Here is an 81,131-nt window from a genome sequence, read left to right on the forward strand (position 1 = left end):
CCCGAACCACTCACCACCACACCAGCAACAACCAAAGCCGAGACCGTTATCGGAGCAGATACACGCATTCGGCCACACCCAATCCTCGACGTCGTGGGAGCGGCCGTCCGGGACATCCCCTGCCCAGGCCGCTCTGGACAACGTTGTCCAGGTTACCCACCAGTCAGGTCCTTATTCGGTATTTCCGGTTGATCACTGGTTACGGACGGTGAAACCGATGCCGGAGCGGGCTTTCGGCCGAAGCTTTTCTTGCGGCCGCCCTTTCCGGCGCTGTCCGTCCGGCTCTCCGGATCGGGGGATTCCGCGGACTCCATGCGGTCCAGAATTTCTTTCAGCTCTTCCAATTCCCGGCGCAGGTAATCGCGCGTGGCCACTTCGCCGACCGCGATGCGCAGCGATGCGAGTTCCCGGGCCAGGAACTCGGTGTCCGCCTTGGTCTGAGCGGCCCGCGCCCGGTCCTCCTCCAGGGCGACCCGGTCCCGGTTGTCCTGCCTGTTCTGCGCCAACAGGATCAGCGGCGCCGCGTAGGCGGCCTGCGTGGAGAACGCCAGGTTCAGCAGGATGAACGGGTACGGGTCCCAGCGCAGCGCGACCACGAAGATGTTCACCAGGATCCAGACCACCACCACGATCGTCTGGACCGCTAAATACCGACCGGTCCCCAGGAATCGCGCCACCCGCTCGCTGCTGCGGGCCAAAGCCTCGGCGTCCCACTCCAATCGGAACCGGCTTTCCACTGGCGTCTCCAGCCGTTGGCGGGCCCTGCTGTGACCGAGCCGCACGCCCGGGTCGTTCTCGCTCACGGTGTGTCCTTTCGGGCGTCCGCGGGGTCGTGCGGGCTCACGCTCCGCCCCGTTCGTCGGTCTCTTCCTGGTCGCGCCAGTCCTCGGGCAGCAGGTGGTCGAGGACGTCGTCGACGCTGACCGCGCCGAGCAGGTGGTTCTCCTCGTCCACCACCGGTCCGCAGACCAGGTTGTAGGTCGCGAAGTACCGGGTCACCGCGGCCAGGGGCAGTTCGGGGCGCAGCGTCGACAGATCGGTGTCGAGGATCCCGCCCACCAGGTGGGCGGGTGGTTCGCGCAGCAACTGCTGGATGTGCACCGAACCGAGGTAGCGGCCGGTCGGCGTAGCGGTGGGCGGACGGACCACGAACACCATGGAGGCCAGCGCGGGAGTGAGGTCCGGGTTGCGCACCCGCGCCAGAGCTTCGGCCACCGTCGTGGACGGGGTGAGAATGACCGGCTTGGGCGTCATCAGGCCGCCCGCGCTGTAAGGGGAGTGCTCGAGCAGCCTGCGCACCGGTTCGGACTCCTGCGGGTCCATCAAGGCGAGCAGCGATTCGGCCTCGCCCTCGGGCAGTTCGCCCAGCAGGTCGGCGGCGTCGTCGGGGTCCATCGCCTCCAGCACGTCGGCGGCCCGGCGCACCTCCAGGTGGCTGAGCAGCTCGACCTGCTCGTCGTCGGGCAGTTCCTGCACCACGTCGGCCAGACGTTCGTCGTCCAGCGCGACGGCCACCTCGATCCGCCGTTTCTCCGGGAGCTCGCGCAGTTGCTGAGCCACGTCGGCCGCGCGCATGCCCTCGAACCGTTCGAGCAGTTGCGTCACGTCCTGTCCCGGCCTGCCGATCTCGTGGGGCGTCAGGCCGGACACCCTGGTCCAGTCCACCACGTGCACCGTGCGCCTGCGGCCCAGCCTGCGGTGACCGCGCACGGCCACCCTGCTGACCTGCCAGTCCCTGGAACGGGCCTGTTCGATGCCGAGATCGGCCACGTGGACGTCCACGCCGGCCAGGTCGGGCAGGTCCGGGTCGTCGACCCGCACCACCGAGTCGACGATCTGCGCCAACGCGAGCATCTCGCCCGGCCGCTGGGTGAAACGGCGCAGGCTGACCGTTCCGGTGTTCAGTGTGACCACGCCGGGCTCGATCGCGGTGATCCGCAGGATCGGCACGAAAATGCGCCGCCGGGTGGGCAGTTCGACGACCAGGCCGTGCACGCGGGGCTGCTGGCGGTCGGACCGGACGGCCACGACGACGTCACGAATCCGGCCGATAGACTCCCCGTCCGGTCCCAGTACCGCCAAACCGGCCAGCCTGGCGACGTACACCCTGGTAGCTGCCATGCTGCCAAGGCTAGATGTTCGCGGGCGGGTGTTCGCATCCCGCCACGATCGACGGGAGTGATCATGAAGCCACGCCGTTCGGTGCTCGCGTGCCCGGGCAGCAACCCGAAGATGATCGAGAAGGCCAAGACCTTGCCCGTCGACGAGGTGTTCCTCGATCTGGAGGACGCGGTCGCGCCGGTCGCGAAGGCCGAGGCGCGGGCGAACATCGTCGCGGCGCTGAACGACTCCGGGTGGGGAACGCAACTCCGGGTGGTCCGGGTGAATGACTGGACCACCGAATGGACCTACGCCGACGTCATTTCCGTGGTCGAGGGCGCGGGCGCGCGGCTGGACGCGATCCTGCTGCCCAAGGTGACCGACGCGGGCCAGGTGCGCGCGCTGGACCTGCTGCTGACCCAGCTGGAGAAGACCTGCGGCCTGGACGTCGGACGGATCGGCCTCGAGCCGCAGATCGAGAACGCCGTGGGACTGCGCAACATCGACGCGATCGCCACCGCGAGTCCCCGGGTGCAGACCCTGGTCTTCGGCCCGGCGGACTTCATGGCCAGCATCAACATGCGCACGCTGGTGGTCGGCGAACAGCCGGAGGGCTACGACACCGGCGACGCCTACCACCACATCCTGATGACCATCCTGCTCGCCGCCCGCGCCCACGGCCTCCAGGCGATCGACGGCCCGTACCTGCAGATCCGGGATGTGGATGGCTTCCGCCGAGCCGCCGCGCGCACGGCCGCGCTCGGGTTCGACGGCAAGTGGGTGCTGCACCCCGGTCAGATCGAGGCGGCCAACGAGATCTTCAGCCCGCGGCAATCGGACTACGACCGCGCCGAGGAGATCCTGGACGCCTATGCCTTCCACACCTCGGCGGCGGGCGGCGCCCGCGGCGCGGTGATGCTCGGCGACGAGATGATCGACGAGGCCAGCGCCAAGATGGCCCAGGTGATCGCGGAAAAGGGCCGCGCCGCCGGAATGACGCGCACCACGCGTTTCACACCACCGCGGGATGCGTCGGAATAGCAGAATGGAACTATGACGAATCCCTTGGGGAACTCGAGCCGTGCGCGGCAGGCCCTCCCGACGCCTCCGTCGGGCTGGCCGGTCGGCTCCTACCCGACCTACGCCGAGGCGCAGAAGGCGGTCGACTATCTGGCCGACAACCAGTTCCCGGTGCAGGATGTGACCATCGTCGGTGTCGACTTGATGCAGGTCGAGCGGGTTCTCTACCGGCTGACCTGGGGCAAGGTGATCGGCGGCGGCGTGGTGTCGGGCGCCTGGCTCGGCCTGTTCCTCGGTCTGCTGCTGAGCCTGTTCACCACCAGCGGCGCGCTGGGCCCGCTGATCGTCGGCTTGGTCGGCGGCATCATCTTCGGCCTGATCTCGACCTCGATCCCGTACGCGGCGACCAGGGGGCAGCGCGACTTCGCGTCCACCATGCAATTGGTGGCGGGCCGCTACGACGTGCTGTGCGATCCGAAGTCGGCCGAGCAGGCACGGGACATGCTCGCGCGGCTGGCGATCTGACGCATGGAAGTGCTGGAGACGGTCCGCACCGAGGTGCTGGGCCATTTCGGCGTGGACGCCGCGAACGTCGACGCCGCGTCGGTCACTTTTCTGGGCTTGGAGCCGATCGAGATCCTGCGCATCGTCGAGGACGATCTGGTGCACTACGTGACGTTGGGCGGCAGCAGGCATCCCATGGGCGATCCGACCGCCGTGCACGCCGACCCGGTGCGCGGCCCGCGCGCGGAACTCGTGCTGACGTTGCGGTCCGGTGTGGGCGCCAGCTCGGGCCTGGCCAAGTCGCTCGGCGTGCTCGCCGCGGCGCCGGTCGTGGAAGGTGTTGTGCTGCAAGCGGACGCGCTGCTGGATCTGGGTGAACCGATGTGGCGCGACGCGCCGTTCACCGCGGTTCTGCTCGGTGACAGCGACATTCCCGCGGTGCCGCTGCCGGACCCGGCCGAGCCGGTGCGGTACTTCGCGGTGACGCCGGTGACCGCGACGGAGGCGGCATGGGTCCGGGTGCGGGGCGCGCAGGCGTTGCGGGAGGCCTGGCAGGAGGCGGGCATCGATGTGCGCGACCCGAGGCGCGGCGCCGCCAGCTTGTGATGCCTCGCCCGGCTACAGCCACTTGTTGCGGCGGAAGGTGAAGAACAAGCCGGTGCAGATGGCGAGGATGAGCACCCACACCATCGGATAGCCCCAGACCTGGTGCAGTTCGGGCATGTGGTCGAAGTTCATCCCGTAGATGCCCGCGATCATCGTCGGCACGGCCGCGATCGCCACCCAGGCCGATATCTTGCGCATGTCCGTGTTCTGTTGCACGCCGATCCGGGCGAGCGCGGCGCTGATCAGCGCGCTGAGCGCCTCGTCGAAGTCGTTGATCCGCTCGGCCACGGCGGCGTGATGCTCGGCGACATCGCGCAGATAGCGCCGGACCTCCTTCGGCACCGGCAGATCCGGCTTGCGACTGAGCTGTTCCAGCGGCGCGGCCAGCGGATTCACCGCGCGCCGCAGCTCGACCACCTCGCGCTTGAGCTGGTAGATGGATTCCACCGTGACCTTGCTGCGCGGGGTGAAGATCTCCTCTTCCATCTCGTCGATGTCGTTCTCGACCGACTGGGCCACTTCGATGTAGGAGTCCACGATCCGGTCGGCGATCGCGTGCAGCACCGCGCCCGGTCCGAGGGCCAGCTGTTCGGAGTCCTCCTCCAGCGCCTTACGTACCTCGGCCAGGCCGGAATGCTCACCGTGGCGGACGGCGACCACGAAGTCGGGCCCGGTGAACACGACGATCTCGCCGGTCTCCACGATCTCGCTGACGCTGTTCATCTCGTGTGGCACATAGCTGACCGTGCGCAACACCAACAGCAGCGAATCGTCGTAGCGCTCCAGCTTCGGCCGCTGGTGCCGCTGCAGGGCATCTTCCGTCGCCAACTGGTGCAGCCGGAACGTCTCGGCGATGTCGGCCATCTGCGTCTCGTCGGGATCGTGCAGGCCCACCCAGACGAATCCGTTCGGCTGCTCGCGGGCCCGCGCGAGTGCGGCCTTGTGGGTGAACCGCCCGGGCAGACGCTTGCCGTCCACGTACACGGCGCAGTCGACGATCGCCTGCGCCGTCGGAACCGGGATGAACCGCTGCTCGGACTGCGACGGCGTCCGGCCGGATCCACGAAGCGAGGAAAGCGGAGAAAAGGACGGCACGCTGACGATGCTACGTCGCCGCAGGCCGGCGGAACGTCGCCTGCGCGTGCGGAGGGACGGCGCAGCACTGTAAGACTTGAAGGCGTGCGCATCGACCTGCATACCCATTCGACCGCGTCCGACGGCACCGATACTCCGGCGGAACTCGTACGGAACGCGGCCGCCGCGGGCCTGGACGTCGTCGCGATCACCGATCACGACACCACGGCCGGATGGGCGGAAGCGGCCGACGCGCTGCCGAAGGGGCTGACGCTGGTCCGCGGCATGGAGATGTCCTGCGTCGGCCTGGGGGAGGATGGCTGGCCGGTGCCCGTACATTTGCTGGCCTACCTGTTCGACCCGACCCATCGCGGCTTCGCCGAGGAACGCGAGCGGCTGCGCGCCGAACGGGTGGAACGGCTGCGCGCCATGGCCGAGCGGATGGCGGCCGACGGACTGCCGATCGATCCTGACGCCGTGCTGGCCTCGGCGGGGGCGTCGGCCGGGCGCCCGCATCTGGCCCGGGCGCTGGTCGCCGCGGGCGTGGTGCCCAGCGTGGACGCGGCGTTCGACGAATTGCTCGCCCCGCACGGTCCCTACTACGCCGAGAAGGCCGACACCCCGCTGCGTCGCGCGGTGCAGATGATCGCCACCGCGGGCGGAGTCAGCGTGCTGGCGCACACCAGGGCGCGCAAGCGGGGCAGGCTGCTCGCCGTCGACGACATCCGGGAGCTGGCCGCGCTCGGGCTCGGCGGCCTGGAGATCGCACACCCGGACCACTCCGCGGCCGACCGCGAGCTGCTCACCGATCTCGCCGCGGAACTCGGCCTGCTCACCACCGGTTCATCGGACTATCACGGCACCAACAAGACCATCCGGCTCGGCGAGTTCACCACCGAAGCAACGCAATTCGAGAAGCTGGTGGGCAAGGCCTCCGGCGTGCCGGTGATCGCCGCGTGAGATTCGTGCGCGGCCTCAGCGGCGTCGTCGCCGGTGGCGTCGTGGTGGGCATGCTGGTCGTGGTCGGCGCCGCGGTCATCGCGCAGCGGCGCGGCTTCCCCGGTCCCGGCGCCGAATCGGTCGCCTGGCATGTGGCGGCCGCGGTGGTCGCCCTGGTGGCGCAGATATATTCGGACCGGCATCGTGGTTCGGCCGCCTTTGCCGGTTCGATGATCGTTTTTCTGGCTGCTGGACTATTGCTGTGGACGCAATGGTGGAGCTGACTCCCGAGTTTTGGTTGCGGGCCGATGAATTGTGCCCGAACATTTTTCTTTATGACCGAACTCGAGACGGATGTACTGGTACTCGGCGGTGGTCCCGCCGGTACCTGGGCGGCCGTCTCGGCCGCCGCGGCGGGCGCCACCGTGGTGCTCGTCGACAAGGCGCGCTGCGGGTCGAGCGGGCCGACGGCGTACGGCGCGATCTCGCTGTGGCACCTTCCGCCCGGCCCGGCGCGGGACGAGGCGGTCCGGCGCGGGCACGCGCACGGCGGCGCGCTGGGTGATCCGGAGTGGATGCACCGCGTGCTCGAGGAAAGTCATCAGCGGGTCGAGCAATTGGCCCGCTGGGGCTATCACATCGCCAGTGACCCCGCGGGTCCGGCCAGGCGGCGCAGCTATCTCGACGGCGCCCGCTACCTGCGGCGAATGCGCCGCGCGGTGCGGGAAGCGGGGGTCCGGGTACTCGATCATCACCCGGCGTTGCAACTGCTGGTCGACCGCGACGGCGTAGTGCGCGGCGCCACCGGACTGCGCCCCCATGACGGGTTCGGGCGCTGGACCGTGCGCGCCGGTGCGGTCGTGGCGGCCACCGGTGGCTGCGCGTTCCTGTCCGGGGCGGCGGGCACCGACGTGGACACCGGCGACGGTCTGTTGTTCGCCGTGGAAGCGGGCGCCGAGCTGTCCGGGATGGAATTCTCCTGCGCCTATAGCCTGATTCCGCCAGGGAAGGCCGAGCCGACCGCGCTGCGGAATCTCGCCTTGCGGTTCGCCCCGCTCTACGACGAATCCGGCGTCGAGCTGCCCGGGCATCGCTCGGCGGCGCTCGCGGCCATCGCCGATGGTCAGCGGGTTTTCGCCGCCCTGGACGACGTACCGGTCGCCCTCCGGTCCCGGCTGGCGCGCCACGGCTTCGTCGACCGTGCCGAACGGGTGCCGCTGCGCGCCGTGCTGGAGGGCACCGTGCGCGGCACCGGCGGACTGCGCGTCACAGGACCGGAGTGCGCGACCACCGTCGCGGGCCTGTTCGCCGCGGGCGACGTGGTCAGTCGTGAGCCGCTCACCGGCGCGGTGAGCGGATTCGGCGGACTGAGCGCGGCGTGGGCGATCGCCTCCGGCGTCTGGGCAGGCGCGGGCGCGGCGAAATTCGCCCGGACGACGGACCGGCGTGCCCCGGCGCGCGAGGTGCCCGGAGCCGGGCTCAATGCCCTGGCGCGGATCGATCCGAGGGCGGTGGTCGGCCTGGTCCAAGAGCACACTCTGCCGTTGCGGCGCAGCTACTGGCGCAGCGCGGGCAGCCTGCGCGACAGCATCGGCGAACTCGACGGCATGTGGCCCGGGGCGGAATTCGACCTCGGCGGCAGCGGCGCCGACCTGCTGCGGGCCCGGCAGGCCGCCGCGCTGCTCGCGGTGGCGCGCTGGACCAAATACAGCGCGCTGACGCGCACGGAGAGCCGCGGCATGCACCGCAGGACCGATCATCCCGGCGCGTCCGACACCTGGCGGACGCGGCTGATGTCCGGTGGCGTGCGCAGCGTGTGGGTGCGCCCGGACGCGCCGAGGGCGATGCCGGAGCAGCCCCGCGATATCGTCGCTTGACAGTGCGCCGCCGGACGGTGCTCGGCCCGCTCGGACTCACACCGCCGCCGCCCCGAGCGGTGCGATCGCTCACCGCGTGCGCCTGCTGAACGGGGAGTTTCCGCTTACCTGAGGGTAATTCCCGCCCCCTAACGTTGGGTGATGGAGCGCGACACGGCCCAGGGGGTAACCGGTTTGGCAACTTGCCTACCGGACTGGCAGAATGTGTCGGATTCCTTGCCTCCGCCACCGCCGGGTGAGGGAATCACGGAGGTCTCCGCCTCGCCGACGTACCGTCGCGACCCGCGAGATCACACCGCACGTTCTGTCCGGGCGCACCCGCTCGGTTCTGCTTCGCGGATCAGTGCCGCGCCCGCCATCGAGAACTCGGCAAGTCGCGTCCGCCGCTGGCAGCCGGCTCGAAACGCACCGGTCAGCGCACCCGATGAGCGTCGTGAAACCCCTTATACCCATTACCCGGTGGTAACCGTCCCCCGATTTAGCCAGACCCGAGCAGGAGTGAAATCGTGTCACCTGTGACTGATGCACCGAATTCCACGGCAAGCTTGTCCGAAATCACAAACGACGAAATTTTCGCCGGACATCTCGGCGGCAAGCTCTCGGTCGAACTCAGTGCGCCCCTGGAGACCCAGCGCGATCTGTCGATCGCCTACACCCCGGGCGTCGCCCAGGTCAGCCGCGCGATCGCGGAGGACGAGGCTCTGGCCAAGCGCTACACCTGGACCGATCGGCTCGTGGTCGTGGTGAGCGACGGCACCGCCGTGCTCGGCCTCGGTGACATCGGCCCGCGCGCCTCGCTTCCGGTGATGGAGGGCAAGGCGGCGCTGTTCAAGAAGTTCGCCGGGCTGGATTCGATCCCGATCGTGTTGGACACCAAGGACGTCGACGCGATCGTCGAGACGCTGATCCGCTTGCGGCCGAGCTTCGGCGCGGTGAACCTGGAGGACATCTCCGCGCCGCGCTGCTTCGAGATCGAGAGGCGCGTCATCGAGGCGCTCGACTGCCCGGTGATGCACGACGACCAGCACGGCACCGCCATCGTGGTGCTCGCCGCGCTCAACGGCGCTGCCAAGGTGCAGGGCCGCGGCATCGAGGGCCTGAAGGTCGTGGTGTCCGGTGCGGGCGCCGCCGGTGTCGCGTGCACGGACATCCTGCTGGCCGCCGGGGTCCGCGACGTGACCGTGCTCGATTCGAAGGGCATCGTCGGTGCCGACCGCGGCGACCTCAACGAGGTGAAGGCCGAGCTGGCCACCCGCACCAACCCGCGCGGCCTCACCGGCGGCGCGGCGGAGGCGCTGGCGGGCGCCGACGTGTTCCTCGGCCTGTCGGCCGGTCTGATCGCCGAGGAGCTCATCGCGTCGATGGCGCCGGAGGCGATCGTGTTCGCCATGTCCAACCCGGACCCGGAGATCCACCCCGAGGTGGCCCGCAAGTACGCCGCGATCGTGGCCACCGGCCGCAGCGATTTCCCGAACCAGATCAACAATGTGCTCGCGTTCCCCGGCGTCTTCAAGGGCGCGCTGGACGCGGGCGCCCGGCGGATCACCGAGGGCATGAAGATCGCCGCTGCCGACGCCATCCTCAGCGTCGTCGCCGACGAACTCGGCCCGGACAAGATCGTGCCGAGCCCGCTGGACCCGCGGGTCGCTCCGGCCGTCGCCGAAGCGGTCGCCGCCGCCGCCCGCGCCGAGGGCGTCGCGTAACGCCGTCGCACGCCGGCACAAGGGCGCCCGATTCGACCGCGAATGGGCGCCCTTGTCAGCGCCGCAACCGGCCGGTTCCCGGTGCGCTGGCCCATACCGCGAAGGCCAGCAGCCCGTCCAGCAGCATCGCCAGCACCGCCACCAGTAGCGCGCCGACCAGCACGCGGTCGTAGCGGTAGAGGCTGATGCCGTCGAAGATGTAGCGGCCCAAGCCGCCGAGGTTGACGTAGGCGGCGATCGTCGCGGTGGCCACCACCTGGAGGGTCGCGCCGCGCAGCCCGGTGAGCAGGATGGGCAGCGCGTTGGGCACCTCGACTCGGAACAGGATCTGCCGTTCGGTCATGCCCATGGCGCGCGAGGCGTCCACGACGTCGGCGGGAACGTTCGCGATTCCCGCGTACGCGCCCGCGAGCAGCGGGGGGATGCCGACCGTGACGAGTGCCAGCAGCGGCGGTATCAAGCCGAGGCCGAGCAGCAGCACCAGGAAGGTCAACAGGCCCAGGGTGGGCAGCGCGCGCATGGCGTTGGCGAAGCCGACCAGCACCGCCGACCCACGCCGGGTGTGGCCGATGCTCAGGCCGAGCGGTACGGCGATCCCCGCGGACACGGCGACGGTCAGGAAGCTGTACCAGAGGTGCTGGACGATGCGGCTCCCGATGCCCGACGGACCGCTCCAGTTGGCGCCGTCGGTGAAGTAGTGCCAGGCGTCGAGGAAAAGGTTCATGCCGCAGTGCCTTTCGCCCTGACGGTCCTGGCGTCGGCGCGCACCCAGGGCGTCGACCAGCGGCCCAGCGCGTATACCACCCGGTCGGCGACCAGCGCGAGCGCGAGCGTCACGATGATGCCCGCCATGATCTCGTCCGGATAATCGCGCTGGTAGCCCTGGGTGAACAGTTTGCCGAGCCCGCCGACGCCGATCAGCGCGCCGACCGACACCATCGCGATATTGGTCACCACCACGACCCGCAGACTGGATACGAAGACCGGCACGGCAAGTGGCATATCCACGGTGAGCGTGCGGCGCAGCGGGCCGTGGCCCACCGCGTCGGCCGCGTCGAGCACCGTGGCGGGCACCGAGTCCAGGGCCGCCGGGACCGCGATCACCAGCAGCGCCGTGGAATAGATGGTGAGCGCGATGATCACGTTCAGCGGATCGATCGCCGAGATGCCGACGAGCGGAGGGATGATCACGAACAGCGCCAGCGACGGAACGGTGTAGGCCAGGCTCGCGGCGGTCACCGTGACCCGGCGCAGCCACGCCGCTCGCCGCACCAGCGCGCCGACCGGGACCGCGATCACCAGGCCCAGCAGCAGTGGCACCAGGGCGAGATAGAGGTGGGTCGCGGTGATTCCCATGATCTCCGAGAAGTTCTCGATGAGGTATCTCATGCCGCTCTCCGGATTCCGGCGCGCACGACGCCGTCTCGCTCACGTGCGTTCACGGCACTTGTTCTTCGAAGAAGTGCCGGTTGCGTTCGGCGTCTTCGTTGGCGCGCTGCCCGGCCAACTGCTCGAGCACCTCGGTGGCCAGCACTCCGCCGCGTACCGCGCCGGCGCCGTCGACGGCGACACCGATTCCGGATGGCGAGGAGATCGCGGCGTCCAGCGCTTGGCGCAGATCGCCGGACGGGGTGAACAGCGAACCGCCCGCCGACATGCTGTCCGATAGTGCGCGGCCCGCGCGGAATCCCTCGACACCGGTGACGTCCATCCAGCCCACCGGCTTGCGGTCGGCGTCGACCACCAGCACCCACTCGCCCGCGTCGAGTCGCAGTTCGCGCACCTCGTCCGGGACAGCCGTCCGGATCTCGTGCAGCGGAATCTCATTCGCGGACCGGAAGGACAATCCGCGGTAACCGCGGTCGCGGCCGACGAAGTCGGCGACGAAATCGGTGGCGGGCTGGGCGAGCACGCGTTGCGGCGCGTCGTACTGCTGGAGCACTCCGCCGCGTCCGAACACCGCCACGCGATCGCCGAGAGTGATCGCCTCATCGATGTCGTGCGTGACGAACACGATGGTCTTGTGCAATTCCGCCTGCAACCTTTGCATTTCGACCTGCAATTCGGCGCGCACCACCGGGTCGACGGCGCTGAACGGCTCATCCATCAGCAGGACCGGCGGGTCGGCGGCCAGCGCGCGGGCCACGCCAACGCGCTGCTGCTGACCACCCGACAACTGCGCCGGATACCGCTGCGCCAGCGAACGATCCAAGCCGACCCGGTCGAGTACCTCGAGCGCCGCGGCACGGGCGGCCCGGCGCGAGTCACCGCGCAGGACCGGAACGGTCGCGACATTGTCGACGACCGTCCGGTGCGGCAGCAGTCCGCCGCTCTGGATGACGTACCCGATCCCGAGGCGCAGCCGGACCGGATCGACGGTCGAAACATCCTGCCCGGCGATGGTGATCGTCCCAGAGCTGGGCACGATCATGCGGTTGATCATTCGCATCGAGGTCGTCTTACCGCAGCCGGAAGGTCCGACGAACACGGTGAACGACCCGGACTCGATGTGCAGATCCAGGTCGGTGACGGCGTGAGTGCCGTCCGGATAGGTCTTGCTGATACCGGAGAATTCGATATCGGACACCGAATCTCCCTCCCTAGCCGACCGGCTTGTTCAGCCCCTTGGCGGCGACCCAGGCCGCGGCGGCGGCCTTCGGCTCGGTCTTGCCGGTGCCGGAGACCGCCTCGTTGAGCTTGATCAGTTCGGCGGTGGTCAGCTGCGCGGATACCGCGTTCAGCGCCGCGAGCGCCTTGTCCGACTTCTTGCTCGCGTTGAGCAGCGGCACCACGTTCTGCGCGGGGAAGTTGTGCTTCGGGTCGTTCAGCACCACGAGGTCGTTCTGCGGGATGGCGGGCGAGGTGGTGAAGATATCGGCCGCGGTCACCTGGCCATCGACCAGCGCCCGAACCGTTGCGGGACCCCCGCCGTCGGCGATCGGCACGAAATTGCTCGCCGCGACATCCAGGTTGTAGTTCTTCTTCAGGCCGGGCAGACCGCCCGCACGCTCCTGGAACTCGGCGGGTGCGCCGAATTTCACCTCGGCCGAGTGCGCGGCCAGGTCGGCGATCGTGCTCAGGTTCCAGCGCTGGGCGGTGGCGCGGGTGACGACGACGGCGTCCGAGTCCTCGCCGGGCGCGGGCGTGCCGATCGCGAGATCGGAACCGAGCGCCTTACCGAGCGCGCTGTTCACGTCGGCCGCGCTGGTGGCGGTGGCGTTCTTGTCCAGGTACTGCAGCAGATTGCCGGTGTACTCGGGGACCACCGAAATGGCGCACTTCCGCAAGGCGGGAAGGTAAGCTTCCCGGCTGCCGATGCCCAGCTTGGTATCTACGCTGAAGCCGTTCGCGCGCAACACTTCCGCGTACACCTCGGCGATGGTCTCGGACTCGGGGAAGTTCGCCGAACCGACGGTCAATCCGTCTCCCGAACAGCTGCCGCCGGTGGCGAGTGGATCGGAATCGCCACAAGCCGACAGGGCCATCGCGACGGCGAGGGCGGTCGCGGCGGCGAGGATACGGGCGCCGCGCAATGCGACGTGCGCGGCGGGGTGCCGGTGCGCGGCGGCACCGGGGGTGCGGGTGGATTTCACGAGAGTCCTTCCGACATGACGGCGGGCGCGGTCTCGGCACCGAGCGGCCGCCGGTACATTCTGGGTGTCCATACTGCCCGCTTCCGGGTTTTTCTGTTGGCCGTGTCGAGTCGTCGGAGAGTTGGTGTCGCCGGATGGTGTTGGCCGCGTCACAGCGGGTGCTGGCTCGGTTGCTGGTCGTCGCTTCCGTCGCGCTGGTCGTGTCCTGCGGGAACGACGAGCCGCGGCCGTCGATCACGGTCGGCGCGGGCGACTCGATCGAGTCCTCCGTGCTCGCCGAAATCTATGCGGGCGCGCTGGCGCGTACCGGTGTGCGGACCGCGGTGGACCCGAGGCTGGGCAGCCGCGCGGACTACCTCGCCGCGCTCGATGCGGACCGGGTCCAGGTGGTCGGCGAGCATTCTGGCGCGTTGCTGAGCTATTTCGATGAACACTCGACGGAGCGATTGCCGAAACAGGTAGCGGACGCGGTGAGCGCTGGCCTTCCCGAAGGTCTGGTCGTCTCCGATCTCGCCGATGGCACCGATCTGCGCCCCCGGGTATTGCTCGCCGCCCAAGCGGCGGCACAGGACAAGGTGCGTTCGGTGCGTGATCTCGCTCCCCGCTGCGGTGGGCTGACCGTCGGCGTGGCGGCCACGCCTGGCCTGCTGCCGCCCGCCGGGAGCGATCGCGTCGCCGGGTGCGACTTCGCCGCCACCGTGGCCTTCCCGGATCCGGCCGCGCTGCGGAAAGCGCTGTTGGAGGGTCGGGTTCAGGCCGGCCTGCTCAGCGGTCCCGCCGAACTGGCGCCCGGCGCGACCGACGGATTGGCCGTGCTGTCCGATGACGAGTACGCCGTGCGAGCCGAGAACGTGCTGCCGCTTTTCCGCAAAGGACTGCTCGACCAGCGGCAGATCAAGAAACTCGACTACGTCGCGGGCGAACTGGCGACCGACGAGTTGGCGGCCATGATCCGGAATGTGCGGGACGACGGCGCCGCACCGAGTGACGTCGCGCGCGCCTGGCTGGACAAGCACTCCTTGTAAGCGTGACCCGTACGGCGTTTGCCATCGTCTGCCGGGACTGCCGAGTCGTAAACTCGCGTCCTTTGCTGTCGGGAATCGAGCGATAGATGTCGCCTCCGACACTGCCGCCGGTTGCGAGCCGCGGCATAGGCAGCAACGGCGCTGGAGAGGGTCGCCGACGTCGTCGGCCTTCGGCGGGAGCCGAAATCGAGAGGCCATCGAGAAGTCACATCTCGATGGCCTCTCGTCGTGTACGGGCCGGGAGATCGGGAACGCGATACGCGAGGCTGTGAACTGTGGGGGTCATCACGGGTCGCGGTGTCTTGTCCGCAGGCTGTTCCGCGCCGTATATTCCACGTGGAATATTTAGCGTGGAGCATGTCGGGTCCGGACGATAGCGTGCTGGGCGGCGGCAGGCTCGCAGCGTCGGCGGCCGAAGGCCGAGACGACCGAGTGACGGAGGTGAACAAGCATGGGGCAAGGGCAGGCGCATCCGTCGGTGACGCCGTTGGCCATCGCCGTGCTCGCGCTGCTGGAGGAGCGGCCCATGCATCCGTACGAGATGTTCCAGACCCTGATCGCCCGGCGGGAGGACAAGCTGGTCAAGGTGCGGCCGGGCTCGCTGTACCACACCGTGTCCCGCCTGGCCGACCAAGAATTGGTGCACGCGGAGGGCGTCGACCGGGCGGGCAACCGGCCCGAACGCACCACCTACCGGATCACCGGGCGCGGCAGGGAGGCGTTGCGCAACCGGATCGCCGAGATCGTGCGGCGACCCGTTCCAGAGTATCCGATCTTCCCGGTGGCGCTGGGCGAGTTGCACAATCTGCCGAAGACGGAGGCGCTCACGCTGCTGCGCGAACGAATCGGCGTGCTGGAGACCGAACTGGCCGATGCCGACATGCTGAGCGCCTGGGCCGAGGAGCACGTCGTTCCCCGCCGCTACTGGATCTCCCTGCCGTATCTGCGGGCGATCCTCGCCGCCGAACTCACCTGGGTCAAGGAGTTCACCGCCGAATTGGCCGGCGGCGCACTCGAGTGGGAGGACTTCGACCCCGTGACCGGCGAACGCTCCGCGGCCGAACCGGCCGCCGACACCGCGGTGTCGCTGCCGGTGCCGCCCGGCGCTGTGGCGACCGCCGACCCGAGATTTTCGGATCATCCGAGTTAGGAAACGAAACAGATGTCCACACAACGCAATCCGTGGCTGGCGCTGGTCGCGCTGGTCGTCGGCTTCTTCATGATCCTGCTGGACATGACGATCGTGGCGGTCGCCAATCCCGCGATCATGACCAGCTTGCACGCCGACATCTCCCAGGTGATCTGGGTGACCAGCGCCTACCTGCTCACCTACGCGGTGCCGCTGCTGGTCACCGGACGGCTGGGTGATCGATTCGGCCCCAAGAACATCTATCTCATCGGCTTGGCGGTGTTCACCGCCGCGTCGCTGTGGTGCGGTCTGTCCGGCACCATCGGCATGCTGATCGCGGCACGCGCCGCCCAGGGCATCGGCGCCGCGCTGATGACGCCGCAGACCATGGCCGTGATCACCAGGACCTTCCCGCCCGACCGGCGCGGCGCCGCCATGGGCCTGTGGGGTGGCGTCGCGGGCCTGGCGACGCTGGTGGGCCCGATCCTCGGCGGTGTGCTGGTGGACGGTCTCGGCTGGGAGTGGATCTTCATCGTGAACGTCCCGGTCGGCGTCGTCGCCTTCGCGTTGGCCGTCTGGCTGGTGCCGGCGCTGCCGACGCACGAGCACAAATTCGACATCCCCGGCGTGCTGCTCAGCGGCGTCGGCATGTTCCTGCTGGTGTTCGGCATCCAGGAGGGCAACACCTACGATTGGTCGTTGCGCATTTGGCTGCTGATCGGCGCGGGCTTGGTGGTGCTCGCGGTGTTCCTGGTCAACCAGGCCAGGAACAAGGGCGAGCCGTTGCTGCCCCTGAGCCTGTTCCGTGATCGCAACTTCGCGCTGTCCAACGCCGCGATCGCCGCGATGGGTGCGGCGGTGACCTCCCTGATGGTGCCGACGTACTTCTACCTGCAAGCCGTGCGGGAGCTGTCGCCGACCAAGTCCGCGCTGGTCTTCGCGCCCATGGCGATCGTGACCGGTTTCTCCGCCCCGCTGGTCGGCAAGTTCGCCGACAAGCTGCACCCGCGGATCGTGCCCACCATCGGCTTCGGCTTGTTCGCGCTGTCGGTGTTCTGCTTCGCGGCGCTGATGAAGCCGGACTCGTCGCTGGTCTGGTTCCTGGTGGCCGCGGCGCTGGCCGGTTTCGCCAACGCCTGCATCTGGGCTCCGCTGGCATCCACCGCCACCCACAATTTGCCGGTCCAGCTGGCCGGCGCGGGCGCCGGTGTCTACAACACCACCCGCCAGGTGGGCTCGGTGCTCGGCAGCGCGGCGATCAGCGCGCTGGTGGCGGCCAGGATGACGGCGAACGGCCTGGGCGGCGGCCCGGTCGCCGAAGGAGGCGCGGGCCGGGGCCCGCTCCCTGAGTTCGTCAAGGATGCCTTCAGCACCGCCCTCGGCCAGTCCGCGCTGCTCCCCGCGGCCGTCCTGCTGATCGGCGTCGCCGCCTCGGTACTGTTCATCCGCCACGGCGAGTCCACCCCGCCGCGGCTCGAGAAAGAACGGGTCGAGGCCGACGCCGTAGCGAGCTGACCGCCGAAATCCCATGCCCCGCAGAAGAGAATCCTTCTGCGGGGCATGTTTCGTCAGCGGGCCTGCACGCCCTACTGCTTGTCACTACGCGACCAGCCGAAAGGGTCAACCCACACTGACTGTGACCGAGGGGTAGCCGGTGGCGCCGTCGGGGATGACGTCGCGGCGTTCGGCTGTTTGGGTTTCACCGGTGCCGTCGGTGGCGCGGGCGCGGAGGGTGTGCGGGCCGGAGGTGGCGTCCCAGTCGAAGACCCACTGGCGCCAGGTGTCGATGGACTGCTCTTCGGAGAGGCGGGCCTGCTGCCAGGGGCCGTTGTCGATTTGCACTTCCACGGCGCGGATGCCGCGATGTTGTGCCCACGCGACTCCGGCGACGGGGATGCGGCCCGGCTGGAGGCGGCCGCGGGCACGGGGAGTGTCGATGCGGGTGCCGGTCTTGATCGGGCCCAGCGCCGACCAGCCGCGGCGGGTCCAGTACGCGGTGGCGCGGTCGAAGCGGGTGACTTCCAGTTCGGTCACCCATTTGGTGGCCGAGACGTAGCCGTAGAGACCGGGCACGACCAGCCGGGCTGGATACCCGTGCCGCACCGGCAGCGGTTCGCCGTTCATGCCGACCGCGAGCAGCGCGTCGCGTCCGTCGGTGAGCACCGCCAGCGGCGTGCCCGCGGTCCAGCCGTCGGCGCTGTGCGAGAGGACCATGTCCGCGTCGGGGTGCGGTCCCGCCTCGGCGAGCAGCTGATCCACGCGGTAACCGAGCCAGCGCGCGTTGCCGATCAGGTCGCCGCCCACCGGATTCGACACGCAGGCCAGCGTGACCAGGTGTTCCTCCACCGGGCGAAGCGCCAGATCCGCCCAGGTGAGCCGGATCTCGCGGTCGACCATGCCGTGGATCCGCAGCGACCAGCCGTCCTTGGACACCTGCGGCACGATCAGCGCGGTGTCGATCCGGTAGAAATCGTCGTTCGCGGTCAGGTACGGCGTCAGCCCCGGGACACGAAGGTCCACGCCGGGCGCGACCGGCTCGGCGGGCGCCGACGGCTCCGGCAACCGCACGGCGGCTCGCTCGCCGGAAACGTCGCTGCGGCGGGCGCCGAGCACCCGTCCGCCGATTCCGGTCACCGCGGCCAGCCCACCGGCCACGAGCAGCCCCCGCAAGACTTGCCTGCGCTCCGAAGTCCCGGTGGCGGGTGAGGCCTCGGTGTGCTCGGTGTGATCTCCGTCGGCAGAAGCCGAACCTTCGGACAAGGTTCGCGCAGGGGCGGCCGACGATGCCGTTCCCGCGTGCCTCGCACCGGACGACTTGTCGACCGCCGCGTCGATGCGACGGGTCAGCGCTCGCAGCGAGTAGATGCCGACGGCGACGCCGACGACGGTCGGCAACGCGGCGGTGAGACCGGTGCGCGCCACCGCGACCCATGCGGTGATCACTCCGAACACGACGAACAACCACGACCCGGCGGCACGGGTGGTCCGCTCGATCGCTCCGGCCACGCCGGCGACCAGGACGGCGATCACGCTCATGATCAGGTACAGCGCGGCCTTGTCGTTGGTGCCGAAGGTGGTGATGGCCCATTCCCGCACACCGTCGGGCGTATGGTCGACCACGGCCGAACCGAGAAGGTGCAGCGGCGCGCTGTCGGGGCCGAGGAAGGCCGCGAGCAATTCGGCGACACCCAGCGTGAGGCCCGCCGAGACGATCCCGGCCACCACACGCAGTCGCAGATCGGCCATGGCATCGAGACTACTGCCGGTCGGCCGCCGACCCGGCTCGGTCCGGCATCCGCGACAGTGCACTGATCGTCGTGGACGGTCCCGGACACGCGAAAGGCGCTGCCCGCGAACGGACAGCGCCTTTCAGCGATCGGTTCAGTTGTAGATGCTCGCCACGTCGTCGGCGTGCTGCTTCATCACGACGGCGCGCTTGAGCGACATCTTCGGGGTGAGTTCGCCGGTCTCCTGGGTCCAGTCGATGGTCAGCAGACGGATCTTCTTGATCTGCTCGGCCTTCGACACATTCTTGTTCGTCTCGGCCACCGCCGCGTTCACCTCGGCGAGTAGATCCGGGTTCTCGATCAGCTTCTCGATGGGGGTGTCGGCGGGCAGGCTGTTGCGTTCCTTCCAGCCGGGCAGCGACTCCGGGTCCAGCGTGATCAGCGCGCCGATGAAGGGCTGGCCGTCGCCGACCACCATCACCTGGCTGATCAGCGGGTGCGCCCGCAGCGAGTCCTCCAGCAGCGCGGGGGAGACGTTCTTGCCACCGGCGGTGACGATGATCTCCTTCTTGCGGCCGGTGATGGTGATGAAGCCGTCATCGTCGATGGCGCCGAGGTCACCGGTCTTGAACCAGCCGTCCTCGAACGCGTCCTCGGTGGCCTCCGCGTTGCCCCAGTAGCCGCTGAACACGACCGTGCCGCGCAGCAGCAGCTCGCCGTCCTCGGCGATCTTGGCGGCTTGGCCCTCGATCGGACGCCCGACCGAGCCGACCCGGATGTGCTCCGGGGTATTGACCGCGATGGCCGCGGTGGTCTCGGTGAGGCCGTAGCCCTCGTAGATGGTCACGCCGACGCCGCGGAAGAAGTGGCCCAGTCGCGCGCCGAGCGGACCGCCGCCGGAAACGGCGGCCTCGCACTGGCCGCCGAGCGCGGCGCGCAGCTTGGCGTACACGAGCTTGTCGAACAGCGCGTGCTTCAGCTTCAGCGCCAGGCCCGGTCCGCCGCTGTCGATCGACTCGCTCCACGCGATCGCGGTATCGGCCGCGGCGTCGAAGATCTTGCCCTTGCCGCCGTCGTGGGCCTTCTGCTTGGCGCTGTTGAACACCTTCTCGAACACCCGGGGCACCGAGAGGATGAAGTGCGGCCGGTAGCTGCCGAACTGCTCGACCAGGGTGGACCAGTCGGCGGTGTGTGCGACGACCACCTTCGCGTCGAACGCGGCCAGCGCCACGGCGCGGGCGAAGACGTGCGCCAGCGGCAGGAACATGAGGGTTTTCTTGCCCTCGGTGACGTACTTGTGCAGCGCGATCCGATCGGACTTGGACTCCGCGTACAGGTTCGCGTGGGTGAGCATGACGCCCTTCGGGCGGCCCGTGGTGCCCGAGGTGTAGATCAGGGTGGCCGGCGACTGCGCGCCGACCTGCGCGCGGCGGTCGTGCACAGCCTGGTCGTCGAGGTCCGCGCCGTGGCTGAGCAGTTCGTCCACCGCGCCCTTGTCGATCTGCAAGATCTCCCGCAGGTCGGGCAGCGACCCGGCTTCGATCTCGTCGATCACCTTGCGGTGCTTGTCGCTGTCCACGACCAGCAGCTTGGTGGCCGAGTCCTGCAGGATCCACTTGGCCTGCTCGGCGGCGGAGCTGTCGTAGATCGCGACGGTGCAGCCGCCCGCGGCCCAGATGGCGAAGTCGAGGACGGCCCACTCGTAGCGGGTGGGGGCCATGATGGCGACGCGATCGCCGAGTTCGAGACCCGAGGCGATCAGGCCTTTCGCCACCCCGGTAACGGTTTTCGCGAACTCCGCGGCGGTGACGTCCAGCCAACCGCCACTGCCGTTCGGCACGTTGAACAGCACCGTGTTCGGCGACTGCTCGGCGTGGCGGAAGACGTTGTCGGAATTGTTCGCGTCATCCGGAATGGTGTAAGAAGCCGGGACTTCGAACTCTCGCATCAGTGCCCTTCCACGTGGGTTTACTCGCCAGTAATCTACGACACCTGCGCCGGGCCCGTGAGGTCGACCACCGCCAATCGCCTCCGTACATCACCGCAGGCTGGGGACCCGCTCGAATTTCATCCTAGTTCGCGCAGGTCCGCCGGTTGAATCGCTTCGCGCAGGAACTCGGCGAGTTCGCACAGCGCGGCCGCTGCGGGCGCCGCCAGCGCGGCCTGCAATTGAGCGACGTGCCACAAGCCCTTGCTCTCGGAGAAGCGCACGTGTACCCCCGCCTCGCGCAGCGCGGCGACCAGCGCGACGCACTGCCGGTGCAGCAGCTCGCTGACGTCCACCTGCACGTAGGTCGGCGGCAGGCCGCGCAGCTCGCCGGTCAGCGGGGCGTAGGCCGGGTCGGCGGCGTCGCCGTCGCCCAGATAGGCGGCGGCGCAGGCGCGTGACCAGGGCCTGTTGATAACCAGATCGCGTTCCCGCTCCGGGATCTCGTTCGGGTCCGCCCATGGCGCGATCAGACCGAGCGCGGCCGGGGTCTGCCCGTGCCGGGCGATCAGTCGCTGAGCCAGCGCGAGCGACAGACCGCCGCCCGCGGAGTCACCGGAGACGGCGATCTGATCCGGCCGCAGTCCCGAGGTAGCCACCAGCTCCAGGAACGCCGCCTCGGCGTCGTCCAGTGCCGCGGGGAAGGGGTGCTCCGGCGCGAGCCGGTAGTCCAGCACGTAGACCGCGCAACCGATGTCTCGTGCCAGCCGGGCCGCGAGCGAGCGATGTGTCGCGACCGAGCCGACCGCGTATCCGCCTCCGTGGAGATAGAGCACGGCGCCGTGCTCGGCGGTGTCCGCGAAATCGATCCGCTCGGCGGCCCTGCCGCCCAGGCGCACGGGCCGCACGACAGCGCCCGTGGGCAGCAACTGCGCCCGCGAAGTCACGTCGAGCAGCCTGCGCTGCACCGTGAACGGCAATCGCTTGTTCAGCGTGACCCGGAAGATCGGATTCAGTACCGCCCGCGCGAGGGGCAGTGGCAGGTCGATGTCCCGCATTCGTCGTTCCTCGAATCCGGGTCAGGGCAGGAAGCGGCGCTCGACATTGGCCGCGATCCGCTGGTAGCCCGACGCGGTGACCCGGACGAACAGGTCCAGCAGTTTGGCCTCCCACCCGATCAGCACGCGGCCGTGTCCCTTGCGCACGCCCTCGACGATGGTCTGCGCCGCCATCTCCGGGGTGTGGATGGCCAGCTTCCGGTCGAACATCGTCGCGGCCGACTTGGCGTCGATGCCCTCGGCGTAGGTGGCGTTGCGCGCGACCGCGGTCTTGATGCCGCCGGGGTGCACGCAGGTGACCTTGACCGGGTGTCGCGCGACGAGCATCTCCTGGCGCAGCGACTCGGTGAAGCCGCGCACCGCGAACTTCGCCGCGTTGTAGGCGCTCTGCCCGGGAATCGCGATGAGGCCGAAGAGGCTGGACACATTGACGACGTGGCCGTCACCGGACTCGATGACCATCGGCAGGAACGCCTTGGTGCCGTTGACGACGCCCCAGAAATCGACGTCCATCACGCGTTCGAAGTCCTTGTACTCCGAGCGGATGACCTCGCCGTGGTGGGCGATGCCCGCGTTGTTGTAGACCTGGTGCACCGTGCCGAAGTGCGCTTTCACCGCGTCGGCGTAGAGGATCACCGCTTCGCGTTCGACCACGTTCAGCCGGTCGGACTTGACCTCGGCGCCGAGCTGTTCGCAGCGGCGCACGGTCTCGTTCAAACCGTCGACGTCGATGTCCGACAGTGCCAGTTTGGCGCCGCGCCGGGCCAGATTCACCGCCAGCGCACGGCCGATCCCGGAACCCGCTCCGGTGATCACACATACCTTGTTCTCGAAGTAAGCGTCACTGCTCACGATGCCACTGCTTTCAGGTCGGCCTGGGAAATGGAGATGTCGTACGCCGCCACGTCGAATGTCTTGGTCAGCCTACGGAATTCGAAAGTGAAGTCCGGCCACAGCGTGGTGTTGTTGCCGTGCTTGTCCAGGTACCAGCTCGAGCACCCGCCGGTCAGCCAGACGCTGCCCGCCAGCTTCGCCTGCAGGTCGGCGTTATAGGCATCCTGCACGTCGCGGCGCACCTCCACGGTACGCAGGTCGAGGCGGTCGATGGTAGCCAGTGCGTCGGCGATGTAATTGATCTGAGATTCGATCATGTACACCATCGAGGTGTGCCCGAGGCCGACGTTCGGGCCGAGCAGGAAGAACAGATTGGGATAATTGGCGATCGCCGAGCCCTTGTAGCCCTGCTGGCCGATCTCGTCGAACACTTCCGACAGGGTGCGACCGTCGCGGCCCGCGATCGTGTCGTAAGTCGGCGAGTCGGTGACGTGGAAGCCCGTCGCCACGATCAACGCGTCGATCTCGCGCTCGGTGCCGTCCTCGGTGACGATCGAGTTCGCGCGCAGCTCGGCGATGCCGTCGGTGACCACGTCGACGTTGGGGCGCGACAGCGCGGGGTAGTAGTCGTTGGAGATCAGCATGCGCTTGCAGCCGATCCGGAAATTCGGCGTGACCTTGGCGCGCAACTGCGGATCGCGGATCTCGTAGCGGAGTTTGGCCTTCGCGATCGCCTCGAACAACTGCATCAGGGCCGGCACCTTGGCCAGGCCGACCACCTGGGTCTCGCGCGCGGCGTAGATGGCCGCGCGGGATAGTCGCTGCAGACCCGGCACGTGCTTGAAGGCCAGTCGCTCGGCCTTCGTGTACGGGCGGTCCAGGCGCGGCAGCAGCCACGGCGCCGTGCGCTGGTAGACGTCCAGATGGCCGACCTTCGGGGCGATGGCAGGCACGATCTGGATCGCCGAGGCGCCGGTGCCGATGATGGCGACCCGCTTGCCGGTGAGGTCGGCGTCGTGGTTCCAGCGGGCGGAGTGGAAGATCTCGCCTTCGAACTCGCCGATGCCTTTGATGTCCGGCAGCGCGGGCTCGCACAGCGCGCCGACCGCGGAGATCACCGTGTTCGCGGTGAAGCTGCCTTTGGTCGACTCGATCTCCCAGAGCGCGGTCTCGTCGTTCCAGCGGGCGCTGGTCACGTCGCAGTCGAAGATGTGCTTGTCGCGCACGTCGTAGCGCTTCGACACGTCCTGGATGTACTGCTGGATCTCGCCCTGCCGGGAGAACGACCGCGACCAGTTCGGGTTCAGCGCGAACGAGTACGAGTACAGGTGCGAAGGCACGTCGCAGGCCGCGCCGGGGTAGGTGTTGTCCCGCCAGGTGCCGCCGACGTCGCTGCCGCGCTCCAGTACGAGAAAGTCGTTGCGACCCTGCTGAGTCAGCCGGATGGCCAGACCCAGGCCCGCGAACCCGCTGCCGATGATGATCGTCTTGGCATGGCGCGCGGGCCGGGCGGCGACAGCTTTGTCTGTAACCTTGCGACTCATGTAACCGAGCCTACGACTCTATTGAGCGCGAGTCAACAGTGTATTGACTGGCGTTCAGTAGGATGTTCCGGTGACCAGAACTCAGGGAGACGCCCCCAAGCGCACGCGGCTGAGCCCCGACGAGCGCCGCGAGCAGCTGATCACCTTGGGTGCGAAGATGCTCGGCGAGCGCGCCATCGAGGACATCTCCGTCAGCGAGATCGCCGCCCAGGCAGGGATCTCCCGCGGCCTGCTGTTCCACTATTTCCCGACCAAGCAGGACTTCCAGCTCGCGATCGTGCACCACGCCAACGCCGAACTGCTCGAGCGCGTAGCCCCGGACCGCTCGCTCGGCCTGTTCGAGATGCTGCGGGACTCGATCGAACGCTACGTCGAGTACGTCACCGAGAACCGCACCTCATACCTGGCACTGCTGCGCGGCCCCACCAGCGTCAGCCCCGAGCTGGCTCCGCTGGTCGACCAGACCCGCGACTCGATCATCGGCATCATCCTCGCCGAGACTCCCACTCCGATCGCCGAATCCGACCACCCTCGCCTCATGCTCGCGATGCGCGGCTGGATCGCGTTCGTCGAGGAATCGACTCTCACCTGGCTGCGCTCCGAGCCCATCTCTCGTGCGGAGCTGATCGACCTGCTGGTCGAATCGCTGATCGCCATAGCGTTCTCGGTGGACCCGGCCCTGGCTGCGGCGCTTCGGGGTTGACGGGCGCATCGCGACTGTGGCGCTGCCCACACGCCGCACTTCGTATGCCCTTGTGCTGCCAATACCCTGTTGCTCCAGTGTCTTTCGATTTTGTGCCGGAAATCGCGGCGCATACCGTTGTGTGGTCGATGGTGTGGACGGCGATGGAGGCCGCCGATGTTGGTCATCAATGAACGAACGACGGCGCCGCGATCCGAACAGCGCGTGCTCGACTGGATGCGGAGCTGGACCGGCCAGTACGTCATTGTGGGACTCGCGATCTCGGGGTGTTACCTACCCGACCGCGAGCGCAAGGACGAAACGCAGGAAGCCGATCTGGTGGTGATCACACCCAGGGCGGCGGTCGTCGTCGAGGTCAAGGGCACCGTCCCGGAGGCGACGAGCGGTGTCCTGTCGGTGCAGGCCAACGGCCGCTGGCGGCTGTCCGGCTACGCGGGCGACCCGATCCACGTGCGCGACCACGACAGCAGCCCGTTCGACCAGGTGACGAACAACGTCTTCAACTTGAAGACGCTGGTGCGCAAGCACAATGCCGAGGCCTTCGTCGACGGCCTGATCGTCGTGGTGCCGCCCAGGGATTCGAACCTCACGCTCAACATCGAGTCACGCAGGCGCGGATGCGCGGTGGTGCTCGGAGCCGGTCAGGCCGACCTGCGCGCCTGGTTCCACCGCACCGCGAGCCGCAAGCTCATCTGGACCGCCGAACGCACCCACGCCCTCCTGACGGACTTGAACCTGGGCGACCAGATCACCGTCGACGACCTGGTGGCGGACGGTTTTCCGGCGGAGCGGAAGTTACGGGCCGGGACGCTGGCGGCGTTGGAGAGCGTCACGCGGAAGGCTCCCGAACTCGAGGGTAGGACGTCCAGCGAAGATTCCGACACCGACGACGTGTCGGCTGGTTCGGACGCGCCACCGGTTGACGACTTGCCCGAGTCGCACGCCATCGATCCGGATGCGGCGCGACTCAGCGAATCCGGCTCGACGCGAACCGCGGAAAACGATGACGAGGCAGATGAGGTTTATCAGCATGTCCCGGAGGTAGATCAGTCGCCTGCGTCGCAGTCCGCGATGCCTGCCCTGGAGCAGACCGACGCATCGGGAACCGTGGCGCAGGCGCCCCTCGCCCAGGATGTCGAGGAGCACGAGAGCTCGGAGTTCGTGCTGTCGACGCGGCCCAGTGCCGAAAGCGCACAGCGAGCCCGAGGGGCGTCGTCGACGGCTCGGCAGTCACTCGAGCACACGGATGTGCCAGGCGGCAGCCAGAAGGTGTCCGCGTCAGAGTCGCATTCCCCGCAGGCACTTGTCGCCGTAGCTGCGCAGGCGCAACCCGCCCAAGCGGATCCCTTCGCGCCGGAATACCTCGCGCCGGAGCCCGAATCACATCCCGTGCCGCCGGACCCGGCAACTCATGCCGATCTGCACGCTCGGAAAGACGATCACCGGTCCGCATCGTCTCTTTCGGACGCACCGCCGCTCGATTCCGATGTGCTTTCGGACGAGTACGCGGAGCCGCCTCGGTTCGAAGGCCGACTCGCGGCGAAGCCCGCGCGGGACGAACTCGCCGAGCCGTACGCCGATGCGACGGGACGTTTCACCACCGGATTCGTACCGTCGACACGGTCCGCCACTGCCGAGTCCGACTCCGAGTTCCCGCCCGACGACGAGGAATTCGCTCCCGACGCGCGATCGGCGCCCGCACCGTCGTCCTTCACGGACAACTGGTCGTCGTGGATCGAGCCCGCCGCCGACCGGCCTCGGCGCCCACGTCCGGTGCAGGCGCCTCCGCCGAACCGGCCCACATCGTGGTCGACGCCCACCGCCGCACCCGAGCCACTGCGCCGACCCACGCCGACGGCTGTGCTCGAGCGCCGTCCACGGGTCCCGGTTCGCGAGCAGATAACCGCCCTGTCCGCGCGGATCCCCGGTCGCACCTCCGAGAAATCGAAGTCACGCGGCCACCGCTCGCAACAAATCGCCGCGGTGGCGCTGATCGTGCTGGTCATCGGCACAATATGGATACTGGCCGCCTCCTGCTCGACGCCCACCGGCGGCGCTGTGCAACCGACCCGAGCTCCTGTGCTCACCACCGAGGCGGTTCCCCCGCCGCCGCCCGTCACGGAAACCCCGGCCCGCATGAACCTGCTGCCTCTGTGCACTCCGCTCACGCCGAAGTGCTGACGACGCAGGCGGGCATGCGGGGCCGATCCGGGCCGGCTCTCATGCCCCGGGGTGCAGGTAGGCGGCCCAGAGCAAGGGGGTGGCGGGAAGCGCATCGCGCACAGCCTGGATGGCGCGGTGCAGCGCGTATGCGGCATCGGTCACGTCCGGGTCGGTGACCAGAGCGGCGTAGAACGCGTCGGCCACCTGCACGGCGATTTCGTCGTCGATGGGGCCACAGTGTGCCGATGACGTGTGGGTATCCGGCACCTTGGTCATGCCCTCACCCGCCACGTCCGTCCGTCAACCGCGTGACCCTGGAAAGATGCGGCAGCGCAGAGCGCTGCCCGCGTTCCCACGTGTGGCACCCGCCCCTTAGTTGCATTCTGGTTGAATGGAATTGGCGAAACCGTGATGTTGCTCGTAGTACCGATCTCTGGAAGGACGCGTGTTCACCACTACCGAATCCGAGCTGGAAGATCTCTACGCGGCCATCGAGGAATCCGCGCGGCTATGGAACGTGCCCTGCACTCGAGAAGCTGTCCGGCCCACTCTTACCGCGTACGGCACGATGCTCACGCGTTCCGTGATCTCCCTCCGAGTGGTCACCGACGCCCGCCGCTCGGGAGACCTCGACTACCGCTTCTTGACGCTGCCGAGCGACATCGACCCTTACGACATAGCCCTTTCCAACGAGCTCATTTCCGAGACCGATCATCCGGTCGGGGCTCTGCTGGACCAGGTCCGGGAGCGGTGCCCGATCCACAGCTACGGGATCGACGTCGGTGTAGTCGGCGGCTTCAAGAAAATCTGGCCGTTCTTTCCTGCCGATGGCATGCAGAAGGTGTCGGAACTCGCCGAACTACCGTCCATGCCGCCCGGTCTCGCCGACCACGTCGGCATGTTCGCACGCCACGGCTTGGAGGACAAAGTCGGCTTGCTCGGCATCGACTACCACGACAAGACGATGAACGTGTACTTCCCCGGACTGCCGGCCGAGTGCTTCGAACCACGCGCCATCGTGTCGCTGCACCGAGATGCCGGACTCCCGGACCCGAGCGATGACTTTCTCTCGCTCACCGAGAAAGCATTCGATATATACGCCACCTTCAGCTGGGAATCGCGCCGGATCGAGCGTCTCTGTTTCCCGGTGATAACACCGGACCCGAGAACGCTCCCGGTTCGAATCGAACCGCGCTTCGGGCAACTCGTCGATGAAGTCCCGGTCCGTACGACCGACCGTCGATTCACCTATGCCGCAACGTCGTCGCCCGCTGGGGAGTCCTACAAGTTCAGTTGGTTTTACCAATGGCAGCCCCGGATTTTGGACAGGATGAAGACGTCCGATACATAACACTGTCGACAGGGCGTGTCAGCTGAAGAGTCCTGACACAGCTTTTCGATAGCGGTGTCGGCCGGAGTTGGACGGCTGCCTCGAACAGCGCCCTGCTGATGAAGATGTCGGCGCGTATTGCCGGTGCGGGATCGGTGGACCGGCGTTCGCCTGGGGCCGGTGGCAGGGCTGCCGTGACGTGGTCGATCCGTTATGCTCCGGCGACGTGTCCGCCGAGCGACACTGCGCTAGTTTCGGAAGCGACTCGACTTTGTATGCCGCGTAGGGGCGGACGTGAGTTCCGCAGATGAGGTGGCTGAATGTGTGTTGAAATACCGGAACATCGATGGATCGAGGCTTGATCAATATCGCGGACACAGTCTTCTAGGGTGCTGAGCGGAGCGCAACCGACGAAGATCTTCCACCTCGCTCTATGGCTACCCCCGTCGCGTATCGGTTAGGATTCGCGTCATGAGTGATGGGGGGACGCCAGCCTCTGGCCAGAACCTAGCGGTGGTGCCTGAAAAGGTGCGCGACGTGGGCAAGTATGTCTATGAGTTGGCCGAGGCACTGCGCACGGCGTTGGACTCCACCGCGACTGATGTCGCTTCGCTGACCGATGGCAGCTGGACCGGCGACGCGGCCAACGAATTCTCCGAGGGCTGGACCGAGGTCCGTGATGGCGGCGCCAGAATCATGACCGCCCTGACAGGGATGGCGGAAAAGCTCGGCGTCACTGCGGAAACCTACCAGGCACGTGATGAGAGCAACGCTGCGTCCCTGAGCACTTCGAGTTTGGATCTGCCATGAACTCTCGGTTTTCGGTCGACTTGGACCATCTCGATGAGATCGTGGTCCGTCTGTCGAGTCTGGCCGGGTTCATCGGCGAGTATCTCGATGAGATCGATGACCGGGTCGCCACCCTGGCCGGCACTGGGTGGGAAGGGGTTGCCGCCCAAGCGTATGCCGATGCCCACACTCAATGGATCGCCGGGGCAAGGGAATTCGTCGAAGGTGTGAAGGATGTCAGCGACGCGGCGAAGGCGGCCCATGCGCGCTACGCCACCGCCCACGACACGAACTACAAAATGTTCTCCCAGGGATAAGACAGATGGGTGTACTGGTTATCGACTGGCAGACCTACTACGACGCCGGCAAGAAATGCCACGCCCTCGCCACCGACCTCCGTGCCGCCGACAAACCGGTTCACGACGCGGTCAAAGGTGAATGTGCGGGCATGGCCGGTAACACCGCGGGCTGTGAACAATGGGGGAACGCCTACGACCGTGTCGCCCAGGAAACGATGCAGACCTGCACGAACCTGGCCGACGCCCTGACCAACTTCGGCAACATGCTCTACGCCGCCGGGTACAACTGGGCACTGTCCAATAAGTCCAACCCGATGCCCGACCGGCCCACCGTGACGGCGATGTCGGAGTACAAGGTGATCATTCCGACTTCGATCGGCAACAACGGCGACGGTGTCACCGAGGGAAAGGGAAGTGTCCCCGGCTTCTACGACGCCCTGGTCGGGAAGGTCCAGGAAGAGTTCGGAAGCAAGCTGCCCAACGGCAACAAAGACAAGCTCGCCAAGGCCGCGTCGACCTGGAAGACATTCGCCGAACACAAGACCATCACCGATGCCGCATCCCGGATCACCGAGATCAGCAACCTATTCAGCGACATCCAGGACAAAAAGGGTCTCGACCCCCTCCTCGGTCACCTCACCACTCTCAACGGCGGAGCCACCCAGCTTGCCTCCGCGTCCCTCAGTCTCGCCACACCTGTCGCGGAATACAGCACCGCCACCTCTGAAACCCGCGACAAATTCCGGGACGCGGTCACCAACGCCTTGATAGCAGCCGGAACCACTGTCGTTATCGGCGTCGCCGCCTCCTGGATCACCGCTGCCCTCAGCGACGTCGCCGCCGGTGTCGGCGTCGTTGCGATCGCGGGCAACACCGCGAGAGTGCTCAAAAGCACCTACGACGCCAGCAAACTCATCAAAATAATCGGCACTGCCTCCGTGGTGGCGGGTGCCGCAGCCTTCACCGTCACTGCGTTCGACAAAGTCCCCAGCCTCACCGATATCGCGCTCAAACTCGCTGCCATCATCGCCATGAAGGTTTACATCGATGATGAGGACAAATTCGAGAGCTTGCCGCTGGCTCCGGGCAACCCGGCTCCGGGTATGACTGATGAAGTCGAGAAGTACATCCTTGGGAAGCATGTCAAAGGCGCTCCCAACTACAATCCTTCGAAGGGTACCTGGCCTGACACGATTACCGGCGAGGAGCTCGACGAGCTGGCCGAGGCCGCCGAAAACTCACCGGCGCGCGGACCCAACCACGACGGTAATTTCGAACGCGAGGTCGACGCCGGTAAAGTCATCGGCAGCGTGTCGGAGCAGTTGGGCGGCCACGCTACCAGCCGATACAAGATCATTACCGACCGATTCGGCGGCATTATCACCATGTACCCGATCCCGTAGATGCCAGGAGTTGAATTGGGAATCGACATAATTATTCAAAATCGAATCCACGAGCGGGTCGAACTGGTATATGGTGACGCGGAGGATACGCTGGTCAGGTATCGAGAGAATGCTCCGGCAGGTTCGCTACTTCGGGGTCTTCACGCGCACGCGGACACAATGTTCAACACAACCCAGCTGACCATGCTCCTGGACGAACTGGCAAATCTGTCGCCGAACAACGACAAAGAAGCGGAGATGCTCGCCATATTGCGCGATGCTGCCGAAACCGCTATTCGTGGGAACGGGTATCTATGGTTCAGTGGAGATTGAAAACGTGCACGTGTCCGCCACTGCTGTAGCCGGTCCGGCGCGCCGGCGGGGCAGCGAATTTGTGGATTCGGGTGCCCGGCATAATGGCCGGTATGGTCACCCGTGCGGACGGAATATAAACGTAGTTGCCGCCGTCGTCGGCCAACTACTCGTCTCCGCCCCGATCGCAATACTGGCGGCAGTGCAGTACTTCACCACGATCTGCGCGCCCATGTCCGCTCGATGACGCTCGGTCGGCACGCCGAACCACGGCGACGTGCCGACTCGACAGTCGCGGGAGAGAGGAAAGGTACGTCTGCTACCTGCTGGTTCAGCGACCCCCATTCCTCGTTGACGGTCGTCGCCCTTCGGGAGGTAGTCGTCGATGCTCCGATGCCGACTGCCGCGGGTTCGGCTCGGCTGTACGAAGCAGTTGCAAGAGCCCGGTGACCGCGGCGAATTGTTCTTCCGACAAGGGGCCGGTAGCGAAGTGCACTAAGTCGTTGCGAACGTTCCGGACTCTTTCCAGCAGATCGATGACCTGGTTTCGGTCGAGTCGCCAGCCGAGCTTGCGCCAGCGGTCGGGGTCGCGCAGGAGGAAGGCGTAGTTGCCGAAGGCCAAGCTCGAGGCGTCCTTGAGCTGGACTCCTGATGGTCGGCCACCGAGTAGCTCGGCAGTATGCCTCGGTGGAGGCGGGGGACCCCCACCGATCAACCGTCCGCATCAATGCTGCGGCCGAGTTACCGCGGCGCGGTCGTTGTCGTAGGCGGAGTGGGTTCCACGAGTCGTACCTCCAGAGGGGCAACGTCTGCGTCGAGACGTACGGCAGGGCCGTAGACGCCGTCTGGAGGAAGATACCCGCGGATGTACGCAGCTCGTTGGACCGCACCGTCTTTCGTGAACACGAGAATGCTGCCACGCTCGGTGAAGGTGGGTTCCATCTCGACTGGAGCGCCGACGAACGCCTCGACTTTCGCACGGGTGTCGGCGGTCACGACGTAGACCCGGTCCCAATCGCCGCCGGTGAGATCGCGGAGCAGGGCTGAGCCGTGAGTGCGGAAGAGTTCGTCCTTCTTCGCCTCCAGATCGGTGTCTTCGATCAGGTGTGGACCTGTTGGCCGGGGCTCCACGAATTCGAGATAGTGTGGGTAGCCCGGCGCCCGAAGCTCGACGTCCGCGGTGTAAAGCCCTGAAATCAAGGCACGTCAACCCAAATCGCATGCTGAACGCCGTTCCCTCGCGCGAAGACCAGCACTGACGCGCCACTCTTGGAGAAAGTGTCCTCCATCTCCACTGGTGCACCGACTTCTCGCTCCACCTGTTCCCGGCCGAGGTATTCCTGCTGGTAGACGTAGACGCGGTCCCAGCTTCCGCCGGCAAGGTCGCGCAGCGGCGCGGAGCTGCCCTTCCGCCACAGGTCGTTCAACTGTGCGGACAGCGCCTTGTCCTCACTCAAGTGCGGTTCGAACGGGCCGCCAGCCACATATGCCAGAAGTCCGGCCACCGCCAACACCGGCACAGCGACGAGAAGAACGCCCCACAGCGCCCTGCGAAGCCACTTTCCCTTAGTAGTAGGTTCCGTTCTTGGGCTCACCGCGCGTCACCTCCGGGTCGTGACCACCTCGTGTCGGGGGCTCTTTGTCGGTAATCCCCGTGTCGCCGAATGGCACCTGGTTGCTGTACTTCAGTTGACCGTCGGGTCCGACGACAACCAATTGACCGTTTTCTACCGCCTTCTTCACAAGCTCCTTCAGTTCGGTGGGCGACGCATTCGGATGCTCGGCTTGGATTCGACGACCCACCTCGTTGTTGTGCAGGTCCATCGCCTCCGCGGTCAGTTCGGATAGCATCCGGGCCTCATCGGCGGTAACTCGTCTCGGCTCGAATCCGGCGGCTGCCAGAGCTTTCCCGAGTGCGCTGTCCGGATCTATAGGGAACATGACCATTCCGTCCGGATCGGGTGTGACATTGTATTCGGCCAGCAGACGCTCATGTAGCGTCGCCGGTCCTGCCCCGACGGGTCTGCCCTTGATCTCGGCTACTTCGGCTGGATCGGTCGCGAAGCGGTCCGCTGCCGACGGCGGCGCCAGGAGATGCTCGCTCAGCTCGACGTTCGGGGATTCCGACTGCTGGAACCACAGGATGGCCAACACCAGCGCGGCGTTTCGCCGTGAACTCACATGCTGCGTGAGCATGTCGGGCCGACCGGCCACGGCGACCGAGTCCATGCCGCGGCGGTTCGACTCGATTGCGGCTATCACCTCGACCTCGCCACCGTGTGGCCGTCGCTGTGGTGGTTCTTCCGGATCCTGTTCGCGATCAGATCACCAACGCCCGCGTCGCACTCGCGCAAGCGCTGGAACGCTTCGGCGATGATCTCCGCTTCTCCACCGCGTGAACCTTGCTGGACCCGAGGGGGCCGGCATGGCGCGGCGGAAGATACGGCACGCAGTTGGGCGCTCGACAGATAGCTGAACCCGTCGACCTCGCCTTCCGGCTTACGTTTTGGTGCCGTCGAATTCGGTTGCGAGGCAGAAGCTAGGGGATTGCCTGGCGTGGCGTGGGGCAAGGATCAACACTGACTGGCACGCGTTCAACCCAGTGGGTGGATCTGTTCATTCGAACCCCGGAGACGGCATGAACAAGTCGATCGTCCAGTTGCTCATCGATAGAGCCATTTATACCAAAGAGCGCTGACACCCTTTTCGTGCGGGGGTGGTTGCTCGATCAGCAGCCGACCCGGTCGGGCAAGGCTGCGCCGACGCATCCGCACGGTCCGGCAGTGTCGGTGACCAGCGAAAAGTGGAGTACATCGTGGCAGATCTCTTGCCGTTCGTGATCGCGGGAATCGTATCCGGCTCGGTTTATGGGCTGGCCGCGGTGGGTTTGGTGCTCACCTACAAAACGTCGGGAGTGTTCAATTTCGCCCACGGCGCCATGGCTACGGTGTCGGCGTACGGGTTCTACACCTTGCATGTCATCAATGGGTTTTCGTGGCAGCTCGCCGCGGCCATCTGTGTTCTCGGTCTCGGTCCGGCCATGGGTGTGGCGCTGGAATTGCTGGCCCGCGTTGTCGACCAGGCGACAGTGGAACTGCGGATCGCCGCGACCATCGGCATTCTGCTGTTGGTCCAGGCGGGCGTGACTCTGTATTACGGGCAGACGACGGCGCGCATCGTTCCGGCCTTCCTGCCGCAGGGTGGATTCGCCGCCTTCGGTGTGCAGGTGCAGTGGTCGGATGTCACCACGTTCGGGGTCGCGGTACTGGCGACCGGCGCGCTCTCGGCCGCGCTGCGCTTGACCCGGCGTGGTGTCGCGATGCGCGCGGTCGTCGGTAACGCGCCGTTGCTGGATCTGGCTGGGACCAGCCCGGTGCGCACTCGGCGATGGGCCTGGTGTATCGGCACCGGTCTGGCGTCGTTGTCCGGGGTGCTGTTCGCGCCGTTGATTCCGCTCGATCCTACGCAGCTGACGTTGCTGGTCGTCCAGGCGTTCGGAGCGGCGGCCATCGGCCGGTTCACGAGCCTGCCATGGAGCTTCGGCGGTGGACTGCTCATCGGGGTGTTCGCCGCACTGGCTACCCGCTACTTCACCACCGGATTGGCCGCGGGAGTTCCAGCGGCATTGCCTTTCCTGGCGTTGTTCCTCGTGCTGCTCGTCATGCCGCGGCGCTTCCTGCTGGACCGGGATCAGGTGACCCGGCGCATCCGATCCGGCTGGACTGCTCCGCCGGCGTTGCAATCCGTTGGTGGGGTCGTGGTGGTGGTCGTGCTGGCGCTGGTTCCGTCGTTCGCGGGCATTCACCTGACGGATTGGACTGTGGCGCTGGCGATGACGCTCGTCTTTCTCTCGCTCGGCCTGTTGGTTCGCACCTCCGGTCAAGTCTCGCTGTGTCACGTGGCTTTCACCGCGATCGGCGCCTGCGCGTTCTCCCACTTCGCGGTCGATTGGCGGTGGCCGTGGCCGCTCGCTCTCCTCGCCTGTGGTCTGGTGGTCGTGCCGATCGGTGCGGTGTTGTCGATTCCGGCCATTCGGCTCAGCGGCCTGTATCTGGCGCTGGCGACCTTCGGATTCGGCGTCGTGCTCCAGATGATGTTCTACAGCCGGCCTTATATGTTCGGCACCAGCGGTCTCGGCCTGCCGATGCCGCGCCCCAGCGTATTCGGACTGGACTCCGACCCGTCCTTCTACCGGCTCGTGCTGGTACTGGCCACGGTCGGCACGCTGATAGTGGTGACGTTGGACAAGAGCAGGCTCGGACGATTGCTCCGGGGTCTGGCCGAATCGCCGACCGCGCTGCGGACCAACGGTGTCTCCATCGAGGTCACCCGCGTTCTCGTCTTCTGCGTGTCGGCGTTGCTCGCGGCGTTGGGCGGCGCACTCGCAGGAATGGCCCAGACCACTGCCTCGGCGGCCAACTACCAGTCGCTACTGTCGGTCACCTATTTCGCCGTCATTGTCATCATGGTGGGCCGGGAGCCGTGGTATTCGCTGCTGGCCGCAGTCGCGCTCATCCTGGTGCCGTCCTACGTCTCCGTCGCGGGTATGTCGCTGTGGCTCCAGGTCCTGTTCGGCATCCTGGTGGTGCTCCGTGCCGCCACCGCGAGCCGCCTGAAGGTTCCCGGACCGATCCGGTCCCGGCTGGACAGCGCGTTTCGCCGCAAGCGGTCGCCGGCGGTTGTCGCGGTGGAGCCACCCACGAGGCAGCCCTCAGCGCTGCTGGAGGTGCGGGATCTTTCAGTCCGTTTCGGCGGCGTGGTGGCCATCGACGGCATCTCGTTCGAGGCGCGTACCGGGCGGATCACCGGACTCATCGGCCCGAACGGTGCGGGCAAGACGACGACGTTCGATGCCTGCACCGGTCTCGTTCAGGCCGACGCCGGCGAGGTGCGACTGCAGGACCGGGTGATCAGTCGCGTCTCGACGTCCCGCCGGGCGCGGCTCGGCATCGGGCGAACTTTCCAGCGGACAGAGCTGTTCGATTCCCTTACCGTGGCCGAAAACGTCGCGATGGGAGCCGAAGGCCCGCTCGCCGGGGCGAATCCGCTCGCCCAACTGTTCGCGGCACACGGACATGCCGGAAGGGTGCGCGCCGCCGCGGCTTCCGCTATGGCGTTGTGCGGAATCGAATCCATCGAGGATTCTCGCGTCGGCGCACTGTCCACCGGGCAGCGAAGACTGGTCGAACTCGCGCGATGTCTTGCCGGGCCGTACCTGATCCTGTTGCTCGACGAGCCGAGCGCGGGTCTCGATCGCGCGGAGACCGCGCGCTTCGGGCAGATTCTCCGGCATGTCGTCGCCGAACGCGGCGTCGGAATCGTCCTGGTAGAGCACGACATGTCGCTGGTGCTCGAGATCTGCGAGGAGATCTTCGTACTCGACTTCGGCCGCCTGATATTCCGGGGCTCGCCCGCGCGGGTCCGGGAGTCGGAGGTGGTGCAGCACGCCTATCTCGGCGTACCGAGCACGGACGAGAACCGGCTGAAGGAACCTGTAGCATGACCGGCCAGAGCAAGGGGGCCGAAGCTCAGGGCCCCGGGTCGTGCGCAAAGGGACACAGCACGGCCGGCACCGAGTTCGCACTCGAATTGCGCTCGATCGCCGCGGGCTACGGCTCGACGATGGTGCTCCACGACGTCGACCTAGCCGTTCCGCCTCGCTCGGTCGTTGCGTTGCTCGGACCGAACGGCGCCGGAAAGTCGACGCTGCTCAGGGTGGCTTCCGGGCTACTGCGAGCGCGATCGGGAACCGTGTCGATCGGCGGAGCGGATCTGACGCACGCTCGCCCGGCACGCCGCACCCGTGCGGGTTTGTGCCTGATCCCCGAGGGTCGAGGTGTATTCGCGGACTTGACGCTCCGGGAGAACCTACGCCTGCTGACACCGCCGTGGCGCCGAGTCGGCACCGATGACGTGCTCGATGTCTTCCCCGCGCTGCGAGCGAAGCTGGATCAGCGGGCAGGTTCGCTGTCCGGCGGCCAGCAACAGATGCTGGCACTGGGGCGCGCCTGGCTGGCCGATCCGGCGGTTGTCCTGCTCGACGAGGTCTCGATGGGCCTGGCTCCGCTGGTCGTGGACGAGATCTTCACGGCCCTCGGCGAATTGCGCACCACGGGCGCGGCGATTGTGCTGGTCGAGCAATACGTCGATCACGCGCTCACGATGGCCGATCACGTGGTGTTGCTCAGTCGCGGCACCGTCGCGTTCGCCGGACCCGCCGCGGGGATCGGCCGAGATGTCGTGCTGCGGAACTACCTCGGCGTCGACGGGGGACACACAGACTTGCCGGCATCGCCGGCGGGACACCCATCCGGAACCGCGGCCGGGCCATGGGCGTAGCGAACACTCGGTATCCAGGAGTGCAGTAATGAGGAAGAGAAGGTTTCTGTGGTGCGTGGCGCCGATACTGGCGGCGGCGCTCGCGCTCACATCGTGTTCGGCCGACTCGACAAGTGACGGGCCCGAAACCGTTGGTCCGGTGAAGGTGTCCGACGGCGGGCTCAAAGGCGATCCGATCGTCATCGGATCCATTTGCAGCTGCAGCGGCCCTGCCGCCGGATCGGTGGGGCGCAGCAGCGATGTGCTGCAGGCGTGGGCGTCATGGGTCAACGATCGTGGCGGAATCAATGGGCACCCGGTCAAGCTCATCACCTACGACGACCAGCAGAATCCGACGACGGCGCTTGCGGTGGCGAAAAAACTGCTCGAAGAGGACAAGGTGGTCGCCATCGTCGGCCAAACCAGCCTGGTCAGTTCGAGTTGGCAGAGCTACGTCGACAGCAAGGGCATTCCGGTCATCGGTGGACAGCCGGTCGATGCCCCGTTCATCACCGATCCGAACTTCTTCACCTCCGGAACTACGCTGCCGGTGCTGATGCTGGGCGAAGTCGCGCAGGCCAAGAAGGCGGGCGCGAATAAACTCGGCGTCTACTATTGCGCCGAGATCCCGGTCTGCGAGCAGCTACCGCAGATGGTGAAGCCGATGGCCGAACAGTCCGGTCTGGGATTCGCTTCGGAGAAAGTCGCGATTGCGGCGCCGAACTACATCGCTCCCTGCCTGGCATTCAAGGAAAACGGTGTCGACGCCGTATTCCCCGGCGTTTCGGTCGAGGCGATTTCGCGTATCGCGGCATCCTGTGCTCAGCAAGGTTACAAACCGATTCAGGTTCCTACCGGCGTGAGCCTGCAGAAGGCGTGGGCCACGGACCCGAACTTCGAGGGCAGCATTTTCGCAGGCTCCAATGCGCTGTACACCGACGAATCCATTCCGGCCATCAAGGATTTCAATGACGCTCTCGCCGAGTACATTCCCGGCCTTCGGGATAGCGCGGACTTCAGCTCACCGCTGCTGTGGCCGTGGGCAGGCGGGCAGCTCTTCCTGGCAGCGGCCAAAGCTGCCGGCCTCTCGCCGTCTTCGACGAGCGCGGATGTGATCAAAGGGCTGCGCGCACTGCGCGACGAGACCCTCGGCGGCCTCGCTCCGCCGCTGACCTTCCCGGAAGGCAAACCAGCCTTTCCGATGTGCTACTTCACCGGAAACACCAAAGGCGGTGCATTCCACTCCGACAACGGTGGTAAGCCGACGTGCATCGACGAGGCTACTGCTGCTGCTCTGATGAAAGCGCTCGCGCCGTCCTGAAACGCGAACCGGGCCGAATCGCTTCGTGTACGAAGGCGATTCGGCCCGATTTCGCTCAGGTGACTAGGCGGTCGGTTCGAACGATTCCGCGATGATCTCCGCCTGCTCCACCGCGTGCACCTTGCTGGACCCCGAGGACGGGGCCGACATGGCGCGGCGGGAGATTCGGCGCAGCTTCGTGTTGGCGAAGCGGGCGGGGAGGGTCTCGGGGAGGTTGAGGCCGAAGAAGGGCCAGGCGCCCTGGTTGGCCGGTTCTTCTTGGACCCACGCCAGGTCGGTGGCGTTGGGGTAGCCCTCGAGGGCCTCGTTGAGGCGGCGGGTGGGCAGCGGGTAGAGCTGCTCGACCCGGAGGATGGCTACGTCTTCGCGCTTCTGCTTGGCCTTTTCGGCGGCCAGCTCGTAGTAGAGCTTGCCGCTGGTCATCAGGATGCGCTTGACCTTGCTGCGGTCGCCGATGCCCTGTTCGTAGGACGGCTCATTGAAGACCGAGCGGAACTTGCTCTCGGTGAAGTCCTTGAGGTCGGAGACCACGGCCTTGTTGCGCAGCATCGACTTCGGGGTGAAGACGATCAGCGGGCGGCGGATGCCGTCCAATGCGTGGCGGCGCAGCAGATGGAAGTAGTTGGCCGGGGTGGACGGCACCGCGACGGTCATCGAGCCTTCCGCGCACAGTTGCAGGAAGCGTTCGATGCGGCCGGAGGTGTGATCCGGGCCCTGGCCCTCGTGGCCGTGCGGCAGCAGCAGCACGACGTCGGAGAGCTGGCCCCACTTGGCCTCACCGGAGGAGATGAACTCGTCGATGATCGACTGCGCGCCGTTGACGAAGTCACCGAACTGCGCTTCCCACAACACCAGCGCGTTGGGGTTGCCCAGTGAGTAGCCGTATTCGAAACCGACGGCGGCGTATTCGCTCAGCGCCGAGTCGTGCACGGCGAACCAGCCCGGGTTCTCGCTGCCGATGTTGTGCAGCGGGGTGTACTCCTCGGCGGTCTTGCGGTCGATGATCACCGCGTGGCGTTGGGTGAACGTGCCGCGGCGGGAGTCCTGACCGGTCAGGCGCACCGCGCGACCCTCGTCGATCAGCGTGCCGAAGGCGAGCAGCTCGGCGAAGGCCCAGTCGACCTTGCCCTCGTAGGCCATCTCGCGGCGCTTCTCCAGCACCGGCTTGACGCGCGGGTGCACGTTGAAGCCGTCGGGCACGTTGAGGAACGCGTCGCCGATGCGCTGCAGAACCGACTTGTCCACAGCGGTGACGACGGTCGCGGGCACCGGCTGGTCGCCCTCGACCGACTCACTCGGCTCCGGCGAGTACTTCTCCAGTTCGCGGACCTCGTTGAACACCCGCTCCAGCTGGCCCTGGTAATCGCGCAGGGCGTCCTCGGCCTCTTTCAGCGAGATGTCGCCGCGGCCGATCAGGCTCTCGGTGTACGCCTTGCGGACCGAGCGCTTGGTGTCGATGACGTCGTACATGTACGGCTGGGTCATCGACGGGTCGTCGCCCTCGTTGTGGCCGCGACGGCGGTAGCAGATCATGTCGATGACGACGTCCTTGCGGAACTTCTGCCGGAAGTCGACCGCCAGGCGGGCCACCCAGTCGCACGCCTCCGGGTCGTCGCCGTTGACGTGGAAGATCGGCGCGCCGATGAACTTCGCGATGTCGGTGGAGTACTCGGTGGAGCGGCTGTTCTCCGGAGCGGTGGTGAAGCCGATCTGGTTGTTCACCACGATGTGGATGGTGCCGCCGACCCGGTAGCCGCGCAGACCCGACAGGTTCAGCGTCTCGGCGACCACGCCCTGACCGGCGAACGCGGCGTCACCGTGCAGCATCAGCGGCACGACCGAGAAGCCCTCCGGGCCGTCGCCCTTGTCCAGCAGGTCCTGCTTGGCACGCGCCAAGCCCTCGAGGACCGGGTCGACCGCCTCCAGGTGCGAGGGGTTCGCGGTGAGCGAGACCTCGATCTCGTTGTCGCCGAACATCTGCAGGTAGGTGCCCTGCGCGCCGAGGTGGTACTTCACGTCGCCGGAGCCGTGGGTGGCGGCCGGGTTCATGTTGCCCTCGAACTCGGTGAAGATCTTCGAGTAGGGCTTGCCCACGATGTTGGCCAGCACGTTGAGCCTGCCGCGGTGCGGCATGCCGATGATGACCTCGTCGAGGCTGTGCTCGGCGCACTGGTCGATCACCGCGTCCATCATCGGGATGACGGCCTCCGCGCCCTCCAGCGAGAAGCGCTTCTGCCCGACGTACTTGGTCTGCAGGAAGGTCTCGAACGCCTCGGCCGCGTTCAGCCGGTTCAGGATGTACTTCTGCTGCGCGACCGTCGGCTTCGCGTGCTTCTGCTCGACCCGATCCTGGATCCACTGCAACTGCTCGGGCTCGAGGATGTGGGTGTACTCCACACCGACGTGGCGGACGTAGGCGTCGCGCAGGACGGACAGCACGTCGCGCAGCTTCATCTGGTCCTGGCCGTGGAAGCCCGCCACGTTGAACGTGCGGTCCAGGTCCCACAGGGTCAGGCCGTGCTGGGTGACGTCCAGGTCCGGGTGGCTGCGGAACTTGTCCTTCACCAGCCGCAGGGGATCGGTGTCGGCCATCAGGTGGCCGCGGTTGCGGTAGGCGGCGATCATCTCCAGCACGCGGGCGCTCTTGTCGACAGCGCGCTCGCGGATGTCCTTGCGCCAGCGGATCGGCTCGTACGGCACGCCGAGACCGTGGAAGATCTCGTCGTAGAACTCGTCGGCGATCAGCAGCTGGTGGATGGTGCGCAGGAAGTCACCGGACTCCGCGCCCTGGATGATGCGGTGGTCGTAGGTGGAGGTGAGCGTCATCAGCTTGCCGATGCCCAGATCGGCGATGCGCTCGTCGCTCATGCCCTGGAACTCGGCGGGGTACTCCATCGCGCCCGCGCCGATGATCGCGCCCTGGCCGTTCATCAGGCGGGGCACCGAGTGCACGGTGCCGATGGTGCCCGGGTTGGTCAGCGAGATGGTGACGCCGGAGAAGTCCTCCGCGGTGAGCTTGCCGTCGCGGGCGCGGCGGACGATGTCCTCGTAGGCGGTGTGGAACTGCCCGAAGGTCATCGCCTCGCAGCCCTTGATGGCCGCGACGACCAGCGATCGGCTGCCGTCCTTGCCGGGCAGGTCGATGGCGAGGCCGAGGTTGGTGTGCGCGGGGGTGACCGAGTTCGGCTTGCCGTCGATCTCGGCGTAGTGCCGGTTCATGTTCGGGAACGCCTTGACCGCCTGCACGATGGCGTAACCGAGCAGGTGGGTGAAGGAGATCTTGCCGCCCCTGGTACGGGCGAGGTGGTTGTTGATGACCAAGCGGTTGTCGATCATCAGCTTGGCCGGGATGGCGCGCACGCTGGTCGCTGTGGGGATGGTCAGCGAGGCGGACATGTTCTTCGCCACCGCGGCGGCGGCGCCGCGCAGCACCTTGGACTCGTCGGCGGCGGTGTCGGCCTGCTTCGGGCCGGAGGTCGGCGCGGCGTTCGAAGTCGGCGCCGGGGTGGTCTGCGGTGTGCGTTTTGTCACAGCGGCGGGCTTGGCGGCGGCCGGTGCGGGCTTGGCGGCGGCCGGGGCGGGCGCTTTCGGGGCCGCGGTGGCGGCGGCAGGCTTGGCGTCGTTGCGCGTGGCGGCGGCGGGCTTGGTGGCCGCCGGAGCCGGTGCGGGAGCGGCAGCCTGCGCGGTCGCGGGGGCGGGCTGGCTGTTGCCGGTGTCGCCACTCGCGTCAGGCGTGTAGTCGGCCAGGAACTCGTGCCAGCTCTCGTCGACCGATGATGGATCTTGTTTGAACTTCTGATACATCTCGTCGACTAGCCACTGGTTCTGTCCGAACTGGGATGTTGAGCTGCTCACAGCAGGTGTTCGCCTCATTTCGTTCTTCGCGCTGCGACGTTTGTGACGTGCCCGGCACGGGGATCAGCGGATTGCGCGCCGATGCGCCCTATCTGAGGATAGGCCCAGCAGCAAATCGGCCGATTCACTGACCACCCGACACCCCCGACCCTATTGGTGATGACCCGGCGTCATTCGAGAATATTCCCTCCGACGCCTGTGCCACTGCCCAGAGCCGGGCATATGGCCCACCCGCCGCGAGCAGCTCCGTATGCTCGCCGAATTCCACGATCCGCCCATGGTCGACCACCGCGATCCGGTCGGCGCGGGCGGCGGTGCCGAGCCGGTGCGCGACGATCACCGTGGTGCGGTCCCGGCTCAGCGATCTGCTCGCTGCCAGCACCGATGCCTCGGTGTCCGGGTCGAGCGTCGCGGTGGCCTCGTCGAGCAGCAGCAAGTCCGGAGCGACCAGTTCGGCACGGGCCAGCGCGATCAGCTGCCGCTGCCCGGCCGACAGGCCCCGGCCGCGCTCGCCGACGGGTTGTCGCATGCCGAGCGGGAGGCCTGCGATCATCTCCGTCGCGCCCACCGCCGCAGCCGCCGCGGCGATCTCGTCGGGGGTCGCGAATGGTTTCCCGAATGCAATGTTGCTCGCCACGTCGCCGGTGAACAGGTGAGCTTCCTGGGGGACGATGCCCAGCCGCGAGCGGTAGTCGGCGAGGCGATAGTCGCGCACGTCGACGCCGTCCACCCTGATCGCGCCGGGAGCGTGTCCTTCGGCTGCTGCGGCGGGCACTCGCGTGCGCTCCTCGGAATCCGGGCGCAGGTCGTACAGCCGCGCGAGCAGCTTGACGACGGTCGACTTGCCCGCGCCGGTCGGGCCGACGAGAGCAAGGCTGGAACCCGCCGGAATGCGCAGCGAGACACCGTCCAGCGCGGGAACGCGACTGCCCGGGTAGTGGAAGCGGACCTCGTCGAACGCCACGTCACCCCGGAGCGCGGGTCCGATGGTCACCGGGTCGGCCGGGTCGGCGGCGATCGAGGAGGGGGTGCGCAGCAGGTCACCGATCCGGCGCAGCCCGACCCTGGCCTGCTGGTAATTGTCGAAGACCTGGGACAACTGCAGGATCGGCACGAAAAGCAGCTCCAGATACAGCACGAACGCGACCAGCGTGCCCGCGCTGGTCGCACCGGTGGCGACCTCGCGCGCACCGAAGAACACCACCGCCGCCAGCGCCACGTCCGCCCATCCGACGACGAACGCGAAGTACAGCGCGATCGCCCGCTGCGCCCGCAACCGGCTGTTGCGGTAGCGCTGCGAGTACTCGGCGAAGCGGCGGGCGGCGCGCGGCTCGTGCCGGTTCGCCTGCACCGCGCGCAAGCCCGTGACGTTCTCCTGGAAGTCGGCGTTGACCGCCGACACGTGCTCGCGCGACACGGTGTAGGCGGCGGAGGACACCCGCCGGAACAGCACCGTCGCGATCGCGAGGGCGGGCACCGTCGCCAGCACGACCAGAGCCAGCGATATGTCGATGACCAGCAGCGCGACCGTGATGCCGACCAGCGTCAGCAGCCCGACCAGGCTGGTGGCCACGCCGGTCTGCAGGAAGGTCGACAGCGCGTCGACGTCGGTGGTCATCCGCGTCATGATCCGCCCGGACAGTTCGCGCTCGTAGTAGTCGAGGCCGAGCCGTTGCAGGTGTGCGAAGCTGCGCACCCGCAGGGCGAACAGCACGCGTTCCCCGGTGCGCGCGGTGAGCAACGTGGTGGCCGCGCCGACCGCCAACCCCGCCGCGGCCAGTACCGCGCCGAGCAGTGTCGCTCGCACGAGTGCTCCGGCGTCGTCGCCGAGCACGCCGCCGTCGATCGCGTAGCGCACCAGCGGCGGGAACGCGATGGCGATCGCCGCGTCCACGGCCAGCAGCGCCATCACGGTCAGCACCAGCCCGCGGACGGGACGCAGCAGGCGGGTGAGCCGGAAACCTGGATCCGGCTCGCGAATGCGTTCGCTGTCCGTGTCCGGCTGCTCGGTGGCAGGCGGCAGCCGCTCGATGGTCCGGCGCAGCTCGGGCGTCTCGCTGATGTCGGCCGCCGCCGCCCCGAAGCGACGACCGGCGGAGCCGTCGCCGACTCGCCTGCCCGTGGCCGAACTCGCGTCCGGCTCGGGAGCGGGGTGTCCGGCGGGCGCGGGCAGCCGGATCACGCGATCGGCGTGGGCGAGCGTCGACTCCCGGTGCGCGAGGATGAGCGTGGTCCGTCCGCCCTGGTCGGGCAGCGCGTCGAAGATCGCCGCCTCGGTCACCGCGTCCACCGCGGAAGTGGCGTCGTCGAGCACCAGAATGCGTGGACGGGCCAGCAGCGTCCTGGCCAGCGCGACCCGCTGACGCTGGCCGCCGGAGAGGGTGAGGCCGCGCTCGCCGACCACCGTGTCGTAGCCGTCGGGTAGCTCGGCGATGAATTCGTCCGCCGCGGCCTGGACGGCCGCCTGCCTGATCTCCTCGTCGGTGGCGTCCGGTCGCCCGAGCGCGATATTGGCCGCGATGGTGTCGGAGAACAGGAACGGATCGTCGAAGACGACGCCGATGGCGGCGCGAAGGTCGGCGGCGCGCACGTCGGCGATGTCGACGGCCTCGCCGATTCGGGTCCCGGCGCGCGAAGCCGGAGCTTTGATCGCGTCGACCGCGCCCGCGTGCGGCGCGGTGGCGTCGGTGAACAGCCGGATACGGCCCGCGTCCGGCGCGTAGAAGCGCGGAAGCAGCAGAGCGAGCGTCGACTTGCCCGAGCCCGCCGGGCCGATGACCGCCACCGTCTCGCCGGGCCGCACGCGCAGATCCAGTTCGCGCAGCACCGGCCGATCGGGATCGAAGCCGAAACTCAGCGCATCGATCTCGATGCCGAGCGGGCCGTCCGGCAGCTCGACCGGGCGTTCGGGATCGGCGATGACCGGCGCGGTGTCGATCACTTGGAAGACCCGCTCGGCCGCCGCCCTGGTCAGCTGCGCCATGACGATCACCGAGGAGAGAATGCGCGCGGTGCCGGTCATGACGGCGACGTAGGCGGCGAACGCGACGAAGGTGCCGATGCCGATGCTGCCGTGCAGCGCGAGCAGTCCGCCGAGCGCGATGACCGCGACCATCCCGAGCTGCGGGATCGCCGCGACGGTCGGCGCGAAGCGCGCGTCGATCCGTGCGGCCCGCATCCGCTCCGCGAACAGCTTGCGACCGTGCCGCTCCAGCAGGTCGACCATCCGCGCTTCCTGGCCGAAGCCTTTGACCACCCGTACCCCGGTGACCGTCTCCTCGACGTGCTGGGCCAGATCGGCGGCGCGCTGCTGCGCGGACCAGGTCGCCGCGTGCAGGCGCGGCCGCATGCGGTAGACCACCAGGCCGACCGCGGGCACCACCAGCAACGCGACGGCGGCCAGCGGCGGGGAGAGCCACAGCATGACCGCGGCGGCGAGCCCGAATTCCAGCAGCGCCATGCCCGACAACGGCACCATGGCCAGCAGTCCCTGGACGAGCTGCAGATCGGTGATCGATCGCGACACCACTTGGCCGGTGCGCAGGGTGTCCTGACCGACGCCGTCGAGCCGCTGCAGTGCGCCGAGCAGCTGCACCCGTAGGGTGTGCTGCACGTCCAGGGACAGCCGCCCGGCCAGCCAGCGCCGTCCGAATCCGGCCCCGGACCGGCTCACGGCCACCACCAGGATCAGCCCGGCGACCACGCTGATCGCCGCCGTGTCACCGATCCCGGCCGCGTCGACGGCCCGCTTGGTCAGCAGCGGCCCCGCTGTCTCGACGATGGCCCCGCCGAGCACCGCGGCGGCGAGGCCGCCCAGCACCGCGCGGTGCGGTAGGCATTCGGCCCACAGCCTCCGTATCCAGCCCGGACTGCATCCCCCGTCCACGTCGTTCGCCCGTCCCCTTCGTCGTACCGTGTTCGTCATCGACGGTACCGACACCGGCCGACAAGTCGTTGTTCCCGGCGGGTCCTCGGATCACAGATCGCGGGTGCGCAGATTCCACCAGCTCGCGGCGCCCAGGCCGATGGTCCACAGCAGCAGGACCACCACGGCGGCCGGGGTAGGGGCGAGGAAGTCGCTGTCGGGATAGGAACCGACCGCTACGGTGCCGACGGTGGCGGAGACGGGCAGCAGGGTGACCACGCCCGGAATACCGAGACCGCGCGCGACCAGCCAGATCAAAGGCTCGGCGACCACACTCCAGCCGAGCAGCAGCGCCGCCGCCTTGGTCGAGGACCGCAGCAGGATGCCCGCGCTCGCGCCGATCAACGACCAGCAGACCGCGGCGAGCAGCCCGCCGCCGAGCACCGCGAAGAACTCCCCGGTGACCGGGACCTTGCCGCGCCCCACGCCGAACAGCGCGCCGGCCGACACCAGTTCCACCGCTACCGCCGCGGCCAGCGCGCAGCCTCCGATGACCAGGAACTTCGCGGCGGCGAGCCGGTCGCGGTCAGGGCTGAACAGCGTGGTCACGGCCATGCTGCGGTACTGGTACTCCGCGCCGGTCGCCAGCGCGCCGAAGACCGCCGCCGCCAGCACGACGAAGGCGAGGCCGAAGTAGAGCCCGATCGTCGCGGCGCCGGTGGCGGGCTGGCCGCGCGGATCCGGCGGCCCGGCCAGGCTCGCCGACGCGGCGCTCGCCAGCAACGCCACCAGGAGCGGCGCTGCGGCGAGCGTCCGGCCGCGCGGCATGGTGACGACCTTGCGCACCTCGGAGTTGACGTTCGGCACCAGGTCCGTGGGCAGGATGGCGATCATCGTGGGATCCCGTAGGGCGTCGGCGAGGGTGGCTGGGCGGGGGCGGCGAGGCCCGGGTAGTGCGCCGCGGGCGCGGCGGTGGGTCCGGTCAGCGACGCGAGCACGCGGTCGGGGTGGATCGGGTCGGGCACGATGCTATCGATCCGCACCTGCGCCGCGGTGGCCGCCGTCCTGATCTGCGCTTCGCTCGCCTCGGCGACGGCGAGGCGGCCGTCCGGCCGGATCACCGCGTCCGTGAATCCTTGTGCCGCAAGCATGGTGGCCAGCGCGATGGGGGTGGACGCGGCGACGACCAGCCGGTCCGGATGCCCGCGCCGCAAGCGCGCCGGAGTGCCCTGATACACCACCGCGCCCTCGCTCAGCACGACCAGTTGGTCCGCGGCGGGCAGCACCGCGCCGAGACTCTCGCTGGTCAGCAGGACACTGCCGCCGCGCCGGGCGTGCTTGCGCAGGAAGTCGTGCAGCCAGCCGCGTTCGGCGGGGTCGAGTCCGTCCATCGGCTCGTCCAGCACCAGCAGCGGGGGGTCACCGAGCAACGCGGTGGCCAGGGCCAGCCTGGTCTGCTGCCCGATCGACAGGGCGCCGATCTTCGTCCCGGCGTGTTCGTCCAGTCCGACCAGCTCGAGCACTTCGGTCACCCGGCTGTCGACGACGTTCGCCGCGGCCGCGTAGACCCACAGGTGTTCGCGTGCGGTGCGGGCCGGATGCAGTCCGCGTGCCGCGAGGACGCCGCCGATCACGCTCGCGGAGCCCGCGGTGTTTCCCCGGGAACCGGGCCCGCCGACGGACGCCGTCCCCGAGGTCGGAGCGAGCAGGCCGAACAGCACCCGCAGGATGGTGGTCTTGCCCGCGCCGCGCGGGCCCACCAGTGCGGCGATGGTGCCGGAGGGCACGGTGAAGCTGACGTCCGTCACGGCGGTCGCCAGCTCGTACTGCTTGGTCAGTCCCCGGACCGCGAACGCGATCGGCCGCGTCCCGCTCATCGCGGAGTGGCCGGAGGTCGCGGCTTCGCCGGGTCGATCGCGGTGAGCGGATCGGCCTCGATGACCAAATGGCGGTCGACCGGCCAGGTGGTGGGCGGCGGCCCGAATGCCTTGCGCGCGTTGGTGATCGTGGCCTTGCCGAGGGCACGGTTGCCCGCGCCGCCGATCACCGCGCCGATGCCGGCGGGCAGTACCTTGCCCGCCATCAGCGCGGCGCGCTTGGTGATGAACCGGATGATGAACCGCTTCAGCAGCGAATCGTTCATGCTCGACAATCCGGGGATGCGGTTGGCGAAGGCCGAGCCCCAGTTCTTCGCGGAGGTGCCGACGCTCTTCTGCACGATCTGCATGCCGCTCTCACCCAGCACGACCGCCAGCACGAGCGCCCTGCGTTGCTCCTGGTCTTCCGGCGTGATGCCGTGCACCGAGGCCACCGCGAGGGTGAACACCGCTGACGCCTCCATGAAGAAGGTGGTCTCCGCGCTCACCGCGGCGATGGCCGCGACGGTGCCGACGCCGGGGAAGGCGGCGGTCGCGCCGACCGCGCTGCCGCTGCCGGTCACCGCGAGCAGGTACTGCTTCTCCAGTCGGTCGATGATCTGTGCTGGGCTCTCACCAGGGTGGGAGCGGCGAATACGGTCCACGTACTTGGCGACCGCGGGGGCCTGCAGGCGGGACCCGGTGTCGAGCAGTTCGACCACCGTCTTCTCGAACGCGCCTTTGAGCATCGGCGGCATCCTCCTCTTCCGGTCTGCTGGGTAGAACTGTATGGCACCGGTTGCCGTCAGCTCGTCATGACAACGAAGTACCCAGCCGCATCGGTTCCACCGGCGGATGTCTCGCTTTCGACCCGGGCGGGTGCGTCCTTACGCGGAAGTGTGTATCGCGGGCACGCGTTCGCCCGATGCCGGAGGGGGCGGCGGGGTTCCGTCGCCGAACGGCCTGCCGCCGAGAGCCTCTCGGCCGTGCGGGGTCAGCCAGTTCGCCAGGTCGGGGCCCTTGGGGATGATCCCGGTCGGATTGATATCCCGGTGCACCACGTAGTAATGCGTCTTGATCTGCCCGAAGTCGATCGTGTCGCCGAAGCCTGGGGTCTGGAACAGGTCGCGCGTGTACGCCCACAGCACCGGCATCTCGGCGAGCTTGGACCGGTTGCACTTGAAGTGCCCGTGGTAGACCGCGTCGAAGCGGGCCAGCGTGGTGAACAGCCGGACGTCGGCCTCGGTGATCGTGTCACCGACCAGATACCGTTGTGCGGCAAGGCGTTCGGAGAGCCAGTCCAGCCGGGCGAAGAGCCGGTCGTAGGCGGCGTCGTAGGCGTCCTGCGCACCGGCGAACCCGCAGCGGTAGACGCCGTTGTTGACGTCGCGGAACACGGCGAGGTTCACCTCGTCGATCTCCGCGCGCAGCGGCTCCGGATACAGCTGCGGCGCGCCGGGCCGGTGGTACGCGGTCCACTCGGTGGAGAAGTCGAGGGTGATCTGCGCGTAGTCGTTGGTGACCACCTGGCCGGTCGGCACGTCCACGATGGCGGGCACCGTGATGCCACGCGGATAGTCCGGGAACCTGGCCAGGTAGGCGTCGCGCAGCCGCGGGATGCCGAGCACCGGATCGACACCACCGGGATCCAGATCGAAGGTCCAGCTCAGCTCGTCGTGCGTGGGTCCGCACAAGCCGAGCGAGAGCACCGGCTCGAGTCCGAGCAGGCGGCGCACGATCAGCGTTCGATTGGCCCAGGGGCAGGCGCGCGCCGCGACGAGCCGGTAGCGCCCCGGCTCGACCGGGTAACCGTCGCGGCCGTCGGCCGTGATCCGGGTGGTGATGTAGTTCGTGTCGCGTTTGAACTCGCCGGGCTCGACGTAGGAACCGGTTTTGCTGGCCGACTTGGTCACATCGACAGTCTTCCAGATCGACCTCGTACGCTGACCGGATGAGTGAAACGAAGGCCACCCGGCTGGAACGAGACGTCACCGACGGCGGAGCGGAGGTGGCGACCCTCACGCTCGCCCATCCGCCGCTCAACCTCTTCGACCGGTCGATGCTGGACGCGCTGGTCGAGGACATCGCCGAGCTGTCGGCGCGGACGCCGCGCGCGGTGCTGCTGCGCGCCGAGGGCAAGGTGGTCTCCGGGGGCGTCGACGTGCACGTTTTCGACGGCCTGACGCCCGAGCAGGGCGCCGAGTTGTGGCGCACCCTGTTCGCGCAGATCATCCATCCGCTGGAGGCGCTGCCGTGCCCGGTGGTGTTCGCCGCGCACGGGTTGACCCTGACCGCCGCCTTCGAGATCGCCCTCGCCTGCGACATCCTGCTCGCGGCGCCGAAGGCGAAGTTCGGACTGGTGGAGATCGTGGTCGGGCTGACCCCCTCGATGGGCGGCCCGCAGCGTCTCGCCGAGCGCGCGGGCTCGGGACGGGCCCGCGAGTTCGTGATGACCGGCGACCTCTACGACGCGGCGACCCTGGCCGAGTGGGGCGTGGTCAACGCCGTGCACGAAGACCTCGACACCGCGGCGCGAGCACTGACCCACCGGCTGGCCGATGGCCCGACAAAGGCCAACGCGGCGACCAAGAAGATCATCGAGGCCTGGCGTTCCGGCGGTGTGGCACATGCGGATTCGGTGACGCCGGAGGTGTCCGGCGAGCTGTTCGGCACCGAGGATCTGCAGGGCGGTGTGCGCAGTTTCCTCGAGCAGGGTCCGGGGAAGGCGCGCTACGCGGGCCGGTGACAGCTAGGACACGTTCATCGCCTATTCCAGCGAAGTTGTGACATGCGTCATATAGTCGCAGTGCCTGATAACTCGAGGCACGCGGAGGACGAATGTCGCAGTTGCTCGTCGAATATCCCCTCACCGGCCCGCACGTCTGGGACAACCCGCTAGCTCGGGGGGCCGACGGGGTGCTGCGCTACGGAAACCTCACACCCGCGCTCACCGAACTACTCGATCTTCAGGTGCACGCGTTCGGGAGCCGCGAAGCCGTGGTGGAGGTCGGCGGCCCGCGCCTGACCTACCGGGAGCTGTGGCACTCCGCTTCCCGCATCGCGGGCGGCTTGCAGGAGCACGGCATCGGATACGGGGACCGGGTCGCCGTCCACCTGCCCACCGGCGCTCGATGGGTGCAGGCATTCCTCGGAGCCCTGCTCAGCGGAGCGGTACCGGTACTGGTGCACGACGGGCTCCCGGAGTCGGTGGCCGAGCGCGTGATCGCCGACAGCCGTGCCGATTTCGTGCTCGGCGGCAAGGGCGCCGAGACCGAGCTGCCCGACGGCGCCGCCTACATCGATGACGGCGCGGCACTGGGCGACCTGGCGCTGCTGTGCTACACGAGCGGAACCTGCACGCCCAAGGGCGTGGAACTGACCAACGAGAACCTGCTGTCGGCCGTGCGCTCGGTGGTCGCGGCGCTGGACCTGCCGACCGACGGCCTGCGCAACCTGGTGCTGTTGCCGTTGGCGCACGCGGGCGGCTGTGTCGATCAGCTGTTGCCGACCTTCGCCGTCGGCGGCACCGTGGTGCTCACCCGGGACGCCCGAGGCATGGCCGAAGCCATCACCGCCGAGCGCGTCGACATGGTCTCCGCGACGCCGCGGATCTTCGCAGGCCTGCTGCCCCGGCTCGCGGAACTTCGTTCCGACGGATTGCGCACCGAGGGCATCGCGCGGATCAGTAAGGCCGGTCATCGCGCCGCGTCTCCGGCCGCCCTCGCGGCCGAACTGCGCGGCGTGTTCCCCGCCGCCAGGCAGTGGTCGGTGTGGGGCGCGACCGAAACCAGCGGCATCGGCCTCGCGGTGGACGACGCCGAGCGGACGGACTCGTCCGAAACCGCCGTGGTACTCGGTTTTCCTTTCGGCGGAACGGAATTGGCGCTGTGGGGCCCGCGGGCAACGGCGGGGCACGGCGAACTGCTGTGCCGCGGGCCCAACGTCACCCCGCGCTACTGGGACGACCCGACCACGACCGCGGCGCGGTTCACCGGAACCTGGTTCCACACCGGCGATCAGGTGACGATCGACGAAGACGGCTTGGTGCGCAGAGAACCGGTGCCCGTCGAGTGACCCTGTCTCACTCCAGCATTCGCTCGCGCAGCCGCCCGAGCAGGTCGGGCGTCAGTCCGATCGTCGCGAGATAGCCGTCCAGGCCGCCGTGCAACTCGCGCATCGAGGCGGTGGCGATGTCCAGGTACTCCTCGCGCACGCCGAGCAGGTCGACGGAGAGTTCCTCGCCGGCCAGCAGCTTCGTCGTCATGAGGGCGCGCAACGCCGGGACGGCTCCGTTGCTGAGCAGGTAGTCGGCCTGCACGTCGGTCTCGATGACGCCGACCGCGCGCAGCAGCGTCGCGACGGCCCACCCGGTGCGATCCTTGCCCGCCGCGCAGTGCACCAGCACGGCGCCGTCGCCGCGCAGGACGGACTCGGCGAGGGAAGCGATGGCGGCGTGCGCCTCCGGAAGTGCCGGGAACATGCGGTAGACCTCGAGCATGTGCGTGTAGGCGGTCCGCGCGGTCGCCTCGTGCGGCGGCGCCTCGGCCATGCGCGAGTTGAACGGAGTGATGCTCAGCCGGATGTCCGCGGGCAGCCGGTCGGCGCCGATGTGGTCGATCTCGCGCTGTCCGCGCAGGTCGTGGACGGCGCTGACGCCCAGGTCGCGCAGCGCGGCGTGGCCCGCCTCGTCCAGTCCGCTCAGTTGCGCCGAGCGCAGCAGCACGCCGGGACGAACCTTGGCGCCGTCGTCGGTGCGCAGCCCGCCGGTGTCGCGGAAATTGAACGTGCCGGAGAGGAAATACTGGTCGGCGGGGGGCGAGAGAGTCACCGATCCAGGCTATCCGCAGCGCGGAACGAACGGGTGTCGGTAGTGGATCGAACCTCCCACGGTAAGCTGACCGTTTTGGGAGGTTTCACTGTGGGATTCGCCACAGGATTTGGGTTGCCCGATACCAGGACCGTACCGTTGTCAACGGTCTGCTGAGTGGCCGAGCGCCGCCGAGATCCACCGTCATAGCGCGATTTCCGGGTGACACGGCCCGATCGCATACCGGTCCCGGTTGGGTAACAAAACATTCTTTCAGTCTGAAATTACCCGTCGAACCCGTTCTCAAACCCCGAAAACGCTCTACCATTGGTGAATGTTGGACCGGGCAGCCCAGGTGTTTCCCGATGTTGCCCGCCCTGTTCAGCGAGTCGCGCCGACGCAGGTGCGTGAGTTCTTTCGCCGAGAGGGAGTCGTCGTTGAGCGCACGTGGAGAAGTGATAACAGAAATCCGGCTACGACCCGCCGTCATCGAGGCGGTCGAAGCGGCGGCGGCCACGATCGATTACAAAGGCCTCCGCGCGCTGCGCGTGCTGCTGCACGCGGGAGTCAGCGCCTACTGGCCGCTGGTCAAGGCCACACCGGAAAAGCAGATCAGGTCGTATGAGATGACCCTGCAGGCGCTGCGCGCCCGCTGGGCGGTCAAGGCCGACTGCTTCCCCGAGCCGATCGCCACGGAGTTCTACCAAGAGAAGGACGCGGAAGTCACCGCGTTCCTGGAGATGTGTGCCGAGTTGTCCGGAACGCAGTGGCTGGAGCCGGTGGAGGCGATCGCCTGCAATGTCGTGTCGATCGTGCAGGGCACGGTGCTGCGCTGGCTGGCCGACTGCAACGACGAGACCATGCTGGTGGTGCTGGACGAGATGGTCAGCGGGCTGGCCGCCAAGGCCGCGGAACTCTGACAACTACTGGACGTTTGACCAACTTGGTGGTTGAGTTGTCCGGGTGACCGAGACGTCGCCGATCGCGGGGCTGCATGCGGCCACCGCCGAACTCGACCCGCCGCTGGCCGCCCTCGACCTGTCCACCCTGCGCGCGAACGCCGCCGATCTGGTGCGGCGAGCCGGTGGCACGCCGGTGCGGGTCGCCAGCAAATCCGTGCGCTGCCGTGCCGTGCTCGCCGAAGTCCTCGGCGCCGATCTCACCGCGGCGGGCGGCTTCGCGGGCATCATGTCCTATTCCTTGCGCGAGGCGCTCTGGCTCGTACGCCACGGGGCTCGCGATGTCCTGCTCGGCTATCCGAGCGTGGACCGCGCCGCGCTGGCCGAACTGGCGGCCGACGACATCGCGCTGCGCTCCATCACGCTGATGATCGACGACGCCGCGCAACTCGACCTGATCCGCGCCGCCGTCGGCTCCGACCGGGTGCGGCCACGTGTCTGCCTCGACGTGGACGCCTCCCTGCGGATCGGCCCGCTGCACCTGGGTGTGCGGCGTTCTCCCGTTCGCACACCGCAGCAAGCGGCCACGCTTGCGGGCGAGGCCCGGCGGCGGAGCTTCGACGTGGTGGGCGTGATGACGTACGAGGCACAGATCGCGGGGCTCCCGGACGCCAATGTCGCGGTGCGCCTGGTGAAGCGGGCATCCGCGGCGGAGATCCGCAAGCGCAGGGCCGAGGTGCTCGCCGCGGTCCGGTCGGTGACCGGCGAACTCGAGATCGTCAACAGCGGCGGCAGCGGATCCATCGAGGTCAGCGCCGCCGATCCGGACGTCACCGAGGTGACCGCCGGGTCCGGGCTGTACGTGCCGACGTTGTTCGACGGCTACCGGTCCTTCACGCCGAGACCGTCGCTGTATTTCGCGATGCCCGTGCTACGTCGTCCCGCCACCGACATCGCCACCGTCTTCGCGGGCGGGTACATCGCTTCCGGCCCCGCAGGGCGGTCGCGGGTGCCCAAACCGGTGTGGCCGCGCGGGTTGAAGTTGATCGGCACCGAGGGCGCGGGCGAAGTGCAGACCCCGCTGTCCGGCGCCGCGGAACTGCGGATCGGCGACCGGGTGTGGTTCCGGCACGCGAAGGCCGGTGAACTGTGCGAGCGGTTCGCCACCGTGCATCTGGTCGATGAGGACGGCTCCCGCGTCAGCGCGCCGACCTATCGAGGCGAGGGCGCCTGCTTCGGCTGACCCGCGCCGGTCAGCCGCAGAAACGCGCCCAGATCGGCGAGTTCGTCGGGGTTCGCGGGCAGGTATTCGGTGAGCAGCGGTGAGCGGATGACGATCGCCTTCCACATGGCTCGGCACAGCGCGTGGATCAGCCCGCGCGACAGCAGTGACGGCATGCCGTAGGGAGCGTCGGCGGGGGAGGAGGTGGTCATGGACAGCAGCACCACCGCCGCCTCCCGGCCGCGGAAGCGATCCGGCGTGCCCACCAGGACGTCCTCGATCTTCGCGCGGGCCAGCAGCGTCCGGATGCGCCCCACCTGAGCGGCGTACGGAGCGACCACGAAGATGTCGTGGGGATGCAGCCTGCGCGTGGTCGCGCCGCTGGTCCAGGACATGCCGAGCAGCGCGCGGACCCGGCGCACCACCTCGCGCGCTTCGGCGGGCGACTCGGTGGCGTTGCCGTAGTGGTCCACCAGGACGGTGTCCACCCCGGGGTCCTCGCCGTGCAGTTTCCGGGCCAGGGTGACCGTCTCGTTGGCGCGCAGGCGGCCGTCGTAGTACAGGCGGGAGACGGGTTCGCACACCGCCGGGTGCATCCGCCAGGTGCGGTCCAGGAAGTAGCCGCGTTCGGTGGGCAAGGTCTGGCGTCCGTCGGCCAGCCAGCCGAGCACCGATTCGCCGACCGGGGCCGGATGGGCGCCGCGTGCGGTGGACGCCACCGGGTCGCCGAGCAGCAACAGATTGCGCGCGCACTCCGCGACGGCCACCGTCTCGGCCAGCGGGAAGCGGCCCGCGTCGGCGATCACGAGCAGGTCGAGGCCCGCGCGGGGCACCAGATCCTCGTTCGCGAAATCGGCCGGTTCGCCGCCGAGGACGCAGCCGCTGATCGCGTTGTCCAGGAATCGCGGGTAGCGTGCGGCGTCGATCACCACCCACTCCGGTGCGACGGTCGCCGCGTCCTTCTTGGCGACCAGCTCCGGCAGCACACCCGCCCGCACCACCGCGTCGAGCAGGTTCTCCACGGTGGCCGGTGTTTGCGCGAGGATGCCGATCCGCCACTTGTTCCGAGTGATCAGCCGCTCCAGCACCCGGGCCGCGGTCGCGATCTTCCCGGTGCCCGACGGACCCTGCACCGCGACGTAGGAGTGATCCAGAGCGCACAGCGCGGCGGTGATCGCCGCGGCGTAGTCGCCGTGCACCTCGGGCAACCGGGCGTCGCCGTGCAACCGGGGCGGGCGGCGCGCGAGGATGTCGAACACGGCCGTACGCGGCGTGTCCGGCAAGGTCATCAACAATTGCTGCGCCGCGAGTTCGATCGCCAGTTCGGCGTTCTCATCCCAGTCCGGCAGGCCCGGCGCGATCGCGGAAGGCAGTTCGTCGTAGGGTTCGCAGCCCTCCGGCAGCGATTCCTCCAGCCGGACGGTGTCGTCGAATTCGGCGTCCACCGAGCAGCCGAGCACCGTCGCGGTAGCGGTGGCCCGCTGCCCCGCATCGGTCATCATGCCGGCCGGCATCGGTTGATCGTAGAAGGTGTAGACGGCGGTACCCGGGGTGAGCGCGCTGGGGCCGGGGGCGCCGCTGGAACCGGTGCCGATCCGTCCGGTCAGGGTGAGATAGCGCCGCATCCCGGGGCGGTCGGGGCGGCGATGCCATTTGGTATCGACGGTGCCCCAGTCTGCGACCAGCACTCCCGGGGCCTGCGCCCATTCCTCCACCGGATGACTGAGCCGGTCGGCGTGCGCCCACCACAGCGGCTGCCGCTCGCGCCGGTGGTAGCCGAGCGTCGCGGCCATCAACGCGGCCGGATGCAACGGATCGCCCTGCGCGGCGGCGTATTCCGCGAGCGCGGCCTCCAGCGACGACGGCCGGGACGACGGCGGTGCGGGCTCGCCGGCAACCGTTGAGGTGGACCGCGCGTCCGGCGTCCAGGTCCGGGTGGCGATGCGTTGCTCGGTCGCGCGATCGAGCAGCCAGTCACGCAATCGCAGCACCGTGTGGCAATCGTGTTCCGCGGCAGCCGAATCGGTCGCACCGGGAAGCAATCGGCGCAGGCCGCCGATCCGGTAGGAGGACTCGCCGATGAGCAGCGCGCCGCGGAGGATCGGATACAGATCGACCAGAACGCCTTCACGCAGCAGTTCGTCTACCAGTTCCTCGTTGACCCCGTGCCGTCCGGTGCAGCGCAGCAGTGCCGTCCGCACCGCCGCGGAGTAGTGGTAGACGTGCAGGTCCGGATCGATCCGGCGGCGCTGGGTCAGGTAATCGAGCACCTGCTCGAGCACGCGGCGTTCGGCGGCCGCGGCGCGGCCGGGCTCGCTCGAACCGCTCGGTCCGCGCAACGAGAGGTGCACCGTGTCCGGGCCGCCGACCTCGACGACGAGCGGAGTCCGTCCGCCGCCCGAGACGGTGAGCGAGAGATCGCCGGGGGAGGGCGCGGGCAGCGCCCCGAGCACGGTCGCGTCGAGCACGGCGTAGGTCGGCTCGCCCGAAATTTCGCGGCGCAGCTGGATTTCCGCCTGGCGGCGCAGCGCGGAAACGGTGCGCGGCGGCACGCCGGGCACCGAGCTCTCGGTGGTGGCCAGCCGATCGATGGTGTTCACCCCCGCTTCGCGCAGCCGGGCGCGGGCGGCGGGCGGCATGCCGGCCACGAGCAGCAGGTCGCGCGCGGCGGAGAGGGCATCGACGCAGGTGCGGCAGCGGCCGCAGGCGAGATAACGGGGATCGCCCCACTGCGCGGGCAGCAGTTCGCCGAGCTTCTCGTCCACGATGCGCTCCACCCGGCTCCTGCGCGCCCGATACAGCGGAAGCAGCTCGCTCAGCGCTCCGGCGCTGCTCTCCGTGCCGAGATGCAGCCGGACCAGCGGCGCGGTGAGCGCGCCCGAATGGTCGAGCGCCTCGGCGCAGGCGGCCAGTTCGAGCGCGGCGGCCACCCGATCGGCGGTCGTGGACGCGATGCCGTGCACGGTGTAGCGGACCCGATGTTCGGCTCGCACCAGAAAGTCGGCGGAGCAATGGAATCGGCCGTCGAAGAAGGTCGCGCCGTGCACCACATGCGCGCCGGAGCGCAGGGCGGCGACTGTGTCGGCGTGCGCGGCGGTCAGCGCGGCGACATGGCGGCCGGGTTCGCCCGGTTCGTCCGGGGGGCGGTCGATCTCGACCACCGCGCCGCCGAACCGCGCGCGGTAGTCGTCGAGCAGGCGTCGACGGACGTCATCGGTTCCCCGCGCGGGCTCGTACCCCGATGCGGCGCTGCCGGGGTCGGCCGGGATGGTGCCGAGTTCGGCGTCGAGGGTGCGCAGCAGGGCGAACTCGCAGTACGCCGCGCGGACGAGATCGACGGCGGTGCAGACGACACGATCACCGAACACGAACAAACGCGGCCCTCCTGTGTCTTCGCGGGACACCCGCTGCCGGCGTGCGCCGAATTACACACGGACCGCAACACTGTAGCTAGCGCGTCTGACCTCGACGTACCCTGCCCGGCTCAGGAACGCGGCTTACGGCGCTCCGGCCGCTTGCCGCTCTCGCGCTCCCGGCGCTGGCCGCGGCTGAACGTGCGATGCTGCGGCGCACCCTGATCCAGTTGCAGCTGAATGAGTACGCCACTGATCCGTGTGCGCCGCAACGCTTCCAGCGTTTCCTCCGGCAGCTGCGCGGGCAGTTCCACCAGGCTGTGGTCGGGGCGGATGCTGATGTGCCCGAAGTCGCTGCGGCGCAGGCCGCCTTCGTTGGCGATGGCGCCGACGATGGCGCCGGGCACCACGCGATGCCGCTTGCCCACGCTGATCCGATAGGTCGCCAGCTCGGTCCCGGTGGCACGGTGGTGCGAGCCGCTCTGCCGGTCCTCGTCGAAGCGGCGAGCGGGACGCTCGCGCGGAGTCCGGTCGCGTTGCGGGCGCTCCGCCGGCTCCGGCTCGGGCTCCATGAAGAAGTTGTCGCCGTCATAGGAGCCCACCGCCAGCGCCGCGGCGATGTCGGCCAGCGGGATGTTGTGCTCGCGCTCGTAGTCCTCGATCAGCTTGCGGAACAGCGGGAGATTCGACGAGGTGAGGTTCTCGGTGATGGTGTCGCCGAATTTGGCGACGCGCTGGGCGTTGACGTCCTCCACGCTCGGCAGCTGCATCTCGGTGAGCGGGTGGCGGGTGGCCCGCTCGATCGCCTTGAGCAGATGCCGCTCGCGCGGCGCGACGAACAGCAGCGCCTCGCCGCTGCGCCCGGCCCGGCCGGTGCGGCCGATACGGTGCACATAGGACTCGGTGTCGTGCGGGATGTCGTAGTTGACCACGTGCGAGATGCGGTCCACGTCCAGCCCGCGCGCGGCCACGTCGGTGGCGACCAGGATGTCCAGCGCGCCGGACTTCAGCTGACCGATGGTGCGCTCGCGCTGGTTCTGCGCGATGTCGCCGTTGATCGCGGCGGCGGAAAAGCCTCTGGCGCGCAGCTTCTCGGCGAGCTCCTCGGTGGCCTGCTTGGTGCGGACGAAGATGATCATCGCCTCGAACGACTCGACCTCGAGCACCCGGGTGAGCGCGTCCAGCTTGCGCTGGTGCGACACCAGCACCCAGCGCTGGGTGATGTTGGTGGCCGTCGAGGTCTTCGCCTTGACCGTGATCTCCACCGGATCGTGCAGGTACTGCTTGGAGATCTTGCGGATCGCGGCGGGCATGGTCGCGGAGAACAGCGCCACCTGCTTGTCGGAGGGCGTGTCGGCGAGGATGCGCTCGACGTCCTCCTGGAAGCCCATCTTCAGCATCTCGTCGGCCTCGTCGAGCACCAGGTACTGCAGCTGCGACAGGTCGAGCGTGCCCTTCTCCAGGTGATCGATCACCCGGCCCGGCGTGCCGACCACGACGTGCGCGCCGCGGCGCAACCCCGACAGCTGCACGCCGTAGCTCTGCCCGCCGTAGATGGGCAGCACGTGCAGGCCGGGTATGTGCGCGGCGTAGCGGCCGAACGCCTCGGCGACCTGGATCGCGAGCTCACGGGTCGGTGCGAGCACGAGGGCGCGGGGGCTGCGACCGGTGGCCTCGAGCCCCATCAAGATCGGGATGGCGAACGCGGCGGTCTTGCCGGTGCCGGTCTGCGCGAGACCGACGACGTCGGCGCCGGAGAGCAACGGGGGAATCGTCGCGGCCTGGATCGGCGACGGCGATTCGTAACCGACATCGGCGATGGCCGCCAGAATGCGGTCATCGATACCCAGATCGGCGAAGGACGGGCCGTCAATGTCCCTGTCGTCGTCGCCAGGAACGCTGTCAACCTGATTGGTGCTCATTGAGCAGGAGTTTACTGCCTCCTGCTGGTCGTCCCGGCCACCGCCCCAATACGGTGAGACCTATGCAACTGGACAACTCGCCCGCGCATCGGGATGCGACGCCGGATCAGCTGGACGTGGCGGTCGTCCAGTTCGCCCCTTCGACCTCCCCCGCGGAGAACCTCGCGGCGGTGCGCGAACATGTGCGCACGGCGCGCGAACGGGGCGCGCGCGTGGTCGTCGCACCGGAATACTCGATGTTTGCCGTGACCCGGCTCGATGAGCGGGTCGTCGCCGTCGCCGAGCCGCTGACCGGCCCGTTCGTCACCGGCCTCGGCGCGGTCGCCCGCGAGTTCGGCGTGTTCCTGGTCGCCGGAACGGTGGAACAGGTCGCGCCAGGCGGCGACCGCATTCGCAACACTCTCGTCGTGCTCGGGCCCGACGGCTCCCTCGTCACCAGGTACCGGAAGGTGCACCTCTACGACGCCTTCGGCCACCTCGAATCCGATGTGGTCGAGCCGGGCGCGATCGAGGCGCCCGCCACCTTCACCGTCGGCGATATCACATTCGGCATGCAGACCTGTTTCGATCTGCGCTTCCCGGAGGGCGTGCGCCGGGTCGCCGCGGCGGGCGCGCAGGCGCTGCTGCTGCCTGCCCAGTGGATCCCGGGACCGGGCAAGGTCGACCAGTGGACCACGCTGGTGCGGGCGCGGGCGATCGAGAACACCGTCTACGTCGCGGCCGCCGACCAGGCCGCGCCCCGGGGCGCGGGTGCGTCCATGATCGTGGACCCGGCCGGCGCTGTGCTCGCTGAACTCGGCGACGAACCGGGCGTGTTGACCGCCGGAATCGACCTGGCGTACCTGAGCAAGGTGCGCACGGCGAACCCGAGTCTTGCCTTGCGTCGATTCGCGATCACCGAGCGTGGACCGGAGTAGCGTTCGGAATCGATGGTCTACACCGATCGGACCTCGGCCGGTCACGCGCTGGGTGCGCATCTGGAACACCTACGCGCGTCGGACCCGTTGGTGCTCGGGCTGCCGCGCGGCGGAGTTCCGGTGGCCGCCGCGGTGCGCGAGGTGATCGGCGGTGACCTCGACATCCTGCTGGTCCGCAAGCTGGGTGTGCCGTGGCAGCCCGAGCTGGCGCTTGGCGCCATCGGGGAGGACGGCGTCCGGGTGCTCAATCAGGATGTCCTGGCGCACACCGGGATAACGCCCAAGAAGGTCGACTCGATCGAGGCGCGGGAGCGTGCCGAGCTGGAGCGGCGCAGGCAGGTGCTGCGCGGTGCGTCGCGGCCGATCCCGCTGACGGGGCGCACGGTGGTGATCGTCGACGACGGTATGGCGACCGGCGCCACGGTCGTGGCCGCCTGCCGGGTCGCGCGCCTGCACCGGCCCGAGCGCGTCGTCGCCGCCGTCCCCGTCTCCTCGACCGAGGCGATGCGCCGGGTCACCGACGAGGCCGACGAGGCGGTCTGCCCGTGGGTGCCGCGCTCGCTCGGCGGCGTCGGCGGCGCGTACCGCGATTTCCACCAGCTCGAGGACGCGGAGGTCACCGCGCTGCTGTGCTGATCAGATCTCGGTGATGCCCTTGCGGTGGCGCTGCGCCAGATCCGCGTAGAAACCCGGGTTGAGCCGCACCCACATCTGCGCCTGGGTGCCTTCGATCGGCCGTTTCACCTCGGCGGGGGAACCGGCGGCGAGCACGCCGTCGGGGATCTCCGCCCCCGGTGGCACCAGCGAGTGGGCGGCGATCATGCTGCCCGCCCCGATCTTGGCCAGGTCCAGCACCGTGGTCCCGTTGCCGACGATGGCCTCGGCGCCGACCGCGGCGCCGTGGAACACCACGCTGTGCGCGATCGTCGCGCCGGGCCCGATCTCCATCGGCACGTCCGGCGGCACGTGCAGCACCGCGTTGTCCTGGATGTTGGCGCGTTCCCGGATGACGATCGGCGCCAGGTCCGCGCGCAGCACCGCGCCGTACCAGATCGAGGCGCCCGCCTCGACCCGGACGTCGCCGATCAGGGTCGCCGTCGGCGCGACGAACGCGGTCGGGTCGACCTGCGGACGTTTGCCTTCGAATTCGTAGAGTGGCACTCATACACCGTAAATGGTCCCGTCGCGGGTAGGCGAGACGCTCAGCGCCCGGCGTAGGCCGTCGAGGTGCGCGCGGCCGCGGCGACGAGCGGTCGCAGCTGGGCGGCCAAACGCTCGGCGGTCACCGCGACGACGTCGACGTCCGTGCCGGTGCGCACCGCGTATCGGCCGTCGGCGACCACGTCGATCCAGCACAGCACGCCGAACGGGCGCGGTTCGCCCATGCCGCGGCGCGCGGAGACGACCATCTGGCCGATGCCTTCGCGCGGTTGCCGGAGCAGCTTGCGGATCCGGGACGGAATAGACGGACCCGCGACCGGAACGGTGACCAGGTTGCGGCTGTCCTCGCCGACCTGGGACAGGGGAGCGGTCAGGCGCGGCAGTATGCCGGGATTGTTCTCCGGGAGCATCGAGACGATCCGCGGGCACAGGGTTTTCGAGCCGCCCGCGAACAATCGCACGTCGCCGCCGCGATCGGGCGTCGCACCGGGGCGCTGCGCGGCGACCACCGCGATGTTCCCGGCGGCGGCGCCGAGGATGCGGATCGGCCGCGCCTCGGATTCCCGTCCGGTGTCGATTGCCGGTGGGCGTGGTCCACTGTGCTCGCGCGACGGCGGTTCGGGCGCCGCGTCACGTTGACCGAACACCTCGACGCGCAGGTCCGGCTGGGCGAGGATGCGCAGCGCCGCTTCCAGATCCGCGTCCAGCACCTGATCGCACCAGCGATCGAGCGCAGGAAGCTGCGCGGTGCGCTCCGCGGTGTCGCGCGCCGAAAGGCGCACGGCGAGTGGATAGGGAATGCGATCCCCATCGGTGCGTGACCAGGCCAGCGCGAACTGATCCGGGGTCAGCGTCCAGTTCACTCGTACTCGGTCCATTCGCCGAGCACGGGCGGGGTGGTCGGATCGAGCGACCCGATGAGTTCGCCGCCGTCGTCGGAGGGCTCGAGGAACGTGGGGAGATCATCGAGGTCGAACTCGTCGTCCTCGTCATCGATCGGCGCCAAGCGTGCGCTCGCGGCGTTCGCGGCCACGCTCGAACCGCCGCGCGGGGTGTCGACGGCGGCCACCGCACCACCCATCAGGCCACCCATCGCTCCGGCGGCGAGACCGGTGACCGCCGCGTCGGAGCTGTCGTCGTGCTTTCGCCGCTCGTCGCGCTTGCGCTGTTCTTCGGACGGAACCTGGCTGCCGACGCCGGGCACGGCGGGCAGCGTCGTCGGCTCGCTCGTCGCCGAGGCGGGCGCGGGCGCCGGGCCCGGCGACCCGGTGGCGGGCGGAGTGCGGAGGACGGCGGCGGCCGCAACCGTCGAGAGCGCCGCCGTGGCGGCGGGTGCGACTCGTGGCGCGGCCGGGGCCGGTGTCTCGTCCGCGACCGCGGTGCCGGGCGTCGGCACGGCGGCAGCGGACGTGGCGGGCGTCTCGGCGGCGGGTGTCGAATCAGTGGACGTCGCCGAGACGCTCTGCTCCACCGTGTGGATCGGCTTCGGCGCGTGCGTCCCGAGCGAAGTGGGCTGCGCGTCGGGTCCGACCTGGGTTGTCCCGACGATCTTGCTCGTCGGCGTGGCGGTGGGAGCCGGGGCGGCCGATTGATCCGATTCGTCGGGAAAGGCGGGCACGTCGGTGCCGGTGCGCACGAAAACCCCTGCGTAGATGTCGTTCATCGCGCGCACGACGTCCTGACGGGCGTGCTCGCTCGCCTTCTGCCCCTCCACATTGCTGGTCGCCCGGGACGGATCGAGCAGTGCCGCCCCCAGATCCGGTACGCCGGTGGACGGCTCGGTCACCGCGGCGCGCAGCGCCTCCGCCGCGTCGCTCGCCTGTCCGAGGCGCTGCGAGACGATCGCGAACACGTCGGCCAGGTCTTGGCCGCTCTGTTCGAATACGCGCACCACCGCGTCCGCGCTCTTGGCGGCGGAGCCGCGCCAGCCGTCGGCGATGGCCGCGCGAATCTCGGTGTGCGCCTGGAAGACCGCGTCGGCCAGGTGCGCCGCCGCGTCGCTCCACGCCTGCCGCCCATTCGCGAGCACGGCCGGGTTCAGCAACTGGACCTTGGCGTGGATCTCGTCGTGGGTGAGGTTGTCGAACACCTCGACGTTCGGCGCGTAGGCGGGATCGGTGCGCCGGTGGGTGGCCCGCTCACCGGCGCGCGGCATCTCACGCATGCGCGGCTCCCGTCACGTCGATCCGTTCGACCGCCTGCGCGAGCGCCTCGTCGGCCTGCTGGTAGACGGCGGCCGCGGCGCGGAAGGTCTGGGCGAGTTCTCGTGCGGCGGACGCGTATTCGTTCAGTCGCGTGATCGCGCTGTCGGCCTTGCGCTCGAAACCGGCGCGCAGCGCGTCGCCGGAGGCGAATCCGCCGAAGCCGGGCAACGCCGTGGCGGCGCTCAGGATGCGGATCTGCTCGTCGACCCGATCGGCGAGCAGCTCGTACTGGCGCGCGCACCGCTCGTGCGCGCCGTCGGCGACCAAGAGGCCGTCGATCCACAGCGAGCCGTCGTCTACCGCTCGGTTCAGCGCGGCGATGTCGACGCCGGGTGCGGTGACTTCTGCGAGCGGCTCTCCGCCGAACCCGTTCTCTTGCGATGGCATCTGCGCCGTCCCCCTTCCTCGTCCGAAGTGCGATTACGGATGTCGTGCCAACCCCACGACGACACCCTGCATCCAATCCGCGATGTCGGCAGTGACCCGCGCGTGCACCGGCTCGTGCAGCAGGTCGTGCCCGGCGTCGATGTACTCCCGTAAATCTACCGATTCGTGGCGGCTAGTCCAGACCCTGATCGCATCGATCGGCGCGCGCCGGTCGTCCACACCGTGCACCGCGAGCACCGGAAGACGCTGCGGCAGGGGCGTTCCCGGCGCGCCCGGCGCACCGCCGCCCAGCGCGCGTTTCGGGACGCCCGACAGCACCAGGCCCGCCAGCGCGTCCGAGGGCAGGGCGGGCCGCAGTGGATAGTTCCGGTCCAGCACCGTCGAACTCGTTGCGGCATCGGCCGACTCCGGCACGGCGGCCCCGAGCATGCCTAGCGCGGTCACCGCGCCGAGCGAGTGGCCCATCAGAATCAGCGGCCGGTCGCCACGAGCCAGCTCGACCAGCCGCACCGCGTCCGCCACCAGCTCGGCGAGCGTGCCCGGCCGTTCCGGATCGCCCTCGCTCAACCCGTGCCCGGCGGTGTCCAGCGCCCATACCTCACCGGCGGGGCGCAGACCGCGCGCGAAGCGGTGGTAGTGGCCGCTGTGCTGGCCGATTCCGGGCAGCAGGACCACGGTGTATCGCGGGTGTTCGATCGGCCACCGCCGATAGTGCATCCGGCCGCGCGCGCCGTCGAAGAATGGCATCCACCGATAGTGCCAAAGATCGTGTCGCGGGTGGGACCGCACGATTCCGCGCCGGAAACGGTTAAGATCCGCGGCGACTCATACCTACCGGAGCCCGAGGTGCCCGCGTTGCGAACTCTCCGCCGTCGAGGCGCCTTCCTCTTGTCCGCCGTGGCGCTGGCCTGCACCGGAGTGCTCGCGCCGGGCGCAGGCGCCGCGCCGTCCATCGCCGCCTGCGACCCCGCGGTGGCGGTCACGGCCGTCGCGGCGCGAGTGCCGGTCCTCGACTGGGCGGAGAACCTTGGCTACGACGCGCGGGGCAACCTGTGGGTATCGCGGCTCTACCGCAACGAGGTGCAGCGTTACGACCCCGCTGGCAACCTCACCGCGACTGTTCCGGTGGAGTTTCCCGGCGCGGTGCGGCTCGGTCCCGACGGCCTGCTGTACGTGGTCTACGGTGACGCGCCGGTCAGCGTCGTCCGTCCCGGCGGCGTGCTCCGATTCGATCCGGCGGCGGCCGTGCCGAAGCCGGAGGTCTTCGTCTCCGGCTTCACGATGCCCAACGGCGCGGCGTTCGACCCGAGCGGCAATCTGTACGTCGCGACCCTCTCCGGCGTGATCAAGGTCCGTCCCGACGCCTCCCTCGACACCGAGTGGGCGGCGCCGCTGGCCGGACTGGCCGCCAACGGCGCGATCGTGCACGACGGCGTGCTCTACGTGACCGCCAACGGCGGCCCGCTCGGCCGGATCGTTCGCGTCCCGCTCGACGCGCCCGCGTCCCGCAGCACCGTCGCCGACCTGTCCGCACAACTGGCCGGTCTCCCGGATTTCGCCGACGATCTTCTGGCCGATCCGAGCGGCATCCTCTACGTCACCACCCTCACCGGCCAATTGATCCGCGTCGATCCGACTACCGGCGTCACCTGCGCCGTGCTCAACGGCCAGCCGCTCACCGCGGTCGCGGCCGTCCCCGGCCGTCCGGGCGAATTGACGGCGAGCACGGAATCCGGCGCTCTCCTCCGCATTCAGCTCTCTCGCTGAGGTCGAGCCGCCGTCGTCGGGATTCACAGCTTCGGCGCTGTCCCGGTTCGTCCGCACGCAAAGCCGAGTGGAGCGGCGTCCACCTCCACGTCGATCGGTGGCACCGTGTCGGCGGGCCCGGCGATCCGGCCGCGCGGGCATCCCGCCGCAGGGCTAGGAGGGCCGCGTGTCCACGAGCCGGCACCGAACGCGCGGTCCACACACCGCGGCGAGGGGAAATATCCTGTCCGGCAGGGGTTTTGGTTACGCCTCGCTTGTGCGATTGGCCGGTGATGCTGTCGTCGGGAAGCGGGAACCGGCGCGCTCAGGTAACCGGGCCGTGCTGCGGGTCGATCGCGCGCTCGGCTCGGTCAGCGATGGCCCGCAGCTGGGCGATGAGTTCCGGAGGCTCGTGGACTTCGAAGTCCGCCCCCAGCGCGAGCAGCCGGTGAGCCAACCATTCCGGCGCGTCGTCGCGCCGGGCGTCGATCCGGCAGGTGTCCGGGTCGATCGCGACGACATCGCCGGGGCTTTCACCCAGCCGCCCCGTAACCCGGTCGGCGGAGGTGTGGATGGTCACTCGGACCCGGAAGGACGGTGTGCCCCAGTCGGCGCGGCGGCCCGCGACGTAGGCGGCGGCATCGGCGGCGGGTAGCGGACGCGGCGTGAAGCGGGCGGCGGTGGGCTGCGGACGGTCGATCCGGTCGACGCGGTAGACCCGCCAGCCGGCCCGATCCAGGTCGTAGCCGACCAGATACCAGCGCCGCCGGGCGGGCACGAGGCCGACCGGCTCGGTGTTGCGCCTGGTCTCGGCGCCCGCCTCGTCGCGGTAGGCGAAACGCACCCGCTCCCGGTTGGTCACGGTCGCCGCGAGCGTGGCGAGCACCTCGGGGTCGGCCGTGGGCCCGTCGACGGTGGGCGGGGTCAGCGCGACGGCGAGTACCCGCACCCTGCGTCGCAACTTCGCGGGCAGTACCTGCTCCACCTTGGCCAGCGCCCGGACCGACGCCTCCTCGATCCCGGCCACCGCGGACCCGGCGGCGGCCCGCAACCCGACCGCGATGGCGACGGCCTCGTCGTCCTCGACCAGTAGCGGCGGCATCGCCGTGCCCGCCGCGAGGCGGTATCCGCCCGCGGCGCCGAGCGTCGCGGTCACCGGATAGCCGAGTTCGCGCAGCCGATCGATGTCGCGGCGCACCGTGCGGTCGGTGACACCGAGGCGTTCGGCCAATTCGCTGCCCGGCCATTCCCGTGGCGTCTGGAGCAGCGACAGCAGGCGAAGCAGTCGGGCGGGAGTGTCGTTCACGAATCAGATGATGCCGGAAATCTAGGACGTTATCGGTCCTAGATGCTGCTTAACGTCATCGCTGTACCGCAGCACCGACCGCCGAGGAGGCGTACCGATGACCACCGCCATTCGCCCGTTCCGCATCGAGATTCCGCAGTCCGACCTGGACGACCTGCACGACCGGCTCGCTCGCACCCGTTGGGCCGCCCAGCTGCCGGGCACGGGCTGGGAGCGCGGCGTGCCGGTGGACTATCTTCGCGAGCTGGCCGAGTACTGGCGGACCGGATTCGACTGGCGGGCACAGGAAGCGGCGCTGAACGAGTTTCCGCAGTTCAAGACGCGCATCGAGGGGCTCGACGTGCACTTCCTGCATGTGCGTTCACCGGAACCGGACGCGACGCCGCTGATCCTCACCCATGGCTGGCCGAACTCGTTCGCCGAATTCGCGGGGACCATCGGCCCGCTCGCCGATCCGCGTGCGCACGGACTCGACCCCGCGCAGGCCTTCCACGTCGTGGTGCCCTCGGTGCCGGGCTTCGGCTTCTCCGACGGGCCGCGCGAGCCAGGCATGACACCGGCGAAAGTGGCCGATATGTGGCTGACCCTGCTGGAGCGGCTCGGCTACCGGCGCTTCGGCGCACAGGGTGGCGATCTCGGCGCCTACGTCGCGCCGGAACTCGCCATCGCCGCGCCGGACCGGGTGATCGGCGTGCACCTCGACGGCGGGATCGGCATGCCCACCGAAGCGGACGTGCCCACCATGACGCCGGACGAGCGTGCCGAGTGGGAGCTCATGCAGCAGTGGATGACCGGCGGCGTGGACCACCACGTCCTGCTGCGCCCCGCCCCACAGACCTTCGCCCACGCGTGGACCGATTCACCGGTGGGCCTGCTCGCCTGGCTGATGCAGAAGTTCACCGAGTTCGCCCCGCTGGCCGACCGGGTGGAGGACGTGATCAGCCGCGATCAGCTGCTGACCAACGTCAGCCTGTACTGGTTCACCGGCACCGCGGCCTCGTCGTCCTGGCCGATGTACAACGGCCTCGGCGACGGCGGGTTCACCTGGCCGAAGGGACAGAAAGCGGTGCCGACCGGCACGTACGGCGGCGGCTCCGCGCTGATGCGGCGGCTCGCCGAGCGCGACAACACCATCGTGCACTGGCCGGAGGGCAACACGGGAAACCACTTCATCGCGATGGAACGGCCGGACGCGCACGTCGCCGACATCCGCGCGTTCTTCGCCGCCGTCCGATAGGGAGAGGCACCTGCCCGGCACCCGGTCGGTTCGGCGATGAGTGGAGCAGCCGGTGCCCGGTTGCTCCACGGTGGCGGGAGTCCATGCGGCGCATTGGGCCGTCCTGGCCGTTCGATCACCGACGCGACGGCGCGGTCGCATCGAGCGGCCGGGCCTCGGCCGGTCGGGGGCCGGGCACGACGGTCGGCCGACGTCTCGATGAAACGTTTCTACGGGGTGGGTTCGCCGCCGGAGCCGCTCGGCGCGGGCTGAGCAGGGGCGGGGTTGGGCGCAGGAGCCGCGGGCGGCGGAGGCGGGTTGTCCGGCACCGTGAAGAGTCCCACGGTGGGAGTCATCACACAGTGGGCGAACGGGTAGTCGATGATGCCCCACATCGAAGCGAGCACCGTGCCGGGTCCGCTGCGGACCGTCTTGGACAGCGTGGGCTGGCGGTACTCGGTCACGTCGTCGAGCGGGTCGATGCCGCTGGCGCCGGTGTTCACGTTCACCCAGGCGACCACGAGCCCGGACGCCAGGGGGGCGCCGGGGTGCGAAGGAGTCGCGCTGAACCGCAGCTCGCCGGGATCCACGTTCAGGTCACGGCCGTTGCCGGTCCCCTCGGTTGTCGCGGCGGCGATGATCGTGGTGATCGGGCCGTTGCTGCCGCAGCCGAAGGTGGGCGCGGCGTAGGAGAACGGGGTGAACACGCTGGAGACCTCGCGCAGGTGCGCGGCGTCGATCAAGCCCGCGTAGCGCGTGAGCGCGGCGATGCCCTCCTGTGCGGACGGGTCGGCCCCCGCGATGTCGGTCAGATGGGCCAGGCCGGTGTCCACCGGCGCCTGGGTCCGCTCGGCGGTGGCGGGCGCGGAGAAGGTGAGAATCGCGCCGATGCCGAGGGATGCCGCGGCGGCCGCGGCGCGTGCGATGGTCCTGCCGTTCACTCGTTCTCCTCGATACCGAACCCTGTGGGCCCCCGGCCCACCTGCAGCAACGTACCAGCTCGCGACGGTCGCCGTCCCGGGGAGCGGTGCGGAATCCGACGTCGCGAACGGCGAGTGTGTCCCGCACCTGTGATCCAGTCGACAGGGGAGGATTACCGGGGGGTAGTTTGGACTCGGACGTACGAGACACGCAGGGAGATGCGTATGAAACTATCCTTGTCCCCCGACGACGTCGCCTTCCGCGACGAACTGCGCAAGTTCTATCGGACCGAGATCCCGGCCGACATTCGCGAGCGCGTCCGGGACGGCCGTGAGCTGACCCGCGACGACATCGTCACCGCGCACAAGATCCTCAACGACCATGGCCTCGCGGTGCCCAATTGGCCCGTGGAGTGGGGCGGCAAGGATTGGACGCCGATGCAGCGCCACATCTGGCAGGACGAGATGCAGCTGGCCTCGGTGCCGGAGCCGCTGACGTTCAACGCGCAGATGGTCGGCCCGGTGATCGCCCACTTCGGCTCGCAGGAGCTGAAGGAGCGGTTCCTGCCGCCAACCGCGGCACTGGACATCTGGTGGTGCCAGGGCTTCTCCGAGCCGGACGCGGGCTCCGACCTGGCGTCGCTGCGCACGACGGCGGTCCGCGACGGTGATTCCTACATCGTCAACGGCCAGAAGATCTGGACCACGCTGGCCCAGTACGCGGACTGGATCTTCTGCCTGGTCCGCACCGACCCGAGCGCGGCGAAGAAGCAGGCGGGCATCTCCTTCCTGCTGTTCGACGTGAAGTCGCCCGGTGTCACCATCCGCCCGATCAAGCTGATCGACGGCGGGTACGAAGTGAACGAGGTCTTCTTCGAGAACGTCCGGGTACCCGCCGATCAGCTGGTCGGCGCGGAGAACATGGGCTGGACCTACGCGAAGTTCCTGCTCGGCAACGAGCGCACCGGCATCACCGGCGTCGGCCGCACCAAGGTCAAGATCGGCGTGGCGAAGCAGTACGCGGCGAAGATCAAGTCGGGCAACGGCACGCTGCTGGAGGACCCGGTGTTCGCGGCGCGGATCGCCGAACTGGAGAACGAGCTGCTCGCGCTGGAGCTCACCCAGTTGCGGGTGGTCTCCAATTCCTCCGACGGCAAGCCGAATCCGGCCTCTTCGGTGCTGAAGCTGCGCGGTTCGGAACTCCAGCAGGCCGCCACCGAGCTGCTGCTGGACATCGCCGGACCGGACGCCATCCCGGTGGGCGCGGACGACATCGCCTCGCCCGGCTGGGCGCAGCGCAGCGGCCCCTCCTACCTGAACTACCGCAAGACAACCATCTACGGAGGCTCCAGCGAGGTGCAGCGCACCATCATCGCCTCCACGATCCTCGGATTGTGAGGCGCAACCATGGATTTCGATCTCACCGATGAACAGGTCATGCTCCGCGACACGGTCCGTGACCTGCTCGCGCGCAACTACGACGCCGAATCACGGCTGAAGGTGGTCGACTCCGAACTTGGCTGGAGCCGCGACGTGTGGCGCCAGCTCGCCGAACTGGGCGTGCTCGGCCTGAGTTTCACCGAGGAGGACGGCGGCGTCGGCGCCGGTCCGGTGGAGACCATGGTCGTGCTCGAGGAGGTGGGCCGCAGGCTCGCGCCGGAACCGATCCTGGACGCGGTGCTGGTCCCCGGTGGCCTGGTCGCCGCGGCGGGCAGCGCCGAACAGCGGCAGCGAATCCTGCCCGAGGTGGCCTCGGGTGCGAAGCTGCTTGCCTTCGCCCATGCCGAGCCCGGGGTGCGCTGGCCGGCCGCCGAACTGGCGACCACCGCCACGGCGCAGGGCGATTCGTACACGCTGACCGGCGTGAAGAACCCCGTCGCGCACGGCGACAGCGCCGACGAACTCGTGGTCAGCGCCGCGCTGCCCGAGGGTGGCGTCGGTCTGTTCCTGGTCGCGCCGGACGCGACGGGTGTGGTCCGCAAGTCCTACCGCACGGTGGACGGCCAGCGCGGCGCCCAGGTCGAGCTGACCGACGCGCCCGCCGAGCGGCTCGGCGCGGCGGACGCGACCGAGGCCATCGAGTCGGTGCTGACCCACGCGCAGGCGAGCCTGTGCGCGGAGTCGGTCGGCGCGATGGAAGAGGCGTTGCGACTGACCACCGACTACCTCAAGCAGCGCAAGCAGTTCGGTGTCACGCTGTCGAAGTTCCAGACGCTCACGCAGCGAGCGGCCAACATGTACGTCTCGCTGGAACTGGCGCGCAGCATGAGCCTGTACGCCACGGCGTCGCTGGCCGACGGGGCCGACGATCCGGTAATCGCGTCGCGCGCACGGCTGCAGGTCGGCCGCGCGGCCCGCCACATCGGGCAGGAGGCGATCCAGATGCACGGTGGCATCGGCGTGACCGCGGAGTATCCGGTGAGCCATTACGTGGCCCGGCTGACCGCGATCGAGCGCACCCTCGGTAGCGGCCTCGAGCATCTGCGGGTGCTCAGCTCGCGGGTCGGCGACTACGAGTTGCCCGAACTGTAAGGAGTGCCGCGGTGGTGCGTTTCGCGCACCACCGCGTCATTCGTCGTCTCGGGGCGTCGTCCGCAGTTGGTTGGGCGCTTCGTCCGTCGAGTCGCTCGCCGGCGCTCGCGCGGCTGTCGGCCTCGGCTCCTCGGGGGGCGCCGCCTGCGTGGTGTCGTCGTGCGGATTTCCCGGGGACGGCTCGGCGGTGGTGCTGCTCATGAAGCCCGAAAACGGGGTGGGGTGCCGCTGGTCGGCCGGTGCGATCCGCCAGCTGGGCGACGGCGGGATGACGACCTTGGGGGTCGTCGAGCCGGTGGTGTTCTCGTGGACAACGGGTTCGGCGTACTCGCCTGCCTTGAGCGGCGGAGGCGGCACGTAGGTGTCGTGCTTACCGACGCCACAGGCGCCGATCAGGACGAGCCCGATGGAAACCGCTCCTACGGCGATCGCCGGACCGGCGATCTTGGCCCTGCTGCTTTCCAACGGTGACGCTCCTCGGTGTGTATCGAGTGGACTCACCTTACTCGAGGCCGGTCGGTCCGGCGAGGCGAGTGGTCGCTGGGTATGCGCCGGACGGCGCATTTAAAACAGTTCTGATTCAGATATCGAATTGGTCTCTTCGGCGTGTCGTGGGCACGTGTCGCTATCTTCCGGCGTCCCGGAGTCGTAGCGTGTGTGAGCAAAGTTACGCGTGAGACGCCGGTTTAAGGATGAGAGACACGTTGTGTGAGAACGTGATTGTGGTTCTCTGACCGGCGTCATCGAGGAGTAGATGATGGGAGCTTACTCGACAGCGTCGCGGCGTGGTTCGTCCCGCGCCGCAGAAGATGCCGTGTCGGCAACGGCACAGCATCCCGCGTCGAACCAGCAGGGCCGCTCGCTGTCCACGATCGTGTCGCGGACGCTCGCCTGGCTGATCTTCATCGGCGGACTCGTCGGGGCGGTGCTCGGCATCGCCGGACTGCACGTCGAAATCACCGTCGCCGGACTCATTCTCGCCTGCACCGCGGGACTGGTTCTGCTCAAACTCCGCGCGGGTGGCGGCGAAGCGGACTCACCGTAAACCGGCCGGTCGGCCGCCTACAGGCCCGGCGACGGGCGTGAAAAACGAAGGCGCGCAAGATTTCAGGCGCCTACCGTGATCTGTATGAGGATCGAGATCACCACCGACGCCGCCGAGTTCCGCTCGGTCGCGGGGGCGTTCCTGCTCCGCGATCCGCTGCGGCACACCGTGCTCACCACGAGCGTCGCCAACCATGTCACGGGCATGGATGCCCCGGCTGAGCCATCGCGATTTCTTACCGTCCACGGCGAGGATGCCGCGGTGGTAGGCGCGGCCATGCGCGTGGGCGGTCGCGACGTGTATCTCGGCGCGCTACCGCCCGACGGCATTCCCGCGGTGACTCGCGCGCTGGCCGAGGTCGTCCCCGACAGCGCGGGCGTCGAGGGCGTCGTCGCGGACGCGACCGATTTCGCCCAGCACTGGTGTGGACTGCTGGGGAGAGATTTCCAGCAGTCGTACCGCACCCGGCTGCACCGGCTCGGCGCGCTGCGGGTCCCGGACGTAGCCGGAGCGCCACGCCGCGCCCGGGAATCCGACGTCGCCCTGTGCGGGGACTGGCTCGCGGCCATGCGCGCGGAGGCCGGCATGGCGTCCGGATTGGACGAGGCCGCGATCCGGCGCCGCGTCGAAGCGGGCCGGTGGTGGCTGTGGGAACGCGACGGGCAACCGGTCAGTCTTGCCGCGCATCAGATCCCGATCCAGGGCTGGTCGCGGATCGGACCGGTCTACACCCCGCCGGACGCCCGCGGACACGGGTACGCCAGCGCGGTGACCGCGCACGTCGCGAAGCAGCTGCGAGCCCAGAACCTGGAGGTCTGCCTCTTCGCCGACATCGGCAACACCACGGCCAACCGAATTTACCGGGCGATCGGCTTCCACCCGACCCACGAATTCGCGCACTACGTCTTCGAGTAGCCCGCCTGGACGCTGCGCAGGGCGGCGGTGAACCAGGCGAACACCGGCGTCAGGCTCGGCGGCGCGGGCCAGCCGTTGATCACCGCGAGCAACCGCCAGTTCCACCCACGCGGCCACCTGCTCGGGTGCGGGATCGTCGGGCAGGTCCGGCAGCGCGGTGCGCAGCAACTCGGCGAGTTCCGGGTTGGCGTCCAGTCCGCCGAAGGTCGCCTCCACGAAATCCTCGATCAGTCGATGACGTTCGGCAGCCGACAGGGTGACGAGCTTGTGCATGAGATCCAACTCCTGTGGGGTCGAGCCCTGCCCGGCCACCGCGCGCAGAACCGCTCGTCGCTGACGCAGGATCCGGATCTGGGTGTCGAGTGCGTCGGCGTGCGCCGCGGCGACCTCCGACAGCGCGAGCTCGTGGGTGAGCACGCGCCGGACGGTGGCCAGGTCGAGTCCGAGAGCGCGCAGCGTCCGCACCAGATCCAGTTCCGCCAGCGCGCGGACGTCGTGGAGGCGGTAGCCGGAGGGGCTGATTTCGGTGGGCAGGACGACGCGCGTCTCCCCCTGGGGGAAACTCAATTCAGCGGCGCGGATTTCCACCAATTCATGAACTCGGCTTCGGTGGCGATGAATCCGGCGCTGTACATCAGCATGGCGGCCCTGCCCGGGTCCGCGGAAAAGGCGGTGACCATTCGCGGCCGCAGGTTCCGACTGTCGCGCAGGGTGTAATTCGTGTAGCTGTGCCCGCTGTTGTTGGTGGCGGACGCGCGGTCGTTGGCCGGTAACGCCGCTAGCGCGGCCTGCGCGTCGGCCGGGGAGCCATAGAGGTAGAAGTCGAAAGACGCCTTGTTCGGCCCGCCGAAGCAGCTCCACATCACCAGCCAGGGGCCGAAATCCGGGTCCTCGTGGTCGCGCGTCGTCGCGGAATCCGGCGCGTGGGCGAAACAGCCCGCCTTGTTGTACCCGGTTCCGGAGTGGACCAGGCGCTGGGCGGAGGTTTCCGGAAGCATGTCCGGGAACGCGGCGCTCAGCTCGGCCGCGCGGGCGCCGATGGTGGCACGGTCGGCGGTGGCCGAGACGCTCGTCGTCGGGCGCAGGGTGGTCGGCGGCGGGGTGGCATCGGTGTTTCGCGTGGCCACCGTGGTGGTCGATGCAGCGGAGCCGGATGAGGTGTCGTGAAACGATGGCGCGGCGAGCGCAGCGGCCAAGCCCAGCGCCAGCATCAGACCTATCACGGCCTCCAGCCGCGCTCTCCGCCGGGGACGCCGCTGTGGACGAAGGCCCCCGCCTGCGCTGGGGAGCGGTGATCCCGCGTGCAGCGGAGGGTGACTCGGTGGGGGCCACGCCGCGGGCGCGGTCAGCGCTTGCCACGCGGCTGCGGCGAATTCGCCGCACGAGTCGAAGCGACCGGCCGCGTGCTTGGCCATCGCTTTGGCCAGCACGCCGTCCAGCGCCTCCGGCAATCCGGGTCGCAGTCTGCTGATCGCGGGCGGCGGTGCGTTGAGATGCCCCTGGATCACCGCGACCGGGTTGGTGGCGTCGAACGGCACCGTGCCGGTCAGCAACCGGAACAGCGTGCAGGCCAGCGAATACTGGTCGGCGCGGTGATCCAGCGGCGCACCGGACAATTGCTCCGGCGCGGCGTAGGCCAGGGTGGCGGTGAAGGTGCCGGTCTGGGTGAGCCGTCCGGTGTCGTCCCGGAACCGGGCGATGCCGAAGTCGGAGAGGAAGACCCGCTCCTGGTCTCCCTCGACGCGCTCCAGCAGAATGTTCGCCGGTTTCACGTCGCGGTGCAGCACGCCGCGGCTGTGCGCGAAGTCCAGCGCTTTGGCCGTTTCGGCGATGATCTGCACCGCCCGTGGCGGCGGCAACGTCCACGCGTTCAGCGCCGCGGCGTCGGTGCCGTCGATGTAGCGCATGCAGATCCACGGCTGGTCGCCCTCGACGCCGCGATCGAACACCGTGACGATGTTCGGGTGATCCAGCCGTGCGACGAGGTCCGCCTCCCGCTCGAAGCGGGTGCGGGACTCGGTGTCGTCGAACAGGTCCGGGTTCAACAGCTTCATCGCCGTCAACCGGGGCAGCCGCGGATGCCGGGCCAGGTACACCGATCCCATCCCGCCGCGGCCGAGCAGGCGTTCGATGGTGTACCCCGCGAAGACTTCGCCGGTGTGCGGCATCGGTCAGTTCAGTGGAGCCGAGCGCCACCAGCGCAGCAGCTCGTCGACGGTGGTGTGGGAGAAGCCGTCGGTGTACATGAGGTACTGGGTCCGATCGGGATCGCCGGTGAACGCGGTGACCATCTTGGCGCCGTCGTCGACGTACTTGTAATTGGTGTAGGACTTTCCGCCATTGGTGTCGGTGGACTTGGCGGCCGACGAGGGCAGGCCCTTCAGCACCGCCTGCACATCGGCGGGGGTCTTGTAGACGTAGATCCGGTAGTACGGATCCTCGTTGTTGCCGCCCTTGAAGCAGCGCCACTGCGCGGCCCAGTCACCGAAGTCCGGTTCGCCCTTGGACGGCGACGGCGGCGAGCTCGGCGAGGCCAGCCAGCATTCGGCGCCGTTGTATCCGACCTCCTCGGACTTGGAGGCGGGCACCATCCGCGGGAACTCCGCGCTGACCGACTCCGGGGTAGCGTCGACGAGATTCGGCTTCACCGCCGATGTGGTCGTGGTGCTCGCGTTGCTCGACCCCGAATCGGAGACGGCGCCGATGATGCCGAGCACCACCACGATCAACACGACCACGCCCACCACCAGGCCGATGATCAGGCCGGTGTTCTTCTTGGGCGGCGGCGCGGCCGAGTGGTGCACGTGCGCGCCGTGCGGTGGGGCGAAGGTGGAATACCCGGCCTGTTGCTGGGGATACGGGTTGGCGACCGTCGGCTGGGGCGCGGGACCGGTGTGCGGCCGCGAGTTCACCACCGGCGTGGGTGGCGGAGTCGCGGGCGACGCCGAGGCGAGCGCGTTCGGCCCGCTGGTTTGCGGGGTGTGCACCTGGTGTCCCGGGCCGCTGACGTAGTGACCTTGCGCAGCCGGATACGGCGATCCCGTGGTGGGGATCTGCGGCCCGGTGGTCGGGCGCGGCCCCGCCGTGGGGTGCTGCGGCCCGGTGGCCGGGCGGGGACCGCCCACCACCGGCATCGACGGCGCGCTGGAACCGGTCAGCGCCTGCCTGGCGGCCGCGGCGAATTCCGCGCAGCTGCCGTACCTGTCGTCGGGTCGCTTGGCCATCGCCTTGGCCAGCACGCCGTCCAGCGCGAAGGGCAGGCCCGGCCGGACGCTGCTCAGCGCGGGCGGCGTGCCCTGCAGATGCCCTTGGATGACCGCGGCGGGGTTCGTCGCGGAGAACGGGCCGGTGCCGGTGAACAACCAGAACAGCGAGCAGGCCAGCGAATACTGATCGGAACGGTGATCGAGCGACGCGCCGGTGAGCTGTTCGGGCGAGGCGTAGGCCAGCGTTGCCGTGAAGGTGCCGGTCTGGGTGAGATGACCGGTGTCGTCGCGCAGCCGCGCGATGCCGAAGTCGGTGAGATACACCCGCTCACCGCGACCGGCGCCGGAGCGGGCCAGCAGGATGTTGGCTGGTTTCACGTCACGGTGCAGCACCCCGTTGCCGTGCGCGTAGTCCAGCGCGTCGGCGGTCTCCTTGATGATCTGCACCGCGCGTTCGGGCGGCAGCGACTTCGGTTCCACCGAGGCGGCGTCGATGCCGTCGACGTACTGCATCGAAATCCACAGCTGCTCGTCCTCGAGCCCGCGGTCGTAGACCGTGACGATGTTCGGGTGATCGAGCTGGGCGACCAGATCCGCCTCCCGTTCGAACCGCGCCCGCACCTCCTTGTCGAAGAACATCTCCCGATTCAGCAGCTTCAGTGCGGTCATCCGCGGCAGCCGCGGATGTTTCGCCAGATAGACCGAGCCCATGCCACCGCGGCCGAGTTGCCGCTCGATGACATAGCCGGCGAAAACGTCACCGCTGGCCAGCATGACTGCTCCACTTCCCGCCGCCCGCCGGGACCCACCGGCGAACAGGCGTACAGCAAAAGAACGCGTGGCCGGAGATGGGCCCGACCACGGAAAACATCGAAACCATAGCAGTAGTCGCGCCTCACCTATCGCTCGTCGAGCGTGCTGCGGCGCGGGCGATCGACATGCGTCGGACCGCCCGGCGGAGGCCGGGGGTCCGGAGGTTGCTGGTGCGGTCGCACCGCCGAGCCCGGGCGCATGGGCAAGTTCGGCAACTCGATCAGGCCGGGATGCGCCGGGCGGCGCGGCGGCAGGAAACTCGGGGACGGTCGAGGGGTTTCCCGCGGCCTCGGTAGGTGCTGCGGCGCGGCCGCGTGGTACGTCGGCGCGGTCGGATACCCGTCGGGATGAATGCCGTGCGGCGCCGTCCGATGCCCGGCCTGCTGTTCGGACAGGGCGGATTTCGCGGCGGCGGCGAACTCGGCGCAACTGTTGAAGCGATCCTCTGGCCGCTTGGCCATCGCACGCGCCAGCACCGGGTCCAGCGCGGGCGGCAGTCCGGGACGTGTGCGGCTGAGCACCGGGATCGGCGCGTACAGATGGCTGTTCACCACAGCCGCCGGGTTGGCGCCGGGATACGGCGGCGCTCCCGTGAGCATCCAGAACAGCGTGCACGCCAGCGAATACTGATCGGCACGGTCGTCCAGCGGCCTGCCGATCAGCTGTTCCGGGGCGCCGAAGGCGAGTGTCGCGGTGATCGTGCCGGACGAGCCGATCGTGCTCTCCGCGCCGCGGATGCCCGCGATCCCGAAATCGGTGAGCAGCACCCGTTCTGGTTGACCGATCGGCGCCTTGGCCAGCAGGATGTTGGCCGGTTTTACATCGCGGTGCAGCACCTGGTTCGCATGCGCGAAATCCAGCGCCGCGGCGGTGTCGGCCGCGATCCGCACCGCGCGCCACGGAGCGAGCACGTCGACGTCCGCGCAGGAGGCGTCCGCGCCGGGCACGTACTGCATCGAGATCCACAGCTGCCGGTCCTCGGCGCCGCGATCGAACACCGTGACGATGTTCGGGTGATCGAGCCGTGCCACCAGATCGGCCTCGCGTTCGAAGCGGCGGCGGATGTCGGTGTCGGCGTACAGTTCGCGTTTGAGCAGCTTCAATGCCGTCAGGCGGGGCAGCCGAGGATGCTGGGCCAGGTACACCGTGCCCATGCCGCCATGGCCGAGGACGCGTTTGACGACGTAGCCCGCGAAGATTTCGCCGGTCTGCAACACCTGTACACCCCCTTGTCGAGTCGAGCGCGCGGACACTACCCCATGTATCTCGATGAGCCATCGGGATGCAACACCTCGCGGCGCACCCTCGATTGTCGTCGGTAGCAGCCAGTACTGTGACCCGCATGCGCATTGGAGCACACGTCCGGCTCGACAGCGACCCGATCGGCTTCGGGGAGAAACTCGGCGCCGACGTCATCCAGATGTTCGTGGTCGATCCGCAGAGCTGGGACAAACCCACCCCGCATCCGCGGACCGAGGAGATTCTCGCCAGCCCGATCGAGGTCGTGGTGCACTCCTCTTATCAGATCAACGTCGCCAGCCTGAACAACCGCCTGCGCATGCCCTCGCGCAACGCGGTGGCCCAGCAGGCGAAGGCGGCCGCCGAACTCGGCGCGTTCGGTCTGGTGGTACACGGCGGGCACGTGCGTTCCGACGCCGAGTTGGAGACCGGAATCGACAATTGGCGCAAACTGTTCGAGCGTCAGCAGGACAAAGGCGGCTTCGCGGTGCCGATCCTGATCGAGAACACCGCGGGCGGCAATCACGCCATGGCCAGGCATTTCGATTCCATCGCCCGGCTGTGGGACGCGGTCGGCGAGTACGGCGCCGGCTTCTGCCTTGACACCTGCCACGCCTGGGCGGGCGGCGAGGAGCTGATCGGCGTCGTCGACCGGATCAAGGCGATCACCGGCCGGATCGACCTGGTCCACTTGAACTCCTCGCGCGACGAATTCGACTCCGGCGCCGACCGGCACGCCAACTTCGCCGACGGCACCATCGACCCGCAATTGCTCGCCGAGGTGTGCCGCACGGCGGACGCGCCGGTCGTGCTGGAGACTCCGGCGGACGGCCTCGCGGAGGACTTGGCGTACTTGCGCGAGCACTGTGTCTGATTTGCAGCGCCTGTGGCGCTGCGTGTTCGCGGCCCGTCTCGCGACCGAGCGACCGAGACTCGCGACTGCGTCGCATGCGCTTCGGTCACTCGGC

69 protein-coding genes are annotated in these 81,131 nt (G+C 68.7%); 33 read left to right on the forward strand and 36 right to left on the reverse strand.

Translation table 11 applies throughout. From position 1 onward, the window contains the following. Nucleotides 1–152: 152 nt before the first annotated feature. Both ACWEH3_RS23240 and ACWEH3_RS23245 read right to left on the reverse strand, forming a co-directional pair. Entirely contained in the window at nucleotides 153–803 is a 651-nt protein-coding gene (locus ACWEH3_RS23240) for a DUF1003 domain-containing protein (RefSeq protein WP_450021058.1), read from the reverse strand. Nucleotides 804–840: 37 nt separating this feature from the next. After that, a complete protein-coding gene (locus ACWEH3_RS23245; protein WP_450021060.1) occupies nucleotides 841–2,121 on the reverse strand; it encodes a magnesium transporter MgtE N-terminal domain-containing protein in 1,281 nt (426 codons plus the stop codon). Nucleotides 2,122–2,184: 63 nt separating this feature from the next. On the opposite strand from ACWEH3_RS23245, the gene ACWEH3_RS23250 reads away from it, so the two are divergent. From ACWEH3_RS23250 to ACWEH3_RS23260, 3 genes are read left to right on the forward strand one after another with little or no spacing between them, the layout of a single operon-like run. After that, nucleotides 2,185–3,141, forward strand: coding sequence for an HpcH/HpaI aldolase/citrate lyase family protein (locus ACWEH3_RS23250; RefSeq protein ID WP_450021062.1), 957 nt, complete (start codon nucleotides 2,185–2,187; stop codon nucleotides 3,139–3,141). Between the two features lie 12 nt (nucleotides 3,142–3,153). Continuing rightward, nucleotides 3,154–3,645 carry a general stress protein gene (locus tag ACWEH3_RS23255; RefSeq protein ID WP_039800517.1) on the forward strand — a complete coding sequence of 164 codons (492 nt, stop codon included), beginning with the start codon at nucleotides 3,154–3,156 and terminating at the stop codon, nucleotides 3,643–3,645. Nucleotides 3,646–3,648: 3 nt separating this feature from the next. Further along, nucleotides 3,649–4,230, forward strand: coding sequence for a suppressor of fused domain protein (locus ACWEH3_RS23260; RefSeq protein WP_450021065.1), 582 nt, complete (start codon nucleotides 3,649–3,651; stop codon nucleotides 4,228–4,230). A 12-nt stretch (nucleotides 4,231–4,242) separates the two neighbouring features. Here the strand turns inward: ACWEH3_RS23260 and ACWEH3_RS23265 are convergent, their stop codons facing one another. Continuing rightward, on the reverse strand, nucleotides 4,243–5,334 hold the full coding sequence (locus ACWEH3_RS23265) for a magnesium and cobalt transport protein CorA (protein WP_450021157.1): 1,092 nt from the start codon (nucleotides 5,332–5,334) through the stop codon (nucleotides 4,243–4,245). 75 nt (nucleotides 5,335–5,409) lie between these two features. Between ACWEH3_RS23265 and ACWEH3_RS23270 the strand changes: the two genes are divergently transcribed. From ACWEH3_RS23270 to ACWEH3_RS23285, 4 genes are all read left to right on the forward strand, one after another. Further along, entirely contained in the window at nucleotides 5,410–6,264 is an 855-nt protein-coding gene (locus ACWEH3_RS23270) for a PHP domain-containing protein (RefSeq protein ID WP_450021067.1), read from the forward strand. Further along, nucleotides 6,261–6,527 carry a hypothetical protein gene (locus ACWEH3_RS23275; protein ID WP_450021069.1) on the forward strand — a complete coding sequence of 89 codons (267 nt, stop codon included), beginning with the start codon at nucleotides 6,261–6,263 and terminating at the stop codon, nucleotides 6,525–6,527. Before ACWEH3_RS23270 ends, ACWEH3_RS23275 begins: the two co-directional genes overlap by 4 nt. Nucleotides 6,528–6,578: 51 nt before the next feature. Then, nucleotides 6,579–8,120 (forward strand): FAD-dependent oxidoreductase, encoded by a 1,542-nt coding sequence (locus tag ACWEH3_RS23280; protein WP_450021071.1) that lies wholly within the window; start codon nucleotides 6,579–6,581, stop codon nucleotides 8,118–8,120. Nucleotides 8,121–8,626: 506 nt separating this feature from the next. Next, nucleotides 8,627–9,823 (forward strand): NAD(P)-dependent malic enzyme, encoded by a 1,197-nt coding sequence (locus ACWEH3_RS23285; RefSeq protein WP_450021073.1) that lies wholly within the window; start codon nucleotides 8,627–8,629, stop codon nucleotides 9,821–9,823. Nucleotides 9,824–9,878: 55 nt separating this feature from the next. Here the strand turns inward: ACWEH3_RS23285 and ACWEH3_RS23290 are convergent, their stop codons facing one another. The 4 genes from ACWEH3_RS23290 to ACWEH3_RS23305 are packed head-to-tail and all read right to left on the reverse strand — an operon-like array spanning nucleotide 9,879 to nucleotide 13,308. Beyond that, nucleotides 9,879–10,547: an ABC transporter permease gene (locus ACWEH3_RS23290; protein WP_450021075.1), complete on the reverse strand. Its 669-nt coding sequence runs from the start codon at nucleotides 10,545–10,547 to the stop codon at nucleotides 9,879–9,881. Further along, complete coding sequence (locus tag ACWEH3_RS23295) at nucleotides 10,544–11,212, reverse strand: ABC transporter permease (protein ID WP_450021077.1); 669 nt, start codon at nucleotides 11,210–11,212, stop codon at nucleotides 10,544–10,546. The genes ACWEH3_RS23290 and ACWEH3_RS23295 overlap by 4 nt, the downstream gene beginning before the upstream one ends. A gap of 49 nt (nucleotides 11,213–11,261) precedes the next feature. Beyond that, complete coding sequence (locus tag ACWEH3_RS23300; protein ID WP_450021079.1) at nucleotides 11,262–12,410, reverse strand: ABC transporter ATP-binding protein; 1,149 nt, start codon at nucleotides 12,408–12,410, stop codon at nucleotides 11,262–11,264. Between the two features lie 13 nt (nucleotides 12,411–12,423). Next, on the reverse strand, nucleotides 12,424–13,308 hold the full coding sequence (locus tag ACWEH3_RS23305; protein ID WP_450021159.1) for an ABC transporter substrate-binding protein: 885 nt from the start codon (nucleotides 13,306–13,308) through the stop codon (nucleotides 12,424–12,426). Between the two features lie 242 nt (nucleotides 13,309–13,550). Between ACWEH3_RS23305 and ACWEH3_RS23310 the strand changes: the two genes are divergently transcribed. The 3 genes from ACWEH3_RS23310 to ACWEH3_RS23320 all read left to right on the forward strand — a co-directional run bounded on the left by ACWEH3_RS23310 (nucleotide 13,551) and on the right by ACWEH3_RS23320 (nucleotide 17,085). After that, nucleotides 13,551–14,441: a glycine betaine ABC transporter substrate-binding protein gene (locus tag ACWEH3_RS23310; protein ID WP_450021081.1), complete on the forward strand. Its 891-nt coding sequence runs from the start codon at nucleotides 13,551–13,553 to the stop codon at nucleotides 14,439–14,441. A 451-nt stretch (nucleotides 14,442–14,892) separates the two neighbouring features. Beyond that, a complete protein-coding gene (locus ACWEH3_RS23315; RefSeq protein WP_450021083.1) occupies nucleotides 14,893–15,591 on the forward strand; it encodes a PadR family transcriptional regulator in 699 nt (232 codons plus the stop codon). A gap of 12 nt (nucleotides 15,592–15,603) precedes the next feature. Further along, the gene (locus ACWEH3_RS23320) at nucleotides 15,604–17,085 is read left to right on the forward strand and encodes a DHA2 family efflux MFS transporter permease subunit (protein ID WP_450021085.1); all 1,482 of its coding nucleotides are present in this window, start codon (nucleotides 15,604–15,606) and stop codon (nucleotides 17,083–17,085) included. 105 nt (nucleotides 17,086–17,190) lie between these two features. Here the strand turns inward: ACWEH3_RS23320 and ACWEH3_RS23325 are convergent, their stop codons facing one another. The 5 genes from ACWEH3_RS23325 to ACWEH3_RS23345 form a co-directional block, all read right to left on the reverse strand. Further along, nucleotides 17,191–18,816 carry a molybdopterin-dependent oxidoreductase gene (locus tag ACWEH3_RS23325; RefSeq protein WP_450021087.1) on the reverse strand — a complete coding sequence of 542 codons (1,626 nt, stop codon included), beginning with the start codon at nucleotides 18,814–18,816 and terminating at the stop codon, nucleotides 17,191–17,193. A gap of 135 nt (nucleotides 18,817–18,951) precedes the next feature. Next, entirely contained in the window at nucleotides 18,952–20,745 is a 1,794-nt protein-coding gene (locus ACWEH3_RS23330; protein WP_450021089.1) for an AMP-dependent synthetase/ligase, read from the reverse strand. Nucleotides 20,746–20,864: 119 nt separating this feature from the next. Next, a complete protein-coding gene (locus ACWEH3_RS23335; RefSeq protein WP_450021091.1) occupies nucleotides 20,865–21,782 on the reverse strand; it encodes an alpha/beta hydrolase in 918 nt (305 codons plus the stop codon). Nucleotides 21,783–21,803: 21 nt separating this feature from the next. Further along, complete coding sequence (locus ACWEH3_RS23340; protein WP_450021093.1) at nucleotides 21,804–22,634, reverse strand: SDR family NAD(P)-dependent oxidoreductase; 831 nt, start codon at nucleotides 22,632–22,634, stop codon at nucleotides 21,804–21,806. Next, nucleotides 22,631–24,160 carry a flavin-containing monooxygenase gene (locus ACWEH3_RS23345; protein ID WP_450021095.1) on the reverse strand — a complete coding sequence of 510 codons (1,530 nt, stop codon included), beginning with the start codon at nucleotides 24,158–24,160 and terminating at the stop codon, nucleotides 22,631–22,633. The genes ACWEH3_RS23340 and ACWEH3_RS23345 overlap by 4 nt, the downstream gene beginning before the upstream one ends. A gap of 70 nt (nucleotides 24,161–24,230) precedes the next feature. Here ACWEH3_RS23345 and ACWEH3_RS23350 point away from each other — a divergent pair, with 70 nt between their 5' ends. Further along, nucleotides 24,231–24,863: a TetR/AcrR family transcriptional regulator gene (locus ACWEH3_RS23350; RefSeq protein ID WP_450021097.1), complete on the forward strand. Its 633-nt coding sequence runs from the start codon at nucleotides 24,231–24,233 to the stop codon at nucleotides 24,861–24,863. A gap of 156 nt (nucleotides 24,864–25,019) precedes the next feature. Beyond that, the gene (locus ACWEH3_RS23355; protein WP_450021099.1) at nucleotides 25,020–27,044 is read left to right on the forward strand and encodes an NERD domain-containing protein; all 2,025 of its coding nucleotides are present in this window, start codon (nucleotides 25,020–25,022) and stop codon (nucleotides 27,042–27,044) included. Between the two features lie 39 nt (nucleotides 27,045–27,083). On the opposite strand, the gene ACWEH3_RS23360 is transcribed toward ACWEH3_RS23355, so the two are convergent. Then, a complete protein-coding gene (locus ACWEH3_RS23360) occupies nucleotides 27,084–27,302 on the reverse strand; it encodes a hypothetical protein (protein WP_450021101.1) in 219 nt (72 codons plus the stop codon). 169 nt (nucleotides 27,303–27,471) lie between these two features. On the opposite strand from ACWEH3_RS23360, the gene ACWEH3_RS23365 reads away from it, so the two are divergent. The 5 genes from ACWEH3_RS23365 to ACWEH3_RS23385 all read left to right on the forward strand — a co-directional run bounded on the left by ACWEH3_RS23365 (nucleotide 27,472) and on the right by ACWEH3_RS23385 (nucleotide 31,159). Then, nucleotides 27,472–28,377: an aromatic prenyltransferase gene (locus ACWEH3_RS23365; protein WP_450021103.1), complete on the forward strand. Its 906-nt coding sequence runs from the start codon at nucleotides 27,472–27,474 to the stop codon at nucleotides 28,375–28,377. Nucleotides 28,378–28,827: 450 nt separating this feature from the next. Beyond that, nucleotides 28,828–29,166: a WXG100 family type VII secretion target gene (locus ACWEH3_RS23370; RefSeq protein WP_450021105.1), complete on the forward strand. Its 339-nt coding sequence runs from the start codon at nucleotides 28,828–28,830 to the stop codon at nucleotides 29,164–29,166. Nucleotides 29,167–29,186: 20 nt separating this feature from the next. Beyond that, nucleotides 29,187–29,462: a WXG100 family type VII secretion target gene (locus ACWEH3_RS23375; protein ID WP_450021107.1), complete on the forward strand. Its 276-nt coding sequence runs from the start codon at nucleotides 29,187–29,189 to the stop codon at nucleotides 29,460–29,462. A 5-nt stretch (nucleotides 29,463–29,467) separates the two neighbouring features. After that, complete coding sequence (locus ACWEH3_RS23380) at nucleotides 29,468–30,847, forward strand: hypothetical protein (RefSeq protein WP_450021109.1); 1,380 nt, start codon at nucleotides 29,468–29,470, stop codon at nucleotides 30,845–30,847. A gap of 15 nt (nucleotides 30,848–30,862) precedes the next feature. Further along, entirely contained in the window at nucleotides 30,863–31,159 is a 297-nt protein-coding gene (locus ACWEH3_RS23385; RefSeq protein WP_450021111.1) for a hypothetical protein, read from the forward strand. Nucleotides 31,160–31,879: 720 nt separating this feature from the next. Here the strand turns inward: ACWEH3_RS23385 and ACWEH3_RS23390 are convergent. Genes ACWEH3_RS23390 through ACWEH3_RS23400 form a run of 3 tightly spaced genes read right to left on the reverse strand, consistent with a single transcriptional unit; the run spans nucleotide 31,880 to nucleotide 33,367 of the window. After that, nucleotides 31,880–32,338, reverse strand: a complete 459-nt coding sequence (locus ACWEH3_RS23390) for a hypothetical protein (RefSeq protein WP_450021113.1) — start codon at nucleotides 32,336–32,338, stop codon at nucleotides 31,880–31,882. After that, nucleotides 32,335–32,658, reverse strand: a complete 324-nt coding sequence (locus tag ACWEH3_RS23395; RefSeq protein WP_450021115.1) for a hypothetical protein — start codon at nucleotides 32,656–32,658, stop codon at nucleotides 32,335–32,337. The genes ACWEH3_RS23390 and ACWEH3_RS23395 overlap by 4 nt, the downstream gene beginning before the upstream one ends. 46 nt (nucleotides 32,659–32,704) lie before the next feature. Then, nucleotides 32,705–33,367 carry a DUF6973 domain-containing protein gene (locus tag ACWEH3_RS23400; RefSeq protein WP_450021117.1) on the reverse strand — a complete coding sequence of 221 codons (663 nt, stop codon included), beginning with the start codon at nucleotides 33,365–33,367 and terminating at the stop codon, nucleotides 32,705–32,707. Between the two features lie 586 nt (nucleotides 33,368–33,953). On the opposite strand from ACWEH3_RS23400, the gene ACWEH3_RS23405 reads away from it, so the two are divergent. The 3 genes from ACWEH3_RS23405 to ACWEH3_RS23415 are packed head-to-tail and all read left to right on the forward strand — an operon-like array spanning nucleotide 33,954 to nucleotide 38,777. Beyond that, nucleotides 33,954–36,641, forward strand: a complete 2,688-nt coding sequence (locus ACWEH3_RS23405; RefSeq protein ID WP_450021119.1) for an ABC transporter permease subunit — start codon at nucleotides 33,954–33,956, stop codon at nucleotides 36,639–36,641. Next, the gene (locus tag ACWEH3_RS23410) at nucleotides 36,638–37,477 is read left to right on the forward strand and encodes an ABC transporter ATP-binding protein (protein ID WP_450021121.1); all 840 of its coding nucleotides are present in this window, start codon (nucleotides 36,638–36,640) and stop codon (nucleotides 37,475–37,477) included. Before ACWEH3_RS23405 ends, ACWEH3_RS23410 begins: the two co-directional genes overlap by 4 nt. Before the next feature lie 55 nt (nucleotides 37,478–37,532). Continuing rightward, complete coding sequence (locus tag ACWEH3_RS23415) at nucleotides 37,533–38,777, forward strand: ABC transporter substrate-binding protein (RefSeq protein WP_450021123.1); 1,245 nt, start codon at nucleotides 37,533–37,535, stop codon at nucleotides 38,775–38,777. Nucleotides 38,778–38,840: 63 nt separating this feature from the next. Here ACWEH3_RS23415 and ACWEH3_RS23420 read toward each other — a convergent pair whose 3' ends face one another. The 6 genes from ACWEH3_RS23420 to ACWEH3_RS23445 form a co-directional block, all read right to left on the reverse strand. Further along, nucleotides 38,841–42,581, reverse strand: a complete 3,741-nt coding sequence (locus tag ACWEH3_RS23420) for a multifunctional oxoglutarate decarboxylase/oxoglutarate dehydrogenase thiamine pyrophosphate-binding subunit/dihydrolipoyllysine-residue succinyltransferase subunit (protein WP_450021161.1) — start codon at nucleotides 42,579–42,581, stop codon at nucleotides 38,841–38,843. Between the two features lie 175 nt (nucleotides 42,582–42,756). Beyond that, the gene (locus ACWEH3_RS23425) at nucleotides 42,757–46,557 is read right to left on the reverse strand and encodes an ABC transporter ATP-binding protein (protein ID WP_450021125.1); all 3,801 of its coding nucleotides are present in this window, start codon (nucleotides 46,555–46,557) and stop codon (nucleotides 42,757–42,759) included. Between the two features lie 51 nt (nucleotides 46,558–46,608). Beyond that, the gene (locus tag ACWEH3_RS23430) at nucleotides 46,609–47,391 is read right to left on the reverse strand and encodes an ABC transporter permease (protein ID WP_450021127.1); all 783 of its coding nucleotides are present in this window, start codon (nucleotides 47,389–47,391) and stop codon (nucleotides 46,609–46,611) included. Continuing rightward, nucleotides 47,388–48,374, reverse strand: a complete 987-nt coding sequence (locus tag ACWEH3_RS23435) for an ABC transporter ATP-binding protein (RefSeq protein ID WP_450021129.1) — start codon at nucleotides 48,372–48,374, stop codon at nucleotides 47,388–47,390. Before ACWEH3_RS23435 ends, ACWEH3_RS23430 begins: the two co-directional genes overlap by 4 nt. Further along, nucleotides 48,371–49,102 (reverse strand): hypothetical protein, encoded by a 732-nt coding sequence (locus ACWEH3_RS23440; RefSeq protein ID WP_450021131.1) that lies wholly within the window; start codon nucleotides 49,100–49,102, stop codon nucleotides 48,371–48,373. The genes ACWEH3_RS23435 and ACWEH3_RS23440 overlap by 4 nt, the downstream gene beginning before the upstream one ends. Nucleotides 49,103–49,240: 138 nt before the next feature. Next, the gene (locus ACWEH3_RS23445) at nucleotides 49,241–50,266 is read right to left on the reverse strand and encodes a glutathione S-transferase family protein (RefSeq protein ID WP_450021133.1); all 1,026 of its coding nucleotides are present in this window, start codon (nucleotides 50,264–50,266) and stop codon (nucleotides 49,241–49,243) included. Between the two features lie 38 nt (nucleotides 50,267–50,304). Between ACWEH3_RS23445 and ACWEH3_RS23450 the strand changes: the two genes are divergently transcribed. Both ACWEH3_RS23450 and ACWEH3_RS23455 read left to right on the forward strand, forming a co-directional pair. Then, the gene (locus tag ACWEH3_RS23450) at nucleotides 50,305–51,099 is read left to right on the forward strand and encodes an enoyl-CoA hydratase/isomerase family protein (protein ID WP_450021135.1); all 795 of its coding nucleotides are present in this window, start codon (nucleotides 50,305–50,307) and stop codon (nucleotides 51,097–51,099) included. 92 nt (nucleotides 51,100–51,191) lie between these two features. After that, nucleotides 51,192–52,427: a class I adenylate-forming enzyme family protein gene (locus ACWEH3_RS23455; RefSeq protein ID WP_450021137.1), complete on the forward strand. Its 1,236-nt coding sequence runs from the start codon at nucleotides 51,192–51,194 to the stop codon at nucleotides 52,425–52,427. A 7-nt stretch (nucleotides 52,428–52,434) separates the two neighbouring features. Here ACWEH3_RS23455 and ACWEH3_RS23460 read toward each other — a convergent pair whose 3' ends face one another. After that, the gene (locus tag ACWEH3_RS23460; RefSeq protein WP_450021139.1) at nucleotides 52,435–53,181 is read right to left on the reverse strand and encodes a tyrosine-protein phosphatase; all 747 of its coding nucleotides are present in this window, start codon (nucleotides 53,179–53,181) and stop codon (nucleotides 52,435–52,437) included. Between the two features lie 416 nt (nucleotides 53,182–53,597). Between ACWEH3_RS23460 and ACWEH3_RS23465 the strand changes: the two genes are divergently transcribed. Both ACWEH3_RS23465 and ACWEH3_RS23470 read left to right on the forward strand, forming a co-directional pair. Next, on the forward strand, nucleotides 53,598–54,080 hold the full coding sequence (locus ACWEH3_RS23465) for a TetR family transcriptional regulator (RefSeq protein WP_450021141.1): 483 nt from the start codon (nucleotides 53,598–53,600) through the stop codon (nucleotides 54,078–54,080). 43 nt (nucleotides 54,081–54,123) lie between these two features. Next, nucleotides 54,124–55,302 carry an amino acid deaminase/aldolase gene (locus ACWEH3_RS23470; RefSeq protein WP_450021143.1) on the forward strand — a complete coding sequence of 393 codons (1,179 nt, stop codon included), beginning with the start codon at nucleotides 54,124–54,126 and terminating at the stop codon, nucleotides 55,300–55,302. Here the strand turns inward: ACWEH3_RS23470 and ACWEH3_RS23475 are convergent. Then, nucleotides 55,272–58,649: an AAA domain-containing protein gene (locus ACWEH3_RS23475; protein WP_450021145.1), complete on the reverse strand. Its 3,378-nt coding sequence runs from the start codon at nucleotides 58,647–58,649 to the stop codon at nucleotides 55,272–55,274. The genes ACWEH3_RS23470 and ACWEH3_RS23475 overlap by 31 nt on opposite strands. A 116-nt stretch (nucleotides 58,650–58,765) precedes the next feature. Then, entirely contained in the window at nucleotides 58,766–60,556 is a 1,791-nt protein-coding gene (locus ACWEH3_RS23480; protein ID WP_450021147.1) for a DEAD/DEAH box helicase, read from the reverse strand. A gap of 62 nt (nucleotides 60,557–60,618) precedes the next feature. Between ACWEH3_RS23480 and ACWEH3_RS23485 the strand changes: the two genes are divergently transcribed. After that, complete coding sequence (locus ACWEH3_RS23485; protein ID WP_450021149.1) at nucleotides 60,619–61,473, forward strand: carbon-nitrogen hydrolase family protein; 855 nt, start codon at nucleotides 60,619–60,621, stop codon at nucleotides 61,471–61,473. A 12-nt stretch (nucleotides 61,474–61,485) separates the two neighbouring features. Next, nucleotides 61,486–62,109, forward strand: coding sequence for a phosphoribosyltransferase (locus ACWEH3_RS23490; protein WP_450021151.1), 624 nt, complete (start codon nucleotides 61,486–61,488; stop codon nucleotides 62,107–62,109). Here the strand turns inward: ACWEH3_RS23490 and ACWEH3_RS23495 are convergent, their stop codons facing one another. Genes ACWEH3_RS23495 through ACWEH3_RS23515 form a run of 5 tightly spaced genes read right to left on the reverse strand, consistent with a single transcriptional unit; the run spans nucleotide 62,110 to nucleotide 65,972 of the window. After that, nucleotides 62,110–62,634: a gamma carbonic anhydrase family protein gene (locus ACWEH3_RS23495; RefSeq protein WP_450021153.1), complete on the reverse strand. Its 525-nt coding sequence runs from the start codon at nucleotides 62,632–62,634 to the stop codon at nucleotides 62,110–62,112. It abuts the gene before it with no gap. Nucleotides 62,635–62,675: 41 nt separating this feature from the next. After that, on the reverse strand, nucleotides 62,676–63,512 hold the full coding sequence (locus ACWEH3_RS23500; protein WP_450021155.1) for an ESX secretion-associated protein EspG: 837 nt from the start codon (nucleotides 63,510–63,512) through the stop codon (nucleotides 62,676–62,678). After that, nucleotides 63,494–64,798, reverse strand: a complete 1,305-nt coding sequence (locus ACWEH3_RS23505; RefSeq protein WP_452358385.1) for a WXG100 family type VII secretion target — start codon at nucleotides 64,796–64,798, stop codon at nucleotides 63,494–63,496. Before ACWEH3_RS23505 ends, ACWEH3_RS23500 begins: the two co-directional genes overlap by 19 nt. Then, nucleotides 64,791–65,225, reverse strand: coding sequence for a hypothetical protein (locus ACWEH3_RS23510; protein ID WP_450025672.1), 435 nt, complete (start codon nucleotides 65,223–65,225; stop codon nucleotides 64,791–64,793). The genes ACWEH3_RS23505 and ACWEH3_RS23510 overlap by 8 nt, the downstream gene beginning before the upstream one ends. A 33-nt stretch (nucleotides 65,226–65,258) precedes the next feature. Continuing rightward, nucleotides 65,259–65,972, reverse strand: a complete 714-nt coding sequence (locus ACWEH3_RS23515; protein WP_450025674.1) for an alpha/beta hydrolase — start codon at nucleotides 65,970–65,972, stop codon at nucleotides 65,259–65,261. A 108-nt stretch (nucleotides 65,973–66,080) separates the two neighbouring features. Between ACWEH3_RS23515 and ACWEH3_RS23520 the strand changes: the two genes are divergently transcribed. Next, on the forward strand, nucleotides 66,081–66,992 hold the full coding sequence (locus tag ACWEH3_RS23520) for an SMP-30/gluconolactonase/LRE family protein (RefSeq protein ID WP_450025676.1): 912 nt from the start codon (nucleotides 66,081–66,083) through the stop codon (nucleotides 66,990–66,992). A 304-nt stretch (nucleotides 66,993–67,296) separates the two neighbouring features. Here the strand turns inward: ACWEH3_RS23520 and ACWEH3_RS23525 are convergent, their stop codons facing one another. Beyond that, nucleotides 67,297–68,277, reverse strand: a complete 981-nt coding sequence (locus ACWEH3_RS23525) for a helix-turn-helix transcriptional regulator (RefSeq protein WP_450025678.1) — start codon at nucleotides 68,275–68,277, stop codon at nucleotides 67,297–67,299. Between the two features lie 97 nt (nucleotides 68,278–68,374). Between ACWEH3_RS23525 and ACWEH3_RS23530 the strand changes: the two genes are divergently transcribed. Next, the gene (locus ACWEH3_RS23530) at nucleotides 68,375–69,514 is read left to right on the forward strand and encodes an epoxide hydrolase family protein (protein ID WP_450025680.1); all 1,140 of its coding nucleotides are present in this window, start codon (nucleotides 68,375–68,377) and stop codon (nucleotides 69,512–69,514) included. Nucleotides 69,515–69,723: 209 nt separating this feature from the next. Here ACWEH3_RS23530 and ACWEH3_RS23535 read toward each other — a convergent pair whose 3' ends face one another. Then, complete coding sequence (locus tag ACWEH3_RS23535) at nucleotides 69,724–70,434, reverse strand: hypothetical protein (protein ID WP_450025682.1); 711 nt, start codon at nucleotides 70,432–70,434, stop codon at nucleotides 69,724–69,726. A 204-nt stretch (nucleotides 70,435–70,638) separates the two neighbouring features. Here ACWEH3_RS23535 and ACWEH3_RS23540 point away from each other — a divergent pair, with 204 nt between their 5' ends. Beyond that, nucleotides 70,639–71,811 carry an acyl-CoA dehydrogenase family protein gene (locus ACWEH3_RS23540; RefSeq protein WP_355077254.1) on the forward strand — a complete coding sequence of 391 codons (1,173 nt, stop codon included), beginning with the start codon at nucleotides 70,639–70,641 and terminating at the stop codon, nucleotides 71,809–71,811. A gap of 9 nt (nucleotides 71,812–71,820) precedes the next feature. Continuing rightward, nucleotides 71,821–72,945, forward strand: coding sequence for an acyl-CoA dehydrogenase family protein (locus ACWEH3_RS23545; RefSeq protein ID WP_355077252.1), 1,125 nt, complete (start codon nucleotides 71,821–71,823; stop codon nucleotides 72,943–72,945). A 36-nt stretch (nucleotides 72,946–72,981) separates the two neighbouring features. Here the strand turns inward: ACWEH3_RS23545 and ACWEH3_RS23550 are convergent, their stop codons facing one another. Next, a complete protein-coding gene (locus ACWEH3_RS23550; RefSeq protein ID WP_450025684.1) occupies nucleotides 72,982–73,410 on the reverse strand; it encodes a hypothetical protein in 429 nt (142 codons plus the stop codon). A 349-nt stretch (nucleotides 73,411–73,759) separates the two neighbouring features. Here ACWEH3_RS23550 and ACWEH3_RS23555 point away from each other — a divergent pair, with 349 nt between their 5' ends. Both ACWEH3_RS23555 and ACWEH3_RS23560 read left to right on the forward strand, forming a co-directional pair. After that, nucleotides 73,760–73,990, forward strand: coding sequence for a hypothetical protein (locus tag ACWEH3_RS23555; RefSeq protein WP_450025686.1), 231 nt, complete (start codon nucleotides 73,760–73,762; stop codon nucleotides 73,988–73,990). An 84-nt stretch (nucleotides 73,991–74,074) separates the two neighbouring features. Beyond that, nucleotides 74,075–74,905 (forward strand): GNAT family N-acetyltransferase, encoded by an 831-nt coding sequence (locus ACWEH3_RS23560; RefSeq protein ID WP_450025688.1) that lies wholly within the window; start codon nucleotides 74,075–74,077, stop codon nucleotides 74,903–74,905. Between the two features lie 563 nt (nucleotides 74,906–75,468). On the opposite strand, the gene ACWEH3_RS23565 is transcribed toward ACWEH3_RS23560, so the two are convergent. The 3 genes from ACWEH3_RS23565 to ACWEH3_RS23575 form a co-directional block, all read right to left on the reverse strand. After that, nucleotides 75,469–77,073 carry a serine/threonine-protein kinase gene (locus tag ACWEH3_RS23565; protein WP_450025690.1) on the reverse strand — a complete coding sequence of 535 codons (1,605 nt, stop codon included), beginning with the start codon at nucleotides 77,071–77,073 and terminating at the stop codon, nucleotides 75,469–75,471. Nucleotides 77,074–77,076: 3 nt separating this feature from the next. After that, on the reverse strand, nucleotides 77,077–78,885 hold the full coding sequence (locus ACWEH3_RS23570; protein ID WP_450025692.1) for a protein kinase domain-containing protein: 1,809 nt from the start codon (nucleotides 78,883–78,885) through the stop codon (nucleotides 77,077–77,079). A 125-nt stretch (nucleotides 78,886–79,010) separates the two neighbouring features. Beyond that, a complete protein-coding gene (locus ACWEH3_RS23575) occupies nucleotides 79,011–80,141 on the reverse strand; it encodes a serine/threonine-protein kinase (protein ID WP_450025694.1) in 1,131 nt (376 codons plus the stop codon). 125 nt (nucleotides 80,142–80,266) lie between these two features. Between ACWEH3_RS23575 and ACWEH3_RS23580 the strand changes: the two genes are divergently transcribed. Further along, the gene (locus tag ACWEH3_RS23580; protein ID WP_355077239.1) at nucleotides 80,267–81,037 is read left to right on the forward strand and encodes a deoxyribonuclease IV; all 771 of its coding nucleotides are present in this window, start codon (nucleotides 80,267–80,269) and stop codon (nucleotides 81,035–81,037) included. Nucleotides 81,038–81,131: the final 94 nt, after the last annotated feature.

It is taken from the genome of Nocardia sp. NPDC004718 (genome assembly GCF_053601535.1).

Excerpts from the sequence above, each read along its gene's own strand:
- ACWEH3_RS23250 (WP_450021062.1), top strand. The coding sequence starts at position 2,185 with ATGAAGCCACGCCGTTCGGTGCTCGCGTGCCCGGGCAGCAACCCGAAG.
- ACWEH3_RS23560 (WP_450025688.1), top strand. The coding sequence starts at position 74,075 with ATGAGGATCGAGATCACCACCGACGCCGCCGAGTTCCGCTCGGTCGCG.
- ACWEH3_RS23435 (WP_450021129.1), bottom strand. The coding sequence starts at position 48,374 with ATGAGCGGGACGCGGCCGATCGCGTTCGCGGTCCGGGGACTGACCAAG.
- ACWEH3_RS23380 (WP_450021109.1), top strand. The coding sequence starts at position 29,468 with ATGGGTGTACTGGTTATCGACTGGCAGACCTACTACGACGCCGGCAAG.
- ACWEH3_RS23290 (WP_450021075.1), bottom strand. The coding sequence starts at position 10,547 with ATGAACCTTTTCCTCGACGCCTGGCACTACTTCACCGACGGCGCCAAC.
- ACWEH3_RS23505 (WP_452358385.1), bottom strand. The coding sequence starts at position 64,798 with ATGCGTGAGATGCCGCGCGCCGGTGAGCGGGCCACCCACCGGCGCACC.
- ACWEH3_RS23565 (WP_450025690.1), bottom strand. The coding sequence starts at position 77,073 with ATGCCGCACACCGGCGAAGTCTTCGCGGGGTACACCATCGAACGCCTG.
- ACWEH3_RS23500 (WP_450021155.1), bottom strand. The coding sequence starts at position 63,512 with ATGGACCGAGTACGAGTGAACTGGACGCTGACCCCGGATCAGTTCGCG.
- ACWEH3_RS23345 (WP_450021095.1), bottom strand. The coding sequence starts at position 24,160 with ATGAGTCGCAAGGTTACAGACAAAGCTGTCGCCGCCCGGCCCGCGCGC.
- ACWEH3_RS23335 (WP_450021091.1), bottom strand. The coding sequence starts at position 21,782 with ATGCGGGACATCGACCTGCCACTGCCCCTCGCGCGGGCGGTACTGAAT.
- ACWEH3_RS23420 (WP_450021161.1), bottom strand. The coding sequence starts at position 42,581 with ATGTATCAGAAGTTCAAACAAGATCCATCATCGGTCGACGAGAGCTGG.
- ACWEH3_RS23480 (WP_450021147.1), bottom strand. The coding sequence starts at position 60,556 with ATGAGCACCAATCAGGTTGACAGCGTTCCTGGCGACGACGACAGGGAC.
- ACWEH3_RS23530 (WP_450025680.1), top strand. The coding sequence starts at position 68,375 with ATGACCACCGCCATTCGCCCGTTCCGCATCGAGATTCCGCAGTCCGAC.
- ACWEH3_RS23485 (WP_450021149.1), top strand. The coding sequence starts at position 60,619 with ATGCAACTGGACAACTCGCCCGCGCATCGGGATGCGACGCCGGATCAG.
- ACWEH3_RS23280 (WP_450021071.1), top strand. The coding sequence starts at position 6,579 with ATGACCGAACTCGAGACGGATGTACTGGTACTCGGCGGTGGTCCCGCC.
- ACWEH3_RS23295 (WP_450021077.1), bottom strand. The coding sequence starts at position 11,212 with ATGAGATACCTCATCGAGAACTTCTCGGAGATCATGGGAATCACCGCG.
- ACWEH3_RS23315 (WP_450021083.1), top strand. The coding sequence starts at position 14,893 with ATGGGGCAAGGGCAGGCGCATCCGTCGGTGACGCCGTTGGCCATCGCC.
- ACWEH3_RS23440 (WP_450021131.1), bottom strand. The coding sequence starts at position 49,102 with ATGCTCAAAGGCGCGTTCGAGAAGACGGTGGTCGAACTGCTCGACACC.
- ACWEH3_RS23430 (WP_450021127.1), bottom strand. The coding sequence starts at position 47,391 with ATGATCGCCATCCTGCCCACGGACCTGGTGCCGAACGTCAACTCCGAG.
- ACWEH3_RS23310 (WP_450021081.1), top strand. The coding sequence starts at position 13,551 with ATGGTGTTGGCCGCGTCACAGCGGGTGCTGGCTCGGTTGCTGGTCGTC.
- ACWEH3_RS23325 (WP_450021087.1), bottom strand. The coding sequence starts at position 18,816 with ATGGCCGATCTGCGACTGCGTGTGGTGGCCGGGATCGTCTCGGCGGGC.
- ACWEH3_RS23540 (WP_355077254.1), top strand. The coding sequence starts at position 70,639 with ATGAAACTATCCTTGTCCCCCGACGACGTCGCCTTCCGCGACGAACTG.
- ACWEH3_RS23360 (WP_450021101.1), bottom strand. The coding sequence starts at position 27,302 with ATGACCAAGGTGCCGGATACCCACACGTCATCGGCACACTGTGGCCCC.
- ACWEH3_RS23330 (WP_450021089.1), bottom strand. The coding sequence starts at position 20,745 with ATGCGAGAGTTCGAAGTCCCGGCTTCTTACACCATTCCGGATGACGCG.
- ACWEH3_RS23400 (WP_450021117.1), bottom strand. The coding sequence starts at position 33,367 with ATGGACTCGGTCGCCGTGGCCGGTCGGCCCGACATGCTCACGCAGCAT.
- ACWEH3_RS23510 (WP_450025672.1), bottom strand. The coding sequence starts at position 65,225 with ATGCCATCGCAAGAGAACGGGTTCGGCGGAGAGCCGCTCGCAGAAGTC.
- ACWEH3_RS23410 (WP_450021121.1), top strand. The coding sequence starts at position 36,638 with ATGACCGGCCAGAGCAAGGGGGCCGAAGCTCAGGGCCCCGGGTCGTGC.
- ACWEH3_RS23305 (WP_450021159.1), bottom strand. The coding sequence starts at position 13,308 with ATGGCCCTGTCGGCTTGTGGCGATTCCGATCCACTCGCCACCGGCGGC.
- ACWEH3_RS23425 (WP_450021125.1), bottom strand. The coding sequence starts at position 46,557 with ATGACGAACACGGTACGACGAAGGGGACGGGCGAACGACGTGGACGGG.
- ACWEH3_RS23545 (WP_355077252.1), top strand. The coding sequence starts at position 71,821 with ATGGATTTCGATCTCACCGATGAACAGGTCATGCTCCGCGACACGGTC.
- ACWEH3_RS23455 (WP_450021137.1), top strand. The coding sequence starts at position 51,192 with ATGTCGCAGTTGCTCGTCGAATATCCCCTCACCGGCCCGCACGTCTGG.
- ACWEH3_RS23490 (WP_450021151.1), top strand. The coding sequence starts at position 61,486 with ATGGTCTACACCGATCGGACCTCGGCCGGTCACGCGCTGGGTGCGCAT.
- ACWEH3_RS23450 (WP_450021135.1), top strand. The coding sequence starts at position 50,305 with ATGAGTGAAACGAAGGCCACCCGGCTGGAACGAGACGTCACCGACGGC.
- ACWEH3_RS23355 (WP_450021099.1), top strand. The coding sequence starts at position 25,020 with ATGTTGGTCATCAATGAACGAACGACGGCGCCGCGATCCGAACAGCGC.
- ACWEH3_RS23245 (WP_450021060.1), bottom strand. The coding sequence starts at position 2,121 with ATGGCAGCTACCAGGGTGTACGTCGCCAGGCTGGCCGGTTTGGCGGTA.
- ACWEH3_RS23320 (WP_450021085.1), top strand. The coding sequence starts at position 15,604 with ATGTCCACACAACGCAATCCGTGGCTGGCGCTGGTCGCGCTGGTCGTC.
- ACWEH3_RS23515 (WP_450025674.1), bottom strand. The coding sequence starts at position 65,972 with ATGCCATTCTTCGACGGCGCGCGCGGCCGGATGCACTATCGGCGGTGG.
- ACWEH3_RS23370 (WP_450021105.1), top strand. The coding sequence starts at position 28,828 with ATGAGTGATGGGGGGACGCCAGCCTCTGGCCAGAACCTAGCGGTGGTG.
- ACWEH3_RS23255 (WP_039800517.1), top strand. The coding sequence starts at position 3,154 with ATGACGAATCCCTTGGGGAACTCGAGCCGTGCGCGGCAGGCCCTCCCG.
- ACWEH3_RS23260 (WP_450021065.1), top strand. The coding sequence starts at position 3,649 with ATGGAAGTGCTGGAGACGGTCCGCACCGAGGTGCTGGGCCATTTCGGC.
- ACWEH3_RS23570 (WP_450025692.1), bottom strand. The coding sequence starts at position 78,885 with ATGCTGGCCAGCGGTGACGTTTTCGCCGGCTATGTCATCGAGCGGCAA.
- ACWEH3_RS23580 (WP_355077239.1), top strand. The coding sequence starts at position 80,267 with ATGCGCATTGGAGCACACGTCCGGCTCGACAGCGACCCGATCGGCTTC.